The organism is Kitasatospora sp. NPDC098663, from assembly GCF_044760075.1.
GTDB lineage: Bacteria > Actinomycetota > Actinomycetes > Streptomycetales > Streptomycetaceae > Kitasatospora.
This window is the reverse complement of record NZ_JBIWAP010000003.1, coordinates 246,620-359,291: the sequence shown is the minus strand read 5'-3', so window position 1 is coordinate 359,291 and position 112,672 is coordinate 246,620. Positions and strand designations below refer to the sequence as shown.

Below are 112,672 nucleotides of genomic sequence, written 5' to 3'. Positions count from 1 at the left end.
CTACCCGGCCCCGGCGGTCTGATCCTCCGGCGACTCAGGCAGTTCCGGCGGTTCCGGCGGCGGGGCGGTGACCACCACGGTCACCGCCCCGCCGCCGTTCCGCTCCTGATCGGCCCGGGTGCACCCGGGCGCGGGCCGGCCGGGGGTGGCGGCTATCTTGATGGGTCACGGACATCCGGAGGGAGTGGGCGATGGGGATGGGGACGGCTGGTCGGAGGGTGGCTTCCGCAGTGGCGGCCGGGGCGTTGATGGGGGTGCTGGCCGGCTGCTCGGCGGGTTCTGCGGGGAGTTCCGCGGCGGGCTCGGACGCGGCCAAGGGCGCGGCGGGGGCGGCGAGTGCGGTGGCGAGCGCGACGGGTTCGGCGGGCGGTGAGAGCGCTTCGGTCCCGGCGTCGGCTTCGGCGTCGGCGTCTGTGCCCGCCGCCGCGACGGGGGCGGGGGCGGGGGCGGCCTCGGCGCCGGCGACCGGGGGCGGCGGCGCCGGGGCGTCCGCTCCGCCGGCCGGTGCGGCGACGCCCGGAGCGGATCTGGAGGCGGTGCTGCTGGACGACAAGCTCGTCGGGCAGGTGCTGCCGGACGCGAAGGCGATGACGGGCTGGGAGGAGGAGAAGCGCAAGGTCGACACCATCGACCACACCACCACCTGCACCGCGTCGGCGCCGTGCACCGGCAAGCCGCTCAGCGGCTCCGTCCGGTTCTCCTCGGGGGACGTGGTCGCCCGTTTCATCGTCGAGACGCTGCCGAACCGCGACGCCGCCAAGGGCAAGCTCAAGGAGTCCTACGCCTCCTACGGAGCCGGGCCGTTCCGCAAGGTCGACTCCCCGGTGCTGGGCAGTGAGAGCCAGGCCTTCCAGGGCCAGCTGGGCGAGAGCGAGGGCATCGGCATCGTGCTGCGCTCGGGCACCGTCGTCGCCAGTGTGACCACCGAGGGCGGGCCGGCCGACGTGGCTGCCGCCCGGCGGTTCGGGGCGATGCTGGTCAAGCGGATCGAGCAGGCCCAGGCGGGCAGGACCCCGGACGCCGGGCTCGGACTGGCCTGACGGCCGCCGCGTACGCGGAGCGGAGCGAAGCCCCGGGCCGAGGAGGCGCCGGGGCCGTTTGCGCTCGGCGCCGGAGCGGACGGAGCCGCCGCGTTCGACGTGCCCTCGACCGCGTTCGACGTGCCCTCACCCCGGCCGTCGGCCCCGGCCGTTCGCCCCGGTCGGCGGGCCGTGGGGCGGTCCCCGCGGGTGCCGGACCGGGACCGCCCCTGGGCTGGGGAAACGGATGTCGGTCGGCCGTGATATCTACTCATCTGGGGTGGCCGTCGTGCGGCCATGCGAAAGATGCCGATGATGTTCGAGGGGGCCACACATGCCGCTGTTCCGACGCCGCTCCGGCGAGGAGTCCGCGCAGGGCGGGGCGGGCTGGCGCGGGAGGGTGCGACGGGCCGTCGGGTCCGCGCCCGTGAAGGCCGTTGCGGCGCCGCGGCTGGATCCGGCGCTCGGGGACGAGTCGCTGCGCCTGATGCTCGCCCAGGCCGCCGCCGGTGACTGGGCGGCCCTGGGCCCCGCGCTGGCCGCCGTCGGGGACGGCGTCGACCTGACCGGGCGGGTCGGTGCGATCGCGGACGTGCCCCGGGTCGAGGAGTGGACGGCCCGGGCCCTCGCCGACCGGCCCGAGGACACGTCGGCGCTGCTGCTGTCCGGTGCCCGGCACGTCACCTGGGCCTGGGAGGCCCGGACGGGCGCCCGGGCGAAGCACGTGTCCGAGAAGCAGTGGAAGGTGTTCCACGAGCGGCTGGACGTCGCCGAGGAGCAGCTGCTGGAGGTCGCCGAGCGCGAGCCGTCCTGGCTCGCCCCCTGGTACTTCCTGCAGATCAGCGCCCGCGGCGCCTCGCTCCCGGCGGAGGTCGCGACCTGCCGCTTCGAGGCCGCCGTGCGCCGTGCTCCCGGGCATCCGGCCTCGCACCGCCAGCGCCTCCAGCAGCTGTGCGCCAAGTGGGGAGGCTCGCACGAGGAGATGCACGCCTTCGCCCGCGCCTCGATGCTCGCGGCGCCGGAGGGCAGCCAGCTCGGCGAGCTGGTCGTGCTGGCGCACCTGGAGCGCTGGCTGGACCTCCCGGACGGTGAGGACCGCGCCTACCTGGCCAGCGCGGAGGTGGTGGCCGACCTGCAGGAGGCGGCCTTCCGCTCCGTGCTGCACCCGGACTTCACGCCGGTCCGCGGCTGGCAGGGTTCCTTCAACGCCTTCGCGATGGCCTTCTCGCTGGCCGGCCAGCGCAAGACCGCGCGCCTGCTGTTCGAGGCCTTGGACGGCGCCGTCACCGAGTCGCCCTGGCACTTCCTGTCCGGTGATCCGCTCAAGGCGTTCGCCTCCCACCGGGACCGCTGCGCGTACTGACGCCCCGGCCCGCCCAGAACCTCCGTCACCCGCCCCGCGATCGAAAGAGCCCCCGGTGTCCCCATCCGAGAACCCGACGCCCGACAACGCGGCGAGCGCGCACACCTTCCAGGTGGACCTGCGCGGCCTGGTGGACCTGCTCTCCCACCACCTCTACTCCAGCCCGCGGGTGTACCTGCGCGAGCTGCTGCAGAACGCGGTGGACGCGATCTCCGCCCGCCGCGCCCTCGATCCGCAGGCGCCGGCCCGGATCGTCGTGCGCGCCGACGACGAGCTGAGCGTCACCGACACCGGCGTCGGCCTGACCGAGGCGGACGTCCACACCTTCCTCGCCACCATCGGCCGCAGTTCGAAGCGCGACGCCGACGGCCGGCTGGACGGCGCCGGGCTGGCCCAGGCCCGCGGCGACTTCATCGGCCAGTTCGGCATCGGCCTGCTGGCCTGCTTCGTGGTCGCCGACGAGATCACCGTGGTGACCCGCTCCGCCGCCACCCCGGACGCGCCGGTGATCGAGTGGCGCGGCGGCTCCGACGGCCGCTACACGATCCGCACCCTGCCCGCCGCGGCCAAGCCGGAGCCGGGCACCACCGTGACGCTGGTCCCGCGCGCCGACGCCGTCGAGTGGACGCGGTCGGGCCGCGTCCTCGCGCTGGCCCGGGACTTCGGCAGCCTGCTGCGCCACGACGTCACGGTGGTGGACGCGAACGGCACCGAGCACCGGGTGAACCGCACCCCGCCGTGGGCCGAGCGGCACGGCTCGCCGCTGGCCCGCCGCGACGCGCTGACCGAGTACTGCCGCGCCGCCTTCGACTTCGCCCCGCTCGACACCATCGACCTGGACCTGCCGCTGGTCGGCCTGCGCGGCGTCGCCTACGTGCTGCCGGACGCGGCCCCGCCGTCCCGCCGTTCGGGCCACCGGGTACACCTCAAGGGCATGCTGCTGTCCGACCAGGCCGACGAACTGCTGCCGGACTGGGCGTTCTTCGTCCGCTGCGTGGTGGACACCGACGGCCTGCGCCCGACCGCCTCCCGCGAGGGCCTGTACGCGGACGAGACGCTGGCCGCCGTCCGCGACGCGCTGGGCGTCCGGATCCGCGACTGGCTGACCGGCCTGTCCGCGAGCGATCCGGCGCTGCTGCACCGCTTCCTGTCCGTGCACCACCTGGCCGTCAAGGAACTCGCCCGCTACGACGACGAGTTGCTGCGGATGATGCTGCCGTGGCTGCCGTTCGAGACCACCGACGGCAACGTCACCCTGGACGAGTTCACCCGCAGCCACCCGGTGGTGCTGGTGACCCGCACCGTCGAGGAGTTCCGCCAGGTCGCCCCGATCGCCGGCGCCGCCGGCCTCGGCGTGGTCAACGGCGGCTACACCTACGACCGCGACCTGGTGCACCGGCTGCCCGAGATCCGCCCCGGCGTCTCGGTCTCCGACCTCGACCCGGGCACCGTCACCGCGCACCTGGACACCGTCGACCCGGCCGCCGAGCTCGCCGCGAACGCCTTCCTCGCCGTCGCCCGCGAGGTGGTCGGCCGCTTCGACTGCGACGTCGCCCTGCGCAGCTTCCACCCGACCAACGCGCCCGCGCTGCTGCTGGACAACCGGGAGGCCCGGCACGAGCGCAGCCGCGCCCAGCTCGCCGAGGAGGCCGACGGCCTGTGGGCGGACATCCTGGGCTCGCTGCGCGCCGAGGCGCCCCGCGCCCAGCTGGTGCTCAACCACCTCAACCCGCTGGTGCGCCGCGCCGCGACGGTCACCAACCGCGAGCTGGCCGTCACCGCCGTCGAGGCGCTGTACGGGCAGGCCGTGCTGATGACCCGCCGCCCGCTCAAGGCCAGCGAGAGCGCCCTGCTCAACCGCTCGTTCATCAGCCTGCTCGACCACGCCATGCTCGGCCACGAGTCGGCCGGCCCGGACCGCACCGACCCGAAGGAGGCCTGATGCTGGACACCCCCGACGCGGTGATGGCCGCGCTGCGCGAGAACGACGCCCGCCCGTACGGCCGCCAGCGGACCGTCGCGGCCGAGGAACTCGTCGACGCCGCCGAGCAGTTCGACGACACCGGGGCGCGCTCGATGGCCCTGCTGGAGCTGATGGAGGCGTACGAGTACGACGGCGAGCGCAGCAAGAGCCCGGTCGTCTTCGCCCGCCTCCTCAAGCTGTGGGACGCCGACCCGGACGGCTTCGGCGAGTGGGCCCGCCAGCAGGTGTTCTGGCGCTTCAAGTGGGTGGCCGGCGCGCTCCTGGGCAACCCGGACGTGCCGCTGCCGGCCCTGCGGCGCTGGCACACCGAACTGCGCGACCGCTACCGGGCGGCCGGCTTCGACCTCCAGCCGTACTACGCCCAGCGCTACCACCTGGCCGCGCAGACCGGCACCGGCCGCCAGGACGCCTACGAGCTGTGGACGGCCCGCCCGCGCTCCGAGCTGAGTGACTGCCACGCCTGCGAGACCCGGGCGCGCGCCGAGCACTTCGCGGACGCCGGCGACGACGCCCGGGCGCTGGACGTCCTGCAGCCGGTCCTCGACGGCCGGAGCAGCTGCGAGCAGGAGCCCGCCCTCAGCCAGGCCGCCGCCCTGCTCCCGCTGCTGCGCCGGGGCCGTCTGGACGAGGCCCGCTCCAGCCACCTGACCGGCTACCGCGCCGCGCGCGGCAAGGCCTCGATGGCGCACGCCGTCGGCCGCCACGTCGAGTTCTGCGCGCTGTCCGGCAACGAGCCGCGCGGCCTGGAACTGCTCGCCGAGAACCGCGACCTGTTCGCGGTGGCCGGCGAGCCGTCCGCGCTGCTGTCCTTCCTCACCGGCGTCGAGGTGCTGCTCGCCGTCCTGGCCCGGGGCGGCCACGGCGGGCTCGCCGTCAGCGGCCCGCCCGGCACCTCCTGGACGGCGGACACCCTGCTCGCCCACGTGCGCGCCGAGGCCGACGCGCTCGCCGCCCGCTTCGACGCCCGCAACGGCACCGACGCGGTCGGCGCCGACCGGCGCGCCCGGCTGGCCCGTGAGCCGCTGCTGGCCGAGCCGCTGGCCCTCGGCGTGCGCGCCGCCGCCGCGCCCGAGCTGGCCGCCGCCCCGGCCCTCGCGCCCGCACCGCGCCGGGCCGTCGAGCCGGAGCCGGAGGACTTCACCGCCCTGGTGGTCCGGGCCCGCGAGCTGGAGCTCGTCGGGCACCCGGACGCCGACCGGCTCTGGCGGCGGATCGCCGAACGCGCCGCCGCCGACGGCTTCGCCCACCCCGAGGGCACCGCGGTCGGCAGCCCCGAACGGCTGCGCGCCGAACTCGCCGAGCAGCGGGCCCACCAGGCGCTGGAGCGGGACGAGCACGCCGACGGCCGGGCCGGGCTGCTGGCCGCCGCCGAGCTGTTCGAGCAGGCCGGGCTACCCGGCCAGGCCCTGATGGTCCGGGCCCGCGCGCTGATCGTGGAACTCGGCGACGTCGAGGGCGCGGTGGCCGACTGGCCGGCGCTCGACGAGGCGCTGCGCCGGGCCGAGGAGCTGCGGGCCGCCGGCGCGATGGCGGACGACGACCACCTGATCGTGTGGCAGGTCCGCGCCTACGCCGCCCACCACGACCTGGTCGAGGCGCTGCCCGAGCCGCCCGCCGAGGCCGTCGAGCGCTTCGAGGCGGCGGCCGGCGGCTACCACCGCACCGCCGTGGAGCTGGGCTCCGCCCGCCGCGCCGCCACCTCCCGCCAGTACCTGGCCGACGCGGCCGCCCGGCAGGGCCGGCTGGCCGAGGCCACCACCGAACTGCGCGAGGTGCTCGGCGAGTTGGACGCGGCCGAGCTGCCCTGGCACGCCCCGCGGGTGCTGGGCCTGCTGGGCCAGGTGCTGCTGCAGGGCGGCGAGTCCGCCGAGGCCGTCGAGGTGTTCCACCGGGCGCTCGCCGAGGCCGCCCGCTGGGGCGACGACTCCTACCCGTACGCGCCCACCTACCTGATGCTCGGCCACGCGGCCATGGGCGCCGGGGACAGCGGCGGTGCGGTCCGGGCGCTCACCGAGGCGGCCGCGCGCTTCGACCGCAAGGGCCGGGAGGCGGCCGAGGACGCCGCCCGGGCCCGCCTCCAGCTGGCCGACGTGCTGCGCGCCGCCGACCGGACGGCCGACGCCGTCGCGGTGCTGGAGTCGGTGCTGCTGGACGCCGCCGCGTCGGAGCTGGACGTACGGATGCTCGCGCAGGCCCGGCTGGACCTCGCCCGGGGCCTCACCGAACTGGACGAGCACCGGGACGCCGCCGAGGAGTACCTGCGGCTGGCCGACGTCGTCGCCGGCTGGGAGGAGCAGGACACCCACACCATGGTCGCCTGCGAGGCCGCGCTGGCACTGGCCCGGGCGGACCGCTGGGAGGCCGCGAAGGCCGCCCTCGACCGCGCCCTCGCGGCCCACGCCGAGGCCCCCCAGGTGGACCAACTGGCCGCTACACTGCGCGAGTTCGCCCGGCTGACGATGCACGCCGAGGGCCCGGAGGGGCTGGCGTCGGCGCTGGCCCGGCTGGCCGAGGCGGACGCCGCCGGGGAGCATGCCGGGCAGGCCGGTCAGGAGTACAACCCCTGGTACCTGCGCGGCGGTTCGCACTACGAGCGGGCGCGCTGCCTGGCCATGGCCGAGCGCCACGAGGAGGCGCTGGCCGAGGTCGAGCGGGCGATCGCGGTCTACGAGGGCGGTGACGAGCGGGCCGGGACGTCCCGGGCCGAGGCCGTCCGGCTGGCCGCGCTGATCGAGGGCGCCGACCTCGGCCGTACCGAGGCGGCCGTCGCCCGGCTGACCGCGGGCATCGCCCGCTGCGAGGCCGCCGGCCTCCCGGAGGCGGCGCGGGTGCTGGCCGACCTGCGGGAGCGGTTCGCGGCCGCGAACTGACGTGCCCGGAGCCCGGGGGTGCGCAGATCCCCGGGCACCAGGCGTCAGCCCGTCAGCCCGTCAGCAGGGGCCGTCGTCGCCCCAGACGCCCCACTGGCCGCTGGCGCTCGGCACCTCGTTCAGCGTCCACCACTTGGCGTGGTACTTGTGGCCGCCGTACGAGACCTTGCTGCCGCTGGTGTACGTGGTGCTCGCGCTCCACGCCGGGTCGGTGCAGGCCCCGGGGGTGGTCGGGGGAGTCGTCGGCGGCGTGGTGGGCGGGGTGGTCGGAGGCGTGGTCGGCGGGGTGGTGGGCGGGGTCGCCCCGGCGAACTTCACGGTGTACTTGGTGAAGTCCCAGTCGTTCTGCGCCACGCTGGAGCAGGAGCCGGACAGTCCCGGGTCCACCGGGCCCGTGCACTGCCGGTCCCGGTTGACCGACCAGTAGGTGTACCGGGCCAGGTTGTGCGCGGTGGCGAAGTCCAGCACGGCCTGGAAGTCCGCCTGCCGGAAGTACTCGGCGGCGTCGGTGCGGCCGTTCATCATCGACACGCCCTCGTGGGCGTAGGCCGTCGCCTCGGACCAGCCGAAGGTGGTCTGGAGGATCTGGTTGAACTTCACCAGCGCGTCGGTCTGCGCGGCGGCGCCGTTGAACCCGCCGTCGAACGGCATGATCGAGTAGTTGTTCGGCGTGAAGCCCTGCGACTTGGCCTCGTTCAGCATCTGCGTGCCGAACCAGCCCGTCCCCGCGTTGGTCCCGGCGGTGGTGATCGAGATGTAGAGACCGGGGTTGTTCTGCTGGAGGATCCGGGCGGCGCCGATCTCGTTGTGGATCGCCGCGGTGTTCTCGTACTCCGGCTCCTCCAGGTCGAAGTCGATCGCCTTCAACTGGTACTTGGTGATCACCTTCTGGTACCCGGCGGCGGTCGCCTCCGGCGTGCCGCAGACCTGGCCGAGCTTGGTGCCGCCGTAGCCGCCGACCGACACCGAGACGTCCCCGCCCTTGCCGCGGATGGTCTGGATGACGCCGGGCATGGTGGTGTCGGTGTCGATCGAGGAGGTGCCGCCCCAGGACGGCGAACAACCGGTGCCCTGGGCCAGGATGAACGCCAGTTGGAAGGCCTTCTGCCCGGTGGCGTCCATCACCGCCCCGGCGTCCGGCGGGCTGTTGTCCTCGGGCATCAGGTAGGGCGCCGAGGCGTACCAGTTGCTGCCGAGGCCGGTCGTGGTGTCGGCGGCGGCGGAGCCGGTGTCGGCGAGCGCGGCGACGCCGCCGGCGACCAGGCCGAGCACCCCGGCCACGGCGGCGGCGACCCGGCGCGGGCGGCGGCGCTGGTTCCGGGGGGCGGGGTGCGGGGGAAGTGCGCGTTCCATCGAGGGCCTTTCCAGGCGGACGGCGGTGGGGGAGGGGCTGCTGACGCCGGAGGTGGGGGTGGCGCGCAGACCGAACGGGTGTCCGGCAGGGGGTAGTTGCCGAAGGCTGTCACTGGTATAGACCTGTCGGGGAAGGGCGGTCAACCCCGAAATGGTCAAGCCGGGGCCCGGCGCCGGCGGTGGACCGGGCGCCGAACGGGCTCCCCGTCAGGCGCGCGCCGCCACGCGGACCCCGGCCCCCGCCCCCTGCGCGGCGTCACCGGCTTCCTGCGCGGCGCCCACCGCTCCCCGCGCGGCGCCCACCGCCGCCAGCAGCCCGCCGACCGCCGGCGACCACGGCCGGCTGGTCGGCCCGGTGAGCGTGAGCGTGCGGTGGACGGCCGGCCGGATCGGGACGAGCACGCAGTCGGCCGGGAGCATGGTCAGCGCCAGCGCGGGCATCACCGAGACCCCGACGCCCGCGTGCACCATGCCGATGAGCGTGTTGAGATCGCGGATGCGGTGCCGGGGGGTGAAACGGGCGCCGGCCCGGCGGAAGGCCTCGCGGATGTGGCGTTCGCAGCCGCCCTCGGAGAGCAGGAAGTCGTCGTCCTCCAGGTCGGCGACGTGGATGGCCTCCTGCCCGGCGAGCGGGTGGTCGCGGCGCAGCAGCGCGTGCATGGAGTCGGCCCCGAGCGCGACCGCCCCGGGCGGGAGCGGCCCGGGGTCGACCAGGACGGCGGCGTCGACGGTGCCCGCCTCCAACCAGGTGGCGAGCTCGTCGTCCTCGCCCTCGAAGACCCGGACGGTGACCTGCGGGTAGGCGGCCTTCCAGTCCCGGAGCAGCCCGGGCAGCAGCGCCTGGCAGACGGTGGTCGGCGCGGCGAGCCGCACGGTCCCGACGGGGCCGCCGGAGTGCCGGGTGGCGATGGCGCGCACGGCGGCGGCGGAGGCGACGGCGGTGCGGGCGTGCGGGAGGATCTGCTCGCCCAGGGGAGTGGGCCGGGCCGGGGTGCCGCGCAGCAGGACGGGCGCGCCGAGGGTCCGCTCCAGCGCGGCGACGGCGTGCGAGACGGCGGATTGGCTGATGCCCAGTTCGTCGGCGGCCGCGCCGAACCCACCGGTGTCGGCGACCGCGACCAGCGCCCTCAGCTGGGCCAGGTTGACCTCCGAGGCCATGAGACTTCCTCATCCATCCGGTGCTGCCACTTGTTGGACTCATGCTCTGCCGCCGGGCCACCCTCTGTCCAGACAGGATCCGAGGCGGGACCGAGGCGGACCCCAGGCGGGACCCGAGACGGGCCCCGAGACTGGACCCTGGGCGGGACCGACACGGAACCAACGGGACGAAGATGGAGGTGGTCCGGGTGCGGCGCTGGTTGCCGGGCTTCGTGGCGCTGTCGGCGATCTGGGGCGCGAGCTTCGCGCTGATCAAGGTGGCGGTGGAGGCGGGGGTGCCGCCGCTGTGGGTGGCGCTGTGGCGCTGCGCCCTCGGGGCGGTCACGCTGTGGGCGATCCTCGTGCTGCGCCACGAGCGCGTCCCCCGCGACCGCGCGCTCTGGGGGCACTCCGCCGTCGTCGCGGTGCTCCTCAACACCGTGCCGTTCACGCTGTTCTCGTTCGGCGAGACCCGGGTCAGCTCCGTCCTCGCCGGGGTGATGAACGCGACCACCCCGCTGTTCACCCTGCTGTTCACCGTCCTCACCGTCGCCTAGGAGCGCCGCCCCGGCGCCCGCCGGCTCTCCGGACTCGCCCTCGGCTTCGTCGGCGTGCTCACCGTGCTCGGGGTCTGGCGCGGCATCGGCTCCGGCGAGGCCGCCGGCGGCCTCGCCTGCCTGGCCGCCGCCTGCTGCTACGGCGCGGGCTTCGCCTACCTGCGCCGCTTCCTCTCCGGTCGGCCGGAGTCGGTGGTCACCCTCTCCGCCGTCCAGATCGCCTGCGCCACCGCCGAGCTGGCCGCCATCGCGCCGTTCGCCGCGGGCGCCCCGCGGTGGCCGGGGGTGGGCGCGGCCGGCGCCCTGCTGGTGCTGGGCGCGGTCGGCACCGGCCTCGCGTACCTGCTCAACCTCGGGCTGGTCCGCACGGCCGGCACCGCGGTGGCCTCCGCCGTCACCTACGTCATGCCGCTGTGGTCCACGGCCCTCGGCGCGGCCTTCCTCGCCGAGCCCGTCGGCTGGAACGCCCTGGCCGGCGGCGTCCTGGTGATCGCCGCCGTCGCCCTGACCCGCCCCCGGCCCGCAGCCCGCCCGGTCGGCTCCGCCGCCTCCACGTCCGACGCCCCGAGGCCTGGTCAGAGGGTTCGTTAGAGTGGCCGGGTGAACGAGGGGGAGCAGCAGCCGACGGCCGTCTGGGCCGCGCTGCGAGCCCATCCGCTGCGCTTCCCCGTCACCCCGTGGGTGCCGCGCTGCTGGGCGTACCTGCTCGGCGGCGCGCTGCTCGGCCCGCTGCTGCTGGCCGCCCTGACGGTGCTGCTGGTGCTCGGTCTGGGCCTGTCCGTGGTCGGGGTCGGACTGCCGGTCCTCCTGGCCCTGGCCCTCGCGGGCATCCCCGTCGCCGCCCTCGAACGCCGACGGCTGCGGCTGGTCGAGCCGGCACCGCTGCCCGACCCGCACCGCCCGCTGCCCGGTGCCGGCCGCCGCGCCCGGCTGCGGACCCGGCTGCGCGAGCGCGCCACCTGGCGCGAACTGGCCCACACCGCGCTCACCGCGACGGCCCTCGCCGCCGCCGCGCTCGGCTTCAGCGCCGCGCTGCTGTTCTCCGGCGCCCTGGTCGCCTCCCCGGTGATCGTCTGGGCGCTGGCTCCCGAAACCGTCATGATCATCCCCGGCCGGGCGGTGCCCGGGCCGCTCGCCGCCCTGCCGTTCAGCGCCGCCGGGCTCGCCGGACTCCTCCTCTGCGCCTACGCCGGGGCCCTGCTGACCGCCGCCCAGGTCGCCCTCGCCCGCCTCCTGCTCGGGCCCCGCGAGGAGGACACCGGGCGGCAGGTCCTCGAACTCACCCGCTCCCGGGCCCGGCTCGCCGACGCCTTCGAAGCCGAACGCCGCCGCATCGAACGCGATCTGCACGACGGCGCCCAACAGCAGCTCGTCGCGCTCAGCATGACCCTCGGCCTCGCCGACCACGCGCTGCGCGACGGCAGCGCCGAGTCCGGCGACCGGGCCACCGCCCTGGTCGCCCGGGCCCGCGGCGAAGCCCGGCAGGCCCTGGAGCAACTGCGCGGCCTGGTCCGCGGCATCCACCCCCAGGTGCTCACCGACCACGGCCTCGCCGCCGCCGTCGCCGAGGTCGCACTGCGCCACCCCATCCCGGTCCGGTCCGACTTCGACCTCCCCGGCCGGCTGCCCGCCCCCGTCGAGACCACCGCCTACTTCACCGTCACCGAGGCGCTCACCAACGCCGCCAAGCACAGCGGCGCCGCCACCATCACCGTCAGCGGGCGCATCGCCGACGGCCGGCTGGTGCTCCAGGTGACCGACGACGGCCACGGCGGGGCGGACCCGGCCGCCGGGGCCGGACTGCGCGGACTCGCCGACCGGGTGGCACTCCTGAAAGGACGGCTCATGGTGACCAGCCCGACGGGCGGCCCGACCACGCTGCGGCTGGAGGTCCCGTGCTCCGGATCGTGATCGCCGAGGACGCCGTCCTGCTGCGCGCCGGACTCGTCGAACTCCTCACCCTCGGCGGCCACCGGGTGACCGCCGCCGTCGGCGACGCCCGCGCCCTCGCCGCCGCCGTCGACGCCGAACGGCCCGACGCCGTCGTCACCGACGTCCGGATGCCGCCCGACTTCTCCGACGAGGGCCTGCGCGCCGCCCTCGACCTGCGCGAACGCCACCCGGGCCTGCCCGTCCTGGTGCTCTCCCAGTACGTCGCCACCCCGTACGCGACCCGTCTGCTCGCCGCCGCCGGCGCCCAACCCGCAGGCCTCGGCTACCTCCTGAAGGACCGCGTCGGCGACGTCGCCGACTTCCTCGACGCCCTGCGCCGGGTCGCCGCCGGCGAGACCGTCATCGACCCCGACGTGGTCCGCGTCCTGCTGCGCCAGCAGTCCGCCGACCACCCCCTCACCCGCCTGACCCCCCGCGAACGCGAAGTCCTCGCCCTCATGGCGGAGGGCCTCAACAACCAGGCGATCGCCACCCGGCTCACCATCACCGAGGCCTCGGTGGTCAAACACTGCGGCAACATCTTCATGAAGCTCGACCTCGACCCCACCGAGGGCAACCGCCGCGTCCTCGCCGTCCTGGCCCATCTCCGGGCGGCGTAGGGCGGCGTAGCGCGGGCGGTGCAGGTCGGTGGAGGGCGCGCCCGACACCGGGCGTCGGCGGCTCAGCGCAGGCCGAGACAGGGCAGCCAGGCCCGTGAGGCGTCGTGGCCCGCCGTGAGCAGGGCGCACAGCGGGCCGGCCGCGCCCCCGAGCAGGCCCATCCCCTCCGCGCCCAGGGCCTCCACCTCGGGCAGGCGGGCCCTCAGGTGGGCGAGCAGGCGGGCCCTCAGCGCGGCCGCGGCGGGCAGACCGGCGTGGTGGGCGAAGGCGTCGGCCACCGCCAGCACGCCCGAGGCGCCGTGGCACAGGGCCAGCAGGTCGCTCGCGCGGTCGCCGAAGAGGTGGAACCGCTCGTCGTACCGTTCGGCGAGCGTGCCGAAGGCCGCTGCGGCCCAGTCGGCCGTCTCCCGGTCGCCCGTCGCGTCGGCCGCGTCCCACAGGGCCCAGGACACTCCGGGGGTGCCGTAGCACCAGGCCTGGCGGGCGCGCGCTCCGGCGGGTGGTGGGCCGTCGAGCCCGGCGCCGTCCCAGGTGCGGATGGAGCGGGCGTCGTCGAAGGACTGCCGCACCAGCCACCCGGTCGCGCGGCGCAGGGCGGGCGTCAGGGCGGGCTGCGGTCCGAGGTGGCGTACCGCTGCGGTGAGTGCGATGACGACTCCTGCGGCGCCGTGGCCCGTCCCGGTGTTGATCCGGCCGTCGAGCCAGCCCAGGTGCGGGTGGCCGGCGTACTGCCCCGTCCGCAGCCGGGGCAGCTCGTCGGTGTCGCACAGCCGGGCCAGGTGGTCGGCGTACGGGCCGAGTTGGGCCGGTGTCGGGCGGGCTCCCGTGGTCAGGGCGAGCAGGGTGCCGGAGGGGCCGACGATGAGGTCGTAGTCCGGGAAGGCGACCTGTTCGGAGCGCCAGTCGAGGGCCGGCGCGGTGCGGACCAGGTGGTCGCGGAGCCGGTCGGCGACCGGATGCAGGCCCGGGTGGACCAGGGCTCCCAGCCGCAGGCCCGCCAGCGTTCCGGCCAGCCCGCCGTCGTACAGCCCGCAGTGGCCCGGCCCCTGGCCGGCGGTGCGGGCCCACAGCGCCACGGCCCGGGCCGCGGACCGTTCGGCTTCCGGCGCTCCGGTGGTGTGCAGCAGGGCGGCCAGGACGGGGATGCCCGGATCGGAGGGGCGCTCGGCGACCGCCGGGCTCTCGCGGGGCCGGGCCGACCAGGCGTCGAGGAGCCGGACGGCGATTCCGGTGACGGCGGTGCCGGCGGTGTCGGTGTTCTCGGCGTTCGCGGTGTGCTGCGGCACGGTGACTCCTCGGGAACGACGGGTCGGCACTCCGCCCGGCCGTCAGGGGCCGGGCGGAGTGCCGGTGGTGGCGGCCGTCAGGGGCCGCTGTCCGGGTGGCCGTCCGAGGGCGTGCCCTCGGACGGCCTGACGGGAGATCAGCAGAACAGGCCGCTACAGAGCAGCACCGTGTCGCAGATCAGGACGGTGCAGACGCCGCTGCAGCCGCCGCTGCTGGCCTCGGGGGTCGGCAGGGTGGTCTCGGTGATGCGCGCGTCCAGGTCGCCGATGAGGGCGTCGAGGTCGGTGAGCGCCGTGATGTCGGGCATGGTTGTCCTCCTTCAGGAGCGGTGACGGGTGGAGACCGCCCCGGTGGCCCGCCCGCGAGGGGCGGGCGCACCGGGGACGTCGGGTTCGCCGCGCAGTGCGGCGGCGGCGGGCTCCGCGAGTTCCTCGGCGCCCTGGTCGAACGGAAGTCTGAGCAGCAGTTGGGCGGCGACGGCGGCACCGCCGTGCACGGGGTCGTGGAGCAGCAGGCCGCCAGGGTCGGGGAGCATCTCCTCGACCAGCAGGTCCGCACCGGGGTGGCGCGCGCAGATCCGCTCCAGCAGGGCGACCGAGGTCAGCGCCGCGAAGTCCACGGGCACCGGTTTCGGCTGGGGTACGGCCCGGACGAACGCGAAGCGCGGCAGTCCGGCGCAGCGCCCGAGGGCGGCGAGGGCGCGCATCTTGGTCAGGTCGCCGTCGCCGGGCCGCCACAGCCGGGCCGCCGGCACCCGCCAGACGGCGGGGCTGATGACCAGGGCGCCGCCGCCGACGGTCACCCGGGGCAGCCGGTCCGTGTCGGGGAACGCCTCGGCCAGGCCGTCCAGGCGGATCAGGCGCGAGCCCGCCGGGTGGCCGGCGGCCAGCAGCAGCCGGACCAGGACGTCGTACGGGGGCAGGGGTGTACGGGTGGCGTGGTGGACGGGCAGCAGCCGGCACCCGTCGGCCTCGGCGATGATCCGCGGGCCGACCCGTCGCAGGGTGATGCGCTCCAGCGGCAGGTAGCAGGCCGTCAGGCCGTCCGCTCCCTGGTACGGCAGGGGATCGGGATCACCCGTCCACCAGCCGGTGATGACCGGCCGCCGTACGGCGTTGGCGGCGCGTCCGGCCAGCGGCGGCACCAGCAGTTCGACGAAGCGCGCCCCGGACAGCCGTTCGACGGAGGCGAGGAAGGCCCGGTAGCTGCGGAGGTTGTCGTAGCCGCCGTGCAGGGTGTGGAGCGCGTCGGCGAACCGGGCGTCCAGCACGCCCGCCGGTGAGGCGGTCTCCAGGACCGCGACCGGACCGGGGCCCGGCAGCGGACGCAGCACGCAGTCCAGGGGCCAGGGCGGCAGCGCGGTCGCGGCCGGGGGCGCCCCGAGAGTGTCCAGCAGGTCGTCGTCCAGGTCCACCGGTCCGCTGCCGGCCCGGGCGGACAGGTGGGCCAGCAGCCCGGCGTAGCCGGAACCGGAGGTCTCGGCGGGGTGCCAGCCCGCGTACCGGCGCGGGGGCGGAGGCGGCGGCGGGCAACTGCCGTCGGGCAGGTGGCGCGCGAGGATCTCGCCGAGGGGGCACGGCCGTTCGGTGAGCTCCGCGAGCTCGGCGGGCAGCCGGTGCGGGTCCGGCCCCGCGAGCCGGTCGGCTTCCCGCAGCCAGGCCACGCGGGCGGCGGTGTCGAGGCCCTGCTGCACCTGGCGGGCGGCCGTTCCGGAGACCGCCGAGGCTATGGCGCGGTAGGAGTCGGTGAACCACGGCCGGGCGTCGTCGGCGGGGGCGGCGGGGCCGGTGGTACGGAGCTCCGACGCGGGTGCCGGCGCGGGTACGGGTGCGGGTGCGGGTATGGGCGCGGGTACGGCGGAATCGGCGCTCGGTGCGGGTGCCGGAGGAGGCGCCGGTTGCGGGAGGGTGCCGCGTGCGCGGACGTCCTCGGCGGCGAGCCAGCCCGTGGTGCGGCGGCGCGGGGCCGCGCAGGCCTGGAGCACGCCGAGTCCGAGCAGGTGCGCGAGGAAGCCGCGCAGCACCGCGGGAGCGGAAGCCGCCGCCCCGGCCGCCGTTGCGACGGTCGTCGCCGTGCCCAGCAGAGCCGCTTCGAGGTCGCCCAACAGGCGGGGGCCGTCGGCCAGGTGGGCCAGCACGTGATCCAGGGGGAGGGACCGCCGCAGGTCGACCCGCCGCAACCGGCCCCGGTCGTGCGGGTCGGTCACCCAGCAGCGCAGGACACCGGCTCCAGGTGCGGTGCCCGCCGGCTGGGGGAAGTGCAGTGGAGCCAGGGCCAGCACCGTGGCCGGGTCCGCCGCCCGCAGGTCCAGGGCGCCGAGCCGGGCCCGCACCCCGTGGACGTTCTCCACGGCCTGGGCCGCCACCTCGCCGAGGGCCGTGCCGGGCGGGACGAGCCGCGGCAGGGCGCCGTCGGCCCCGCCGCCGTTCGCGCCGTCCTTCGCGTCCGCCGGGGTGACCGGCAGCAGGGTGACCTGGCCGACCCAGCCGCGCGGGGTGGTCTTCGCCGCAGCCCGGCCGAGCGCCCGCCACACGTACGCCGCCCGCTTGCGCAGCCGCTTCCCGCTCCAGGACTCGCCCGCCGCCAGTCGGCCGGCCACGTCTGCGGCCGCTCCGGGTTCCACCTCGTCCAGGAAGGCCCGCATGACGGGCGACGCGCACACCAGGGACCAGCCCAGGGCGCCCACGCGCTCGCGCTCGGCCGCCACCGCGGCCTCCAGCCGCCGCAGGGCGGCGGCCGCCGACTCGGCCTCGCCGGCCAGCCGTGCGGCGTCCGCGGCGAGGCCGCCGGCGGCGGGCAGCCGCCCCAGCAGCCCGCAGTCGGCCGGGCCCGGTGCGGCGCCGGAGTGCAGCCGACGGCGCACGGCCAGCACGGCGCGGCGGTCGGTGGCGGTGAGGGCGGGGTGCGGCACGACCAGGATGCCCAACTGCTCGGCCAGTCGGCGGGCGTGCTCCGCCCGCCGCTCGTCCCGCCGGGCGTGGTCGGCGACCTGTGCGAACAGCTCGGGGTTGCCCGCCGCCGCCCACGCCGCCAAGGGCATGCCGGCCACGCGGAGCAGTGCCGCGGCGCCCAGTTCCCGGTCCTCGTCCACGTCAGGACCTCCCGTCACCGGTGAGCGCGTGGGTCAGCAGGCTCTGCCGGGCCAGGGAGAACCGCCCCCGGTTCCAGTGGAAGACGATGTAGTGGGCGGCGGCGCGGCGCGGGCCGATCACCGCTTCACCGGACTCGAAGTAGCCGGTGCGCCAGCGCTCGGCGGCCCGGCGTACGGCGTCCCCGTGCACCTCGACCGCCGCCCGCCGTCGCGGCGGCAGCGGAGCGAGCAGGCTCCGCCCGCCGGCCCGCCAGGCCGCGAGGATGCCCGCGGCGGCGCGCCGGGTGTCCTCGTCCGGGTCGGTGCCCAGCCTGCGGCCGGCGTCGTCCTGGAGCACCTGCCAGACCCCGCGGTGCTCCCAGCCGACGATGCCGAGGCCGCCGAGGAGTTCACCGAGGAGGTACAGGGACAACCGCCAGTCCGCGACGGCCTCCGGTCGGCCCGGTGCCGCGACGGTGTCGTGGTGATCGAGCCAGGCCAGGGAGTCCACCGTGAACAGGTCGTGGACGTGCCGCATCGAACGCGGGCCGCCGAAGAGGTAGGTCTCCGGCTCGTACCGCCCGCACAGCGGCGGTTGCGGCTGTCCGTCCACCGCGCGGAAGCGGCGCGTCAGTTCCTCGCGCAGCGCCCCGGCATCGGACCGGCCGGCCTCGAACCGGACCCGCAGTCCGGGCGGTTTGTGCATGAAGAAGAAGGAGCGCGCCGCGCCGGCGGAGATCAGGTCGCGGGCCGTGTCCGCGACGGCGCGGTACGTCCGGTGCCAAGTGGCCGGGCCCGGCGCGAGGTTGATCTGCACCCAGCCGTCCTCGGGCCGGTCGTCGCGCAGCGCGGACAGCCCGGCCGTCAGGAACGCGCGGCGCGCGGCCTCGTACTCGGGGCCCGCGGAATCGACCGGTACCGTTCCCCACGGAATGTCGCGAGCGTCCCGGAGGCAGTCGGCCAGCAATCGTTCGACCTCCACCATGGTGCCCACCTCCTCGTGATTTCGGCTCTGCTCCTGGGGTTTCCACGATTCGGTCGGATTGAAAAACGGAAGGCAAATATTCATATGATGAAAAAGGGTGCGCCCGCTGCGCGTAAGGGACTTCGCGCGCCGAAGGCGCATCCTGCGGGCGGATTCGTTGGCCTTCGCCCCCCCTGACTCGATGATCGCCGGTATATCGGTGAGTTGGTGCCATGGTGGCTCGAACTCCCTTTGAAGAAAGCGGCGTTGGCGCGCCAGAAAGTGTCAGGAGAGCTCGGCGGGAGCGCCGGTGACGGACCGGGTGGGGTCGAGCAGGTGGGCGAGGCGGTGGGCGGAGGCGGTCCAGGACCAGTGGGTGGTGGCCCAGTCGCGGCCGGCGGCGCCCATCCGGGCGCGGTCCGCCGGCGGGGCGAGGAGGAGGCGGGTGAGGGCGGCGGCCACGTCGGCCGGGTCGCGCCCGTCGACGACGGTGCCGGTGACGCCGTCGAGGACGGTGTCGGGGGCGCCGCCGGAGCGGCCGGCGACGACGGGCAGGGCGGCGGCGGCCGCTTCGAGGTAGACGATGCCGAGGCCTTCGGCTTCGAGGCCGGCCCGGCGGGTGCGGCACGGCATGGCGAAGACGTCGGCCTCGGCGTAGTGGGCGGCGGTGGCCGCGTGGTCGAGACCGCCGGCGAATTCGACGCTGCCGGGCTCGGTGCACCGGTGGGCGAGCGCGCGCAGGCGGTCCTCGTACGGGCCCTGGCCGACGAGGACGAGGACCGCGCCGGGGACGGCCCGGCGGATCGCCGGCAGGGCGCGGATCAGGACGTCCTGCCCCTTGCGCGGGACGAGCCGGGCGACGCAGAGGATCACCGGCCCGGTGCGGGCCCGTCGGGCGCCGGCCGCGCCGGGCCGGAAGCGGTCCGGGTCCACGCCGGGGACGAGGCGGGCCAGTCGGGCGCCCGGGCCGAGCGCGGGGGCGATCCGGGCGCGGGTGTACTCGCCGAGGTAGGTGACGACGTCGACGCTGCGGCCTATCCGGCGCAGCAGGCGGCGGGCGCCGGGGGTGCGGGCCCACCAGATCTCGTGGCCGTGGGTGGTGGCGACGGTGCGGCGGATGCCGTCGGCCTGGCGGAGCAGCCCGGGGGCCATCGCGGCGAGCGGGGCGGCGGCGCCGAACCAGACCCGGTCGCAGCCGTGGGCGCGGGCGATCTCGGCGGCGCGGCGGGTGGCCCGGGCGGTGGGCAGCAGGGTGCGGGCCCGGTCGCGGATCACCGGGAAGGGGAGAGCGGCGTCGTGCCGATCGGCGCCCGGTTCGGCGGAGGTGTAGACCACGACGTCGGAGTGGGGCAGTCGGGTGGCCAGGGCGTGGACGAAGGTTTCGATGCCGCCCTGGCGGGGCGGGAAGTCGTTGGTGACGATGAGTGTGCTGCCCATGGGCGGGTGAGACCTCGGTTCGGTGTCGGCGAAGGGATCGGAGCCAGGGCCGGCCGGTGGCGGTCGCAGGTCTGGGGAGTCGTGCCGATTCATCACCCGTTCATTGCATCGTCGCAGGTCAGCCTGGTCATCACGGTCAGGTCGAGTCCTCTGGTCGGGTTTCCCCTACCATCCGTCGGGGCCTTCGCCCGGCGGGCTTCGCATCCGATCTGACGTTCGGTGTCCGTCGGATTGCGGAAAGTGTCCGCGCTCCCGCTATCGTGTCGGCGTGGTGAGGTCGTGGGATGCGGCAGTGGAGCGGGCGCAGGACCGGCTGGCGGCGGGGCCGCGGCTGCGGGCGGTCGCCGAGGGGGACGAACGGCGGTTCGCCCTCTGGGACTTGGCGTCCCTGGTGGAGGGCGAGCTGGGGGAGCTGGTGGCCCCGGACGAGCTGACGCCGGAGGCCGAGCGCCGGTGGCGCGAGCGGCTGGGGGAGAGCGGCCGGGAGTGGCCCGGCGGCGAGCTGTACCGGCGCCGCTACTGGGTGCTGGACGAGGACGGCGCCGCGGCCGGCACGGTGGCGGTGGACAACTGGACCAGGGGGCCCGGCCAACTCGCCGTATCCTCCCTCTACTTGATTCCGCAGGCGCGCGGCCGGGGGCTGGCCGCCGGGGCGCTGGACGAGGTGTACGCGGCGGCCGCCGCGGAGGGCCTGCCCGGCTTCCGGCTGGAGGCGCACTGGGCCCGGCAGCACGCCGTCCGCTACTACCTGCGTCGCGGCCTCTGGGTGGTCGGCTGGAAGCATTCGCTGGCCCTGGCCCGGATGCCGCAGCTCCCGCCGTACCGGGTGTGCGAGGAGGGCGACTGGCTGCACCTGCTGGTCGCGGACCGGGGGTGGGGCTGGGTGCCGATGCTCGCCGCCGGCTGCGAGGGCCGCTGGCTGCGGCTGGACGAGACGCCCGACTACCGGGCGGCCGACGGCTGGGTGCACGAGTACGCGCGCTCGACCCTGGCGCTGCACCTGGCGCTCGCGGGCCGGCCGCTGGTGCGCGGCCCGCAGTGGTGGGCGGAGGCGTGGCGGTGGTCGGACGCCGGGGAGCCGGAGGGCCTGGCCTACAAGATCGAGCAGTTCGAGCAGCTGGCCCTCGCGGCGGGCCGCGAGGTGGTCAGCCCGTACCGCCCGGCGGCGGTGTCCGAAACCCCGGTGCCGACCCCGACTCCGCCCCCGGCGTCGAGGGCGCAGGCCCCGGTGGCGGCGGCGCCGGGGCTGGCAGACTCGGGGGATGGCTGAGATCGAGATCGACGGCGCCCCGGCCGACCCGGCCCGGCTGGCCGCACTGGGGCTGCTGAACTACGGGCACTTCACCACCCTGCGCGCCGAGGCGGGCCGGGTCCGGGGCCTGGCACTGCACCTGGACCGGCTGGTCCGGGACTGCCGGGTGCTGTTCGCCGCCGAGTTGGACCGGGCGGTGGTGCGGGAGCGGATCCGCGCGGTGCTGCCCGCCGACGGCGCGCCGGTGATCGTCCGGGTGACGGTGTACGACCCGGAGCTCGGCCTGGAGCGCCCCGGCGGCCCGGCGGTGCCCCGGCTGCTGCTGACCACCCGCCCGGCGGCGGTGGCCGCGCCGGGCCCGCTGCGGGTGCGCACGGTCGGGTACCGGCGGGAGCTGCCGGAGGTGAAGCACGTCGGCCTGTTCGGCCTGGTCCACCACCGCAGGCGGGCCCAACTCGACGGTTACGACGACGTGTTGCTGGTGGATCCGGACGGCGGCGGGGTGGTCGAGGGCGCCACCTGGAACGTCGGCTTCCTCGACGGCCGCCGACTGGTCTGGCCGGACGGCCCGAGCCTGCCCGGGGTGACCGCCGCGCTGCTGGCCGGCGCGTACGGCGGGCCGCAGTCGCGCGAGCGGGTGGACGCGTCCGGGCTGGGCCGCTTCACGGCGGCGTTCGCGGTGAACGCGGGCGTCGGCGTCCGGCCGCTGGCAGCGGTCGACGGTACGGCCTTCGACCCGGCGCACCCCGTGCTCGCCGAACTCGCCGCCGCCTACGGGGAGATCGCCGCCGACCCGGTGTGAGCCCACCAGACGCGGGCCCGCAGCCCCCCGGAGGGGGGTGGGGATATCCCCACCCCCGGTCCGCCAGCGGCCTCCATGGTCCGCCGGCCTGGCCTTTTCTAGCGTGGAACCCGTCGACGACCACCGACGATCCCCGAGGGAAGGCCCACCCATGGCACGCCGCCACGACCGCCCATCGACCGAGCCGTACGCCGCCGGACGGCACGCCGCCGGACCGTACGCGACGGGGGCGTACGGCGGCGGCCCGTACCCCGAGCAGGGCGCCCTTCCGGCGATCGAGCTGCGCGGGGTGCGCCGCACCTACGGCCGCGGCAGCGAGACGGTGCACGCGCTGCGCGGGATCGACCTGGCGCTGGCCCGGGGCAGCTTCACCGCCGTGATGGGCCCGTCCGGCTCCGGCAAGTCGACCTTCCTGCAGTGCGCGGCGGGCCTGGACAAGCCCGACCAGGGGGAGATCCGCCTCGGCGGCGAGGACATCACCCGGCTGAGCGAGGACCGGCTCACCAAGCTGCGCCGCAGCCGGATCGGCTTCGTCTTCCAGTCCTTCAACCTGCTGCCCTCGCTGACGGTGGAGCAGAACGTGCTGCTCCCGCAGCGGCTGGCCGGCGAGCGCCAGGACCGCGCCCGGGCCCGGGAGCTGCTGGCCCAGGTCGGCCTCGGCGAGCACGCCAAGCGGCGGCCCGGCCAGCTCTCCGGCGGCCAGCAGCAGCGGGTGGCGATCGCCCGCGCGCTGATCACCGACCCGGACGTGGTGTTCGCCGACGAGCCGACCGGCGCGCTGGACACCCGCACCGCGCACGAGGTGCTGGGCCTGCTGCGGCGCGCCGTGGACGACCTGGGCGCGACGGTGGTCATGGTGACCCACGACCCGGTGGCGGCCTCGTTCGCCGACCGGGCGCTGTTCCTGGCCGGCGGCGCGCTCGTCGACGAGCTGCACCACCCGCAGGCGCAGGCCGTCGCCGACCGGATGGTCTCGCTCACCGCCCGCCCGGTGGGGGTCGCGGCGTGAACGGGCGGGGTGGACCGATCGACGAGTGGAACGGGGCAGGGGCATGAGCAACGGACTGGCGCGCGCCTCGGTGCGCTTTCGACCCGCCTCCTTCGTGGGCACCCTGGTCGCCCTGCTGCTGGGCGCCGCCGTGGTGGTGGCCTGCGGCGTGCTGCTGCAGACCGGACTGACCGCGGGCGTCGCACCGCAGCGGTACACGGGCGCCCCGGTGGTGGTCGCGGCCGACCCGATGGTGCGGGTCACCGCCAAGGTCGGCCGCGACCACGAGACCAGGGAGCTGACCACCCCCGAGCGGGCCCGGACGGACGCCGCCCTGGTGGGCCGGATCTCCGCACTGCCCGGGGTCGCCGCCGCCCGCCCGGACAGCGCCTTCCCGCTGCCGGCCGGCGCCGGCACCCCCGCCCTGACCGGCCGGGGCTTCGCCGCGCTCGGCATCGCCGGCCCGGCCGACCAGCTGGTCGAGGGCCGTGCGCCCGGCGCCGACGAGGTGGTGCTGGACGCCGACACAGCGCGCGCCGCCCACCTCGCTCCCGGCGCGAAGCTCACCCTCACCGCCCCCGGCGGCACCGGCGACTACCGAGTCTCCGGCCTGGCCGCCGCCCAGTCGGCCGGCCCCACCGCCTGGTTCGCCGACGCCACCGCCGACCGCCTCTCCGGCCACCCCGGCCGGATCGACGCGATCGCCGTCCAGCCGCGCGAGGGCGTGGACCGCGCCGCGCTGGTCGCGCAGGTCCGCCAGGCCCTCGACGCCCAGGCCCCCGGCACCAAGGCCGTGGACGCCAAGGCCGCAGGCACCCCGGCCATCGGCCTTGAGACCAAGGCCGAGAGCGGCGGTGCCAAGGTCTTCACCGGCGACGGTCGCGGCACCGTCGAGCAGCCCGCCATCGGCGAGGCCCGCACCCTGCTGATGGCGCTCGGCGGCAGCTTCGGCGGCTACGCCACCATGACCGCGATCTTCGTCGTGATGAGCACCGTCGCCCTGGCCACCGGCCAGCGCGCCCGCGAGTTCGCCCTCCTGCGCGCCATCGGCGCCACCCCGCGGCAGATCCGCCGCACCATCGCCACCGAGGCGATGCTGGTCGCGCCGGTCGCCGGGGCGCTCGGCATCCTGCCCGGACTGGCCCTGGCCCACTGGTGGTTCGACGAACTGACCTCGCGCGGCGCCGTGCCGCAGGGCGTGCGGCTGGACGTCGGCCCGCTGCCGATACTCGCCGCCGTCCTCGTCTGCACCCTCGCCGCGCTGACCGCCGGCTTCCTGGCCGCCCGCCGCCCCGCCAAGCTGCGCCCCGGTCAGGCGCTCGGCGCGGCCGCCGTCGAACCGGGCCGCCCCGGCAAGGTGCGGACCGTCATCGGGCTGCTCTTCGCCGTCGGCGGCGTGGTGGCCGCCGGCTTCGCGGCCGCCCTGGACGGCATGAACGCCGCCAACACCGCGCTCGGCGTGGTCATGTGCTTCATGCTGGCCGTCGCGGTGCTCGGCCCCTGGGTGGCGCGGGTCGCCGCCACGGTGTTCGGCGCCCCGCTGCGGGCCGGCGGCGCCCCCGGCTCGCTGGCCGCCGACAACACCCGCGCCAACGCCCGCCGGATGGCCTCCGCGATCACCCCGATCGTGCTGGTCACCGCCTTCTGCGGCACCCTGCTGTTCCTCCAGAGCACCATCAGCCACGCCACCGGCGTGAACGTGCGGGACGGCATCGTCGCCGACCACGTGATCGGCTCCACCGGCCCCGGCCTGCCCGCGGGCACCGCCGACCGGGCCGCCAAGGTGCCCGGTGTGGACACCGCGGTCGGCGTGCTGCGCACCGCCGCCGTGTACACCCACGACATGCAGCCCGGCTCCGCGACCGCGCTCGGCGTCGGCGGCGACCCGGCCCGGCTGTCCCGGGTGCTCGACCTGGGCGTGCGCAGCGGTTCGCTCGCCGACCTGGGCCGCGCCGCCGACACCGTCGCCCTGGACGCCACGCTGGCCGACGCCCTGGACGTCAAGGTCGGCGACCGGGTGCCGCTGCGGCTCGGCGACGGCACCCCGGTGCGGCCCGCCGTGGTCGCCGTCTACGACCGCGGGCTCGGCTTCGGCCAGGTGCTGCTGCCCCGGGCGGTCGTCGCCGAGCACGTCACCGCCGGGTACGACAGCCAGGTGCTGGTCGCCGACGCGCCGGGCGCCGACCGCACGGCGGTGGCGGCCGCGCTGGCGGGCCTCGCGGGCCCCGGCGGGGCGACCGTGACCGACCGGGCCGGATTCGTCGCCCAGTCCGACAAGATGATGGAGCTGAACGCCTGGGCCAACACCGTGATGGCCGGCGTGCTCGGCGGGTTCGCCGCCGTCACCGCCGTCAACACCCTGGTGATGACCGTCCTCGACCGGCGCCGCGAGGTCGCCCTGCTCCGACTGGCCGGCACCACCCGGCGCCAGGTGCGCGGCATGATGCGCTGGGAGGCGCTGCTGGTCGCCGCGACCGGCCTGGTGATCGGCGGGGGGATCGCCTGGACCGCCCTCGTCCCGATCGCCCGGGGCGTCGCCAACTCCTCCCCGTACATCCCGCCGGTGCTCGCCCTGCCGCTGGCCGCCGGAGCCGTCCTGCTCTGCCTCGGCGCGACCGGGCTGCCCGCCCGGGCCCTGCTGCGCACCCGCCCGGTGGCGCTGGGCGCCGCCCGGCAGTAGCCGAGGCCCGTGAAAGCCCGAAGGGCCCCGTCCGGTACCGCCGGACGGGGCCCTTCGGGCTGTCGCGGCACCTGCTCGAGGATCGCTGGACGGGCACACCAGAGCCTCGCTCGTACGGGTGACAAAAGTCGGGCCGAGTAGGCGCAATGGGGTAGCTGGGAAAGTCCAAACCCCTTTATTGGAGCTGATCGTGATGTCGGATCAGCTACGCTCTCGCCCGCCCCGACCCGTCCGACCCGTCCGACCCGTCCGACCCGCCCGACCCGCCCGACCCGCCGAAGCAGAGAGTAGCCCGACATGAGCAGTCCTCCCGCGGCCGCCGCGCCCCGCTGGCCGCTGATCCTGCTGCGCACCACCGCGACCACCCTGGCGGTCCTGGCCCTGCTCCAGGTCATGCTGGCCGGCAGCTTCCTCAACGGCACCTACGAGTCCCTCAAGGACCACGAGGGCAACGCGATGACGCTGGCCACCGTGGTCCTCTGCCAACTGGTGGTGGCCGCGCTGGTGCGCCGGCCCGGCCGCGGCCCGCTCTGGCCGCTGTGGACCACCGCCGTGCTGACCGTCGCCGTCGTCGGCCAGATCGCGGCCGGCTACGCGCGGTCGATCGGCGTGCACGTCACCCTCGGGGTGCTGCTGGTCAGCGGGGTCCTGTTCGGGCTGGTCGGGGCCTGGCGGCTGCCGCTGCCCGCCCGCGCGGACCACCAGCCCGAGCCGGACGGAAGCGGACGCCTGCCGCGCCCCGGCGGGCCGCTGGAGGTGTCCAAGTGAACCGTCGCCGGTTCCTGGGCGTCGGTGCCTCCGTCCTCGGCGCGGGCGCGCTGGCCGCCGTCGCCGGCCCCGCCGCCGCCCGGCTGTTCGCCGAGGGCCACCCCGGTCGGCTGCTCGGCAGCGGCCTCGACCTGCCCGAGCCGTTCCAGGTCCCGCTGCCGGTGCCCACGGTGCTCCAGCCGGTGCGCACCGACGCGACGGCCGACTACTACGAGATCACCCAGCGGGTCGCCGAGCTGGAGATCCTGCCCGGCGTCAGGACCAAGGCCTGGACGTACGGGGGTACCTTCCCCGGGCCGACGCTGGCCACCCGGTCCGGCCGGGCGGCGGTGGTCAAGCACCGCAACGAGCTGCCGGTGCCGTCCGTGGTCCACCTGCACGGCGGCCACACCCCGGCCGACAGCGACGGCTACCCCGTCGACCTGCTGCTGCCGGTCGGTTCCTCCGGTGCGGGCCAGGGAGCGTCGGACATGCAGGGAATGTCCGATATGCCAGGCATGTCAGGGATGGGCCACGAGGCGGGGCGCACCGCCGAGGGCGAGCGCACCCACACCTACCCGGGCAAGCAGCGCGCCGCCACCCTCTGGTACCACGACCACCGGATGGGCTTCACCGGCCCCGGCGTCTGGCGCGGCCTGGCAGGCTTCCACCTCGTCCACGACGACGAGGAGAACGCCCTGCCGCTGCCGCGCGGCGACCGCGACCTCCCGCTGATGCTCGCCGACCGCTCCTTCACCGAGGACGGCTCCTTCCGCTACCCCGCCATCGACGAGGACCTCGCCTCGCCCGGCGTCACCGACGACTACATGAACGGCGTCCTCGGCGACGTCATCCTCGTCAACGGCGCCCCCTGGCCCCGCCTCGACGTCGACCGCGCCCGCTACCGGCTGCGCCTGCTCAACGCCTCCAACGCCCGCCCCTACCGGCTCCGGCTCGACCCGCAGCCCTCCGGCGGCGACGCCCTCGTCCAGATCGGCTCCGACGGCGGCCTGCTCGCCGCCCCGGTCGCCCACGACGTGCTGGAGATCGCCCCGGCCGAGCGCTTCGACATCGTCGTCGACTTCTCCCGCTACGCCCCGGGCACCTCGGTGCGGCTGCTCAACCTCTTCGGCAGCGGGCGCACGGCGGAGGTGATGCGATTCGACGTCTCCGGCAAGAAGGTCAGCGACGACTCGACCGTGCCCGACAAGCTGTCCACGATCGAGGGCCTGGACGCCTCCGCCGTCGACGTCACCCGCAAGTTCGTCTTCCGGCGCAGCGGCAGCTACGGCTGGACCATCAACGGCGACCTGTACCGGCCCGGCCGCGACCTCGCCCGGCCCGCCCTCGGCAGCACCGAGCGGTGGCGCTTCACCTCCGACCTGCACCACCCCGTTCACGTCCACCTCAACCAGTTCCAGGTGCTCAGCCGCAACGGTCGCGACCCGGGCCCGTACGACGGCGGCTGGAAGGACACCGTCGACCTACGCCCGGCCGAGGCGGTCGAAGTCCTGGTGCGCTTCACCGACTACCGGGGGACGTACATGATGCACTGCCACAACCTGGAGCACGAGGACATGGCGATGATGGCGGACTTCACCGTGCAGTGAGCCGGGGCCGGCCTGCTTCGTTCGGCCGGCTTCATCCGGTCGGCCGAGTGCCGGAGGGCGCGCGGTGCGCGCTCCGGCGCTCGTGGCCTAGCGTCGCGGGGAGACGTACCCCGCTCGCCGCCCGCCGTCTTCGCCGTTTCGTCCTCCCACCGTCCCACCGACCGAGGAGCCGCGTATGACCACCCCCGCCGAACGCCGCCGGCACGGCCGGGCCGCCCGCGACCGCGTCTCCCGCTCCGCCCACGGGCGGTGGATCCCCGCCGCCGACCGGCCCGACCCGGTCGAGGTGCTGGTGCGCCAGGGCGAGGACCGGGTCGCCCGGCTGCTGCCGATCCGCTACGGGCGGATGGCCGACACCCCCTTCGCCTACCTGCGCGGCGCCGCCGCCGTCATGGCCGCCGACCTCGGCGCCGTCCCCGACACCGGCCTCACCGTCCAACTCTGCGGCGACGCCCACCTGGTGAACTTCGGCCTGTTCGCCTCGCCGGAACGCGCCCTGCTCTTCGACGTCAACGACTTCGACGAGACCCACCCCGGCCCCTTCGAGTGGGACGTCAAACGGCTGGCCGCCAGCATCGCCGTCGCCGCCCGCGACCACGGACAGGACGAGGACCGCGCCCACCGCGCGGCCCGCACCGCCGTCCAGGGCTACGCCACCGCCATGCGCCGCCTCGCCGGGCTCGGCGAACTCGACGTCTGGTACTCCCGGATCGACGCCGGCGACCTGCTGGCGCCGCTGCGCAAACCCCGGCAGCGCAAGCAGGCCGAGGCCGACCTCGCCCAGGCCCGCCGCCGCACCAGCCTGCACGCCTTCGGCAAGCTCACCGAGGAACGCGACGGGCGGCGGCGCATCATCAGCGCGCCACCGCTCATCGAACCGCTGAAGAAGAACGAACTGCGCGACATCGGCAGGGTGTTCAGCGACTACCGGGCCACCCTCGCCGAGGACCGCCGCGTCCTCCTCGACCGCTACCGCTTCGTCGACGCGGCGATGAAGGTCGTCGGTGTCGGCAGCGTCGGCACCCGCTGCTACATCGTCCTGCTGGAGGGCCGGGACACCCGCGACCCGCTGTTCCTCCAGCTCAAGGAGGCCGGACGGTCCGTCCTGGAGGACCACCTGCCGCCCACCCGGGTCGACGCCGAGGTCTCCGTCCACCACGGCGGGCGGCGCGTCGTCACCGGCCAGCACCTCATGCAGGCCGCCGGCGACATCTTCCTCGGCTGGACCACCGGCCCCGCCGGGCGCCACTTCTACGGGCGCCAACTGCGCGACATGAAGGGCTCGGTCCAGGTCGCCGACCTCGCCCCGTCCGGCCTGCGCGCCTACGCCGACCTGTGCGGCCGCACTCTCGCCCGCGCCCACGCGCGCACCGGCGACCGCCTCGCCATCGCCGGCTACCTGGGCGGCGCGGACACCTTCGCCGAGGCGATCGCCGACTTCGCCGTCCGGTACGCCGACCAGACGGCGCTCGACCACGCCGAACTGGTCGCCGCGATCGACGCCGGCCGGATCACCGCGACCCCGGGCGTGTGAAGCACGGCGCGCCCCCCGGGGCGCAGGGGTGCGGGGGAGGCGGAAAACGGGTTGCCTCGGCAGGCGCGGTCGGCGTTGGCTGGCCCGCATGACCGAACTGCGTACCGACCGCCTGCTCCTGCGCCCCTGGCGGGACACCGACCTCGCACCCTGGGCCGCGCTGAACGCCGACCCCGAAGTCCGCGAGCACCTCGGCGACATCCTCACCCGCGAGCAGTGCGACGCCTCGGTGGCGCGCTTCGAGGCCGAGACCGCGGCGCGCGGGTACGGCTGGCTGGCCGTCGAGGTGCGCGCCACCGGCGAGTTCGTCGGCCTGGCCGGCCTCGACGAGGTCGACGAGGGCCTGCCCTTCACCGGCGTCGAGATCGGCTGGCGCCTCGCACGCGCCGCCTGGGGCCACGGCTATGCCACCGAGGCGGCCCGCGCCGTCCTCGCCCACGGCTTCGACACCCTCGGCCTCCCCGAGATCCTCGCCGTCACCACCGCGACCAACCACCGCTCGCAGGCCGTCATGCGCCGCCTCGGGATGACGTCCGACCCCGCCGACGACTTCGAGGACCCGACCGCCCCCGAGGGCCCGCTGCGGCCCAACGTGCTGTTCCGCCTCCGCCGCGAGCAGCGGGCGGCCTGACGGCGGCCTGACGGCGGGCCGGGAACGGGCCGGGAACGGGCTGACGGCAGGCGCGTCCCGGGGCTCGGCGCCGTTGTCAGTGGCGTGTGGTTGGGTGATCCACATGTTGGCGATCGGGGTGCAGGAGAACAACGGGACGCGCCACCTCCGGGTGGAGGCGGCCGAGTTGGCGCGGCTGGTGCGGCGGATCGGCGCGAAGGGCGACCGCTTCCTGGTCGCCCAGCGGATACCGGACCTGCCGGACGTCTTCATCCAGGTGTGGCACGCCGAAGGCGGCGAGTACACGCTCGAACACCGCGACGGCTCCGCGGCCCGGCACTTCGAGGTGCGCACCGAGGGGCCCGAGGCGGTCATCGCGGCGATGACGGGCTGGGCGCGGCACGAGCCGGGCTGGGGCGACGACCTGGACTGGCAGCCGCTCGACCTGGGCCCGCAGCCCGAGCCGGCCCCGCCGCTCGACCTGCCCGCCGACGACCTGCGGCAGTTGCACGACCGGCTGCGCCTCACCCTGGCCGGCGGCTACACCACCCGCGCCGAGCTCGCCGAACTCGCGGAGGACCACCTGGTCTCCGGCGACCACCGCCCGCTCTCCCGCGACCAGGCCGAGCAACTGGCAGACCGGCTCTGGCTGGAGCGCGTCGGCGAGCAGACCGGCTGGATCGGCGAGACCGACCCGGAACGCCTCACCCGGGCCTTCGCCGCCCTGGAGGAGGCCGGTATCACCGCCCGGGAGCACTTCAGCTGCTGCGCTTCCTGCGGCGACGCCGAGATCGCCGCCGCCGGGGCGCCGGACGCCCGCGGCTACGTCTACTTCCACACCCAGTCCACCGACTCCGCCGCCGCCGGCCACGGCCTCACCCTCCGCTACGGCGGCTTCGACGCCTCGCCGCTGACCACCACCGCCATCGGCCACGAGGTGGCCGGCGCGCTGGCGGACGTCGGCCTGCCCGTCGGCTGGAGCACCGACCCCTCCCGCGCGATGGAGATCCGCCCCCTCCTCTGGCGCCGCCGCCTGGCCGGGTGAGGACCGTGGCCCCGACGGGGAGGCGGGTGGGTCACGGCACCAGGAGGTGCAGGGCGCCGGGCGCGGCGCTCACGTCGACGGGGAGGGCCGCGATGAACTCGCCGTCGGCGTAGGCGGTGATGGCGGGGGAGTCGATCCGCAGGGACGCGGTGCGGTGGGTGGTGACTTCGGGGTGGGCGGTGTGGGTGCCCTTGAAGAGGGTGGGGAAGAAGCGGGCGATGCGCAGCCGGGGCATGGCGGCGACGAGGGTGAGGTCGAGGAGGCCGTCGTCCGGGAGGGCGTCGGGGCAGATGAGCATGCCGCCGCCGTAGCTGCGGGTGTTGCCGACGGCGGCCAGGGTGAGGTCGCGTTCGATGACGGTGCCGTCGGCGAGGGTGATGCGGAACGGCAGCGGGCGCAGGTTGGCGAACTCGGCGAGGATGGCCAGGTTGTAGCGCATCCGGCCGCGGGGCCAGCGCAGGCGGTTGGCGCGGTCGCTGACCAGCGAGTCGAAGCCGGTGGCGAGGACGGAGCCGTACCAACGGGTGGTGCCGTCGGCGGCGGTGACCAGGCCGAGGTCGACGGTCCTGGTGCGGCCGGCGGCGACGACGTCGGCGGCGGCTTCGGGGCCGGCGAGCGGGAGGCCGTACGCGCGGGCGTGGTCGTTTCCGGTGCCGGCGGGTATCACGCCGAGCGGGACGGCGGTGCCGGCGACGGCCTGGAGCGCGAGGTTGACCATGCCGTCGCCGCCGACGGCCACGACGGCGTCGACGCCGTCCGCCACGGCTCGGCGGGCGAGGCGGACGGCGTCCTCGGGGTCGCGGCCGGCGTGCCGGTCGACCTGGAGGCCGAGGGCGTGCAGACGGGCGACGGCCCGGTGGGCGGCAGGCGCGGCGTGGCCGGCGCCCGCCGCCGGGTTGCTGAGGACGGCCACTCGCCTGATGGCTCGCGGACCGCCGGTCACGGGATCAGCTTGCCGGGGTTGAGGATGCCCGCCGGGTCCAGTTCGGCCTTGACGGCGCGCAGGATGCGCACGCCGAGCTCGCCGATCTCGTCGCTCATCCAGGGCCGGTGGTCGGCGCCGACGGCGTGGTGGTGGGTGATGGTGCCGCCGGTGGTGACGATGGCGTCGCCGGCGGCGCGCTTGGCGGCGGCCCACCGGGTGAGCGGGTCCTCGCCGAGGGCGGCGACGACGGTGAAGTAGAGCGAGGCGCCGGTCGGGTAGACGTGCGAGACGTGGCAGAGGACGAGGGCGCCGGGCAGGGCGGTGGTGAGCGCCTCGGTGACGGCGGTCCGCAGCTGCGGGAGCCGGCTCCAACTGGCCGCGGTCTCCAGGGTTTCGCAGAGGGCGCCGGCGCTGAGCAGGGAGTCCCGCAGGTAGGGGGCGTTGAAGCGGCCGTGTTCCCAGGCCCGGGCGGGGGCTTCGCCGAGGGAGGTGGCGCCGGCGGCGAGCAGGGTGTCGCGGGTGAGCCGGTGGCGGGTGGCGACCTGTTCGGTGGTGCCTTCGAAGACGGTGACGGCGAGGCAGCCGGTGACGGCGGGGGCGCCGCCGATCTGCTCGGTCATGGCGAGGTTGACCATCGTCTCGGCCTCGTCGGAGAGCCGGATGACGGTGGGGCCGGTGCCGGCCTGCTCGACGGCGCGCAAGGCGGCGCTGCCGGTGGCGAAGTCGGGCAGGCTCCAGGCCTCGTAGGCCTTGACGGCGGGCAGCGGGTGGACGCGGAGCCGGACGGCGGTGATGACGCCGAGGGTGCCTTCGGAGCCGAGGAAGAGTTCGCGCAGGTCGGGGCCGGCGGCGGAGGCGGGGGCGCGGCCGAGGTCGAGCACACCGGCGGGGGTGACGACGCGCAGGCCGCGGACCATCTCGTCGAAGCGTCCGTGTCCGGCCGAGTCCTGGCCGGAGGAGCGGGTGGCGGCGAAGCCGCCGAGGGTGGCGTAGCGGAAGCTCTGCGGGTAGTGGCCGAGTTCGTAGCCGCGCTCGGCGAGCAGGGCCTCGGCGGCCGGGCCGGTGAGGCCGGCGCCGAGGACGGCCTCGCCGGAGGTCTCGTCGAGGTCGTGGAGCCGGTCGAGGCGGCGCAGGTCGAGCGAGATGACGGCGGTGAGGCCGCCGCGCTCGGGGTCGAGGCCGCCGACGACGCTGGTGCCGCCGCCGAACGGGACGACGGCGATGCGGCGTTCGGCGCACAGCGCGAGGACGGCGGCGATCTCCTGCTCGTCGCCGGGCAGCACGACGGCGTCGGGCGCGTCCTGGGGGGCCCGGCTGCGGCGGCGCAGCAGGTCGGGGGTCGACTTGCCGCCGGCGCGGGGGAGCCGGTCGGCGTCGGCGGCGCTGACGTTGGTCTCGCCGACGGCGGCGGCGAGGGCCTTGAGGTCGTCGGCGGCGATCCGTGAGGGCTGCAGGAGGACCTCGTCGGCGGCCGGTCCGGGGGTGGCGTCGCCGGTGACGCCGAGGGCGGCGGCGAGCAGTCCCTTGATGTCCGCGGACAGCTCCTTGGCGAGGGCCGGGTCGCCCCAGGCGTCCCACTTCATCGGGGGGAGCGGTAGCGCGGCGCCGGCCGGTCCCGCTTGCGTCTCAGGTGCCATGCGTTACAGTTTCACACATCATGTCAAGTAGTAACGCCGAGCCCCCTGGCAGTCCCGCCCGCAGCACCGACGACGCGATCCTGGACGCCGCCGCCGATCTGATCGTCCATCTCGGCGTGCGCCGAACGCAGTTGGCGGAGATCGCCCGCCGCGCCGGGGTCAGCCGACCGACCGTCTACCGGCGCTGGCCGGACGTCCGGGCGGTGATCGGCGCCCTGCTCACCCGGGAGATCCGGGCCACCCGGGAGGGCGTCGCCCTGACCCTCGGGGGCGACGGCGCCCCGATCGGCCGGGAGGCCTTCGTCGACGGGGTCGTCGAGGTGGCCGTCCGGCTGCGGGACCACCCGGTGCTCGGCGCGCTGCTGCGCTCCGCCGACTCCGACCTGCTGCTGGAGTACGTCGTCGAGCGCCTCGGCACCAGCCAGCGCGGCCTGCTGGAGGCGCTGCGGGCCGGCATCGAGCAGGGGCAGGCGCACGGCTCGATCCGGGCCGGGGAGCCGGTCGAACTGGCCGCCATGGTCCTGCTGATCGCCCAGTCCACCGTCCAGTCGCACCGCATGGTCGCCTCCCTGCTGCCGGAGGCCGCCTGGCGGCGCGAACTGACCAGAGCACTGAACGGATACCTCGCGCCATGACCTCGACGCCCGCCGGATCCTCCGCCGCTCACCCCGCCGAATCCTCCGCCGCTCCCTTCGCCGGCTCCAGCCGACTCGACGCCGGCCGGCGCCAGGCGGAACTCGAAGCGCTGGGGGACGACCCGCGGGTCGACCTGCTGGTGATCGGCGGTGGCGTCACCGGCGCCGGGGTGGCCCTGGACGCCGCCTCGCGCGGGCTGCGCACGGTGCTGGTCGAGTCCCGCGACCTGGCCTTCGGCACCAGCCGCTGGAGCTCCAAACTGGTGCACGGCGGCCTGCGCTACCTCGCCTCCGGGCGGATCGGGGTGGCTCGGGAGAGCGCGATCGAGCGCGGCGTGCTGATGACCCGCACCGCCCCGCACCTGATCCGCGCGCTGCCCCAACTGGTGCCGCTGCTCCCGGGCTTGCTGCGCCCCGGGCAGGCCTCGCTGATCCGGGTGGGCTTCCACGCCGGGGACGCGCTGCGGATCGGCGCCGGGACGCCGGCCGCGCTGCTGCCCCGGGTGCGCCGGATCGGCGCCGCGCGGACGCGGCAGCTGGTGCCGGGCGTGCGGACCGCCGGACTGTCCGGCGCGCTGGTCGCGCACGACGGCCAACTCGTCGACGACGCCCGGCTGGTGGTGGCGCTGGCGCGGACCGCGGCGCAGTACGGCGCCACCGTGCTGACCAGGGTGCGGGCGGAGTCCGTGACCGGCAGCAGCGCCCGGCTCACCGACACCGTCACCGGGCAGTCGCTGACCGTCGAGGCCGGCGCGGTGGTCAACGCCACCGGCGTCTGGGCGGGCGAGGTGGACCCGTCGATCAGGCTGCGCCCCAGCCGGGGCACCCACCTCCTGGTGGACGCCGCCGCGCTCGGCCACCCGACCGCGGCGCTCACCGTGCCGGTGCCCGGTTCGACCAGCCGCTTCGTCTTCGCGCTGCCCCAGCAGCTCGGCCGGGTGGCGATCGGGCTGACCGACGAGGACGCGCCCGGTCCGATCCCGGACGAGCCGCAGCCCGCCGAGGGCGAGCTCGCCTTCCTGCTCGACACCGTCAACGCCGCCCTGAGCACCGCGCTGACCAGGGCGGACGTGCGCGGCGCGTACGCGGGACTGCGGCCGCTGATCGACACCGGGGGCGGCAGCACCGCCGACATCTCCCGGGAGCACGCGGTGCTGGAGTCGCCGTCCGGGCTGGTCACGGTGGTCGGCGGCAAGCTCACCACCTACCGGCGGATGGCCGAGGACGCGGTGGACGCCGCCGTCCGGCTGCGCGGCCTGCCGGCCCGGGCCTGCTGGACGGCCCGCCTGCCGCTGGTCGGCGCCCCGGCCCACCGGGACAGCCGCCCGCTCCCGGCGGGCGCCGTGCCCGGCTCGCTGCTCGCCCGCCACGGCGGATCGTCCCAGGAGGTGCTGGCAGCCGGGGAGTTGACCCCGATCGCGGAGGGCCTGGACGTGACGCGCGCCGAGGTCGCCTACGCCGTCACGCACGAGGGCGCGCTCGACGTCGCCGACGTGCTCGACCGCCGGACCAGGATCGGCCTGGTCGCCGAGGACGCCGAGCGGGCCCGGAAGGCGGTCGAGGAGATCGTGGCGCGGCGCCTGTAGCGGGTGGGGGAATCAGCGCGCCGCGCGCTCCGGCATCGGGTGCTCGGCTCCCGCGACCTCCAGGACACAGGAGTACGGCTGCTCGGCCGCGCCCGCGCGGTCCAGCCGCACCGAGAGCGGCAGCGGCGGCTCCTCGGCGAGCTGGGCGGCGAGCGTCAGCGGGTAGACGCCGTGCCCGTGGACGCGGTGGAAGGCGCACTCCTTGCCGTCCACCAGCAACTCGGTCTCGGTGATCCAGCCGGAGCGGACGTTGACGGTGACCGAGTGCCCGGCCTGGTCGAGGTGGAAGCTGTACCGCTGGCGCATGGGGAACCTCCCGCGCGGGGGCCGCCGGTCGGGGCGGACCAGGGGATCCACCGCCAGTCTAGGGCGGCCGCGGGGCCTCGGCCCGGCGGGTGCGGCGGCCGGGGTGACGGGTGGTTCCCGGTGGAGCCCCTGAGAAATCCCCGGGGTGGGGCCCGACCGCAGGTGGATTCCCGTGATCTCTACAGTGTTGTAGATTCGTCCGCAGGGAGAGATCGAGGAGGGCATTGTGGGAGTTTCACTGGCCAAGGGCGGCAACGTCTCGCTGAGCAAGGAGGCGCCTGGCCTGAGCGCCGTGATCGTTGGTCTCGGCTGGGACGTGCGCACCACCACCGGCGCCGACTACGACCTGGACGCCAGTGCGCTGCTCTGCAACGCGCTCGGCAAGGTGGTCTCGGACCAGCACTTCGTCTTCTTCAACAACCTGCGCAGCCCCGACGGTTCGGTCGAGCACAGCGGTGACAACCTGACCGGTGGCGGCGACGGTGACGACGAGCAGATCAAGGTCGACCTGGCGCGGGTGCCGGCCGACGTGGCGAAGGTGGTCTTCCCGGTGTCGATCTACGACGCCGACGCCCGGCTGCAGAACTTCGGGCAGGTGCGCAACGCGTTCATCCGGGTGCTGAACCAGGCCAACGGCCAGGAGATCGCCCGCTACGACCTCAGCGAGGACGCGTCCACCGAGACCGCGATGGTCTTCGGTGAGCTGTACCGCAACGGCGCGGAGTGGAAGTTCCGCGCGATAGGGCAGGGTTACGCTTCCGGTCTGCGCGGCATCGCGACCGACTACGGCGTCAACGTCTGATCGCGGCAGGTGAGTTGCAGCAGGTGATCTGACGGGGTTTCGGCGGCCGCCGGCCTGTGCGGCCCACGCTCACTCGGGACGCCCGAGGGCGTGGCCGCCGAAACCCCCGCTGCCGGTGAGCTGACGGCGCCACCAGGCGTCCATTCCCGGTTCGTCCATGGCCGACCAGTCCGGTGCGGCGGCGACCTGCTCCCGGCCGAGCCGTCGGCCCAGTTCCACGAGCTCCCGCCCGACCACGCCCCGCTCCTGGTCGTACGCGGCCAGCAGGGCCGGCCAGGACCCGCCGTCCGCGGCGGCGGCCCGCCCGGCCTGCTCGAAGGCGTGCGCGTCCTGCAAGGCCTTCACCGCGCCGCTGGTGTTGTGCGGGCGGACGACGGTGGCCGCGTCCCCGCCGAGCAGCAGCCGGCCGGCCGTGCGGCGCGGGGTCTCCAGGTCGTAGACGGGCTGGAGGAAGGTCCGCTCGCGCGGGGTGAGGGTGACCAGGGCGGCCCAGTACGGCGGCAGGTGCCGTTCGGCGAGCCGGCGCAGCTCGTCGAGCTGTTCGTCGGTGAGGGTGCCCGCCGGGATGCTGGTCGGGCCGTCGAGGCGCAGCCAGGCGGGGGTGGGCGCGTAGAAGACCCAGTTCACCTGGGTGGTGCCGGGGGTGAGCCCGGGGATGCGGTAGATCACGACCTGGCCGCCGGGGTAGCAGACGGTGGCGCACTCGTCCTCCGGCCAGGCCGCGGCCCCGCCGGGGAGCTCCGCCAGCAGTGCGGCGTCGTAGCTGCCGCGCCAGCACACGTACCCGGCGTACGCGGGTCGGGCCTGCGGGCAGACCGCCGCGCGGACCACCGAGCGGTAGCCGTCGGCGCCGATCACCAGGTCGTACGGTTCGCGGGTGCCGTCGGGGGCGGCCGTCCAGGCGCCGTCCTGGTCGGTGCCGGCCGCGGTGACGATGTGGCCCTGCCGGAACTCGACCCGGTCGGGGGTGTGTTCGCGCAGGGCCTGCCAGAGGACGGCCCAGTGGTGGGAGTGGAACGGCATCGGCTGCTTCCAGAGCACCCGCCCGCGCCCGTCCGGTCCGTCGCCGCCGCGGTCCTCGGCCGTCTCCCGGGTGACCCAGCGGCGGACGGTGAGGCGGTGGCGGCGGATGCCGTCGTGGAGGTGGCCGGCGCGGACCAGTTCGTCGAAGCGGTCGTCGTTGATGCAGATCCCGACGCCGCGGTCCTCCAGCTGGCCCTCGCTGCGTTCCAGGACGACGATCCGGTCCGCTCCCAGCCGGGCGGCGGCCCCGGCGAAGGCGCTTCCGGCGATGCTGCCGCCGATCACGGCTATCGAGCTGCCCCGCATGGCGGTCCTTTCCGAGCTGCCGACACTGCCGATCTGACAATACGCGGATCATGCGCGGGAGTTCGCGGGAACCGGCAGAGCGCGGGCCCCGGCCCGCAACCCCCTTATGCAACTAGTTGCACATCGAGCCGCCGTCCCCTACTCTGCGGTAACACCGACCCCCGCCGCCCCCAGGAGACGTCGATGAGCGCGTCGATGAGCACCACCCCCGGCAGCAGCCGCTACCCGCACCTGCTCAGCCCGCTCGACCTCGGCTTCACCACCCTGCCCAACCGCGTCGTCATGGGCTCCATGCACGTCGGCCTGGAGGAGGCCCCCGACGGCTACCGGCGGATGGCCGAGTTCTACGCCGAACGGGCCCGCGGCGGCGTCGGCCTCATCGTCACCGGCGGTATCGCCCCCAACGAGGCCGGGCGCCCCTGGGAGGGCGGCGCGATGCTCACCACCGGGGCCGAAGCCGACCGCCACCGCGTCGTCACCGACGCCGTGCACGCCGCCGGCGGGAAGATCGCCCTGCAGATCCTGCACTTCGGCCGCTACGCCTACCACCGCGACCTGGTCGCCCCCAGCGCCCTCCAGGCCCCGATCAGCCCCTTCGTCCCGCACGAGCTCACCGCCGCACAGGTCGAGCAGACCGTCGAGGACTTCGTCCGCTGCGCCGGACTCGCCCGCCGCGCCGGGTACGACGGCGTCGAGATCATGGGCTCCGAGGGCTACCTGATCAACGAGTTCGTCGTCGCCACCACCAACCGGCGCGAGGACGAATGGGGCGGCCCGTACGAGCGCCGGATGCGCTTCCCGGTGGAGATCGTCCGCCGGGTCCGCGAGCGGGTCGGCGAGGACTTCATCATCGTCTACCGCCTCTCCATGCTCGACCTGGTGCCCGGCGGCTCCACCCTCGACGAGGTCGTCCGCCTCGCCCAGGCCGTCGAGGCCGCCGGGGCGACCATCATCAACACCGGCATCGGCTGGCACGAGGCCCGCATCCCCACCATCGCCACCTCCGTGCCGCGCGGCGCCTTCGCCTGGGCGACCAGGAAGGTGATGGGCACCGTCGGCATCCCGCTGGTCACCACCAACCGCATCAACACCCCGGAGATCGCCGAGCAGTTGCTCGCCGACGGCTGCGCGGACCTGGTCTCGCTGGCCCGCCCGCTGCTCGCCGACGCCGACTTCGTCGCCAAGGCGGAGGGCGGTCGCGCCGACGCCGTCAACACCTGCATCGGCTGCAACCAGGCCTGCCTCGACCACACCTTCAGCGGCCTGATCACCTCCTGCCTGGTCAACCCGCGCGCCTGCCACGAGACCGAACTCGTGCTCACGCCCACCAGATCGCGCAAGCGCATCGGCGTCGTCGGAGCCGGCCCGGCCGGGCTCGCCTTCGCCGTCTCCGCCGCCGAACGCGGCCACGACGTCACCCTGTTCGACGCCGCCGCGGCGATCGGCGGGCAGCTGAACACCGCCCGACGCGTGCCCGGCAAGGAGGAGTTCGACGAGACGCTGCGCTACTACCGCACCCGGCTCGCCGAGTTGGCCGTCACCCAGCGCCTCGGCACCACCGCCACCGTCGACCGGCTCGCCGCCGAGAACTTCGACGAACTCGTCCTCGCCACCGGCGTCACCCCGCGAACCCCCGCCGACCTCCCCGGCGTCGACCACCCCAGCGTCGTCGGCTACCTCGACGTCCTGCGCGACGGCGCCCCCGTCGGCGAGCGGGTCGCCATCCTCGGCGCGGGCGGCATCGGCTTCGACGTGGCCGGCTTCCTCACCGACCCGGGCGACGCGGCCAGCCTCGACCCGGCCGTGTTCCAGGCCAAGTGGGGCATCGACCCGGAGTACCGCGAGCGCGGCGGACTGCGCCGCCCCGAGCGGCCCGCACCGCCGCGCGCCGTCCACCTGCTCCAGCGCAAGACCAGCAAGGTCGGTGCCGGGCTCGGCAAGACCACCGGCTGGATCCACCGCACCGAACTCCGGCACCGCGGCGTCACCATGGTCGCCGGCGCGACGTACGACCTGATCGACGACGCCGGCCTGCACTTCACCGTCGACGGCGAGCGCCAACTGCTGCCCGTGGACACCGTGGTGCTCTGTACCGGCCAGGAGCCGCGCCGCGACCTCTACGAGGCGCTGCGCGAGCGCGGCCTGGAGGCCCACCTGATCGGCGGCGCCGACGTCGCCGCCGAACTCGACGCCAAGCGGGCCATCAAGCAGGGCACCGAACTGGCCGCCGCGATCTGACCCTTCCTTCCGCGCCGGGTCCTGTTCGGCCGGACAAGGACCTGGGCGCGCCTTGGGCACACCCTAGGATCGACGGCATGTCGCTGCCGCACGCCATCCTCACCGCCCTGCTGGAGAAACCGTCCTCGGGGCTGGAGCTGACCCGGCGCTTCGACAAGTCGATCGGCTTCTTCTGGCCCGCCACCCACCAGCAGATCTACCGCGAACTGGGCCGGCTGGAGGCCTCCGGACAGATCCGGGCCCTCCAGCCGTCCGGCCCCGTCCGCGGGCAGAAGAAGGAGTACGAGGTCCTGCCCGAGGGCCGCGCCGAACTCGTCCGCTGGACGGCCGAGGGCGCCGCGCCGCGCGCCGTCCGCGAACCGCTGCTGCTACGGCTGCGCGCCGCCGCGGTGGTCGGCACGGACGGCCTGGCGGCCGAGGTGCGGCGGCACCTGGCGCTGCACCGCGCGCAGTTGGACGACTACCGGGAGATCGAGCGGCACGACTTCCCGGCCGAGGCGACGGCCGGGGAGAGCCGCCTCCAGCACGCCGTGCTGCGGGCGGGCATCGGGTTGGAGGCCTTCTGGGTGCAGTGGCTCACCGAAACCCTCGAAACCCTCGAAACCCTCGAAGCGCTCGAAGCGCTCGACGTGCCCCCGGCGGACCAGGCGGACGAGCTGGACCAGGGGGTCTGACCTGCGGCGATCCGCGCCCGCGAGCCCCCTGTCGGGCCCGGTGGGACACTGGTGCCTGTCCCTGCCCGCACCCTCGACCGGGGGGCCCGCATGTCCCACCCGAAGCCGCTCCACGCCCTCGCCGCCGCCGCCCTCGCCGCGGCGGTCGCCTTGGGCCCGGCCCACCTCGCCGCGGCCGCGACACCAGGCCGGCCCGCCCAGGGCCTGCCCACCTCCGACCAACTCACCGCGGCCCTGCTCACCGTCGACGACGTCGGCCCAGGCTTCACCCAGGTCCCCAGTACGGCCGGCCCCAGCGCGAGCCCCAGCACGATGCCGTCCCCGGCCAACGGCTGCGACGCCCTCAGCGACCTGATCAACATGCACACCGGCGTCCCCGGCCCCGAGACCCCGCACGCCGAAGCCGAACTGGACGGCCCGGGCGGCAACCCGATGGTGACCGAGTCCCTCACCGCCGAGGACGCGGGAAAGCTCACCACCGACCTCGGCGCCGCCACCGCGGCCCTCAAGAGCTGCCACACCATCACCTTCAACGCCGGTGCCAACGACTCGGTGACCTTCACCGTCACCCCGGTCACCCTCGGCGACCGCCAGGACGCGCCCGCCGTCCGCCTCGACGGCACCCTGGCCGGCGTCCAGCTGAACGCCTTCGTCGGCGTCGAGCGCTTCGGCACCGTCGGCATGGCCTTCGGCTTCTTCCAGCGTGGCGGCGACTCCTCCCAGCTGGCCTCGTTCCAGTACCGCGCCGCCGTCGCCAAGGTCCAGCGCGCCCTCGGCAGCACCGCCGGCAGCACCGCCCCGCCCACCGCCACGGCCCCCGTCACCCAGGGCACCTCGGTCTGAGCCGGGCAACGCGACGGCCCCCGTCGGGCAGGCAGCCCGACGGGGGCCGCGGCGTGCGGGGGCGCCGGTGCTGGCGAAGCCGTATCGGGCGGGTGCGGAACCGGCGGTGTCGGCGGGTCTCAGGCGCTGATGTGCCGCTGGGCCCGTGCGGGGGCGGGGGCCGGCGCCTGGATCGGGGCCGGGGTGCGGCCGGCGAGGCGGCAGCCGAGGCAGTGGGGGTGGCCCTGGCGGCCGGTCGGGTCGGGGGTGCGCCAGTGCCGGTGGGCGGGCGGGCGCGGGCCGGTGGGTTTGCCCCAGCCGGCGAGGTGGAGCAGCCAGCTGGCGAGCGCGCCGAGGGCGGTGAGGATCCCGCCGGCCCAGAGCCCGGCGGCCGAGCCGAGGACGAGGGCGGCGCCCGCGACGGTGAAGCCGAGGATCGCGATGACGGAGCCGGTCCAGCCGGCGATGGTGTGCCCCATGTCGTGGTCGCCGTGTGCGCTCATTGCTCCTCGTTTGGTGTGATGGGCGGGTCGGGATGGACGGGTCGAACCGTTTATCTCACGAGCTAAGTAACTTAGATGCTAAGGAGATATCGGGTGAAGGGCAAGCCGCGCCCCAGGGCGACGCCCGAGCAGGCGCTCTACGCGATGGACCGGATGATCGCGCTGGCGCAGTTCGGCCAGCAGGACATCGCCGCCCGGCTCGGGCTCAACGTCACGGACCTGACCTGCCTCGGCTTCGTCATCGAGGCCGCGATGGCCGGGGAGCCGCTGGCCGCCGGCGACCTCGCCGAGCGCGCGCAGCTGACCACCGGCGCGGTGACCGGCGTGCTCAACCGGCTGGAGAAGACCGGCTACGCCCGCCGCGAGGCCGACCCGGCCGACCGTCGGCGCGTCCGCGTGGTGATGGCGGAGGACGCGCAGCAGCGCATCCTCCAGGTCTACGGCCCGTTCTACGAGCGGATCGGCGCGCTGTTCGCCGACTACACGCCGGACGAGATCGCGGTGATCGCCGACTGGTTCACCCGGGCCAAGGGGGTGCTGGGGGAGTCGCTGGACGAGATCCGGGCCGAAACGCCGTAGCGGCCGACCCCGGGGAGGGGCCGGCCGCCACGGTCGCGGAGCAGTGTCGCGAGGCGACGTGTCAGGGCAGCGCCTCAGGGCAGGTACGTCACCTCGGGGAAGGCCGCGGACGGCCCGTCGAGGAGGCGGCCGGCGCGGTGCCGCAGGTGCAGGTCGAAGAAGGCCACCGGGTACGCCTGCTGGATCTTCACCGCGCGGGCCGGGTCGAGGGTGCCGATCATGCCCCGGACCTGTTCGTCGGTCAGGCCGAGGAGCTCGGCGGCCTGCGGGATCAGCACCTGGTTGTCGCCGTACGAGACGTGCACGGCGCCCTGGGCCTGGACGTCGAGCCGCCAGCCGCGCAGGTGCGTCCAGAACTCGGCGACGTCCGGCTGGCCGGCCCGGGTGAACTCGGCGGTCATCATCATGAACGGCCGGTCCAGGTCGGTGGTGATGGTCGGCTGCATCGGGCCGTCCAGGCTCAGTCCGGCGCGGACGCGCCGGTCGGTGAGCATGGTGTAGACGGTGGCCGTACCGCCCTTCGACCAGCCGAACATGCCGATCCGGTCCGGGTCGAGGGCGTGCAGCAGCCCGGCGGGCAACGGCCTGCCGTCGGCGTCGGGGTTGCGCCCGGCGGCGAGGGCCTCCACCTGGTCGAGGAGGAAGCGGATGTCCGCGGCGAAGTCCTTCGGCCCCATCGGGACGCTCCGGTCCGGGGTGAGGACCAGGCCGTCGGGGAACTCGGTGATCGCGTCGCGGGTGTGGTCGACGGTGACCACCACGTAGCCGTGGCTGGCGAGTTCCTGGACCATCACGGTGTGGTCGGCGCGGTGGCTGTGCGCGCCGTGCGAGTAGACGACGACGGGCAGGCGGCGGCCCGCGCGGTGGACCGGGGCGCCCACGCGGCCGGAGGTGAGCGGAGCGAGCGCGGGGTCGATGGCGAAGCCCGTGTCCGCGAGGAACGCCCGCAGTGCGCCGTCGGTCATCCAGGGCGCGAGCGGGTACGCCCCGGCCTCGCGGGCGGGGTACCAGACGCTCGCCATCAGCTCGCGGAACCGGCCCGGGCCGGCCAGCGGGTCCGGGCGGGAGGCGTCGAGCAGGTGCAGCGGGACGGTGCCCACGGGGTGCGGCCCGGTGGGCTCGGGCAGGGTGAGCCGCGCCGGGCCGCCGGGCGTGGTGGCGGCGGGCGTGGCGGGGGCGGCGGCCCCGCCTGCCGCCCACGCGGGGCGGGCGAGGGCGAGCGGCGCGGCGGCCCCGGTGGCTCCGGCGGCCAGTGCGGCCCCCAGCAGGCGGCGGCGCGTCATGGCGTGTCGGCTCGTGAACGGCGTGGTGGTCATGGGCCCTCCCTGGGTGTGCTGGACGGAACCGGGCCGAGGCGCGCGGTCCTCGCGGGTGCGGTCGTCGTTCGACACCGGGCTGTCGGGCAAGCGCCCCTGACGGGCCGTCCGGACCGTCCGGTGGATCTCCGTGCACCTGAACGGAAGGCTGTCATCGCGGCGCACCCGGCCACATCCGACCACCGGATGACGGTGCGGCCGCGCGCATTGGCCTGGGGGTTTACATCCGTGGGCTGATGCGGCGGCGCGCCGGGGCGGGCCGGCGCATAGCGTTCACGCTCAATCCAGTGCAACGGGCGGCCCGGCTGACGTTGCGTTAAATCTGCAACTGTTGCAACGATAATAGGGTATTGACCTGCAGTGATGTCGATTGCGTACAACATTGCTGTTGCCGTGTGGCGTGAAGGCAACGTAGCGTTTCCGTTGTCAGAAACAACGAGCCGCAGGAGAGCATCATGCAGAAGTTCGCCACCCCCGCCCCGGTCTCCGCCGTCCTCGACATCCCCGCCGGGCACATCCGGTTCATCGCCGCCGACCGGGCCGACACCACGGTCGAGGTCCTGCCCGCCGACGCCTCGAAGAGCCGCGACGTGAAGGCGGCGGAGCGGACCACGGTCGAATACGCCGACGGCGTCCTGCGGATCGAGGCGGCGGCGGCCGAGAACCGGATCCTCGGCCAGTCCGGCACCGTCGAGGTGACCGTCCAACTGCCCGCCGGCTCCCGCATCCAGGCGAAGACGGCCAGCGCCGAACTCCGGGGCGTCGGACGCCTCGGCGACGTCACCTTCGAAGGCGCGCAGGCCTCGGTCAAGCTCGACGAGACCGCCGGAGCCCACCTCGCCGTCCTCGCCGGCGACATCTCCGTCGGCCGCCTCAACGGCCCCGCCGAGATCACCACCGCCAAGGGCGACATCCACATCGCCGAAGCCGTGCACGGCACGGTCACGCTGCGCACCGAGGCCGGCGACGTGTCCGTCGGCGCCGCCCGCGGAGTCTCCGCCTCCCTGGACGCCGGCACCACCCACGGCCGGATCCACAACGCGCTCAAGAACACCGACGGCGCCGCCGCCGGCCTGAACATCCACGCGACCACCGCCTACGGCGACATCACCGCCCGCAGCCTCTGACGCGGCACCGCTCACCCACCCCCGAACTGCGCCGCGCACATCCCACCGTGAGACGAGGAACGACCATGACCAGCACCCTCCACACCGTCGGGAACGACACCGCCCAGGACCGCCCGGAACTGCAGCAGGCCACCCAGGAGTTCGTCGACGCCGGCTTCGCCGGGATACAGCTGCGCGTGCACGACGAGCGCGGGGAATGGGTCGGCAGCGCCGGGGTGCGCAAGCTGGGCGAGGCCGCGAAGCCGTCGGTGGACGGGACGTTCTGGGTGGGCAGCACCACCAAGACCTTCGTCGCCACGCTGGTGCTGCAGCTGGTGGCCGACGGCGCGATCGGGCTGGACACCCCGGTGGCCGACCACCTGCCGCAGTTCGGGCTGGACCGGCGGATCACCGTACGGATGCTGCTCCAGCACACCAGCGGATTGGCCAGCTACACCGGCGACCTCGAACCCGACGGAACGTTCGTACTGGGGATCCCCGCGATGGGGAAGGAATGGGTGGACAACCGGTTCCACAGCTACCGGCCCGAAGAACTCGTGCAGTTCGCCCTCTCCAAGCCGGCACGGTTCGAGCCGGGCACCGACCAGAGCTACTCCAACACCAACTACACGCTGGCCGTGCTCCTGATCGAGCAGGCCGGCGGCCGCCCGTACGCCGAGGAGATGCGGCGGCGGATCCTGCGGCCGCTCGGACTGCGGGACACCGTGGTGCCGGGCGACTCGCCGGAGCTCCCCGGGCCGCACGCCCACGGCTACTACCGCTACCAGGACGGCGACCAGTGGAAGGTGGTCGACGTCGCCCGCCAGAACCTCTCCCTCCTGGTCGGCGCCGGCGACCTGATCTCGACCACCCGGGATCTCCACACCTTCTTCGCGGCCCTGCTCGGCGGCAAGCTCCTGCCAGCCCCCCTGCTGGACGAGATGCGCACGCCGTACGGGGCGCTCGGCTACGGCCTGGGCCTGTTCGTCCAGGACCTCGGCCCGGACGGCGGCACCATCGTCCACCACAACGGCGGCGCCCCCGGCGGCTACGGGGCACTGATGATCGGAACCCCCGACGGCAGCAAGACCCTGACTGCCGGACTGACCACCGGCGACTCCGCGTCCGACCCGGCGCAGGAGTTCCCGAAGGCGCTGGACCGGCTCATCAAGGCGGTGTTCGGTAGCGGCGGCGGCGGCGTGCGGGCCGGGGGCTGACGGCGGGCGTTCGTGGCGTTCGCTGCGACTGTCGAGGTCTGAATCGGTCTCCGCCACCGGCTCGCCGCTTCCGCGCGACGAGCCGGTGGAGGTCCGCCGGGAGATGGTCCGCCGGGAGATCGCGGCCAATCGGCGGACGGGTGGGCGGAGCGCGGGTGTCGTCGGGCTGGTGCCGGGTGGGGGCTGCTACCAACGGTCCCATGTCCCATCACCTCAGCGGCCCCAACCTCCGCTCGCCCCGAGGCGACTCGCGGCTCGACCTGACCGACGTGTTCGCCTTCCCGGCCGCCGACGCGCTCGGCCGGACCGTCCTGATCATGAACGCGAACCCCTACGCCCCCACCCAGGCGGCCGAGTTCCACCCCGACGCCGTCTACCGCATCAACATCGACAACGACGGCGACCACCGTGCCGACGTCGCCTACTCCTTCACCTTCTCCGCCCCCACCCACACCGGTGCCCAGACCGTCACCGTCCACCGCGCGACCGGCGCCGCCGCGCAGAAGCACGAGCCCACCGGGGACGTCCTGTTCTCCGAAGCCCCGGTCGCCTTCGGGGACGCGCCCGACGTCATCGAGGCGAACGGCCGCAAGCTCTCCGTCGGCCTGCGCAGCGATCCCTTCTTCGCGGACCTCGAAGGGATCGTCGACAACTTCACCTGGACCGGCAAGGACGCCATGGCCGACGCCAACGTCTTCGGCATCGCCCTCGAAGTCCCCGACAGTGACCTCGGCCCCGACCCGACGATCGGCGTCTGGGCCCGGGTCAGCCTCCGCCAGGACGGGCAGCTCGTCTCCGTCGACCGTGGCGCGCACCCCTCCCTCACCGCCTACTTCAACAAGGAGGAGGTGAAGGACGCGTACAACGCGGGCGAGCCGGCCGACGACTGGGACACCTACCGCGAGGCCTGGACGGCCGTCCTCCAGCACACCGGGGACTACACCACCGCGGCCGCCACCGAGACCCTCAAGCTCGTCCTCCCGGACATCCTCCGCTACGACCGCTCCCGCCCCGCCGCCTACCCCAACGGGCGCACCCTCGTCGACGACGTGACCTCGGCCCGTCTCACCATGGTCTCCGGCGGCAAGATCACCAGCGACCACATCCTCCCGCACACCGACGTCCTCCCCGTCTTCCCCCACCTCGGGCACCCGCACCCCGTCACGTAGCGAGTCAAGCGGCCGGACGACAAAGCGGCGGTCAAGAATCCTTGACCGCCGCTTCGCACTTCCTGCTCTGATCATGTGCCAGGCTGTGCGCCCCCACCCGCGTATGAGGAGGTCCGGTGAACCGCGCGCGCCCCCTGATCGAGGACTTCCCCACCCACCCCGACGGCGATCCGGCCGGAGCCCTCGCCCGCGCCGTCCGCGAGCGCCGCACCGCCCTCGGCCTCTCCGTCGCGGACCTCGCCAAGCGCGCCGACCTCACCGACGCCCAGGTCCGCACCATCGAGGCGGGCCACGCCGCCCCCACCCTCCCCCTCCTCACCGCCCTCTCCCGGGCGCTGGAGGCTGCATCGAAGCCGTGACCTCAACCGTCTCGACCCCGACGAACCGCCCGGACTCCCGGATCAGGGACGAAATTGTCGTGTTCTTGAGCGTGTAGCCGTCATGGGGGGGCGAGCTTCGCGAGCGCCGTTGGGAGGCGGCTCCCGTCCGCTGAACGACGCAAGCCGGCGGTGGTCAAGGGTTCTTGACCACCACCGGCTTGTCGGCTGGGATTTACTCTTCTTCCTGCTCGATCAGCCGCGAGACCTTAGTCCCTCCGGTCTCGCGGACGATCGCCTCGATCGCCGTCGTCACGCGCTCGACCTCCTGAAGGTTGAGTCCGTCGCGGGGCGCGCACTCGATCATCCAGCCTCCGGGCTCGGCGTCGGGGTGGCCCTCGAAAGTCTCGTCCTCCTCCGCCTCCATGATGTCGATCTGCCAGTCATCGTTGGCCACGAATTGCGGGATGGAATTGAAGACGTCCAGCAGGTCGCAGATTTTGTCAGAGACCTGGTCGCCATCCATCGGGCCAGCGGCAAAAAATTTAATCAACATGTCAACCTCGTCTCGCGGCGCGGCATTCGGGTCAAAATCCTATCACCTCCTTCGGGCGTGCGCGCTCATTGCATTGCGCTGGATATTTGAGCATTTGAGGCAGTGCGGCAGAAGAAGCTGGGGGCGCTTGTTCAGCAGGCCGAGCTTGTTCAGTACGGCGTTCGCCGGCCAGTGGTCCGGAATCCAGTTCTTGGCCCCTGGGGTCTTGGCGCTACAGCGGTGGCAGCCGAACCGGTCTCCGATGGCGTTGACAGCTCGGCGTACCGGAATTCGGAAGCGCTGTGCGCTACTTGGTGCCTTGATGGCCTTTCGGGCGAACGGGCCTGGCATGAAGATTCCGTCGCCGTTTCGCATGCGCACCGGAATCTTGCATTCTGGGAAATCTTCCGAGTTATGGACCAGTGCATCAGTGTCGCCCGCGCCGACCACGAAGGTGTGCACATCGCCGATGGTGAGGTTGAAGACCAGCTGATCCTCGACCGAGCCCCGATCGAACACCGCATACACGGCGTGCGAAGTCCCGCTGGAGTCCAGTATTTCATCGCCGGGATTCACCTGGTCGGCGTTGGTCCAGCCTCGGTCGTTGATCCAGATAGGGTGTTCGGCGGTTGCTTCGATGAAACCGTTCGACGGATTGTCGTCGGTGTCGATCGCGACCAGATGCTTGGTGCCGTATCCGGAGATGACGGCCAGCACCGGCTGGAAGGTGGCTTCACCGGTCTCTGGGGCGATTGAGGTGACGTAGTCCCCGACCTGGACCTGTGAGATCGGCAGGTACGTCCCGTCCGCCATCAGCACCGGAGTGTCAGGTGCGAAGGAGTTGCATCCAGTCTGCCGGAACACCTTTCTCGCCGTGGAGACGACCTTCCCGCTGCGCGCTGCCGCCCGCGTGGTCTTGACTGCCGTTGCGGCGGCTTTGACCACTGGTCCGGCGCCGACGGTCGCAGCGACCGCGGTGACGGCCATTTCAGCGGCCTTCTCCCAGTTGCCGGTCGCCGCATAGGAGACCGAGGAGACGGCTGCCGCCACCGCGCCGATGGGGCCGGGGATGTAGGACGCGACCTCGGCGACCTTGGCGACGACCTCCACCGTCTTCTTCAGCCACTTGGGCATGCCCCAGTTGCCGTCGAGGTCGGTGCAGTTGACCGGGTCACCGGTGCAGTAGTCGTACGGACTGGCGTTGCCGCCTGGCACCGGGTCGACCTGGAGGAAGCGGCCGAGGGCCGGGCTGTACAGGCGGGCACCCATGAGGATGTCGCCGTCCAGTGCCTCCGCGGAGCGCTCCTTGCCGCCGAGCCAGCCGTAGCGGACGTTCGCCTGGCCGTCCTGGGGTATGCCGAACTCGTCGAAGTCCAGCACCACGGGCTTGGTGAGTGCGGTGTCGGTGGTGACGATCACCGAGCCGAACAGGTTGGTGAGCTGGAGCTGGATGTCACCGGTCTTGCTGGTGGTGGCGACCAGGTCGGTGTCCGGGCCCGAGATGTTGCGGGTCAGGGTGCCCTGGGTGGTGTCCTCGATGGTCCAGCGGACGTGGTCGGAGTCGTCGCCGTAGTGGTTGAGCTTCGACGTGGCGTTGGCCCAGGTGCCGTCGGCCTGCTTCTTGCTGGTGGTGAACGCGGTCAGACGGTGGGCGGCGTCGACGGCCCACTCCTGCTTGGTGTCCCCCTTCTCCTGGGCGGCGACGCGGTCGTTCGCCCAGTAGGTGTTGGTCGCGCCGGTGGCGGTCTTCACGGTGCGCCCGAAGGCGTCGTAGACGAAGCCGGCGTCGGTGAGCCGGTCGGCGCTGTCGTAGGTGTGGTTCTCCGCCGTGGCCCCGGCCGTGCTGCACTCGCCGGCCGCCCCGCGCGGGGAGGTCTGCTTGGACAGGCGGTTGGAGTGGGCGTCGAAGGCGTACTGCCGGGTGACGCAGCCGGTGGCGACCGTGCTCTGCTCGGCCTTCACCAGCCGGCCGAGCCGGTCGTACTGGTAGGAGCGGGTGGCCGTGGAGCTGGTGTCCTTGGCGACCTGGCCCTGGGTGGACATGTCGGTGGTCTGGGCCCAGACCACCGTGTTGTCGGAGGTGCGGGTATAGGCGCGGCTGGTGGCTTCACCGACGGCGTTGAAGGTGTCCTTCCTGACGATGCCGCCGGGGTAGGTCTGCTCGACCAGTTGCCCGGACGGGCCGTACTTGGCGGTGAACTCGCCCGCGACGCTGTCGTTGACCGAGGTGACCAGCCCGCGCGGCTCCTTCGCGCGGTCGTAGGCGTAGGTCGTGGACCCGGTTGGGTCGCTCACCTTCACCGGCTTGCCGAACTTGTCGAACTCCGTGGTGGTGGTGCCGCCGTCGGCGTCCGTGTAGGAGATCAGTCGGCCTAGGGCGTCCATGACCCGGGTCATGGACTTGCCATCCGCGGTGGTCTTTACCACGTCGCCCGTCGCCGGGTCGTACTCGGTGGTGACCTTCGGCAGTGGCTTGCCCTCGTCCGAGGTGATCTCGGTGGAGGTGATCCGGTCGAGCCCGTCGTACGTGGTGACGGTTTTACGAGACTTGCCCGCGTTGGTCTCGGTGGTCTCCTCCGGTTCACCGAACGGGGAGTAGCGGGTGACCCGCTTCACCGGCAGCGTGACGGACATCCGCGAGGCGTCCGACCCGGTGGCAGTCCCGCCCGGCAGGGTGACGCACGGCAGGCCCGCCCACTCCGGACGGTTGGCACACGCCGCGTCGTCCGGGTTGGTCCCGGCCGTGTAGAACACGGACTTGACCGTCCCGGCGTCGCTGCCGTTGGACCCCGGCTTGCGCGACTCCAACGCGCGCCCGGAACTGTCGTACCTGACCGTGGAGGTCAACTTGGCGCCGAGCGCGTCAGTGGTGACTGAGGTGGCCGTCTTCAGCGTCCAGCCAGGAGTGCCGCCGATCGGGGCGTCGTAACCGTGCTTGGTGACGCGCAGTTCGACGTCGTCGGCGTAGCCGTCGATGCGGGCGCCGTCGGTGGCGGTGGTGACCAGGTGGTAGGCCTGGCCGTCGGGCTTCCCTTCGTCGTAGGTGTTGGTGTTGTGGTCCCGCGCGACGACCGAAGTCCCGGCGGCGAGCGTCGGGTTGACGGTCGCCTTGGTGAGGGTGACGGTGTCGAGCCCGGCGTGGAATCGCTCGCCGCTGCTGGCCGCGTTGGTGTCGACCACGGTGAGCTTCAGCTCGTGGTCGCCGCGCGTCAGCTTCACAGGTGCGCCGGTGGTGTACGGGGCCACCGCGGCGCTCGCGCTGTAGGTGTCGATCCGCTGGCCGACGTCCTTGCCGTCGATCGCCCACTGGATCACGCCGTGGTCGCTGTTCTTCGTCAGCTGGCCGGAGAGGACGTACTCGCCCTCCTCGGGAACGGTGACGCGCATGGCGTCGAACGCGCCCGCAGCCGTGCCGCGGATGCTCAGGTGGGCGCCACCAGACCAGGTGACGCCGCAGCAGTCGTTGTCGATCTGGACCTTGGCGTTGGTCCCGAGCTGCGGCAGCTTCTCGGCCTCGGCCGTGACGACGGCCGGATTGGTCTGGCCGTTGACCTGTTCGGCGAGCGAGGCGCGGTAGACCGGGCCGAGCGTCTCTGCCACGTCTCGGCCGTCAGCCGTGTAGACGGTGCGGGAGTCGAGCAGTCGTGCGCGCGAGGCGGAGTCCGTCGGGAGGTTCAGCTCGGCTGCGTACCTGTCCGCCTCCGGGTGCGTACCTAGCGCGATCGAGCGGTTGGTCGCCTCCAGGGCCCGTACGACATGGCCGTAGCGGTCGTACTCCTTGGTGTCGATGTCTCCGCCAGGGGTAACGGACGGGCTGGCGACGTTGACCTCGTTGCCGGAGGCATTGAGGTAGTAGACGGCGGCCTGCTTGTAGCCGTCCGGGCCGGGTTTGGCCGCAGACGCCGTGTTCCCCACCGGATTGTCCTCCGGGCCGAACACGGCGGTGGCGTCGGTGGGGGCGTCAGTCTGTGCCCACTTGGCCACGTCCCCGCCTGCCAGGTCGTATGGACCGCCGGCGTCGCGGGTCAGCGGCACCTCGTACAACACGGAGGTGGCAGCCTCACCGTTGAGCTGGTTCTTGGTGCCCGGCGCGAGTGTGCCGCGGCGCACCTTGAGGAGGCGGCCCGGGTCCTGGTCGGTCGCAGCCTTGCCATAGTCGAAGTTCCACGGCAGTTCGCCGGCGGCACTGATCCGGGTGACCCGGCCGTCATCGTCGTAGCCGTACGTGGTCTTCAACGGTGCGGCCAGCCGAGGGTCCCAGGCCTGGACGAGACGCCCGCGGTCGTCGTACGCATAGTGCACGACCTCCACGGCCTCCTGCTTGGAGGTAGCCGGGTTCCACGACCAGACCTTCACACCCCGCACCCGGTCCAGGAAGTCACCCGGGGTCGAGGCCGTGGCGACGGTCGCCCTGGCGTAGTCGTATTCCGTCACCTCGCAGCCGCGTGGCAGCGGGTCGACGGTGCAGCCGTTGACGTCGTCGATTCCAGGCTCGACGGCCGAGACGACGCGCTTGACGAGTGAGCGGCCGTCGACGGTGTCGTACTGGTAGCGGGTGGTCGACGCGGCGTCGGGCCCCGTCTCGCTGGTCACCTGGTAGATGTTGGAGCCGGCCTGGCGGGCGAAGACAGTCTTGGAGCCGTCGGGCTGGGCCAGTTCGTAGGTGGTGCCAGCGGTCTGGATGTCCCAGATCTGGTTGGGGCCGGCCCAGCAGACCCAGATCGAGGCGCCCTTGTCGGCGTCCAGGCACTTGCCCGAGTGGCGGTTCGCCACCGTGCCATCGGCGCGTACCTCCCACTGCTGGTTGTCGCCGGCGTTGCAGCCCCACAGGACGAGCGGGGTGGCGTTGTCGGTTTGGCCCCAGGGATTGTCGAGGCAGTAGCCGAGCAGGCGTAGGGTCAGGTCGTCCCCACGGGTCCACTGCTGGTTGGCCGCGCCCGTGCACGGAGCGGGCTGCAGCCGGGCGCCGTTGCCGGCCGCGCCGTTCGGCACCTCCATGCACTGGCCCGTGGTGGACAGGACGATCGCGCCGGACTTGGCCGGGACGGCCTTCAGGGCCATTGTGTCGGCGCCTGGCTCTGGGAAGAACGTTCCGTCGCTGCCCTTGGCGAAGGTCAGCGATGAGTCGTCGATGCCCTTGATCTCGACCAGGTCGGACTGCGGGAAAGACAGCGCCCGGTAGTCCGAGCCGGTGCCCGCGTCCGGGCCGCCGGCCCACTGCGGGCCGAACGGGGCGACGATCTCCTTCAGCGACAGGTCGTCGAAGAACACCTCCTTGCCGCTGCCGGCGGTGTTGCCGTTGTAGAGGCGGAACCAGGCCGCGGTGGCGTCCTTGGGCACCGTCAGGTCCAGCGTCAGCTGCTGCCAGCCGTCGGTGAACGACGCCTTCGGAGAGGCGGTCTCGCCGTAGCCGGCCGGGGTGCGGTAGACGCCGACCATCCGCAGGCCGCGATCGGCCAGCGGGTTGTCCAGGCCGGTCGCGCCGGGGACGTAGATCCAGCCGGTGAGGCGGTAGGTCTTGCCGGGCTGCATGCCCTGGCCGAGCGCGTACTCGGGGCCGAGCGCGGCGAAGGAGTCCCAGCCGGAGCTGGCCGGGACGACCAGGAGCGAGTCGGGCGAGTTGTCGTGGCCGCGGGCCGTGGAGCGGGACAGCGTCGCCTGGCCGGCGGTGAAGCCGGTGAGGTCGGTGCCGACCTGCCGCTGGTTGAGCGTCAGGCGCTCGCCCTGGGGCTGCCAGCCGCGACGGGTGTCGCGAGAGGACGCGGTGCGCTTGACCGTCATGCCGAACTCGCCGGCGTCGGTCACGTCGTTCGAGTAGTCACCGGTCAGCAGGTTGACCGAGCCGGGACCGATGGTGGTTCCGGCCGCACCGTCGGCGTTGCGGTCCACCGTGATGGTGTTCCAGACGGTGGCGTAGCCGTTGCCGGAGCCGTCCTCGGGGAAGAGGAGGGCGCGGACCTGGACGACGCCACCGACCTGCCCGAGCGTGTCGAGGACGCTCCAGTTGGCGTGCGGGCCGAGGTCCGCGAGCCGCGGCTTGTCCTCGGTGACCGCGGTGTTGTCCGCCTTGGTCAGGTTGGTGCGCGGGACGTTGTACTCCGCGGCGCCGGGGCCACGGCGGTACTGGTAGACGACGCGCTGGAACTGCGCCTGCGCGTCGACCGCGAGCTTGACGCGCTTCGCGGACTGGGTGCCGTTGACGGGCGAGCTCATGCCCGCCTGGCCGACCTGGAAGGTGTACGTCGCGGGCGGGGACAGGTTGCCCGCGCGGTCCTTGGACTGCACGCTGAGCACGCGCCGGCCCTCGGTGGTCGGCGTGATCGACGTGGTCAGTGCGCCGGTCGCGGCGACCGTCACCGGGGTGCCGCCGTCCAGGGTGTAGACGTAGGCCGCGGTGTCGTCGGTGCCGGGGGCGGGGGAGAAGGTGAACGACCCGGCCTGGTTGGCGGTGCCGTGCCAGAGCCCGTCCGCCGGGTAGTCCGCCGAACTCACGAACGGCGTACCGGGCTTGACGGTGTCGGCGATGACGTTGGTGCCGACCCAGCCGGAACGGGACTTGCCGTCGTCGAGCATGGCCCAGATCGTGTACTGGACGCCCTCGTCGAGCTTGGCGATGCCGTAGTCGGAGGGGCGGACGGTCGCGATCGTGCCGTTCGGGGTGTCCCGGACGATGCTGCCGAGGAACGTGCCGCCGCGCCACAGGTCCAGGTAGACCTTCAGCGGGTCGCCGTCGGGGTCGGCCGCCTGCACCTGGAAGCGCGGGTTCGCGTCCGAGGTGTAGCGCGGGTTGCCCTGCTGCGAGGGCAGCACCTCCACCGTCGCCGGGGTGGCCGGGACGGTGTTGTAGGTGATCGAGAGGTACGGAGGCCAGTAGCCCTCGGCGGAGCTGAACTTCTTCCAGGACAGGTTGCTCGACTCGTCGGCCGCCTTGAGGGCGAACCCGTAGTCGTTGTAGCCGAACCCGGCGAAGTACCGGATCATCTCGGTGACGTCGGCCTTGGCCCAGAACGTGCCGTCGGGGGCATAGCAGTCGTGGTTGTCACCGTCGTTCGCCACGTCGTACGTGTCGTTCGAGGTGGCCCACTTCTTCTCCATCGCGGGCTGGTTGCCCCAGCGGGTCCACCAGGCCGCGCCGGGCGCGTTCCAGACCTCCCACTGCTTCGGGACGCAGGACGAGGAGTGGTAGTTGGCGAGGTTGAGCGTGGCGCCCAGGATCTGCTTGCCGTTGAACGACCCGCCCGGGACGGTGAGGAACGACCGGGCCACGACCTTGCCGTCGTAGCTGCCCAGCTTGAGGTCCGTCGACGCGGAGGCGTCGATGTTCTCGTTGGTCTGGACGTAGGTGTCGAACGTGGTGTCGACGTCCACCACCGGGTCGATGGTGACCGGGAACTGGGTCTTCGAGTCGGCGAGGAAGGCGGCGTCCGGGGTGAACACCAGCTCGGTGTCCGCGCCCTGTCCGCGCACCTCCATCGTCACCGGGCCGCGGTTCAGGTGCTCCTGCGAGGCCGGGTCGATCGCGGCGTCCCACATGACGGGGGCCGGGATCTTGACCGCGCTCTTGCCGGTCGCCTTGTCGAGCAGCTGGATCGAACCGTCCTGCTGCGGCGAGACGGTGAGCCCGGTGGTGTCCAGCGGGATCGTCATCGTGCCGGTCTGGGCGACGGCGGAGCGGTCCTTGACTATCAGGAACTGCTCGAAACCGGTCCGGGTGGCTTCGAGGACCAGGTCGACACCGGGGCGGGCGTTGACGTAAGTCGCCTTGTTGCCCTCCAGCTTGGGCTTGGGCAGCTTGCCCAGCCAGCCGAACTTGACCTGCTGCTCACCGGAGCCGATCTTGACCAGCTCGCGCTCGGCGGGGACCGGGGCCGGGGCGGACTGCGGGTCGGCGGCCTGGGCGGCGGCGCGGGCGCCGCTGCGGGAGGCCCGGCTTGCGTCGGCCGAAGCCGAAGCCGAAGCCGAAGCCGAAGCCGAAGCGGAAGCCGAGGCGGAAGCAGAGGCAGAGGCAGAGGCAGAGGCAGAAGCCGAAGCCGAAGCCGAAGCCAAAGCCGAGGCGGACGGAGACGACGACGGGGACGCGGAAGCGGGGGCCGTCGGTATCGCACTGGGCGACGTCGCCGGTGCCGTGGTCGGCGCGGTGGTGGCCGCGGCGCTCGGAGCAGTGGTCGGCGCGGTCGTCGGTATCGCGGCGCCCGGCAGGCTGTCGCCGACCGTCACCCCGGCGTCGCCGCCCTCGAAGACCACCCCGCCCGGGTGCGCCTTCGGCGCCACCTTGCCGTCCGGGGTCTGCACCAGCGTGGTGTCGACGGGCACCCAGGCCTCGCCGACCTTCATCCGGATCGGGCCGGTGGAGCGGTCGGAGGTCAGCGTGCCGTCCGGGTTCGCCCACAGCGTGGTGAACTCGGTCCGGGCGTTGGTGACCTCGATCCGCCGCTTCTGCAGCCGGGCCGAGAGCAGCGCCGAAGCCTCGTCAGGTGCCTCGGTGGCGGGAGCGGCGGGCGGAGTGGCGGGTGTGGGCGCGGCGGTGGCCGGAGCGGCTGTCACCGCGTCCACCACCACGCCGGCCTGCACCAGCAGGCCGAGCGTCAGGAGCGCTGATACGGGGCGCATCCGACGCGTAGAGAAGGCCCCGCCCGCAAAATCGGACGAGGCCCGAGACCGTCGTTTCATCAAAGACTCTCTCAAGAGATGTGCATTGTTTTGAATGGCTTGATCGAAGCCGAAGCACAATCTCTCACTCTCAGCTGACTCCCAGTGACCAATCAGGATGACGATTGTGTAACAGATCGCTTACGCTGAGGAGTCGTGAGAAATGGAGTCATTTCGATGACATAACCCCAGGTGGGGGAGGTGTCCGACATGCGAAGAGGGTCACCAATCGCGTGCGCTAAAGGGCCCGAGGCGGTCGTCGAATTAATAAGTGACGTGCAGTCAATTGCTGTGCGGGCTTTCCACCACAACGCGCCGTCGGCGGGACACCCGGAGGTGTCCCGCCGTCGGCGCCGTTCGCAGGATGGAAGCCGAGCGACGGTGCCGTCAGGCGGTGCCGCGGCCCGCCCGGCGGCGGCGCAGTAGCGCCGTGCCGAGTCCGAGGGCGGCGAGGAGGGTGCCCGCCCCGGTGAGCAGGGCGGTGGTCGGGGTGGAGTCGCCGGCCGGCGCCGCGACGGGGGACGTTCCCCGGTCGAAGCCGCCGAGCAGGTGCGCCTTGGCGTAGTCGGTGCCGGGCAGCTTGTCGGCGTACCGGTCGTGGACCACCTGCTGGTACTGGGCGAGGGTGATGCCCGCGTCGCCCACGGACCGGACCGCGTCCGGGTTGAGCGGCCGTACCTGGCCGTCGACCAGGGCGTACCAGGCCCTGATCTGCGGTTCCTCGAAGGCGACGGCGCCCCGGCCCAGTGCTGTCGCGGCGGCGGCGTGGTCGGTCTCGTCGCTGCCGGAGGCTATGTTGATCTCGGCCCAGGATCCGCCGGCGTGGGGGTCGGGGGCCGTCCACACCGAGGCCTTGCGGCCGTCGGCCGCGTCGGCCTCGGTCGCCATGAACGCGAACTTCGCGACCGACGCCCCGACGGAGGCCGCCGCGACGAAGTCCGGGTTGAGGTAGTACACGGGCACGGTGTCACCGACCACCCGGGCGGGGGCGGCGGCCTGCGCCTGGCGGGTGTCGGAGGAGCCCTGACCGGAGCCGTGGGCGAAGAACCCGCCGAGGGTCTGCACGACGGGGGCGGCTTTCGCCGCCGCGGCGGCCGCGGTGACGTCGGCCGTGGACGGGGCGGCCGGGACGCCGGCTGCCGTGGCCGGGGTGGCGGCGAGGGCGGGGGCGGCGGCGAGCAGTCCGCTGCCGGCGAGGGCGATGGCGGCGAGGGCGCGCGGGGCGCGGAAGTGCGTCATGGTGTCACGCCCCGATCCGGTACAGCGAGTCGTTCCAGTTGAACTGGCCGTTGTAGCCGGCGTAGTAGCTGTACGACGCCAGGTTGTAGCGGTTGCTGCTGGGCCACGGGTCGCCCCAGTAGATGGACTTGTTGCTCTGGTCGTAGCCGTAGATGACCTGGGCGTGCCCGCCGCCGGCCAGCCAGGAGATGCCGGTCTCGATCGGCCGGCCCGCGTTGATCTCGCTGACGATGGTGGTGAAGGGCAGGGCGCCGGTCTCCTGACCGGGGGACACCCCGAGGGCGGAGAGCGCGTTCTGCACCCAGGAGAGCTGGCCGGGCTGGTTGGGGCACTGGTACGAGGTGTCCTGGCCGTAGGCGAGGTCGCAGAACGAGTTCTGGTCGGTGCCGTGGCCGAGGAAGGTGGCGATGGTGTCGCCGGAGGCGGCCCAGCACCACTGGTCCTGCTCCTGCGTCTGCATGGAGATGTTGAGCCGGGAACTGGCGGCGAAGGTCGGGGAACTTCCGGCGGCGGCCTGGGGGGAGGCCGAGGCGGTGCCGGCGCTGGTGGTCACGACGGCGGCCAGCATGCACAGCGCGGCCAGTGCGGCGCGCAGGGACGACCCACGGATGGGTCCGTTCATGGGGGAACTCCTTCGTGCGGGGGCACGGGCGGCTCCGTGTGCACCCGGCGCCGCCCTGGGGTGTGCCTTGTGTGGGGGTGTGCTGTGTGGGGGTTTGCCGCGCGGCCGACGCGGCGGGCCCGGACCGGGGTGCTAGGAAGCGTAGGCAGTCGGCCGGGTCGCTCCCAGACCCCCCGGAGGGGAGCGGGCGGTGCTGTGAACGGGGCTGTGAAGAGGGGCGGTGCGGCGGAGGTGCTGCGCCGCAGACGGGTGGCCGGGAGTGGGGCTCCCGGATATGGACGCGGCCGGGGTAAGCCGGTAATTTCACAGCGCGCCGCGTCCCCCCGCACCGCGTCCCCCGCACCACCGCCGTCCGCACCACCGCCGTCCGCGCCACCGCCTCCGTACTGCCCCCCCGCACCGCCGCCGTGTCCCCTCGGCCCCGCCGCCGCGTGCCGGCCGGGCCAGTAGCCCCGGGAGTCCCGATGGCCAGTCGTCAGGAACCGCCGCCCGGTGTTGCCCCGGAGAGCGCCGCCGTGCTGGCCGCGCTGCGGAGCGGGCCCTTCGGCCTCGCGCTGCGCACCGCGATCGAGGCCCGCGGGCTGCCGCTGGAGCGGCTGCGCAGCCGGCTGGCCGAGCGCGGACTGCGGATCGCCGTCACGACCCTGAGCTACTGGCAGCGCGGCCTGCGCCGGCCGGAGCGCCCGGAGTCGTTACGGGTGGTGGCCGCGCTGGAGGAGATCCTCGGGCTGCCGACGCATGCGCTCACCGCCCTGCTGGGTGCGCCGCGGCCGCGCGGCGGGGCGGACCGCGACGGCGGTGGTCCCCGTCCGTACCCGCAGATGGTGCGCACCCCCGGTGATCTGGGCGGGCTGCTCGCGGATCTGGACAGCCCGGCGGCCGGGAAGCTCCAGGTGGTCACCGAGTGCGCGACGGTGACGGTCGGGCCGCGTCGTGAACTGGCGGCGCTCAGTTCGATGGTGGCGGTCCGGGCCCGGCAGGACGGGGTGGACCGGGCGCTGCTGATCTACGACTGCGACGAGGGCGTGGACGAGGGGGCCGTCGAGATCGTGGCGGGGGACAGCTGCCGGCTGGGCCGGGTGCGCCGGGATCCGGTGGCCCGGGTGGTGCTCGCGGAGCTGCTGTTCGACCGCTCGCTGCACTGCTCCGAGACCCAGGTGTTCTCCTTCGAGGTGCGCCCGCACAGCGCGGCCGAGTGTTGCCGCTACCGCGCGGCCTTCCGCTTCCCGGCGGACCACTACGTCCTGCGGGTGCGCTTCGATCCGGGTGAACTCCCGGTGCAGTGCCAGTGGTTCACGGCGAGTGACTCGGAGGGTCCGGACGACAGCCTGGCCGACCTCACCCTGGACAGTCACCACCTGGCGCACGTGGTGGCGACCGCGCTGGGGCCCGGGGTCGCGGGCATCCGCTGGGCGTGGACCTGAGGCGCGGCCCTCTGGCGTGGACCTGAGGCGCGGACCTGAGACGCGGACCTGAGGTGTGGACCCGAGCCGCGGTCCTGCGACCGGGGGTCAGGCCGGTTCGTGCGCGGTGCCGCCGACGAGGGCGCGGGCCTGCGGGGCGGTCATGGGGTGGGCGAAGAGGTAGCCCTGGCCGAGCGGGCAGCCCATGGCGGCGAGGAGGTCGCGCTGTTCGGGGTGTTCGATGCCCTCGGCGATGACCCGGACGCCGAGGGTGTCGGCGATGCGGGTGATGCCTTCGACGAGGGCGTACTGCTGCGGGGAGAGGCCGAGCCCGTCGATGAAGGACTTGTCGATCTTGAGGATGGAGATCGGGAACTCGCGCAGGTAGGAGAGCGAGGAGTAGCCGGTGCCGAAGTCGTCGATGGCGATGCCGACGCCGAGGTCGCCGAGGGTGGCCATGTCGGCGTGGACGCGGTCGTCGCGGCGCATCAGGACGGATTCGGTGAGTTCGAGGACGAGAGTGTGCGGGTCGATGCCGGAGCTGTGCAGGGCGCCGCGGACGACGTCGACGAAGCCGGCGTCGCGGAACTGGCGGGCGGAGACGTTGACGTTGACCCGCAGCGGGGGGAGGCCGGCGGCGGCGCGGTCGGCGGAGCTGGCGGCGTGCCAGGCGGCGGCTTCCTGGGCGGCGCGTTCGAGGACCCAGGCGCCGAGGGGGACGATCTGGCCGCTCTCCTCGGCGAGGGCGATGAACTCGTCGGGCAGCACCATGCCGCGCCGCTGGTGCGGCCAGCGGACGAGCGCCTCGAAGGCGACCAGGCCGCCGGTGCGCAGGTCGACGATCGGCTGGTAGTACAGCTGGAAGGAGGATTCGGCGATCGCCGCGTCCAGGTTCTCGTTCAGCTCGTGCCGCTCCACCAGCCCGGTCTGGAGGGCGGGCTGGTAGTGGCGCCACTGGCGGCGGCCGGCCGCCTTGGCGGAGTAGAGCGCGAGGTCGGCGTGGGTGAGCAGTTCGGCCGCGTCCACGCTGTCCTCGGTGGTGGCGACGCCGATGCTGGCCGTCACCCGGACGGCCCCGGCGCTCAGCTTGAACGGTTCTGCGAACGCCGCCAGTACGGTGTCCGCGATGGCGTCCACGTCGGCCGGGCGCAGCGCGTCCTCGACCAGGACGGCGAACTCGTCGCCGCCGAGCCGGGCAGCGGTGTCCGAGCTGCGCAGCGCGGTGGAGACCCGCAGTGAGACGGCGATCAGCAGTTCGTCGCCGACCGCGTGCCCCTGGGTGTCGTTGACCACCTTGAAGTCGTCGAGGTCGAGGAAGAGCACCCCGGTGACGGCGCCGCTGCGCTCGCCGCGGGACAGCGCGTGGCCGACCCGGTCCAGGAACAGCACCCGGTTGGCGAGGCCGGTGAGGGAGTCGTGGAAGGCCCGGTGGGTGAGTTCGCGCTCCATCTGGCGCTGCTCGGTCACGTCGCGCAGGGTGAGTACCAGGCCGCCGACCGTCGGGTCGGCGCGCAGGTCGTTGAAGCGGACCTCGGCCTCGATCGGGGTCTGGTCCTGCCGCAGCAGCCGCCAGTGCTCACGGGGCTGCTCGCGCAGCGGTTCGCGCGGTGGCGAGTGCGGCTGCTCGCGCGGTGGCGAGTGCTCCGGCGCGTGCGCCGGGGCGGCGCCCACCGGGCCGCGCATCCGGGCCAGCGCCCTGCCGACGGCCCGGCTGTCCTCGGGCGGGACGAGCTCGGTGAGCAGGGTGCCGTCCAGACTGGGGTAGCCGAGGACCCGTTCGGCGGAGGAGGAGGCGTAGCGGACGCCGTCGTCGGCGTCCAGGATCAGGATGACGTCGCTGGCGTTCTGCACCAGGGTGCGGAAGTACAGCTCGCTGTTGCGGCGGTTGACCTCCTGGCTCAGCATGACCCGTTCGACGGCCAGCGCGGCCTGCGCGGCCAGGATCTCCAGCGAGCCCCACAGGCTGGTGAGCTCCTGCGTGGTGCCGGTGACGATGAGCGCGCCGATCAGCGGGTCGCCGGAGGGGCGTTCGTCGAGGGTGAGCGGGCACAGCAGGGCGGAGGGCATGCCGTCGAGGCGGGCGGCGAGGTCGCTGCCGATGTCCTCGACGGGCAGCAGCCGGGTCTCCCGGTAGGCGGCGAGGGCGAGCGCCTCGTCGGAGTCGGTGACGGGGCCGAGGTGGTGCTGGGCGGCGCCGCGTTCGGCGTGCCGTACGTGCAGGACGCCGGCCTCGGTGACGGCGAGCAGGGCGACGTGCCCGGGCTCGGTGGGCATCAGGGTGGAGGCGGTGGCCTGGACGGCGTCCGCGACCTCCTCGACGGTGACGGCCGCGGTGAGTCTGGCGCCGGCCTCGCGCAGGGCCCGCTCGCGGGCGATCGCCTGTCGGCGGGCGACCACGACGACCGCCAGCCGGGCCAGCACCAGCAGGTACAGGAGGGCGGAGAAGGCGCCGATCACGCCCGCGTTGCTGGTGTTGCCGTCCAGCGACTCGATGATCAGGATAGCCGGGGCGATCAGCGAGGCGAGGGTGAGCAGGGCGAGGCGGCCGGCGCTCAGGTCGGGCTGCTGGGTGGGGACGGGTCTGGTCAGCTCGACCATGGACGGGTGCAGCGCGGCCGCGCCCCAGGCGGTGTAGAAGGCGGCCCAGCCGAAGTCGACGGGGGTGCCGATGTGCCAGTTGCCGTGCAACTGGATCAGCCCGTACAGGGTGTCCGCGACCAGCATGCCGACGGTGCCGACGGTGAGCAGTTGCAGTGCCCGGCTGTTGCCGCCGCGCGGGGTCAGCAGCCGCAGCAGCAGGGCGAGGACGACCACGTCGCCGAGCGGGTAGCCGATCGAGACGGCCTTCTGGAACCAGGAGAGGTCGGGGTTGCGGGCGTACGGGAGGATCAGGTAGATCCAGGCGAGCAGCGCCAGTCCCATGGTGAGGATCAGCGCGTCGAGCAGGCCGGCGCGGTCCTGACGGGCCGTGCGCCAGCGGATGAAGCCGAGCACGCCGGCCGCGTACAGCACGAACTCGGCCAGGTAGAAGCCGTCGGCGACGGACGGGAACGGGTTGTGCAGGTGCAGGAACTGGGTCTGGACGACCTGGACGACCTCGCCCGCGGTGAAGCTCAGGTTGGCGAGCGCCAGCACGTACCAGAACAGCGCGTGCGCGGGGCGGTTGAGGCGGACACCGGCCACGATGGCCGCGCCGCTGCCGAGCCCGATGCCCGTCCACCAGATGATCCGCTGTGAGGGGTTGATGTAGTAGACGCCGGTGAACAGCACCATCCACAGCAGGTAACAGACCATCAGGCGTTGTCGCCGACGTGTCAACGGGGCTACCTCCTCCGCGACGCCACCCGGCCGGTGGGACGGGGGAGTTCGGGCGAGGACGGGTCTTGGCGGTCGCAGGGTCGTCTCGTCCCGGGCTGACGGGCACACGGCAGCGTCGCGTCCGATCGGGTTGCGATCGGACGTTCGTCCTGCGCCCTGAGTGCGTATAGTCGGAAATGTCGCACCTCCCAGGAAACTGCCGCCACAGCACGAGGTCAAGCCGGTGGACGACGCAGCAGACAGCGCACAGGGCGTACGAACGGATGTGAAGTCCGGGCGTCACGCCGTGGTTCGCAACGACAGCGGTCAGTACGCGATCTGGCCCGGCGACTTGACCGTGCCGGGCGGCTGGCACCTGGTGCACGGGCCGGCCGGCCGCGACGACTGCCGGGCCCACGTGGCCCGCGAATGGCGCCCGCCCGGGCTCGGCTTCCCCGGGCTCGGCTCCCCCGGGGAGCGCGGCCGCGGGTGGGCCGATGGCGACGACGGCACCGTGCCCGGACTGCTGCGCTCCCGCGCCGCGCAGCACCCGGACGCGGTCGCCGTCGTCGCCGATGACGCCACGCTGAGTTACCGCGAGCTGGACCGGCGCAGCGATCGCCTGGCCAGGGCGCTGCGGGCGCGCCGGGTCGGCCCCGAGGAGGTGGTGCCGGTCTGTCTCGAACGCGGCGCGGGCCTGGTCGTCGCCTGGCTCGGTGTGCTGAAGGCGGGCGCGGCGCTGCTGCCGCTGGACCCGGCGTACCCGGCGCGGCGCCTGGCCCGGCTGGTCGAGGACAGCGGGGCGCGGGTGGCGGTCACCGACGGCGGCGGGGCGCTGCCGGGCGTCGAGCCGGTGCCGGTGGACGCCGAGGAGGGGCCCGGCGGGCCGGCCCGTACCGGGTCGGACGGCACCGGTGAGTCCGACGGTGCCGGGCCCGACGACCTCGCCTACCTGATCTACACGTCCGGTACCACCGGCACCCCCAAGGGCGTCCCCGTGACCCACCGCGCCCTGGTGTTCACCCTCGACCGGGTCGTCCACGCCTACGGCCTCGCCCCCGGCGAGCGCGTCCTGCAACTCGCCGCGCTCGGCTTCGACACCGCACTGGAGCAGGTCTTCGCGACCCTGCTCGCCGGGGCCACCCTCGTCCTCGGCGGCGGCCGCACCTGGGCGCCCACCGAACTCGTCCACCGGATGCGCGGACTCGGCCTCGCCGTCGCCGACCTCACCCCCGCCTACTGGCACCACGTGCTCACGCTGCTCCCGCCCGGCGGGCCCGGCCCGGAGGGGCTGCGGCTGGTCGTCGTCGGCGGGGACGTCGTGCACGCCGCCGACTGCCGCAGCTGCCTGGACCGGCTGCCCGGCGTCCGGCTGGTCAACGCCTACGGGGTCACCGAGGCCGCCGTCACCTCCACGCTCTGCGAGGTCACCCCCGCCCTGCTGGACGCCGCCGGCCCGGGCGGCCCGGCCGCGCCGGTGCCGATCGGCCGCCCGCTGCCCGGCGTGCGGGTGCACGTCCTGGACGCCCGGCTGTCCCCCGTGCGGCCCGGCGAGAGGGGCGAGATCCACCTCGGCGGGCCCGGCCTCGCCCGGGGCTACTGGCGCGCCCCCGTGGCGACCGCCGAGGCCTTCGTCCCCGACCCGTACGCGCCGGTGCCCGGCGAGCGGATGTACCGCACCGGCGACGCCGGGCGCTGGCGGGCCGATGGGCAGCTGGAGATCCTCGGCCGCTTCGACGACCAGGTGAAGGTGCTCGGCCACCGCGTCGACCCCGCCGAGATCGAGGCCGCCCTCGCCGCCCACCCCGACGTCCGGCAGGCCCGCGTCGCCGCCGACGGAGGCGATGCCGACGGGGGCCGCGCGCTCACCGCCTACTACACGCTCGCCGACCACGCCGACGCCGGTGCGGAAGCCGGGGCCCGCCGCGACCGGCTCCGCGCCTTCCTGGCCGAACGGCTGCCGGAGTACATGCTCCCGGCCGCCTTCGTGGCGCTGGACCGGATGCCGCTCACCCCGGCCGGAAAGGTCGACCGCCGCCGGCTGCCGCACGCCGAGCCGCGCGCGCCGGCCGGGCCCGGCCCGGGCGGCACCGGGGCGGCGGGGGGCGGGGGTGCCGTCGAGGACGCCATCGGGCAGCTGTGGGCCGAACTGCTCGGCGTCGAGGACGTCGGACCCGCCGACGACTTCTTCGCCCTCGGCGGCAACTCGCTGCTGGCCATGGAGATGCTCGCCCGTGCCCGGATCATGCTCGGCCTCGACGTCACCCGTGTCCGCGACCTCACCCGCGCGCTGCTGCGCGACGCCACCCTGGGTGCCTTCGCGACCGCCGTCCAGACCGCCCGCGCCGACGGCGCCGCCCGCACCACCAGCGCCGACGGAGCCGGCCCCGGCCCCGGCGAGGCCGCCGTCGACTGGGCCGCCGAAGCCCGGCTCGCCCTCCCCGTCCGGCAGTCCTGGAGCCCGGCGCCCAGCCGCGCCGAACCCGCCGAGATCCTGCTCACCGGCGCCACCGGCTTCTGCGGCGCCCACCTGCTGCACGCCCTGCTCGCCACCACCGGGGCCCGGATCCACTGCCTGGTCCGCGCCCCCGACGAGGAGCACGCGCTGGAACGCCTGCGCGCCGCCCAGCAGCGCTTCCTGCGCCACGACCTCACCGACACCCGGGTGGTGCCCCTGGTCGGCGACCTCGCCGCACCCCGGCTGGGGTTGACGCATCGTCGGTTCGACGGCCTGGCCGGGAGTCTGGACGCCGTCCACCACCTCGGCGGGCAGGTCAACTTCCTCTACCCGTACCACCAGCTGCGCGCGCCCAACGTCGGCGGCACCCGCGAGATCATCCGCCTCGCCGGGCACAGCCGGGGCGTACCCGTGCACTACCTGTCCACCCTCGCCGTGCTGGCCGGCTTCGGCGCGGCCGGCATCCGCGAGGTCACCGAACGGACCCCGCTCGCTCACCCCGACCGGCTCGGCGTCGGCTACGTCGAGAGCAAGTGGGTCGCCGAACAACTGCTGCACGAGGCCGCCGCCGCCGGGCTCCCGGTCACCGTGCTGCGCACCAACGACGTCACCGGGGACCTCGCCACCGGCGTGATGAACACCGGCACCGAGATCTGCGCGCTCATCGCGTACCTGGTGGACAGCGGCACCTGCCCGGACGTGCTGCTGCCGCTCGACTTCGTCCCGGCCGACCGCTTCGCGCGCGCCATCGCCCACATCGCCGCCCACGCCCCCGCCGACGGCGAGGTCTACCACCTCACCTCGCCGCGCCCGGCCGACCTCGCCGACCTCGCCGAACGGCTCCGGGCCCGAGGTCACCCGATCTCCGAACTCCCTTACGGGGACTGGGTGCAGGGCCTGGTGCGGTTTGCCGCCGGGCACCCCGCCCACCCCATCACGCCGTTCGTGCCGCTGTTCGTCGACCGCGCCCCCGGGTCGGCGCTGTCGATCAGCGAGCTGTACTTCCGGCCCGTCTTCCCGCTGTTCGACCGCGCCAACACCGACGCCGCGCTCGCCGGCAGCGGGATCGACCTGCCCGCCGTCGACGCGGGCCTGCTCGACCACTACCTGGACCGGCTGGCGGCGGAGGGCTTCCTCCGGCCTCCGGCATGAGCGCCTTCGACGGGCTGGACGTCCACCGTGGGCCCGGGGACGGGCCGGTGGCGTTCGGCGGCGGCCTCGGCGCGTCGGACCTGCTGGCGGCGTACCGCCGCGGCCTGTTCCCGATGCCCGCGGCGGACGAGTACGCCGGCGCCTACAACGAGGCGCGCTACGAACAGGCCGTTGAGGCGGGCGAGGTGGCACTGTTGCCCGGCGGGGGCGACCCGTACGCGCTGGCCTGGTGGTCGCCCGATCCCCGGCCCGTCCTGCCGCCCGACGGCGTAAGGCTCGGCAGCCGCCTGGCCCGGCGGCTGCGCCACCGGCCGCAGTGGTGGACCAGCGCCGACCGGGCCTTCGGCGAGGTGCTGGCCCGCTGCGCCGAGGGCCGCCAACCGGCCTGGCTTACCGGTGAGTTGCGGGCCGCGCTGGAGCAACTGCACGCGCTCGGGGCCGCCCACAGCGGCGAGGTGTGGGAGGGCGAGGAGCTGATCGGCGGGGTGTTCGGTGTCGCCGTCGGGCCCGTCCTCAGCCTCGACTCGATGTTCCACCGCCGCCCCGACGCCGCCCGCGTCGCCGTCGCCGACCTCGGGGCGCGCTTCGGCGCGGCCGGCGGGCGGCTGCTCGACGCCCAGTGGGACAGTCCGCACATCCGCAGCCTCGGCGCCGAGCCGGTGCCCCGCTCCCGGTACTTGGCCGCGTTGGCGGCGGACGCCGCGGTCGGCCTGCTGCCGGGAGCTCCGCTGCCCGTGGCCCGACTGGTCTGACCTGCGCCTTTTACCCTGCTTGGCCTGTCTTCGACAAACTTATTCCCCGTCAGTAACATGACGCCGCGTGTTCAAAAGCTCCATAGGCAGGGCCGCCGGCCCCGCCCTCCTCACCCTCGCCCTCGCCGGGGTCGCCGCCTGCGGGCCGACCACCTCCGGCACTCCGCAGGCCGTCGCCGGCACCACCGAAGCGGCCGTCACCACCGGCACGACCACAACCACGACCGCCGGCGGCGGCCAGGCCCCGACCGCCCCGGCCGCCGGCACCTCCCGCGCCCGGGCCGCCGCCGCCCCGACCACCGCGGCCGCCACCGCGCGGCCGGCCGGTGCGGCCGTTGCCGCAGGTGCCGCCGGTGCGCCGGTCACCGCCGCCCCGGCCGGCGACCGGCAGGCCGCCGTGGTCGCCCCCGCCAAGGACGGCGGCGCGGCCACCCCCGCCGGGCAGAACCTCCAGCTCACCGCGTACGACCCGGCGGCCGGCACGGCCGTGCTCTCGGCGCCGCCGGCCGCCGGGCCCACCGCGACCGCCGGCGCGACGCCGACCCCCGCGCCCGCCCCCGCAGTTCAGCCCGGGCAGCTCATCGCCAGCCCGCCCACCGCCGCCGCGCCCCAGGGCGCACTGGTCGCCGTCACCGGCGTCCGCCCCGGCGCGGGAGCCGGCCTCAACCTGACCACCCGCCCCGCCACCCTCGCCGAACTCCTCGGCGGCACCGAGGCCGACGGCCAGGTGCCCGTCGACCCGCACGGCATCACCGTCACCCCGCTGGTCAAGGACCTCAAGGCCGTCGTCGGTGCGGACGTCGGCGGCGTGAAGGCCGACGCCTCCGGCACCCTGGAGGTCGACGTCAAGGCCCCCGTCCCGCTGCCCGACGGCGCGAGCGTGGACGCCTCCGGCTCCCTCCAGCTGCACCCCGCCGTCCACTTCGCCTATCACGGCGCCGCCGCCGGCAGCCCGCGTACGGCCTCCATCGGCTTCGACCTCGGCGCCCACGCCCAGTGGAAGGTCACCGGCGACGTCGCGCGCGGCACCGGCGCCGCGCCCGTCCGGCTGCCCTTCGCCACGTTGCAGGCCAGCCCGGTGCTCACCGTCGCCGGACTGCCCGTCGTGGTCAACCTGAAGCTCACCTGCTACCTGGAGGTCGGTGCCGACGGCCAGGTCCACCTGGAGGCCGAACAGGAGGCCACCGGCACCTGGGCCGTCCGCGCCGACTACACCGGCGGCAAGGGCTGGACCCCGACCACGGACGCCGACACCAAGGTCTCCCCGGTTCGGGTGCGCCTCACCGGCAAGGCCGGGGTGCGGGCCGCGCTCGGCGCCGAGGTCTCCGTCGGCCTCTACGACACCGTCGGCGTCCAGACCACCGTCGCCCCCTACCTGCGGGCCCAGGCCGAGGGCTCACTGGCCGCCGATTCCTCCGGCAACCCGCCGCAGGCCCAGGGCAGTTGGTCGCTGGTCGGCGGCGTCGACCTGACCGGCTCGCTGCTCGCCCACCTCAAGGTCTTCGGCACCCCGGTCATCGAGGGCACGTACCCGCTGCCGCCGTTCCACCGCGAATGGCCCCTGGCGGCGGGCTCCGCGGCCCTGCCGTCCCCGCGCCCGAGCAGCTGACCCGGGCAGCCCTGGTCCCGAGGTCCGGTTACTGCTCGGGCGGTACGCCGGGCGGCGGGGCTACTGCTCCTGACGTACCGACAGTTCGTGTCCCAGGGCGATGATCCGGCGCCGGGTGCGCTGGAAGGCTGACGCGCAGGAAGTCGGGCCTGACCGACTTCCTGCGCATCCGCACCCATCACCGCCAGGAGACCGTATGACCACCCCCAAGGGCCTGCGCCGCGTCGCGGCCGCGGGCCTCGCCCTGACCGCCTGCCTCGCCACGGCACCCGCCGCCACGGCCGCCGCCGCCGAGCGCGACGGCGGCCCCGCGAGCGCCGGAGCCGGACTCGACCGCTACCACCACCAGCACCTCGACTGGCGCAGCTGCGTCCTGGGCCCCGACGACGAGGTCGGCCGCGGCCTGGAGAGCGCGGGCGCGCGCTGCGCGGACGTGACCGTGCCGCTCGACTACAGCGACCCCCGGGGGCGGACCATCACCGTCGCGATCTCCCGGCTCAAGGCCACCGACACCCGGCACCGGATCGGCTCCCTCCTGCTCAACTTCGGCGGCCCCGGCGGGCCGGGCCTCGCCAACTCCGTACTGGTGCGCGGGGCGATGAAGGAGACCGGTGCCCGCTACGACGTGATCGGCGTGGACCCGCGTTTCGTCGGCCGCAGCACCCCGCTGGACTGCGGCCTGTCCAACGGTCCCGTCCTGCCCTCGGCCGGCGCCGACCGGGCGGTCTTCGACCGCCAGACGGCGTGGGCCAAGGGCGTGGCCGACCGGTGCCGCGCCACCAACGGCTCGGTGCTGCCGTTCGTCACGACCCGGAACACGGCCCGCGACCTGGACGTCGTCCGGGCCGCGCTCGGCGAACGGAAGATCTCCTACCTGGGCTACTCGTACGGCACCTACCTGGGCACGACCTACACCCAGCTGTTCCCCGGCCGCTACGACCGGGTGGTCCTCGACGGCGGGATCGACCCGCGCAGCTACAACCCCCGGCTGATGCGGGGCACCGAGAACGAGCACGAGCGGGCGCTCGACGGCTGGGCCGACTGGGCGGCCGCGCACCACGCCGACTACGGCCTCGGCGGTACCCGCGCGCAGGTGCGCGCCACGATCGACCGCGTCGTCGCGGCGGCCGAGCGGGAGCCGCTCACCGTCGGCACCGCCCCCGACGTCTTCCGGCTCGACGGCAGCCAGGTGCCCTCCCTGGTGTTCGCCGGGATCGCGAGCGACCTCGACCCGGCGCGGGCGGGCCTCGCCGAGCAACTGTCCGTCCTGGCCAAGGCCGCCGACGGGCAGCCCACCCGGGTGTCGCCCGACTTCGCCACCTTCCTGCGGGGCGCGTTCACCAGCGCGGGTTCGGCCACCGGCAGCGTGCAGACCGCGATCCTGTGCGGGGACGTGGCCGCCCCGCGCGACCCCGAGCAGTACTGGCGCGACATCGAACGCGACCGGGCCGCCCACCCGCTGTTCAGCCCGATGACCGACAACATCACCCCGTGCGCGTTCTGGGACGCGCCGCGCGAGGAGCCCACCACGGTGCGGCGCGACGCCGCGGCCCTGCTCGTCGCCGCCGGCGGTGACCCGCGCACCCCGTACCGGGGCGCCGTCGCCCTGCACGGCATGCTGCCCGGCTCCCGGCTGGTCACCCTCGACGGCGCCTTCCAGCACACCAGCTTCGGCGTCTACGGCAACGCCTGCGTCGACGACTCGGTGAACGCCTACCTGGCCACCGGTCGCCTGCCGGGCAAGGACCGCACCTGCGCCAAGCAGGGCTGAGCAGCCCTCGACAGTGCCGAGCAGCCGTGGGCAGCCCTTCCTGACCAGCCGAAGGCTGCCCTAGGCTGCGGCCATGCTCTCTGTGGTGGTGGCCCCCTGGGCGGGCGAGGCGGAGCCGGTGTTCGTGCGGGCGCCGGACGAACTGCACGATGCCGCGAGCACGATGAAGGTCGCGGTGCTGGCGGCGCTCGCCCGTGGCGGGGCGGATCTCGATGCCGAGGTGCCGGTGGTGAACCGGTTCGAGTCCGTGGTGGGCGGGGAGTTCGGCAACGATCCCGACTGGGACAGCGATCCGCTGCCGTGGGAGCTGCTGGGCACGCACGTGCCGCTGCGGCTGCTCGCCGAGCGGATGATCACGCACTCCTCCAACCTGGCCACCAACCTGTGCCTGGCCCGGGTCGACCGGGCGGCGGTGGCCGAGGCGTGGCGGCGGGCCGGGGCGACGCGCAGCGCGAGCCCGCGCGGGATCGAGGACTACGCGGCGCGCGACGCCGGGGTGCACAACCTGGTGAGCGCGCGGGACCTGGTGCGGCTGCTGCACTCCCTGGGCGGGGAGCCGGAGTTGCTGGCGCTGCTGGAGCGCAACGCGTTCCGGGTGGACCTGGCGGCGGGCCTGCCGCCGGACACCCGGATCGCCTTCAAGAACGGCTGGGTGCCCGGCGCCCGGCACAGCGTGGGCCTGGTCCACCCGCAGGACTGCCCGCCCTACCTGATCGCGGTCTGTTACACCGGCCCGCTGGCCTCGGGCGAGGACCGCACCGACCCGGCGGCCCGGCTGCTGGCCCGGGTCTCGGCGGCGGTGTGGCAGCGGCGGCACGAGCTCGCCGGTGCGTGAGCCGACGCGTGACCCGGCTGCCCACCCGCCTGCTGCGCGGCTTCGCGCAGCAGGCGGGACAGCGGTCAGTACGGCTGGACGAGGACGTGGGCGGCGCCGGGGATGCCGACCTTGAGGAGTTCGTCCTCCTCCGGGGTGGTGGGCGTGCCGGTCTCCTGCTTGAGGATGGCCCGGGAGAGCGCCTGGACCCACATGGCGCGGGGCCGGCGGCGCTCCTCCCAGGCGGCGAGCGCGGCGGGGACGGTCTCGGCGGCGTCCAGGCTCCGGGCGAGGACGAGGGCGTCCTCGACGGCCATCGCGGCGCCCTGGGCGAGGTGCGGGGTGGAGGCGTGGGCGGCGTCGCCGGCGAGCGCGATCCGGCCGACGTGCCAGGGCTCCTCGACGCTGACCTGGGAGATCCGCGAGTAGACCACGGCGGACGGGTCGGTGACCTGGGCGAGGGCCTCGGCGATCGGGCCGCCGAAGCCGGCCAGGCGCTCGGCGAGCTGCTCGTGGGCGTGCCCGGGGTCGGGCCGGAAGTCCTCGGCCTCGGCGAACACCGAGCCCAGGTACATGAGGTCGTCGGTGATCGGGGTGAGCAGTGCCTTGGCCTTGAGGTTGCCGGTGGACATCACCACGCCCTGGACCTCGGGCGAACGCGGCAGGGTGACGCGCCAGTTGGCGAAACCGGTGTACTCGGGCGCGTACTTCTCCCCGTAGAGGCGCTTGCGCAGCGGGGAGCCGATGCCGTCGAAGCCGACGACGAGGTCGTAGCGGCCGCGGTGCCCGTCGGTGAGGGCGGCGTCGACGCCGTCGGCGTCCTCGGCGAGGTCGGCGATGGTGGTGCCGAAGCGCAGGGTGGCGCCGGCCCGGGTGGCGGCGGTGGCGAGCACCTGGGCGAGGGCGGGGCGGGGGATGCCGTTGTTGGAGGGGGCGTCGCCCATCCGGGGCTGCGGGATCTTGGCGAGGGTGGCGCCGGCCGGGTCGCAGATGGTCAGCACCTCCCACTCGAAGCCGGCGGCGAGGCAGTCGTCGAGGACGCCTATCTCGCGCATCACGTGGAGGGCGTTGGAGGGCTGGATGATGCCGACGCCGAGGGCTTCCAGCTGGTCGCGCAGTTCGGCGACGTCGACGTGGTGGCCGCGCTCGGCGAGGGCGGTGGCGAGGGTGAGCCCGCCGATGCCGCCGCCGTGGACGAGGACGCGCAGAGGTGAGGTCATGGGGTGGCTCCTGGGGAAGGGAGGTGGTTCAGCCGACGTTCAGCCGACGGGGGCGGCGGAGAGGTCCATCAGGTGGTCGACCAGGGCGAGCAGCAGGTCGCGTCCGAAGGCGCGTTCGCGGACGTCGCCGAGGAGCATCGGCACCTGCGGGTCCAGGTCGAGGGCGGCCCGGATCTCGTCGGGGGTGCGGGTGTTGTGGCTGTGGAAGCAGTTGATGGCGACGACGAAGGGGATGCCCCGGCTCTCGAAGAAGTCGATGGAGGCGAAGCTGGTGTCGAGCCGGCGGGTGTCGGCGATGACGATGCCGCCGAGGGCGCCGTTGACGAGGTCGTTCCACATGAACCAGAAGCGTTCCTGCCCGGGGGTGCCGAACAGGTAGACGACGAGGTCCGGGTTGACGGTGATCCGGCCGAAGTCGAGGGCGACGGTGGTGGTGTCCTTCTGGTCGACGCCGGACAGGTCGTCCACGCCGACGCTGGCCCGGGTCAGGTACTCCTCGGTGCGCAGCGGGGTGACCTCGCTGACGGAGCCGACGAGGGTGGTCTTGCCGACGCCGAAGCCGCCCGCGATGAGGATCTTGACGGCGGCCGGCGCGGTGGCGACGCCGGCGTCAGCGGCACTGCTGGGGTGGGGTGTTGCCATGGTTCAGAGTCTCCGGAGTCCTTCGCGAACGGCCGTGAGCAGGCCGAGGTCCACGCCTCCGGCGGCCCGGGCCACCGAGAGCGGTGCCCGGGCCCGCAGCAGGCCCTGGGCGACCAGGTCGCCCAGCAGGATCTTGGTGACCGAGACCGGGAGGTCCAGGCCGGCCGACACCTCGGCGACGGCGGCGGGCCGCCGGCAGTGGTCGAGGATCATCCGGTGCTCGGGCTGGAGGCCGCGGGCACCGGCGCGGCTGCCCCGCGCCAGGGCCCGGGCGGCCTCGTCCTCGACGGTGGTGAGCACGGTGATCAGGGTGAGGTCGTCACGCTCGGGCGCGGTGCGGCCGCGGGTGATGGTGTACGGGCGCACCATGGCGCCCGACTCGTCCTCGGCGTCCTCGTCCGGCAGTTCGCTCCAGTGCGGGACCTCGCGGCGCTGCCCGCTCCCGTTCTCGCTCCCGTTGCCGCTCCCGCTTCCGTACGGGCCCACCGGTGTCAGCTCCGGTTCCGGGCGGCGAAGGCGTCGAAGCCGGCGGGGGAGGCGGCGCCGGCCTCGGCCCGCACCGGGGTGGTCATCTTCTGGCCGACCTGCTGCACCAGGGTGTGCATGGCGACCGACATGATCTCGGCGTCGACCTCCTGGGAGGCGACGACGGCCAGGTGGGTGCCCTGGGCGGCGGCGATGATGAACAGCCAGCACTCGGCGAGTTCGACGATCACCTGGTGGACGGCCCCGCCGTCGAAGAGCTGGCCGACGCCGCGGGCCAGGCTCTGCTGGCCGGTGGCGACGGCGGCGAGGCGCTCGGCGTCGGCCCGTTCGATGGTGCGGGAGTGGCTGACGACCAGGCCGTCGTCGGAGAGCAGGACGGCGTTCCTGGTCCCGGGCACCGAGTCGACGAGTCCGTCCAGCAGCCAGTCCAGGTCCTGGTGGGTGGCGATCGTTCGGTTCATGACTGGTCATCCGTTCGTGTGGTTCGGGGGTTCGCGGCCGGCAGGGTCCAGGGGGAGGGGCCGGGCGCGGGCGTCGGTGAGCCGGCGGGGGCGGTGGGGGGAGCCGGTGGGGTCACGGCCCCGGGCAGCGGGTGCTCGCCGCTGTCCTGGGCGCGGGCGGCGCGGGACTGGCGCTGGAAGGCGCCGATCGTCGCACCGGAACGCTTCGCCGGGCGCTGGAAGGGGCCGCCGGCGGGCTCGCCGGCCGGGGCGGCGGGTTCGGCACGGGGCCCGGCGGTGGGCTCGGCCCACTGCGGGCGGGGCGCCGGCGGGACGCGCAGTTCGGCGGCCAGGCTGGCCTGCCGGACGCGCTGGGGCAGCGGGGGCTGCTCGGTCTCGGTGGGGCTGAGCGGCACCGCGGAGGCGTACTCGCGGCGCCTGCGCCGTTCGGCCAGCCGGTAGTGGTCGGCCGGGCGGTACTGCTCGTCGGCGTACGGGGCCTCGGCGTCGGTGACCCGGGCGTAGGCGATGTCCGGGTAGGCGGGCACGTCGTGCGAGGGCAACTGGTCGACCGGGGCGTCGGGGGCCGGCGAGCTGTGCTCGATCGGCTGCTCGGCGTACGGGGCGGCGGGGAACGGCGCGGGCTCGGCGGCGGGCGCGGCCTCGGGCTGGACGTACTCGACGTGCCCGAAGGCCTGGACGGGGGCGGTCAGCGGGTCGAACGGGAGCTGCTGGGGCTGCCCGAGCGGTTCCGCGTACCCGAGCGGTGCGACGTACCCGGGCTGCTCCACCTGGCCGGGCTGGTCGACGGGCTGGACCTGGCCGAAGGCCTCGACCTGCCCGAACGCCTCCACCGGGGGGAAGGACTCGGCCGCGGCGAAGGCCTCCACCGGCGGGACGGACTCCGTCGGCGCGAAGGACTCGCCCGGCGGGAAGGAGTCCACGGGCGCGACCGGCGGCCCCGCCGGCTCCGGCTCCGGGGCCTCGTCGGAGGCGGTGAGCAGCGCCTTGCGGGAGCGCCGCACGAGCGGGATCGGTTCGACGGGGGCGGCGTCGGGGAGTCCGGCGTCGCCGTCGATGACGAGCTCGTCGGGGACGAGCACGACGACCCGGGTGCCGCCGAAGGCCGACGGCCGGAACTCGATCTTGAGTCCGTTGTGCGCGGCCAGCCGGGCGATGACGTAGAAGCCGAGGCGGACGTCGTCCGCCCGGGCGAGCACGTCGGTGCGGGGCGGGCGGCTCATCAGTTCGTTGGCGGCGTCGTACTGCTCGGGGTCCATGCCGAGGCCGCGGTCCTCGATCTCGACGGCGAGTCCGCGGCCGACCATGGCGGCCCGGACCTCGACCGGGGTGGGCGGCTTGGAGAAGGTGGTGGCGTTCTCCATCAGCTCGGCGAGCACGTGCGCGACCGGGCCGACGGCCCGCTCGGACAGCCACGGGTGGCCCTCGACGTCGATCATGATCCGGCGGTAGTCCTGCACTTCGCCCTGCGCGGCGCGCAGCACGTCCAGCAGCGGGACGGGCTTGCGCCAGCGCCGCTGCGGCTGGCCGCCGGCCATGATGACGAGGTTCTCCTCGTAGCGGCGCAGGCGGGCGGTGAGGTGGTCGAGGTCGAACAGGCCCTCCAGGACCTCCGGGTCCTCGTGCTTGCGCTCCAGCTCGTCGAGCTTGCGCAGCTGGCGGCCGATCAGCAGCTGGGTGCGGCGGGCGATGCGCTGGAGCAGCCGCTCGAAGCCGCGGTGCTGTTCGGCCTGCTTGACGGCGGCCTCGACGGCGGAGGCGCGGGCCAGGTTGAGGGCCTGGCCGAGGCGGGCGAGTTCGTCGGTGCCGTTGCCGTGCGTGCCGGCGGTGATCGTGCGGGTGTCGGTCTCGACGTCGACCTGCTCGCCGCGGCCGAGGCGTTCGACGACCTCGGGGAGGGTGCGCTCCATCTCCTCGGCCTGGGTCTGGAGCTCCTTGATGCGCCGGCGCAGCGAGCGGCTGAGCCGCCAGGAGGCGATGATCACCGCGACGACGGTGATCAGGCCGATGACGGTGGTCAGGACGACCGTGGTGAGGAGGGAGAGGATGGTGCCCTTGCCGACGTCGACGATGGCGCTGGTGCGGGTCTCGATGGCCTTGACCAGCTGCGGGTTGAGCTGGTCGAGGGCCTGGCGCCACTGGTCCTGGGCGGCGGGGAGCTTGACGGTGCCGTTGGCCTCGGCGGCGGTGGGCTTGGTGAGCGACTGCTCGACGGCGGCCTTGGCCTGCCAGGCGGGGCTGTTCATCAGGTCGTGCCAGGCGGCGGCCTCGCCGTCCGGGATGTACGGGAGGACCTGGACGGTGAAGAGGTGCTCCTGCGCCCCGACGGCCTGCTGGACCTGCTGGTAGTCGGTGACGGTGAGCCGCCCGGTGGGCCAGCCGCGGGCGAGGATGGCGTCCTCGCGGGCGAGCATCTCCTTGGCCCAGAAGGCGTTCACCAGGGTCTTGGAGACCCAGGTGACCTCGCCGGCGTCGACGCGGCTGAGTGCGGTGAACAGTCGCAGGTCGACGGCGATCAGGTCGGTGTAGTACGCGTAGAGGCTCTGCTGGTCGATCGAGCCGTGGTCGACGGCGGCGCGCTGTTCGGCGAGCTTGCCCATCGCCTGGCGGGCCTCGGTGACGGCGGTGAGGACCTCTTCGGGGGCGCTGTCGGCGGTCTTGCCGGAGAGGACCTGGAACTGGCGGACCGCGTCGTCGGTCTGCTGGCGCTGGCGGCGCAGCTGGTCGGTGTTGCCGCCGGGCCGGGCGAGCGCCTCGGCGCTGAGCCGGCGTTCTTCCTGGAGGCTGTAGTAGACGATGTTGGACGGCTGGCCGGCCTTCTGGGCGAGCAGGCCCTGGGCGGCCTGGCGCTGGAAGTCGAAGACGGTCTCGCCGCTGGTGACCGCCCACAGGGCGGCCAGGGCGATGCTGGGGACGACGGCGAGGACGAGCAGCGCCGTCCGCAGTGACAGGCGCGGACGCCTGCGGGGGGCCTTCGGCGTCGGGGGCCGCCGATTCGCACGCGCGCGCAGAGCAGTCTCCTTGGGGATGGCGGCCGGCCTGAGCGGGGCGGCCGTCCGGGGCACGGGCTTGACGAGGCGATACTAGTCATACCGTGTGATTGGAGTGAAAGTGCGTTCGCCGCCTGGACCGTGGTCACACACGCTCCGGACACAATGTCATCTGACGGTTGATCGTACGTGCTCGAAGCATCCCAGTTCGGGGCGGGTTGACGAGGCGTCGGCCGCCGGGGCGGGCGGCGGGGTGGCCGCCGTGTGAAAACTGTGTGCCCGCGCTCCGGATATCCGTCCGGTCGGTCGGTCGGCTGCCCGGTCGGTTGATCGGCTGACGCCCCGCCCGCCCCGCCTCGCCCGCCTCGCTCAGTCGGCCAGCAGGCGCGACCGGGTGGCCTCCAGCTCGGCCGCGAGCACCCGCCCGGCCTCCTCGGGATCGCCCCGGTGTAGCGCCCCGACGAGGTCCGCGTGCGACGCGTAGCCGTGGTTCGGGTCGCCGCTGCGCAGCCCCAGCACCCCCACCAGGTCCACCAGGTGCTCCCTCAGGACCGGCACGAACTGGGCGAACAGGTCGTCCAGCACCGGATTGTGCGCGGCGGCCACCACGGCGGTGTGCAGCGCGATGTCGGCGTCCACGAAGGCCGCGTCGTCCGCGCCGCCCGCCGCCAGCCGGGTGGCCAGCGCCGCGTCCACGGCGGCGAGGTCCTCCTCCGTGTGGCGCGCGGCCGCCAGTCGGGCCGCCTGCACCTCGACCATGGTGCGCACCTCGTAGACGTGCGCCAGCTCCGCCCGGCGCAGCCGGGTCGGCCAGTCCAGGGCGGGCCGGTCCGCCGTCACGAACACGCCCGACCCCTGCCGGCTCTGCACCATCCCGGCGCCGGCCAGCGCGCGCAGCGCCTCCCGGACGGTCGAGCGGCCGACGCCCAGCTCCTTCGCCAGGGCGACCTCGCCCGGCAGCTTCCCGCCCACCGGCCAGTGTCCGGCGGTGATCTGCTCCTCCAGGCGTCGGGTGGCCTGGTCGACGAGGGGGGAGCGGTGGAGGGGGCCGAGCGGGGACATTCGCGTTCACCTGTCAGCTTGTCTGAGGACTTGGTTCGTGGTTAGTCTACCCGGCATGCAGCCGTGGAGTCTCCCTCTGGGTGGCCTTCTTCTTGGTGGCCGCAGCGGGGCGTGACCGGACCGGCACCCCGCTGCGGGGCGCCGTCCTGCCGGTCCACCGGTACCTCCGTAAGGACTCATCATGCGATTCCCGACCCTGCGTACCCCCGCCGGCCCCGTCCCGGTCACCGCCCCCGCCTGGAACCCGCAGCGCCCGGGTGCCATGCCCTCCCACCGCTACCGGCCCGCCCACGAGCGCGTGCACGTCCCCGCACTGATGCGGCGCTGGCCCGGCCGACGGATCAACCACGCCCCGCTGTGGGTCCCCGTCGACCTGCGCGACGGCAACCAGGCCCTGGCCGAACCCATGGACCCGGCACGCAAACAGCGGATGTTCGACCTGCTCCTGGCCATGGGCTTCAAGGAGATCGAGGTCGGCTACCCCTCCGCCAGCCGCACCGACTTCGACTTCGTCCGGCAACTGGCCACCGTGCCCGGCGCGGTGCCCGAGGACGTCACCGTCGTCGTCTTCACGGCGGCGCGCGCCGACCTGATCGACCGCACCTTCGAGGCCGTCCAAGGCCTGCCCCGCGTCGTCGTCCACCTCTACACCGCCACCGCCCCGCTCTGGCGCGAGGTCGTCCTCGGGCGTGACCGGCACGAACTGCGGGCCCTGATCACCGAGGCCGCCACCCACCTGGCACGGCGGGCCGACGGCCGGCCCGGGGTGCGCTTCCAGTTCTCGCCCGAGGTGTTCAACCTGACCGAACCGGACTACGTCCTGGAGGTCTGCAACGGACTCACCGAACTGTGGGACGCCAGCCCCGACCGGCCCGTCGTCCACAACCTGCCCGCCACCGTCGAGATCGCCACCCCCAACGTCTACGCCGACCAGATCGAGTACCTGCACCGGCACCTGGAGCGCCGCGAGTCGGTGATCCTCTCCGTCCACCCGCACAACGACCGGGGGACGGGCGTCGCCTGCGCCGAACTGGCCGTGCTGGCCGGCGCGCAGCGGGTGGAGGGGTGCCTGTTCGGCAACGGCGAGCGGACGGGCAACGTCGACCTGGTGACGCTGGCCCTCAACCTGCACACCCAGGGCGTCGACCCGATGCTCGACTTCTCCGACCTCGACGAGATCCGCCGCACCGTCGAGCACTGCAACCGGCTGCCCGTGCACGAGCGCCACCCCTACGCGGGGGACCTGGTGCACACCGCCTTCTCCGGCACCCACCAGGACGCCATCAAAAAGGGCTTCGCCCACCACGCCAAGGTGGCGGCCGAGTCCGGCGTCCCGGCGCACGAGGCGCCCTGGTCGGTGCCGTACCTGCCGATCGACCCGGCCGACCTCGGCCGCGACTACGAGGCGGTCATCCGGGTCAACAGCCAGTCCGGCAAGGGCGGCATCGCCTACCTGCTCCAGACCGGGCACGGGCTGGAACTGCCGAGGCGGCTCCAGATCGAGTTCTCCCGGGTCGTGCAGGAGGCCACCGACGACAGCGGGCGGGAGGTGACGGCGGAGGAACTGTACGGGCTCTTCCGCGCGGAGTACCTGGACGCGGCGCCGGACTGGCCGTGGCAGGCCGGCGACGACTGGGCGGAGGTGGACGGCCGGCGCGGCGAGGGCGCCGGGCCGCTCGACGCGGTGGCCGACGCGCTGCGGGTCGACATCCTGCACTTCAGCGAGCACGCCGTCGGGGCGGGTGCGGGTGCGGGTGCGGGTGCGGGCTCCGGTACCGACGCCGTCGCCTACGTCGAGGCCCGGGTCGGGGGACAGGTGGTGTGGGGCGCCGGGCGGGACGGCTCGGTGCTCGCGGCAGGCGTCCGGGCGGTGCTCAGCGCCGTCGGCCGCGCGCAGCGGGGGTGACCCGTACGGACGGGAGTTGTACGGAGACGGCCCACCGCGACACCGTGCGCGGTGGGCCGCGCCGCCTACATCGGTTTCGGTGCGATCACCGCGAACGGCGCGCCCTGCGGGTCGGTCACCACCGACATCCGGCCCGCCACCATGTCGAACGGCGGGGCGAGGACGGTGCCGCCGTGCTTGACCAGGGCGTCCACGGTGGAGTCGACGTCGTCCACCGCGAAGTACGTCAGCCAGTGCGCGGGCGTGCCGGGCGGGTCGTTGGCGAGCAGCGAGACCCCGCCGACGGCCCGGCCGCCGACCCGCAGCTCCCAGTACTGCTCGGCGCCCTGCGCCGGTTCGATCTCGATGCCGAACGCCTCGCCGTAGAAGGCGGTGGCGCCGGGCACGTCGCTGGTGTGCAGCTCGTTCCAGATCAGCGCGCCGCTCTCGTTGACGACCCGGGCGCCGGAGAACTCGCCCGGCTGCCAGACGCCGAACACCGCGCCCTGCGGGTCGGCGGCGATCAGCATCCTGCCGAGCTCGCCGACGTCCATCGCCGGCACCAGCAGGGTGCCGCCCGCGCCGACGATCGCGTCCTGGGTGGCCTGGGCGTCGGTGGTGGACAGGTAGCTGGTCCACACGGTCGGCGGGGTGGGCATCCCCTCCGGCGCCATCGCCGGTCCGATCCCGGCCGACGGCTTGCCGTTCAGCTCGCAGACCGCGTACCCGCCGAACTCGGCCGGGCCGACCCGCCCCTGCCAGCCGAACAGGTCGCGGTAGAAGTCCAGTGCCGCCTGCTGGTCCTGCGCCATCAGATCGACCCAGCACGGGGTGCCGGTCGGGTACGGAGTGGTGACTTCGGGCATTCTCGCTCCTTCAGGTGAGGTCCTGCGTCGGTCACCCTCTCGTCGCGGACCGTACGCCGCCACTCGACACGCTGTCACGACCCGCCGGGCGGCCGGTGACGAGCCGCTCAGCGCCGGTCAGCGCCGGTCACCGCCGTCGAAGCGGGCAGGGCGGGGGAGTTTCGGAGGTGGGGCCGAACGTCCGGGGGCACGCCACGGCGGCGACCGACCGGAGCTGCCGGCCGGATGTCCAGTACGTCCACACCACGTCGTGCGGGAACGTGTCGAGGAACGCCGAGGCGTGATCCAGCCGGGTGGCCGAGGGAAGGTCGTCCTCCGGGGCGGGGGAGTCGGCGAGCTGCTTGCCCAGCCAGTCGAGGGCTTCGGTGGGGTCGTTGGTGGTGAGCCTGATCTGTGCTGCCGACTTGGCGAGCCAGTGCATGACCTCCAACGGCGGTACGGGGCTGCCCCATTCGGGCCGTACACCGTTCTGCGGTTCCGGCGGCCGCCGCTCGGCGTCGTCGGGCCGCTTGCCGCCCGCCCACGCGTAGCAGTGCCAGTGGAGGCCGGGCCTGTTCCAGTGATCCATGAGCGCCCTACCCTGGGTGTGAGGCGGGCCCCGCTCCCAGTTGCGTTGGGAACGGGGCCCGCTGGTGCGAGGTGGCGCGTCAGGCGGAGGTGGTGAAGCGGTCCGGGTCGATCCCGGCGGAGCTCAACTCCACGGTGGTGAAGCGCAGTTCTCGCCCCGGAGCCTTGGTGTCACCCATCACCCACAAACCGCCGGCCACCCCCGGCACCTCCCGCAGGGTCACGCACGACTCCCCGTCGTCACCCCCACCCTGGTTTCCGCCACACGCCTTGTAGGCGGCGAGTCCGGCCGGGATCTCGATCTCGTACAGGTCGCTCACTGCACTGCCTTCCTGTTCGATGCTGAAGAGGGCGACCCTCATCCTGTGTTGGCTGATGAGGCGCCATCGGGTCGACAGTAAGAAGCCGTGAGTGCCACGGTCCACGAAGTTGCACTCGGTTGCACCGGTTCACCCGAGGGAGTTGACGGCCCTGGTGATGCATGCGCGTGCTGCCGCACCCCGATCGGCGAGCTTCGCCAGCTCGGCGAACGCCTTGTGGTAGGTGCCGATTTCGCTCGGTGTCGAGATGTTGATCTCCGCCGTCAAGGTTTCCACGGCGACCAGGTCTTCATCGAAGGCGTAGAACGCTTCAAGTGGCCAGACCGAACGACGCACGCCGAAGGGGATGACTCCGAAGGATACGTTCGGCTGTGCCATCACCGACAGGAGGTGCCCGAGCTGGCCGGCCATCGCGGCATCGTCGGCCACTCGGTAGTACAGGACCGATTCCTCGACCAGAATCGCGAACCGCTGCCCTGCGTTGCGGATGACGCTTGATCGATCGATCCTCGCCTGGACGGCTTGGTCGACGTCGTCAGGTGTCCCCTGGAAGTCCGTGATGGAGTGCAAAAGCCCGGATGCGTATTCGGCGGTTTGCAGCATCCCCGGTACGACATTGGACGCGTAGACGCGGAAGTGTCGGGTTCGCCGATATAGCGGAACCGTCTTTTCGTGGATCTTCCGCATGCCGTCACGGTGGATCTGCTGCCACTGTATGTACATGGAATCAGCGGAACGCGAGGCGGCGATGAGGTCTGCCGCCTGGTCATCGACGCCACAGGCGGCACACCATGCGCGGATGTCGGCGTCCGACGGCGGAGTCACGCCTCGCGCAATCCGAGATGACTTTGATTTATGCCATCCACAACGAGCGGCCAGCTCGTCCCCTGTGAGCCCGGCGTCCTTCTTCATCGCGTCCAGGCGCGCGGCTATCGCCGCGCGCGCGGACTTCGCGCTGGAGAGCGGGTTGGAGGACATGAACTAGTCGATCGGATTCCTGTGCGGGCAGCTAGACGGAGAACTTCTCGTGCGGGATCCCGGACTCCCAGACCGCTTCGAAAGCCGAAGCGCACAGTGCTACCACCGCGGCGTCTTCCGTCTGATCCGTGTCGACCCATCGGCCGGCGCCATCGAAAATGTTGAACTGAACGAGCCGACCGTCAAAGATCCAGCAGTCATTGCCGGGAAGAGCGATTCCGGACGCGCTGCGCCTGGGGAGCCAGCGGATGTCTTCACCGGCGGCAATGTTGGTGAAAGTGCCGGAGTGCTCGAAGCGGATGTACTCGCTCACCGGCTCCGAGACCACACGGGCGCGCCGAATCGCGACGCCTCGGCCGGTGACTTCCTGTACCAGATCGAGCCAAGGCCGCCACCAGGACTCGCGATTGTCGGGATCGAGCCTCTTCCCGTGGTGCCACGCGGCGAACCCCTCGGCTTCGTTCTCCACCGAGTACCAGTCTCGCATCTCAAGGTGCAGCGCGGAATGACGTGCGGATTTGATCAGATCGGCGAAGTTAGAGAGCGTCTGTGCCACCAATGGCCTCCCTGAGAAGTGGAATCATGCGCCGGGGCAGCCGGATGACGGTCTCGTGCTCGGGAATCGGGCCGGCCTTCAGGCACTCGACTTCCGTCGCCTCGTCCGCTTTCCAACCCTGAATCACCAGCTCTGCCCGTTCCTCGTCCACCCATACGGAGGGACACCCGTGGTCTCCGGACTCGGGGTCCTTGCCGACGAACCGCAGCTTCATAACCGCCTCCGCTGTCGAGTCAGTTGCGCCCAGTTGCAACGACCCTGGGGCCCGTCCGGGTGTGGAGTCAAGGGCGCATCGGGGCGCAGTGGAGGCGGACGCAACTCAGACCCCGCTCCAACCATCCGCCAGGGTGCGGAAGAAGGTCCGGATGTCGGCCACCAGCAACTCGGGCTGTTCGAGGGCGGCGAAGTGGCCGCCGTGGTCGAACTCTGTCCAGTGCACGATGTTGTCGATGCGCTCGGCGAAGGCGCGGACCGGCAGGGTGATGTCGTGGGGGAAGACGGCCATGCCGGTGGGGACGGTGGAGGGGGTGGCCTCGGTCCAGCCGTTGCGGGCCGACTCCTTGTACAGCCGCGCGGAGGAGCCGGCGGTGGCGGTCAGCCAGTACAGCATCACGTTGGTGAGGAGGTGGTCCCGGGGCACGGCACCTTCGGGAACGCCGCCGCCGCAGTCCGTCCATTCGCGGAACTTCTCGACGATCCAGGCGAGTTGGCCGACCGGTGAGTCGGTGAGCGCGTAGCCGACGGTGTGCGGGCGGGTGGCTTGGACGGCGGTGTAGCCGGAGGTTTCGGCCTGGTGGCGGGCCCAGGTGTCGAGCCGTTCGCGGTCGAGGGCGTCGAGGACGGCCGGGTCGCCGGTGGGGAAGGTGGGGGAGGTGTTGACGTGCACGCCGATGACCCGGGTGGGGGCGGCGAGGCCGAGTTCGCGGGAGATGCCGGAGCCCCAGTCGCCGCCCTGGGCGCCGTAGCGCGGGTAGCCGAGGCGGTCCATGAGTTCGGCCCAGGCGCGGGCCACGCGCCGGTAGTCCCAGTCGAGTTGGCTGGTCGGTCCGGAGAAGCCGTAGCCGGGGATGGAGGGCGCGACCACGTGGAAGGCGTCGCGCGGGTCGCCGCCGTGGGCGCGGGGGTCGGTGAGCGGGCCCAGGATGTCCAGGAATTCGGCCACCGAGCCGGGCCAGCCGTGCGTGATGATCAGCGGGGTGGCGTCGGGTTCGGGTGAACGGACATGCAGGAAGTGCACGTTGGCGCCGTCGATGGTGGTGGTGTACTGCGGGAAGGTGTTGAGCCTGGCTTCGTGCGCGCGCCAGTCGTAGCCGGTCCGCCAGTACTCGGCCAGGTCCTGGAGGTAGGGGAGCGGGACGCCGTAGTCCCAGCCGGTGCCGGGCAGTGAGTCGGGCCAGCGGGTGCGGGCGAGGCGGTCGCGCAGGTCGTCGAGCTGATGCTGCTCGATGGCGACGCGGTAGGGGTGGATGGCGGTTTCGGCGGTGATGGCGGGGGCCTTTCGCGGTGCTGCGGGCAGGGTGCGGGTCAGGTCGGCAGGAGGTGGGCGAGCAGGGCCGCTTCCAGGTCGCGCAGCGGGAAGGACGGGTCCTCGGCGGCGAGGGTGAGGCCGCCGCGGATGCCGGCGAGGAGGAGCAGGCGGGCGGCGGCGGGGTCGGGGACGCGGCAGGCCGCCAGGGCTTCGTCCAGGGCCTGGAAGAGGTCGGCGGAGGCGAGGTCGGCGCCCGCGGCGACCAGGACGGCCCGGGCCTCGGGGTCGGCGAGGAGGGCGGAGACGGCCCGGCTCTCCTCGACCTCCTCGGGGGCGGCGTCCAGGCCGAGCAGGGCGGAGCGGACCAGGAGCCGCAGGGTGGCGGCGGGGCTGTCGGCGGGCTGGGCGGCCAGCGCGGCGCGGGTGCGTTCGCGCCAGCCGTCGGCGATGTCGACCAGCAGGCCGTCCTTGCTGTTGAAGTAGCGGGAGGGCAGTCCGTCGGCGACGCCGGCCCGGGTGGCGACTTGGCGCAGGGTCGTGGCGCGGTAGCCCTGTTCGGCCATGAGCAGGACGGCGGCGCGCCGGATCTTGGCGCGGGTCGCTTCGCGGACGGCCGCCGAGGCCTCAGGCGTGCGGGGCATGGGGGTGTCCGATTTTTGGTTGAACCATTGTTCAATATAAACACGTGAGGGCGGCCCGAGTCACGCGGGGCGGGGTCCGGGGTGTCGGTGGCAGCCGTCAGCCCAGTTCGTAGCGGATGATCTCGTCGGTGGCGGTGGTCACGACGAAGCCGGTCTTCGTCAGGACCCTTCCCGAGGCGGGGTTGCCGACGCGGTGCTCGGCAGTGACCCGGGGGGTGCGGTGGTGGATGAGGAACCGGCGCACCGCCGTGGTGGCGTAGCCGTGGCCCCAGGCGTCCTCGCGCAGGATGTAGCTGAGGCTGCCCGTGTGGCCGGTGATGCGGAGTCGGACGATGCCGATCAGGTCGTCGTGGACGTCGATGCCGAGGACGCGTGCGGTGCGCGGCCGCTGCGCGTCGGCCTCCCGGGCTTCGCGTACGTAGTCGTGGGCCTGGGCGGCGGTCATCCGGCCGAACCACATGTCGGCGACCGACCTGCCGCTGTAGATGCGGCGGACGGCGCGGGCGTCGGCCGGCCGCAGCTCGCGCAGGTGCACCCTTCCTCCAAGTCGTGGCGCCGGTCCGGGGCTTCCCCTGTCGAAGGGGAAGCCGACGGGAAGCCCCGGACCTGGGCGGCTCAGGCGAAGATGAGGCGGAAGATCTGGTTGTAGATGAAGAAGCCGCCGGGCTGGCCGGGGATCGGCTGCAGGTTGAACGTCTCGGCGAATGACAGGGGCTTGTCGAAGGCGTTGTCGACGGCGAGGCTGCCCGTGACGGTGACCAGAACGCCGCCGCCCGGCGCGGGCTGTGCGTCGGTGCTGTTCACCTTGTGCTTGACGGTGGCCAGTTCGGGCTTCGTCAGCTGCGCGAGGATGTTCTGCGGCCCCTGGAACTGCTGGCTTTCCCACGTGAGCATCGACTCGGGCCGGTAGAGGCTGGCGAGGCTCGGGCGCCCCGCGATGCCGGAGTCGAAGGTGGTGTAGTAGTGGGACACGAACGAGTTGGCAATGGCGTTGAAGTCCATGCGCGGAACGTACCAGTCCGCTCACAACGGGTGGCTGCTGTTTGACGGAACTGCCACCGGGGTGACCGGATCCCCTTATCCTGTCGGGCTCCTGACGAGCCCGGTGCCCGTGCCCGTCTTGACTCTCCCACCGTGGGAGAGTCGACAGTGGGGCGCATGCACGTCGATGAGGTCGATGAAGCGGTGCTGTTGAGCATCGGAGAGGTCGCGCGCAGGACCGGGCTGTCGGTGAAGCTCATCCGGCACTGGTCCGACACCGGGGTGGTGCCGCCGGTCCGGCGGACCGCTGCCGGGTACCGCCGCTACGACCTCGCGTCCCTGGGCCGTCTGGAACTGGCCCGGACCCTGCGGGATCTCGGGCTGGACCTGGCGGCGATCCGTGACGTCCTCGACCGCGGGCACACCCTGACGAGGGTGGCGGCGGCACACGTCGACGCGCTGGAGGTGCGCATCCGCCTGCTGCGCACGCAGCAGGCGGTGTTGCGCTCCGTCGCCCGCCGGACCACCACTGCCGAAGGACTCGCCTTCATGACCCGAACCGCCCGCATGTCCGCCGCCGAACGCCGCTCGCTCATCCACGAGTTCGTGACCGGAACGCTCGCGGAGCTGGACGTGCCGACCTACCGCCGGGAGCAGCTGGCCGCCGTCGTCGACCTGCCCGAGGACCCCACGGACGAGCAGGTCGACGCCTGGATCGAACTGAGCGAGCTGGTGGCCGGCCCGGAGCTGCGCGCGGGGATGCGCCGGCTGGCCGAGTACTCCGCCCGGCACGCGCCCGGCGAGCACGACGAGAGCGTGCTTCGGGCGATGCGGCAGCTGGCCGAGGACTGGAACCGTCGGGTGGCCGCCGCGATGCGGGAGGGGATCGCCCCGGACTCGCCGGCGGCCGACTCCGTGGTCGCCGCCGTCGTCACGGCCTGGATCCCCACCCCCGCGAACACCGGCGGTGCCGCGGGCGCCGCCGCAGACGCCGACGAGGGCGCCGCCGGGGCGACGGACAGCGACGGCGCGCCCGCCCGGCGCAGGCTGCTGGAACAGCTGACCGCGGCGTCCGAGCCCAGTGTCGAGCGGTACTGGCAGCTCCTGTGCGTCCTCAACGGCCGGCCCGTGGCACCCGGCGTGGCGGACACCGGGGCCTGGCTGAAGACCGCGCTTCGCGCCAACCCCGCTCCGGGCGCGCGGGCCGGCGAACTCGCCGCTCTGTACGGGGCCGACGCCGACGCCTGGCGGCCCGGTGGCGTGCTCGACGCCTGCGAGCGGGTCCAGAACGCCGTGGCGGAGCTGCTGCGCGAGGTCCACCCGGACCAGTTCGACCTGCCGACCCCGTGCGCCGGCTGGGACATCCGCACCCTGATCGACCACATCGTCTGGGAGAACCTGTTGTGGGGCGGCCTGGCCCGGGGCTTCCCCCGCACCGACGTCGGCGCCGACCATCTCGGGGACGACCACGTCGGGGCGTTCCGCACCGCCGCGCGCGACGCGCTGACCGCGTTCCGCCGCCCGGGAATGCTCGACCGGCGATTCGGCCCGGCACCCGGTCGACGGCTCGTCGAGCAACTCGTCATCGAACTGCTGCTCCACGGCTGGGACTTGGCCGCCGCACTCGGGCGACCGCGCGACTTCCTGCCGGACCTCGCCGAACTCGCCCTGCCGGTGGTGCGGGAGATCTACGACTCCCTGCCGAGGACCCCGGGAGGCTCCTTCGCCCCGCCCCGGCCCGTCCCCTCTGCCGCACCCGCGCTCGACCACCTGGCGGGCTACCTCGGCCGCACCGTCACCTGACGCCGCCCGCCGCTCCACGAGGCCCCAGGGCTGCGAGCGCCCTGCTGCCGGCGGCCAGTGTTCCGGCGCACCGCCGGTGTCAGCGGGTGCGGCTACCGTGAGCGCAGGTGGGCAGTCGGGCTGATACCGGGGGGGCCGATGGAGAACGCGCCGGACCACGGCCGGACCGTGCGGAACGGTTCGCTCGCCATGATCGGCCTGGGGGTCCTGCTGTGCGTCCTCACCCTGGTCTACCTGATACCGCACGACATGGGGGTGACGTCGGCTCTCCGCAGTCGTGGCGTGCACACCCCGGCGGTCGTCACCGAATGCACCGAAGTGAGCGGGCCGCAGGACAACCCGGCGGGCAACGCACACTGCCGGGTGCGGTTCACGACGCCCGAGGGGAGATCCGTCGAGACCCAACTCGCCTACGTCACCGACACCGTCAAGGCCCGCGACACCGTGACGGTGGTGTACGACCCCCGGCACACCGACATCGCCGCCCTTGCTTCGAGCATCGGTTTCTGGAACTCACTGGGCCGGAACGCGCTCGATGTGGTCGCACTGGTCGCGTCCGTCGTCATGACCCTGCTGGGCCTCGCGGTTCACCTCGCGTACCGCCGGCTCACCCGGGCACGCAGACGGCCCACCGCTCTTTAGGCGGCGAGCCGCTGAGAGGCAGTCGATCAGGCCTCGGAGGTGGCGGCGAAGGCGACGAACGCCTGCCAGGCGGCGGGGGTGAAGGTGTGGTGGGGGCCGGAGGCGTCCTTGGAGTCGCGGACGAGAACGGCCTCGGTCGTCTCGGCGACCTCGACGCACTCGTTGCCGCTGTAGCTGCTCTTGAACCAGGCGATCTCGATGCAGGCGCCGCCCTCATTGCCACTGTGGCTGCTCTTGAACCAGATGAGTTCGCTGCTCACTGCTCCCCCTGAGTATGGGACGGCACCGTCAGCTTGACGGTACGCCAACGGCCCGCCGCCCGGTAGGCGGTGGGCCGTTGGGAGGACGTTGATCAGACCTCGGCGGTCGCGGCGAATGCCACGAACGCCTGCCAGGTGGCTGGCTCGAAGGCCAGCTGCGGGCCGCTCTTGTCCTTGGAGTCGCGCACGTGGACGACAGTGGGCGTCTCGGCGACCTCGACGCATTGACCGCCTTCGTTGCTGCTGTAGCTGCTCTTGATCCACGCCAGCTTCGCGTTCATCGTTCTCCCAGCATCTTCTCGATCAAGGCCAAGGACTCCCTCAGGTTGAGCGACTGCCCCCTGAGAGCGCCGTATCGTGCGTTCATGATACGGACTTCTTCCTGGTCCGTGATCAGGCGACTACTCTGCTGCGCCTCGATGTACCCGTTCTGCGGCCGCCCCTTGGGGGTGATCAAAGTGAATGGGCCACCGAGTCCCGGATGCTCGCTTCTGTCGAGGGGCATGACGTGAATGGCCATGCCTCTCATCTGTCCGATCGTCAGCAGTTTGTGCAGCTGCTCCTCATGAACGTCCCAGCCACCCAGGGGGCGCTGCAGAACGCTCTCCTCAATGACCCAGCTGAGGATCGCGCGCGGCCACCGGGTCAGGATCTCCTGCCGAGCCATTCGGGCGGCTACTCGCTCCTCAATCACCTCTTCGGTCAGTAGCGGCTGCCGCATGCCGAAGAGGGCCCGAGCGTGCGCCTCGGTCTGTAGCAATCCAGGGATGAGCAGGGTGCTGTACTCGTGAATCTCAATGGCTAGCGGCTCCAGGCCTACGTAGCCCCTGAACCAGGCGGGGTGCCGCAAGCGAGCCTTGGCCCGCGCGCTCATGACGTCGTCTTTTGTGATGGCCAACACGCCACCGGCGTTGAGGAGTTTGTCCACCGCCACCAGCAGCTCCGGTTGCGGGGTGCGTTTCCCGCGCTCCACCGCGCCGATCAAGTGCTCTCCGTAGCCGACGTGTTCGCCGAGCTCCTTCTGGGTCATCCCGGCCCGCTCGCGGAAGAGCTTGATCTGCTTCCCGATGGCGCGGAAGAAGTCCGAGACCTCTCCCAGGTCCTCCGGCAGTTCCGTGCGAATGTCGTCGTTCGACTCGATGTTGCGTCCTGCGCCCATCGCGACCACCCCGTTAGTGATTCGGTCACACGAACAAAAGCTGTCCGCACCCGGACAGGCACTCTCCGTACTCCCCGGATGCATGGTCAGCGTACGTCCGCGCCGTCACGCTTTTTTCCATGACGACCGACATCCCCCTCGACAGGCCCCGCCGTCACACCATCACCCTCGCCGCCACCCCCAAGGGAGCCGCCATCTGCCGGCGCATCGCCAGACGTCAACTCACGACCTGGGGGCTGAACTTGTCCCACACCGAGCCGTACTACTCGGCTCTCCTGATCGTCGCGGAGCTCGCCGCCAACGCGACGACCCATGGCCGCGTTCCGGGGCGCGGCTTCGAGTTTCACCTCTGCCTCACCACCACCGTGCGCCGGGGCACTACCTTGCGCATCGAGATCTCGGACTGCCGGGGCGACCGCTTCCCCGCCCTGCCCGCCGTCCTGGCTCCCAACTCCCAGTCCGGGCGCGGCCTCACCCTCATCGACGCCCTCGCCGACCGCTGGGGCAGCATCCCCCGCCACCCCAACGCCAAGACCGTCTGGGCCGAACTCGACCTCCCCATCACCCCCGATGCGTCCTGAACCCCGCCATAGTCCGGGCAGCGCGACGCTCTGCACCCTCCTTCCGTTCGTCCTCCTGCTCGCGCTCCTCGCCTGGATCCACCCCCTCACCGCCCACCACCCTTCGAACCGCCACCCCCGTCCCGTCGCCACCTCCGCCCCAGCCACCCCGTAGAGCAAGCGGAGTGGGAAGTCGGCCCCGCCGACTTCCCACTCGACTCCGCCGGGGCTTGCCGCCAGTCGATGTAACTATTACGGTTACGTCATGGAGAGAAGCGAGGGGCGGCATGAGCGCGAACAGTAGGTTGACCGTCGCCGCCCACGCCCTGACCTGGATCGGGCTGTACCAGCGTCGTGGCCACGAGGTCGCCACGTCCGAGCAGATCGCGACGAGCGTCAACACCAACCCCGTGGTGATCCGCCGCCTGCTGGCCCAGCTACGCAAGGCGGGCCTGGTCGACTCGCGGCGGGGCGCCGGGGCCGGCTGGACGCTGTCCCGGGACCTGTCGGCGATCACCCTGCTCGACGTCTACGAGGCGGTGGAGCCCGGGCCGATCTTCGCCCTGCACCCCGCCACGCCCGACCCCGAGTGCGTCGTGGGCCACGGCATCGCCCCGGTGATGGCCGCCGTCTACGACGGGATCGAGGCCACCCTCCGCCGCGAACTGGCGGGCACCACGCTGGAGGACGTGCTGCGCGACGTACTGAAAGCCGCCTAGCCTCGGCCGTGGCAGTGCTTCCTGGGCCGGTTTTTGCGCCCAAAAATGTAACAAGAATAGTTACGTCAAGATTCGGAGCATCTCATGGGACAGCTGGACAACAAGACCGCCCTCGTCACCGGCGCCTCCACCGGCATCGGCCTGGCCATCGCCCGCCGCTTCGCCGCCGAGGGGGCGACCGTCTACCTCACCGGCCGCCGCGAGGCCGAGCTGGCGGCCGCCGTCGAGCAGGTCGGCAGCCGGGGCATCGGCGTCCGGGGGGACGTGTCGAAGCTCGACGACCTCGACCGGCTTTTCGCCGGGATCACCGAGCGCAGCGGCCGGCTCGACGTCGTCGTGGCCAACGCCGGCCTCGGGGACTTCGGCCCGCTCGGCGAGATCACCGAGGAGGAGTACGACCGCACGACCTCCGTGAACCTCAAGGGCACGGTCTTCACCGTGCAGAAGGCGCTCCCGCTGCTGTCGGCCGGCGCCTCGGTGATCCTGCTCTCCTCCAGCGCGGCCCTGCGCGGCGTCCCGGGTCTGGGCGTCTACGCCGCCACCAAGGCCGCGATCCGCAGCCTCGCCCGCACCTGGGCCACCGAACTCGCCGGCCGGGGCATCCGGGTCAACGCCCTCACCCCGGGCCCGGTCGCGACCCCCGGCGCCGACGAGCTGCGGGCCGCGTCCCCCCAGGTCGATCAGGCCGTCGCCACGACCCCGCTCGGCCGCGTCGGCCGACCCGAGGAGGTCGCCGCCACCGCTCTCTACCTGGCCGGGGACCAGAGCTCCTTCACCACCGGCGCGGAACTGTTCGTCGACGGCGGCGCCACGCAGCTCTAGAACCGACGCCGTTCGGTCAGGGCGGGGCCGGGTGCTGTCGGGGTCGGCTGTGAGCATGTCGCCGATGAGCAAAGCTGTCGAAGGCCGACTGAACGGCGTTGGCGCCAGACGTCGGCGGTACCCATCGGGCTCCCCGGCTTCCCCTGCCGTCCGGCGCGGCGGCTCGGCGGCGCGCCTTCGTGCCGCGCGGGGTGCGGTCGAGCCGATTCCGCGGCACCGCCGAAACGTCGGCGCTCCGGCGGTTCGACCACGGTATTCCGGCGCTCCGGCGCCGGCCGGAACAGCCGGGGCGAATATGACGCCCAGTCATCGGAAAGTCACGCATTTCCGTGGTCGGCGCGCACCCGCGATATTCGCGGCCCGTTTCCCACGGACGGATCTCCGTAGTCGGTTCGTCACGCCCCGCATTTGTTCCACCCGGAATTCCATGCGCGAAGCGCGGCCCGCGCGGGCCCTCCGGGCAGTCCTTCGGGCAGTCCTTCGGGCAGGGCTTCCGGGCGGGCCTTCCGGACGGGGCGCGGACACCCGGGCAGTCGGCCCGGCCCCGGCTAGACGTCGAGAGCGGCCTCGATGCGCTTGAGGCCGTGCCGGGCGAGCGCGAGGTTGGCGCGCGAGCGGTCCAGCGCCAGGTAGAGGAAGAGCGAGCCGTGACTGCGGGTCAGCGGGCGGATCAGGTGGTACTGGGTGCCGAGGGTGATCAGGATGTCCTCGATGACATCGTCGATCGACAGCGCGGCCAAGGCGCGTATCTTCGCACGAACGACCTCGGTGTTGGCGGCGGCCGCAATCTCCAGGTCGAGCTGCTGCCCCCCGCCGAGGTGCCCGAGTGACATGCCGCTCTCGTAGTCGGCCACGGCCACTCCGATGGCCCCCTCGATGGCCATCGCGTCCTTGAGTGCGTCGTCAATATTCATGCGCTGTTCGTCCTTTGCGTGACTTCCGGGCAGAACTCCCGTGTGCGGGAACAAAATAGCAAGAAGCCACCGGTTGTGGTCGCCTCGTGAAAATGATGGAATAAAGTACGCTACCGGGGTTCAGAACGTGAAGGGGTACTGGTGCGCGCACTCGAGGCTTCCCTCTCCGATGTGCTTGGCTCCCCCGGAGTGGTCGGTGCCGCGCTCGTCGACGCCGTCACAGGTCTCAGCTACCAGTCCGCCGGGGACCACCGGCTGCTCGGGACCGGGGCCGAACTCGCCGAGCTGACCAACCTGATCGGCGAGCGGCTGTACGAGGCAGGGGCGGAGAGCGAGTTGGAGAGCCTGGTGGTCACCAGCACCCGCCATCACCAGGTCGTCCAGGTGCTGTCCCGGAAGGGCGACCCCCTGCTGCTGGCCACCGTGCTGGACCGGGAGCGGACCAACCTGGCGCTGGCCGTCCGCCAGACCGCCGACCGCGCGCAGGACTTGCTGGCATGACCGACCCGTCCCACGACACGGCGCCGCCCGCCATGCCCGCGGCTCCCACGACGCCGGCTCCACCCACCGCGCGCAACGTGCCCGCGCTGCTGCTCGCGCTGCGCCGGACGGAGTTCACCGGCTCGGTCACCGTCTCCAGCGCACCGGGCGGCACGATCCACCTGGAGCAGGGTCTGGTCACCGCGATCGAGACCCCCGGGGCCCCGACCGCCGAGACCCTGCTGCTGAAGTCCCGGCGCGTCGGCGAGGAGGAGTGGGCGTCCGCCGAGACGGCCGCGTCCGTCGGCCGGCCGGCCGACGCTCCCCCGACCTGGGGCGGCGACCTCGGCGCGGCCCTGGTGGCTCAGGGGTCGATCGGCGCCGCCGAGCTCGAAGCCGTCTGCGCCGCCGCCGCCTTCGACGGGGCCTTCGCCCTGGTGCTGAGCCCGCCCGGCAGTTGGGAGACGGCCGAGGCGGCGCCGCCTGCCAGGATCGCGCTGCGCCCGGGCCTCGAGCCGGAGCGGCTCTTCGAGGAGACCGCCCGGCGGACGGCCCTGCTGACCCGCCTCTGGGGACCGCCCGGCGAACTGGCCCGTATCCGGATCCGTCCTGCTGCCCGGGCCGAATCCGGCGCGCTGCGGATCCCGGTCCGCTACCGGGAGATCCTGGCCGCCGCCACCGGCCGCCGCACCGCGCGCGACCTGGGCTTCACCCTGGGACGCGGTGTGTTCGCGGTGCTCCTCGACGTGGTACGGATGGACGCCCGGCACCTGCTCCACCGGGAACCGGCGCACCCGGTTCCCCTGGCGCCGAGCGTGGCCCCGCGCATGCCGACGAGCGAACCGCCGCCGGCCGACACCGGGCCGCTGCCGCGCCGCGTCCGCAGCGGACGCGGCGCGGGTGGTCCGGGCCGCCCCGGCGGCCTGCCCGCCCGATCCGAGGGAGCGGCGGCCGCTTCCGACGGTCCACCGAACGCACACCGCGCCGAGCACACCGCGCGTACCGAGACGACCGAGCAGAGCGAGAAGAGCGCACCATGAGCAGCCAGACACCGACCGCCGTGCTGGTCGACGAGTTGAAGTCCCTCCGCGACCGGGTCATGGGCATCTCGGAGAGTGTCATCTCCACCACCGACGGCCTGTTGGTGGCCGCCGACACGGCCGCCGTCCACCCCGAGTCGGCCGCCGCCCTGTCGGCCGCCATGCTCGGCCTCGGCCGGCGCACCGCGGCCGAGGTCGGCGTGGGCGGCCTGCGCGACGTGGTCACCCGCTGCAACAGCGGCTACGTCGTGGTGCTGGCGATCGGGGAGCAGGCGCTGCTGATGATCCTGGGAGACGAGGGCCTCGACGTCGCCGGCCTGCACCGCGAGTCGCCCGCCACGGTCCGCCGCCTGAGCGAGCTGCTCGGGATGGTCCCCGCGGTCTAGTGCCGCGTCAGGCAAGAGAAGGCGCCCGTCCCGATCAGAGGGAGTGGGAAGTCGGACCCGCCGACTTTCCACTCCCTCGGCGGACTTCGGTCAGCGGCACAGGGCCGTGTCCACGACGTTCTCGACGTGCTCCGAGCCGGCGGCGTCCGGCGGGACGGTGGTCACCGCGATGTTGACGGCGCGGCCGTCGTCCGTCGCCCCGCCCCGGGTCTCGTAGCCGGGGATGTCGCCGCCGTGGCCCCAGTAGACGCCGCCGCAGGACAGCGGTCGGCTGATGAGCCCCAGGCCGTAGGCGGCGCCGGTGTCGCCGATGGGGACGGTGGTGCGCATCTGGGCGAGCTGGGCCGGTTGCAGGAGGCGGCCGCCGAGGAGGGCGGTGAAGAACTGGTTGACGTCGGAGTTGGTGGAGATCATCTGGCCCGCCGCCCCGCCCGCGGAGGGGTCCAGCTCGGTGAAGTCGATCAGGTGCCCGTCGGTCGCGTCCTTGAGGTAACCGTGGGGGTGGGCCTCGCGGATGGTCCGGTCGCCCTGGGCGGGGTAGTAGGTGTGCCGCAGGCCGAGGGGCTTGATGATGCGCTGGTCGATCTGCTCGGAGATGGGGCGGCCGGTGACCTTCTGGACGACCAGGCCGGCCAGCACGTAGTTGGTGCTGCTGTACTTGAAGCCCGCCCCCGGGGCGAAGTCGGCCTTGTGCTGGAAGGCGATGTCCAGCAGGTCGCGCGGCTCGAAGTACCGGTGCTGGAGGGAGGGTTCGTCGATGTAGCCCTCGTAGTCCGGGAGCCCGCTGGTGTGCTGGAGGAGCTGGCGGACCGTGATGTGGCGCCCGTCGATGCCGTCGCCGCGGACCAGGCCGGGGAGGTAGGACTCGACGGGCTCGTCGAGCCCGATCTTCCCCTCGCCGACCAGTTGCAGCACGACCACCGCAGTGAACGTCTTGGTGTTGCTGCCGATCCGCACCTGGCCGTCGACCGGCACCTTCGCGCGGGTGGTGACGTCGCCGACCCCCGCGGTGTAGGTGCGGGTGCGGCCGTCACGGCCCTGGACACTGGCCAGCGCGGCGGGCAGGCCGTCGTCACGGACCAGCGCGTTCAGCCCCTGCTGGACGGTGTCCGGGCGGGGGGCGGCGGCCGCCGTGGACGGTGCCAGGGCGGTGCCCGCGGTCAGGGCGCCGACGGCCACCGCGGCGGCCGCCGCCACGACGACCCCGCGCCGACCGTCCTGGGGGCGCCGGGAGGAAAGCCGGGACGAACGCCAGGAAGAAGGCCGGGAGGAAAGCGGCTGCCACATCTGCTCACGCACGAGTCAACTCCGGTGCAATCAAGGGGAGGCCGGAAAGCCTCCCCGGGTGTGATCGCCAGCCTGCTCGGGCGGCTCGTCGATGGCCTCCCCCGGCCGGGGGAGCACTTTCTCCCACGTTTCCGCGATGCGCGCCGACGGCCCCGCGCGCCGACGCGGGGCCGGCCCGACGGGGGTGCGGGCCGGCCCCGCGGGCCTGGTCGGGCGGTCGTGGCCGGCTGGTCGTGTTCAGCCGGTCGCGGTGACCGCTACTCGGTCAGCATCTTCTCGCCGGCGTCCGGCAGCTTGGCGCCCTTCTTGTCGAAGAACTGCCACGACGTCACCTTCTTGCCCGGCTGCTCGGGGACCACCAGCCGCTGGTACGGGGAGTCCCCGACGGCCTTCAGCCACGGCTCCATGACCGTGCCGTCCGACCAGGTCACCAGGACCTTGCCGACGTCCGGGCCGAGGGCCATCACGGCGAGCTTGATCGGGAGCGGGCCCGGGGTACCGGCCTTGTCCCGGGCGCCGAGCAGGCCGCCGCTGAACGTGTCGGCCATCCCCGTGGGGACGTGGCCCGGCGCCGGGTAGCTGCCCGCGGTGTCGTACGGCTGGCGTACCCCGTCCAGGGTGACGTAGTCGTTCACGACGTCCTCGGTGGGCTGCCAGTACTGCTGGATGAACGCCTCCGTCGGCTTGTCGAGCGAGGAGTCGACGGCGTGGCGCTCCTCCCAGACGGCCACGGCCTGCTCGTACGCCCGCTCCTTCGGGGCGACCGGCCAGAGCGCCGTCCAGAGCTTCCACGTCTTGCCGTCGGGGGTGTTGCCCTGGGCCAGCGTCACCCGGAGCGGGGTGAACGGATCCCGCTCGGCCGTCGCCGATCCGGACGGCTGGGCGGCCGGACCGCCCCCGGTGCCGCCGCCGGGACCGCCGTTGGCCGGGACGAGCGACTGGGTGCCGCTGCTCGCGGGGGAGCTGTGCAGACCCGCCATCGTCCCGCCGCCCAGCACCACCACCGAGGCCAGCGCGAGCGCGCCGACCACCGACCGGCGACGGCGCCGGATCCGGCGGCCGCCCGCCATGATGTCCGCCATCGGCGCCGGGCCGACCTTGGCCCCGGCCGCCACCTCCGCCAGGCCGAGCCCGACCCACACGTCGCCGTCGTCGCCCGCCGCGCCCATGCCGACCGTCCCGCCGTTGCCGCCCGCGCTCATACCGCGCCTCCGATGCTCGTCATGCCCTTGATTTCCTTCAGCGCTGCGGCCCCCCGCAGTCTCGCGATCCCCTTGGCCGCGTGGCTGCGCACGGCTCCGGCCGAGCAGCCCATCGCCTCGGCGGCCTGGCTGTCGCTCAGGTCCTCCCAGTACCGCAGCACCACGGCCTCGCGCTGGCGGGCCGGCAGGGCGGCCAGCGCCGTCATCAGCGCGCCGCGCTGGTCGGAGCGGGCGTAGCAGTCCTCCGCTCCGGCCTCGTCCGGCACCGCGTACACCAGCAGCTCCGGCGCGCGGCGGCGCCAGCGACGGGCGTGTTCGTTCACCAGGATCCGCCGCACGTAGCTGTGCGGATCGCCGGCCCGTCGGACCTTCGCCCAGGCCGCGCAGGCCTTCTCCGCCGCGGACTGCACCAGGTCCTCGGCCGCGTACTGCTCCCCGGCCAGCAGGTACGCCGTCCGCAGCAGCCGTGGCCAGGCCCCGACGATGAACGCCTGGAACTCCTCGTCCCGGTCGGTCTTCGTGCCTCCCATGAGCACCTCCTCACCCACCTAGAGCCCGGAAGCGGCCCAAAGCGCTTACTCCCGCTGTCGCCGAACCGGTTGGCGTCCCCCAGGGGCGTCGATACGATCCGCGGATGATCCTCTCCCATGACGTATCTCATGACCTGCCGGGGAACCGCCCCACCCTGGTGCTGCTGCACTCGTCCGTGTGCGACCGGAGGATGTGGGACCCGCAGTGGCAGGGGCTGGTCGACGCGGGCTACCGGGTGATCCGGGGCGACTTCCGGGGCTTCGGCGACACGCCTCCGGCCGACGCCCCGTACAGCGACGCGCAGGACGTGCTGGCGCTCCTCGACCACCTGGGCGTCGAGAGCGCCGCGCTGATCGGCGCCTCGTACGGGGGGAAGATCGCCATGGACGTGGCGGCGCTGCGCCCCGGGGCCGTCACCGCGCTGGTCCTGCTCTGCTCCGGGGCGTCCGGGCACGTCGCCGGTGACGCCCTGATGGCCTTCGCCGCGCGGGAGCGGGAACTCCTCGCGACCGGGGACGTCGAGGGCGCCGTCGAGCTCAACGTCGAGAGCTGGCTGGGCCCGGAGGCGGGCGACGAGGCCCGCGAACTCGTCCGCCGGATGCAGCGGCGCGCCTTCGAGGTGCAGGCGGACGCCGGGATCGGCCCCACCGACGACGAGGCGGACCTCTCCCGGATCGCGGCGCCCTGCCTGGTCGTGACCGGCGGCCACGACCTGGACGACTTCCGGCGGATCGCCGACTCCGTGGCGGCGCGGATCCCCGGCGCCCGCCGGCTCGAACTGCCCTGGGCCGGGCACTTCCCCGGCCTGGAGCGCCCCGAGGAGACCTTCGAGCTGCTCACCGGATTCCTCCGCGAGACGGCGTAGGCGCCCCGAGGGGCGCTGCCTCGGTCGGCGGAGCCGCGCCGGCAGGGGAGGGGCGGGTAGGGTCAGGGCGGGCCGGGGCAGGCCGCGTCGGGATCGTCCAGCAGCAGCTCCAACAGTGGTACGGCTTCCTCCAGTTGACGGCACTGCTGCGGGGAGAGCCGCGTGCTGCGGCGGGCCAGCAGGGCGGAGCGCTCCCGGCGGATCCGGGTGATCGCCGCCAGGCCGGCCGGAGTGAGTTCGAGCAACTGGGAGCGGCCGTCCAGCGGGTCGGGGGTCTTGGCGATCAGGCCCTCGGCGGTCAGCGGGGCGATCGTACGGAGCACGGACGGCACGGCCACCCCCTCCCGCGCGGCGAGTTCGCCGAGCCGCAGCGGGCCGTGCACCTCCACCCGGGCCAGGGCGGAGAGTTGGGCGACGGTGAGGTCCTGGCCGCCGGAGGCGCGGGCCATCTGCCGGTTGAGCCGGCCGATCGCCAGGCGCAGCCGGACGAGGGCCTCGGCGGAGAGACCGGCCCCGGCCGCGCCGCGGCTCCCGGCCTCGGCGTCGGGGTCGTTCACGGAGTCGGCGTCGGTCGCGGCATCGCGCCCGGTCATGGCCTGCGGGCCTTCCCGTGCGCTGCGGGCCGGCTCGCACCGGGCCGTTCGGCGGTCCCGGCCTCGCCCGGCCGGGGGCGGCGCGGCCCGGTCCGCCCGCGCACCAGCGAGGCCGCCGCGGCGACCAGTGACATGGCGATCGCCAGCCAGAACACCACGACCAGGCCGTCGTGGAAGGGGCCCGAGATCAGTTGCGGGAAGAACTCCCGGCCGGTCAGTGTCCGGGCGTCGGCCGCCGGGAGCATGCCGAGCACGTGCGGGCCCAGCAGTTGCTGGATCGGGTTGTACCCGAGGAACGCGGCGAAGAGCGTGCCGACCGGTGGCAGCGAGGCGATGGTGTGCGCGTCGGCGGCGGGCACGCCCTGCGCCGTCAGTCCGGCGGTGAGGGTGTGCGGCAGCGAGCCGGCCAGGCCGGCCACCATCAGCGAGAAGAAGACGCCGATCGAGAGCACCATGCCGGCGTTCTGGAAGGTGGCCCGCATGCCGGAGGCGGCGCCGCGGGCCTCGGCGGGCACGCTCGACATGATCAGCGAGGTGTTGGGGGCCGCGAACAGCCCGCCGCCCAGGCCGTTGAGGAACACCAGGACGGCGAACCACGGGTAGCCGAAGTCGGTGGGCAGGAGCAGCAGTCCGGCGAAGGACAGGGCCATCACCACCAGCCCGCCGGAGGCGAACAGCCGGGCCCCGGCCCGGTCGGAGAGGTAGCCCGAGACCGGCCCGGCGGCCAGGAAGCCGACGGTCAGCGGGACGAGGTAGATGCCCGCCCACAGCGGGGTGTCGGCGTAGTCGTAGCCGTGCAGCGGCAGCCAGATGCCCTGGAGCCAGATGATCAGCATGAACTGGAGGCCGCCGCGGGCGATCGAGCCCAGCAGGGTGGCCGCGTTGCCGCCGGCGAAGACCGGGTCGCGGAACAGCGCCAGTGGGAACATCGGCTCGGCGACCCTGGACTCGACCACGCAGAAGGCGATGAGCAGCGCCACGCCGCCGACCAGCCCGCCCAGCACCCAGGGGCTGGTCCAGCCCATGGTGTGGCCGCCGTAGGGCTGGATGCCGTAGGTGATCGCGGCGAGCAGGGCGGTCAGGCCGACGGCGAAGGTGACGTTGCCCCACCAGTCGATCCGGGCGGGCCGCCGTACGCCGGTCTCGCGCAGCGACCGGTAGGCCCAGACCGTGCCGAGGATGCCGATCGGCACGTTGACCCAGAAGATCGACCGCCAGTTCCACTCGGCCAGCAGCCCGCCCAGCACCAGGCCGATGAAGGAGCCGGCGATGCCCGCGACGATGTTCACCCCCAGCGCCATGCCGCGCCGGTGGGCGGGGAACGCGTCGGTGATGATCGCGGCCGAGTTGGCCATCAGCATCGAGCCGCCGATCGCCTGCACCACCCGCCAGCCGATCAACCACAGCGCGCCCGGCCCGCCGTGCAGCGGGTCGAGCGAGAGGGCCACCGAGGTGAGGGTGAAGATCAGGAAGCCGGCGTTGTAGATCCGCACCCGGCCGTGGATGTCGCCCAGTCTGCCGAGGGTGACCACCAGGACGGCGGTGACCAGCATGTAGCCCATCAGCATCCACAACAGGTAGCTGACGTTGCCGGGTTGGAGCGGGTCCAGGCCGATGCCGTTGAAGATCGCGGGGAGGGAGATCAGGACGATCGAGGCGTTGATGGTGGCGATCAGGGTGCCGAGCGTGGTGTTGGAGAGGGCGACCCACTTGTACCGCGGATGGTCCGCCGCCACGGCCCCGTGGACCGTGTGGGCGCGCCTGCCCCTGCCGTTGTTCGGGATCTTCGTCGCCACCGCTGCCCCCAGGTGAGTGGCAGGCCGGGGGCCGCCAGTCGGAGAGTACTTCGATAGCTTTCGCTAACTAACGATAGTCCGACCGTTCCGCCGCCGATAGCCCGCAGGCATCCCGGGGGCCGCCGCCGACCACCGACCGCGGGCGGCCGGTGGCCCCTCCCGCGCGGCCGGGGCCCGGCGGCCGGCCTCGTACGCACAGGCTCACGTCCCGGCGGCCCGGCCGCTTTCCGACGCGGCACATACACATTTCCGCCACATTCCCGCGGTGCTGCGCCGCCTTTTCGTGGCGCCGGATGTCCGAATTGCCTGACCGGGGTGGCTTCGTGTCGAATTCCTTGACATGACCACCTTCTCATTTTCGTCTGCGGCAAGTAAAACTTCGCAAAGAATAGCTCTCCGTAGGGGGGCGGTTGACCTGCGCAATCAACATATTGTTGCAGCTCAGAGGCATGATGATCACCCTTCGCCATACGGGTGTAACCGGTCGTGTCCGCGCCGACCGGCATTCCGCAGGAGTACGGTTCCGGAGGAATCGCCGGGCGTGCTCGCGAGTAAAGTCGAGCAGCCTTGCGGGACTATTCGCCATGCCGTGGAAAGACGTACCGGGAATTGGTGCGACGTATGGGTCAGAAAAAGGGTGAGCCGGGGGCCGCGGAGGCCGCCCGCCCGATATCCCTCAAGTTAGCCGTCGAAGTCCTGCGCGGCGTCGCGCAGGTGGACTTCATGCCGTCCGCCGTCTGCGGCCTGTTCTTCGTGGCCGCACTCTTCGCGGCCGGCTGGCGCTACGGCGTCTACGGCCTGCTCGGCAGCGCCGTCGGCACCGCCGTCGCGTACGGCCTGCGGCTGGCGCGCGACGCCGTCGAGGCCGGGTTGCACGGTTACAACGGCTGCCTGGTGGCGCTGGGGTGCGCGGTCTTCCTCGGCCCCGACCACCCCGCCACCGTCGCGGCGGCCGTCCTCGGCACCGTCGTCGCCGTGGTGGTCACCGCGGGCCTCGGCGCGGTGCTCGACACCTGGAAACTGCCCGCGCTCACCGCGCCGTTCTGCCTGGTCGCCACCGCGACGACGGCCGCGGCGCCCGGCTTCCGCCACCTGTGGCACGGCACCGGCGCCCCGACGGCCCTGGCCGGGCCGGCCGCCGGCCCGACCGGGCTGACCTGGGACCAGCTGTGGCACGGGTTCTTCGCCAACATCGGCCAGATCTTCTTCATGCCCCAGTGGTACGTCGGCCTGCTGTTCCTGGCCGGCATCTTCGCGGCCAGCCGCCCGGCCGGCCTGCTGGCCTGCGCGGGCAGCGCGACCGGGCTGCTCACCGCCTGGGCGCTCGGCGCGCCCGCCGACGCCGTCGGCCAGGGGCTGCTCGGGTACAGCGGGGTGCTCGTCGCGATGGCGCTGTGCGGCGTGTTCGTCGCCCCCGGCGGGTGGAGCGCGGCCTACGCCGTCCTCGGCGCGGCCGCCGCCACCGTCCTGACCCCGGCGCTGGCCGCCGCCACCGCGCCGTTCGGCGGCCACGCCTTCACCTGGCCGTTCGTCCTGACCACCATGCTGTTCCTGGCGGCGGTGCCGGCCATTCCCCGGCTACGCAGAGTCTGACCGGGTTTCGGTGGCCCGAATTCCCGTTCGTGACAGGCGTGTTCATTCGGAGTTCCTGCGGAGTTCCCTCGGAAAGGAAGAGTGATTCCCGTGAATCTCGCCCCGCGTGAGATGGACAAGCTGTACATCTACGTCGTGGCCGATCTGGCCCGCAAGCGCCGCGACCGCGGTGTGAAACTGAACTACAGCGAGGCCTGCGCGCTGATCAGCGAGGCGATCATGGAGGGCGCCCGGGACGGGCGCACCGTCGCCGAGTGCATGGAGATCGGCAAGCAGGTCGTCAGCGGCGAGGACGTCATGCCCGGCGTCCGCGAGATGCTGCCGCTGCTCCAGGTCGAGGCCGCGTTCCTGGACGGCACCAAGCTGGTCTCCTGCCACGACCCGGTGGGTGCCTGAGCCATGACCGTACGTCAGGCGGAAACGGCGGCCGGTCCGACTCCGGCCCCGACCTCGGCCCCGGCGCCCGCCGCCACGGTGGTGCTGGTCGGCGGGCACGAGAGCGACGGCGGCCGGGACCTGGCCGCCCTGGTGGAGCGCGAGCCCGCCGTCCACGCCGCGGCCGCCGCCGGCCGGGCGCTCGGCGAGGCCGTCCGCTCGGCGCTGGCCGCCACCGACGGCCCGGTGTGCGTCGTCCCGATGACGCTGGGCCGCGACCCGAAGCTGGTGGCCGACACCGCCCGGGCGCTGCGCTGGCTGGCAGCCGGGGAGGGGCGCGGACGGCTCGCCCTGACCGGGGCGTTCGGCGGCAAGGACCACCTCGTCGGCTGGCTGCGGGCCGCGGCCTCCGCCGCCCCCGGGCCCGACGGCGCCGTGCTGGTCACCGCCCCGGCGGCCGGCCCGTTCGAGGACGCGGACCTGTTCCGGATCGCCCGGCTGGTCCGCCAGTACGGCCACCACCGCTGGGTCGAGGTGGCCTTCGCGGGCGGCGACCCCGACCTCGCCGAGGGCGCCGAACGCTGCCGGCTGCTCGGCGCCCGCGAAGTGACGGCCGTACCGGCCTCGTTCGGACCGGCACTGCGCACCGACCTGCCCGGGGTGCGGGACGGCGGGCCGCTGCTGCGGCCGTCCGCGATCGCCGGCGTCGTCGCGGCCCGCACCGCGGCGGCCCTGCACCTGCTCGGCCACGGCGAGGACGGCATCCTGGCCGGCCTCGACGCCGAGCACGGGCATGGCTACGCGCACAGCCACGGCCCCGGCGGGGATCACTCGCACTCGCACGGCCACGGGCACTCGCACGGGCACGGCCACGGGCACGGTGCCGCCGACGGACACACCCACGGCCACGCACACCACTGAACCGAAAGAACCGAACCGACAGAGAGGAAGGGCCCGCCATGTCTGGTGGCGCCACGTACCTGTACGGCGACGACCCGGTGGAGATCAACGCCGGTCGCGCCCAGGTCACCATCACGGTCAGCAACACCGGCGACCGGGCGATCCAGGTCGGCTCGCACTACCACTTCTTCGAGGTCAACCGCGCCCTCGACTTCGACCGCAACGCCGCCTACGGCAAACACCTGGACATCCCGGCCGGCACCGCCGTCCGCTTCGAGCCGGGCGACACCAAGGACGTCACGCTCGCCGAGTTCGGCGGCCACGGCCGCCTGATCGGCTTCAGCAACCTCGTCGACGGCGGCATCAGGTCGGCCGACACCCGCGCCCGGGCGATCGACCGGGCGATCGCCCTCGGGTTCAAGGGCACCAACCTCGACCACAAGGAAGGCGACCGCTGATGGCCACGCTGTCCCGCAAGCAGTACACCGATCTCTTCGGGCCCACCGTCGGCGACCGCTTCCACCTCGCCGACACCAACCTCGTCGTCGAGATCGAGAAGGACTTCAACCAGGGCCACTACGGCGACGAGGCCGTCTACGGCGGCGGCAAGGGCATCCGCGACGGCATGGCCCAGGACCCGGCCGCCACCTCCGCCCAGGGCGCGCTGGACCTGGTGATCACCAACGTCGTCGTGATGGACGCCGTCCTCGGCGTGGTCAAGGGCGACATCGGCGTCAAGGACGGCTTCATCACCGCCGTCGGCAAGGCCGGCAACCCGCACACCCAGAGCGGCGTGCACCCCCAGCTGGTCATCGGCCCCGGCACCGAGGTGATCTCCGGCGAGCACCTGATCGCCACCGCCGGCGGCATCGACACCCACATCCACTTCATCGCCCCGCAGCAGGTGCAGGAGGCGCTGAGCAACGGCATCACCACCCTCATCGGCGGCGGCACCGGCCCCTCCGACGGCACCAACGGCACCACCTGCACCCCCGGCCCGTGGAACATCCACCGGATGTACCAGGCGGTCGAGGACCTCCCGGTCAACGTCGGACTCCTCGGCAAGGGCAACGGCTCGCTGCCCGGCGCCCTGCGCGAGCAGGTCGAGGCCGGCGTCTGCGGCCTCAAGGTGCACGAGGACTGGGGCAGCACCCCCGCCGCCATCGACAGCGCGCTCGGCGTCGCCGACGAGTACGACGTCCAGGTGGCCATCCACACGGACACCCTCAACGAGGGCGGCTTCTTCGAGGACACCCTCTCCGCCATCGACGGCCGCACCATCCACACCTTCCACACCGAGGGCGCGGGCGGCGGCCACGCCCCCGACATCATGCGGATCGCCGGCGAGCCCAACGTCCTGCCGTCCTCCACCAACCCCACGCTGCCCTACACCGTCAACTCGGTCGACGAGCTGCTGGACATGGTGATGGTCTGTCACCACCTCAGCCACGACATCCCCGAGGACGTCTCCTTCGCCGACTCCCGGGTCCGCGCCGAGACGATCGCCGCCGAGACCGTCCTGCACGACGAGGGCGTCATCTCGATCTTCTCCTCGGACTCGCAGGCGATGGGCCGGATCGGGGAGTCCTTCACCCGCGCCTTCCAGACCGCCCACCACTGCAAGGACCAGCGCGGCAAGCTCGACGGCGACACCGAGCGCAACGACAACTTCCGCGTCCTGCGCTACCTCGCCAAGCTCACCATCAACCCGGCCATCGCCTCCGGCACCGCCGACCACATCGGCTCGCTGGAGAGCGGCAAGCTCGCCGACATCGTGCTCTGGCCGATCAACTCCTTCGGCGCCAAGCCCAAGATGGTCATCAAGGGCGGCGTCATCAACTGGGCGCTGATGGGCGACCCGAACGCCTCGCTGCCCACCCCGCAGCCGGTCTACTACCGCCCGATGTACGGCGCGCTCGGCCGGGCCAAGCAGGCCACCCGGGTCTCCTTCATGTCGCAGGCCGCCATCGACCTCGGCGTCCCGGCCCGACTCGGGCTGGACAGCAGGGTCCTGCCCGTGCGGCGCTGCCGTTCGGTCGGCAAGCAGCACATGGTCCGCAACGACGCGCTGCCGAAGATCGCCGTCGACCCGGAGACCTACAAGGTCACCCTGGACGGCGAGCCGGCCACCATCGAGCCCGCGCGCGAACTCCCGCTCAACCACCTGTTCTACCTCGCGTGAGCGGCTCTCCCGGACCAGGTGCAGGACCCGGCTCCTCCGGGGCCGGGGGAGGCCTCGACGCCCTGCTGGTCAGCCTCCAGCTGACCGACTCCGCCTTCCCCAGCGGCTTCTACACCCTCTCGCACGGCCTGGAGGGCTACGCGCAGGCCAAGGCCGTCAGCTCGGACACCATGCCCGAGCTGCTCACCGACCTGCTGCGGCACTCGGTCGGCCCGGGCGACGCCACCGCGCTCGCCCTGGCCCACGGCGCCGCCCAGGCCGGCGACTGGGACCTGCTGGTCGAGGTGGACCAGCGGCTGCACGCCACCAAGCTCAACCGCGAGCTGCGCCTGGCCTCCACCCGGACCGGGCGCCAACTCCTGGACATCGCAAGGGAGTCGATCGGCGGCGAGCCGCTGGACCGGTACGCCGAACTGGTCGCCGCCAAGCAGGCACCCGGCTCCCAGCCGGTGGCCGCCGGAGTCGCCTACGCCTCCGCCGCCGTGCCCGTCGACCAGGCCGTCGCCAGCGACCTGTTCGCCTTCTGCACCAGCTTCGTCGGCGCCGCCCTGCGACTGCGGCTGACCGACCACCGCAAGGCGCAGGTGGTGCTGCGGGCCGCGGCGCCGGTGATCGAGGAGACCGTACGGGCCGCCCTCACCCGCGAGTTGGACGACCTGGGTGGGTGCGTGCCGGTCGCGGACGCGATGTCCGGACGGCACGAACGGGCCGAGGCCCGGCTGTTCGCCAGCTGAACCGCGTCCGGGAGGTGCGGGCGGGCACCGGAGTGCCGCAGCTCCCGTTCCTCCCGGACGCGGAACCAACGTCACACCGCATCAGAAGGAGACAGCAATGACCGAGAACGTGCTCCGCGTGGGCATCGGCGGGCCGGTCGGCTCCGGCAAGACGGCGCTCATCGAGGCCCTCGTCCCGGTGCTGATCGCCAACGGCCACCGCCCGGCGGTCATCACCAACGACATCTACACCCAGGAGGACGCGCAGCACGTGCGTCGCACCCTGGCCGGCGTCCTCGACCCCGAGCGGGTCGTCGGCGTCGAGACCGGCGCCTGCCCGCACACCGCCGTCCGGGACGACCCGACGATGAACCTCGCGGCCGGCGCCGAGATGTTGGAGCGCTTCCCCGACGTCGACACCCTGCTGTTCGAGTCCGGCGGCGACAACCTCACGCTGACCTTCAGCCCCGTCCTGGTGGACCTCTTCCTCTTCGTCCTGGACACCGCCGAGGGCGAGAAGATGCCCCGCAAGCGCGGCCCGGGCATCACCGAGTCGGACCTGCTGGTCATCAACAAGATCGACATCGCCCAGTACGTCCGCGCGGACCTCGGCATCATGGAGTCCGACGCCCACCGCGTCCGCGAGGGCGGGCCGGTCGTGCTCACCAACTGCCTCACCGGGCACGGGCTGGACGAGATCGCCACCTTCCTGGAGACCTTCCGCAAGGTCCCGGCATGACCGTCACGGTGGCCGCGGGGGAAGCGGCCGCGGGACAGGCCGCCGTGCCCCGGCTCGATCCGCGGCACTACGAGCCGGCCCGCGTCCCGTACGCCGTCCGCCGGTACGCCGGGACGCCCGACACCCTGGGTGTCGGGCGCCCCGGCAAGGTCGGCCTGCTGGAGCTGGCCTTCGAGCGGATCGGCGAACGCACCGAACTCACCGGCCACTACCAGAAGTCGCCGCTGCAGATCATGCGCCCGCTCTACTTCGACCCGGCCCGCCCGGACCTCGCCGTCACCTTCCTGATGTCCACCGGCGGCGGCATCCTCCAGGCCGACCGGCTCCGCACCGACCTGCGCTGCGGCGCCGACACCGCGACCCACCTCACCACCCAGGCGGCCACCAAGGTCTACCGGATGGAGTTCGACTACGCGACGCAGCTGGTCAACCTGGACGCCGGCCCCCGCGCCTACGTCGAGTACCTGCCCGAGCCCGTCATCCCCTTCGTCGACTCCCGGCTCTACCAGCGCACCGTCCTCACCGTCGACCCCACCGCCACCGTGCTGGCCGGCGAGACCGTCCTCGCCGGCCGCCTCGCCCGGGGCGAGCGCAACGCCTACCAGGTGTTCGCCTCCGACCTCGAAGTGCGGCGCCCCGACGGCCAGTTGATCGCCCTCGACACCGTCCGGCTGGAGCCGCCGGAGTCCGGCGTGACCGGCCCGGCGGTCCTGGCCGGCCACGACGTGATGGCCAGCCTCTACGTCGTCACGCCGCTCGCCCCCGCCGCGCAGGTCGCCGACACCCTGTACGAGGCCCTGGCCGGCAGCGGCCTGCTCCACGGCGTCAGCGTCCTTCCGCACGACAGCGGCGCCTGGCTCCGCCTGCTCGGCTCCGACACCCGCGCCTGCGCCGCCGCCCAGCGCACCGCCTGGGACGCCGTCCGCCGGCTCCTCATCGGCGCTCCGGCTCCGGCCCTGCGCAAGACCTGACCCCGCTCCGTACGTCCCCGTACGTCCCCGCATCTCCCCGAAGCGCTCCGGCGCCTCGGGGAGGGGGCGCGAGCGGGCGAGGGCGGCCCCGGATGCAGCCGGACCGGCCCGGTCGCAGCATGGAACCGGAGGTTCCCATGCACCGACCCACGTTCGGACCTTCCCCGCCCGACCCCGCGTCCGGCAGCCCGGCATCCGGCCGGGCAGCCGATCCCGCCCCCGGCCCCGCCCCTGGTCCGGGGCCGGGACGCCGGGGCCGGGGCGGTCTGCGGTCCGGCTCGGTCTTCCTCTCGTTCGTGCCGTGGATCGTCTTCGACGTCATCGCCGGGCCGAGCACCTGGAAGCTGGCGGCCCTGACGGCGCTGGTCGCCGCGCTCGTCGTCGCCGTACCGGACGCGCGCCACCACGCGCCCAAGGTGCTCACCATCGTCGGCGTGGTCTTCTTCGCCGTGCTCTGCGTGCTGGGCCTGGTGCTCGACCGGCACAGCCTGATCTGGCTGGAGACCTACGCGCAGGTGCTGTCCAGCGGAGTGCTCGCGGTGGTGGCCCTGGGGTCGCTGGCGTTCACCCCGTTCACCGAGCAGTACGCCCGGGAGTCGACGCCGCCGGAGGTCTGGGGCACGCCGCGGTTCCAGCGCACCAACCGGTTGCTGACCGCGCTCTGGGGCACGGTCTTCCTGGTCACCGCGCTCCTGGGGCTGGCGGCCCCGCACGCCGGCTCGGCGAAGGACTGGCTGACCTGGGTCATCCCGGTGATCCTGCTGGTGCTGGTGTTCCGGATCACCCGCTGGTACCCCGAGCACGTGCGCGAACAGGCCCGGCGCGGTCGGTGAGCAGCACACCCGGGGGGCGTCCGGGCGCTGCGACGGCGGGATTCACCCGGTCGGGTGGATCCGGCGGGACCTCTCCCGGGCGGGCGAGGAGCGGCTGGATAGTGAGGAGGCAGTCGCATTCCTCGCTGTTCGCGTTCTCAACTCGCTTCAAGGGGAGGACACATGGTCGGTACGGCGCACCGGAGCACCGGTGTGGAGGGGGTGGAGGGCGGTGTCGGTCTGACGGCCCTCCTGGTCGCCGCGGCACGCGCGATCGAGACCCACCGGCACGACACCCTGGCGCAGGACGTCTACGCGGAGCACTTCGTGCTCGCCGCACCGGCGTGCGCGGGCTGGCCGGTCCGGATGCACCAGGTGCCGGACGGGGACGCGAACCCGCTGTGGGGGCGGTTCGCGCGCTACTTCGGTCTGCGGACGAGGGTCCTCGACGACTTCCTGCTCCGGTCGGCGCACTCGGGCGCCCGCCAAGTGGTCCTGCTCGGCGCCGGTTTGGACACACGGGCGTTCCGGCTCGACTGGCCTCCCGGCTGCACGGTCTTCGAAGTCGACCGGGAGGGCGTGCTGGCCTTCAAGCACGGGGTGCTCGGCGGGCTGTCGGCCTCCCCGAAGGCGGCGCGCGTACCGGTCGTCGCCGATCTGTGCGCCGACTGGGCCGCGGCGCTGGCCGAGGCCGGCTTCGACGCGGCCGTACCGAGCGTCTGGCTGGCGGAGGGGTTGCTGTTCTACCTGCCCAGCGGTGTCGAGGCGCGACTCATCGACACGGTCGGCCGGTTGAGCGCGGGCGGCAGTGCCGTGGCGTACGAGGTCAAGCTGGAGAAGAGCCTGCTGGAGTACCGCGAGAGCCCGCTCTACACCTCGACGAAGCACCAGATCGGCATCGACCTGCTCGACCTGTTCGACGCAGAGCCGCGGCCCGACTCCGCGGGCGCCCTGGCCGGCAAGGGCTGGATCACCTCGGTCCACACCCCCTTCGACTTCACCCACCAGCACGGACGCGGCCCCCTGCCCGAGCCGAACGACGCGCTGGAGGGCAACCGCTGGGTGTTCGCGCACAAGCCCCGGGTGTAGGCGCGGGGAGGGCGGAGCGCCTCGTTCAGCGGGCGCTCCGCTCCGGGACCAGGACGGGTTTGACCACCCGGCCCGCTTCGCAGTCGCGTTCGGCCTCGTTGACGGCGGCGAGCGGGTACCGGCGGATCAGCTGGTCGAAGGGGAACCGCCCGGCCTGCCACAGCCCGGTCAGCCGGGGGATCAGCAGCGCCGGCACCGCGTCCCCCTCGCAGATGTGGGAGATCCGCCGGCCCCGGTCCAGTGTCCCCGGATCGAGCGACAGCGCGGTGCGGAGCCGGGCCACCAGCCCGAGGTGGCCGGTCGGGCGCAGGGCCCGGAGCGCCTCGTTGATCAGCGGGGCGGAGGCCGTGGTGTCCAGCGCGTACTGGGCGCCGCCGTCGGTCAGCCGCTGGATCCGCTCGGCCAGGCCGGGCCGGGAGGCCAGGTCGGGTCCGGAGACAAGGCCGGGCCCGGAGGCGTGGTCGGCTGGTCCGGCGCGCAGCGGGATCGCGCCGAACCGCTCGGCGAGGTCGAGCCGTTCGGGGTACCGGTCGACGGCCACGGTCACCGCCCCGGCGGCCGTGGCCGCCATCACCGCGGCCAGGCCCACCGCCCCCGCGCCGAGGACCACGACGGTGTCGCCGGGGCCGGCGCCGAAGGAGTTGAACACCGCCCCGGCACCGGTCAGGAAGCCGCAGCCGAGCGGCCCGAGCAGGTCGACGGGCAGCGAGCGGTCGACCCGGACGGCGTTGCGCGCCGGGACCATCGCGTACTCGGCGAACGAGGACTGGCCGAACCACCGGGGGGCCAGCTC

General features: G+C 73.6%; 100 protein-coding genes (2 of these 100 cut by a window edge). 55 read left to right on the top strand and 45 right to left on the bottom strand.

Features of this window, described 5'->3' with window-relative positions:
* Positions 1-22, top strand: the 3' portion of a protein-coding gene (locus tag ACIQVZ_RS05260) for a glyceraldehyde-3-phosphate dehydrogenase (protein WP_350883128.1). The gene continues 1,421 nt to the left of window position 1, outside the view; only the last 22 of its 1,443 coding nucleotides appear in the window; the start codon falls outside the window, past its left edge; its stop codon occupies positions 20-22.
* 12 nt (positions 23-34) lie between these two features.
* Here the strand turns inward: ACIQVZ_RS05260 and ACIQVZ_RS05255 are convergent, their stop codons facing one another.
* Positions 35-553, bottom strand: a complete 519-nt coding sequence (locus tag ACIQVZ_RS05255; RefSeq protein ID WP_402447360.1) for a hypothetical protein — start codon at positions 551-553, stop codon at positions 35-37.
* Between ACIQVZ_RS05255 and ACIQVZ_RS05250 the strand changes: the two genes are divergently transcribed.
* The 4 genes from ACIQVZ_RS05250 (at position 537) to ACIQVZ_RS05235 (ending at position 7,236) form a co-directional block, all read left to right on the top strand.
* Positions 537-1,040, top strand: a complete 504-nt coding sequence (locus ACIQVZ_RS05250) for a hypothetical protein (RefSeq protein WP_402447359.1) — start codon at positions 537-539, stop codon at positions 1,038-1,040. The two genes, ACIQVZ_RS05255 and ACIQVZ_RS05250, sit on opposite strands and share 17 nt — an antisense overlap.
* A 313-nt stretch (positions 1,041-1,353) precedes the next feature.
* The gene (locus ACIQVZ_RS05245) at positions 1,354-2,382 is read left to right on the top strand and encodes a hypothetical protein (protein WP_402447357.1); all 1,029 of its coding nucleotides are present in this window, start codon (positions 1,354-1,356) and stop codon (positions 2,380-2,382) included.
* 55 nt (positions 2,383-2,437) lie between these two features.
* The gene (locus ACIQVZ_RS05240) at positions 2,438-4,324 is read left to right on the top strand and encodes an HSP90 family protein (protein ID WP_063349747.1); all 1,887 of its coding nucleotides are present in this window, start codon (positions 2,438-2,440) and stop codon (positions 4,322-4,324) included.
* On the top strand, positions 4,324-7,236 hold the full coding sequence (locus tag ACIQVZ_RS05235) for a hypothetical protein (protein ID WP_402447355.1): 2,913 nt from the start codon (positions 4,324-4,326) through the stop codon (positions 7,234-7,236). The genes ACIQVZ_RS05240 and ACIQVZ_RS05235 overlap by 1 nt, the downstream gene beginning before the upstream one ends.
* 60 nt (positions 7,237-7,296) lie before the next feature.
* On the opposite strand, the gene ACIQVZ_RS05230 is transcribed toward ACIQVZ_RS05235, so the two are convergent.
* Together ACIQVZ_RS05230 and ACIQVZ_RS05225 are read right to left on the bottom strand one after the other, a co-directional pair.
* On the bottom strand, positions 7,297-8,589 hold the full coding sequence (locus ACIQVZ_RS05230) for a carbohydrate-binding protein (RefSeq protein ID WP_402447353.1): 1,293 nt from the start codon (positions 8,587-8,589) through the stop codon (positions 7,297-7,299).
* A 207-nt stretch (positions 8,590-8,796) separates the two neighbouring features.
* Complete coding sequence (locus ACIQVZ_RS05225) at positions 8,797-9,747, bottom strand: LysR family transcriptional regulator (RefSeq protein ID WP_402447352.1); 951 nt, start codon at positions 9,745-9,747, stop codon at positions 8,797-8,799.
* Between the two features lie 188 nt (positions 9,748-9,935).
* On the opposite strand from ACIQVZ_RS05225, the gene ACIQVZ_RS05220 reads away from it, so the two are divergent.
* Genes ACIQVZ_RS05220 through ACIQVZ_RS05205 form a run of 4 tightly spaced genes read left to right on the top strand, consistent with a single transcriptional unit; the run spans position 9,936 to position 12,835 of the window.
* Positions 9,936-10,283, top strand: coding sequence for an EamA family transporter (locus ACIQVZ_RS05220; RefSeq protein ID WP_402447350.1), 348 nt, complete (start codon positions 9,936-9,938; stop codon positions 10,281-10,283).
* 54 nt (positions 10,284-10,337) lie between these two features.
* Positions 10,338-10,874 carry an EamA family transporter gene (locus ACIQVZ_RS05215; protein ID WP_402447348.1) on the top strand — a complete coding sequence of 179 codons (537 nt, stop codon included), beginning with the start codon at positions 10,338-10,340 and terminating at the stop codon, positions 10,872-10,874.
* A gap of 9 nt (positions 10,875-10,883) precedes the next feature.
* Positions 10,884-12,194, top strand: a complete 1,311-nt coding sequence (locus tag ACIQVZ_RS05210; protein WP_402447346.1) for a sensor domain-containing protein — start codon at positions 10,884-10,886, stop codon at positions 12,192-12,194.
* Positions 12,179-12,835 carry a response regulator transcription factor gene (locus ACIQVZ_RS05205; protein WP_350883112.1) on the top strand — a complete coding sequence of 219 codons (657 nt, stop codon included), beginning with the start codon at positions 12,179-12,181 and terminating at the stop codon, positions 12,833-12,835. The genes ACIQVZ_RS05210 and ACIQVZ_RS05205 overlap by 16 nt, the downstream gene beginning before the upstream one ends.
* 62 nt (positions 12,836-12,897) lie before the next feature.
* Here the strand turns inward: ACIQVZ_RS05205 and ACIQVZ_RS05200 are convergent, their stop codons facing one another.
* The 5 genes from ACIQVZ_RS05200 to ACIQVZ_RS05180 form a co-directional block, all read right to left on the bottom strand.
* Positions 12,898-14,121 carry a lanthionine synthetase LanC family protein gene (locus ACIQVZ_RS05200; protein WP_402447344.1) on the bottom strand — a complete coding sequence of 408 codons (1,224 nt, stop codon included), beginning with the start codon at positions 14,119-14,121 and terminating at the stop codon, positions 12,898-12,900.
* Between the two features lie 137 nt (positions 14,122-14,258).
* Positions 14,259-14,429, bottom strand: coding sequence for a hypothetical protein (locus ACIQVZ_RS05195; RefSeq protein WP_350883108.1), 171 nt, complete (start codon positions 14,427-14,429; stop codon positions 14,259-14,261).
* Between the two features lie 12 nt (positions 14,430-14,441).
* Entirely contained in the window at positions 14,442-17,213 is a 2,772-nt protein-coding gene (locus tag ACIQVZ_RS05190) for a lantibiotic dehydratase (RefSeq protein WP_402447342.1), read from the bottom strand.
* A gap of 1 nt (position 17,214) precedes the next feature.
* Entirely contained in the window at positions 17,215-18,177 is a 963-nt protein-coding gene (locus ACIQVZ_RS05185; protein ID WP_402447340.1) for a thiopeptide-type bacteriocin biosynthesis protein, read from the bottom strand.
* 264 nt (positions 18,178-18,441) lie between these two features.
* Positions 18,442-19,593: a glycosyltransferase family 4 protein gene (locus ACIQVZ_RS05180; RefSeq protein WP_350883102.1), complete on the bottom strand. Its 1,152-nt coding sequence runs from the start codon at positions 19,591-19,593 to the stop codon at positions 18,442-18,444.
* Positions 19,594-19,861: 268 nt separating this feature from the next.
* Between ACIQVZ_RS05180 and ACIQVZ_RS05175 the strand changes: the two genes are divergently transcribed.
* The 9 genes from ACIQVZ_RS05175 to ACIQVZ_RS05135 all read left to right on the top strand — a co-directional run bounded on the left by ACIQVZ_RS05175 (position 19,862) and on the right by ACIQVZ_RS05135 (position 30,861).
* Positions 19,862-20,863, top strand: coding sequence for a GNAT family N-acetyltransferase (locus ACIQVZ_RS05175; RefSeq protein ID WP_402447338.1), 1,002 nt, complete (start codon positions 19,862-19,864; stop codon positions 20,861-20,863).
* On the top strand, positions 20,856-21,647 hold the full coding sequence (locus ACIQVZ_RS05170) for an aminotransferase class IV (protein WP_402447336.1): 792 nt from the start codon (positions 20,856-20,858) through the stop codon (positions 21,645-21,647). The genes ACIQVZ_RS05175 and ACIQVZ_RS05170 overlap by 8 nt, the downstream gene beginning before the upstream one ends.
* A 151-nt stretch (positions 21,648-21,798) precedes the next feature.
* A complete protein-coding gene (locus ACIQVZ_RS05165; RefSeq protein WP_402447334.1) occupies positions 21,799-22,656 on the top strand; it encodes an ABC transporter ATP-binding protein in 858 nt (285 codons plus the stop codon).
* Positions 22,657-22,699: 43 nt separating this feature from the next.
* Positions 22,700-25,315: an FtsX-like permease family protein gene (locus ACIQVZ_RS05160; RefSeq protein ID WP_402447332.1), complete on the top strand. Its 2,616-nt coding sequence runs from the start codon at positions 22,700-22,702 to the stop codon at positions 25,313-25,315.
* Positions 25,316-25,612: 297 nt separating this feature from the next.
* On the top strand, positions 25,613-26,083 hold the full coding sequence (locus ACIQVZ_RS05155) for a hypothetical protein (RefSeq protein ID WP_402447330.1): 471 nt from the start codon (positions 25,613-25,615) through the stop codon (positions 26,081-26,083).
* On the top strand, positions 26,080-27,672 hold the full coding sequence (locus ACIQVZ_RS05150; RefSeq protein ID WP_402447328.1) for a multicopper oxidase family protein: 1,593 nt from the start codon (positions 26,080-26,082) through the stop codon (positions 27,670-27,672). Before ACIQVZ_RS05155 ends, ACIQVZ_RS05150 begins: the two co-directional genes overlap by 4 nt.
* 175 nt (positions 27,673-27,847) lie before the next feature.
* Positions 27,848-29,206: a DUF2252 domain-containing protein gene (locus ACIQVZ_RS05145; protein WP_402447326.1), complete on the top strand. Its 1,359-nt coding sequence runs from the start codon at positions 27,848-27,850 to the stop codon at positions 29,204-29,206.
* Between the two features lie 88 nt (positions 29,207-29,294).
* On the top strand, positions 29,295-29,837 hold the full coding sequence (locus tag ACIQVZ_RS05140; protein ID WP_350883085.1) for a GNAT family N-acetyltransferase: 543 nt from the start codon (positions 29,295-29,297) through the stop codon (positions 29,835-29,837).
* Positions 29,838-29,940: 103 nt separating this feature from the next.
* Positions 29,941-30,861, top strand: coding sequence for a DUF6891 domain-containing protein (locus tag ACIQVZ_RS05135; RefSeq protein ID WP_402447385.1), 921 nt, complete (start codon positions 29,941-29,943; stop codon positions 30,859-30,861).
* A 31-nt stretch (positions 30,862-30,892) separates the two neighbouring features.
* On the opposite strand, the gene ACIQVZ_RS05130 is transcribed toward ACIQVZ_RS05135, so the two are convergent.
* Together ACIQVZ_RS05130 and ACIQVZ_RS05125 are read right to left on the bottom strand one after the other, a co-directional pair.
* Complete coding sequence (locus tag ACIQVZ_RS05130; protein ID WP_402447324.1) at positions 30,893-31,804, bottom strand: diacylglycerol kinase; 912 nt, start codon at positions 31,802-31,804, stop codon at positions 30,893-30,895.
* The gene (locus ACIQVZ_RS05125) at positions 31,801-33,423 is read right to left on the bottom strand and encodes an FAD-binding oxidoreductase (protein WP_402447322.1); all 1,623 of its coding nucleotides are present in this window, start codon (positions 33,421-33,423) and stop codon (positions 31,801-31,803) included. The genes ACIQVZ_RS05130 and ACIQVZ_RS05125 overlap by 4 nt, the downstream gene beginning before the upstream one ends.
* Before the next feature lie 20 nt (positions 33,424-33,443).
* On the opposite strand from ACIQVZ_RS05125, the gene ACIQVZ_RS05120 reads away from it, so the two are divergent.
* Positions 33,444-34,058, top strand: coding sequence for a TetR/AcrR family transcriptional regulator (locus tag ACIQVZ_RS05120; RefSeq protein WP_350883079.1), 615 nt, complete (start codon positions 33,444-33,446; stop codon positions 34,056-34,058).
* Positions 34,055-35,644, top strand: coding sequence for a glycerol-3-phosphate dehydrogenase/oxidase (locus ACIQVZ_RS05115; RefSeq protein ID WP_402447321.1), 1,590 nt, complete (start codon positions 34,055-34,057; stop codon positions 35,642-35,644). Before ACIQVZ_RS05120 ends, ACIQVZ_RS05115 begins: the two co-directional genes overlap by 4 nt.
* A 12-nt stretch (positions 35,645-35,656) precedes the next feature.
* On the opposite strand, the gene ACIQVZ_RS05110 is transcribed toward ACIQVZ_RS05115, so the two are convergent.
* On the bottom strand, positions 35,657-35,950 hold the full coding sequence (locus tag ACIQVZ_RS05110) for a hypothetical protein (protein WP_350883075.1): 294 nt from the start codon (positions 35,948-35,950) through the stop codon (positions 35,657-35,659).
* Positions 35,951-36,176: 226 nt separating this feature from the next.
* On the opposite strand from ACIQVZ_RS05110, the gene ACIQVZ_RS05105 reads away from it, so the two are divergent.
* Positions 36,177-36,752, top strand: coding sequence for a TerD family protein (locus ACIQVZ_RS05105; protein WP_350883073.1), 576 nt, complete (start codon positions 36,177-36,179; stop codon positions 36,750-36,752).
* A gap of 69 nt (positions 36,753-36,821) precedes the next feature.
* On the opposite strand, the gene ACIQVZ_RS05100 is transcribed toward ACIQVZ_RS05105, so the two are convergent.
* Entirely contained in the window at positions 36,822-38,081 is a 1,260-nt protein-coding gene (locus ACIQVZ_RS05100) for an FAD-dependent monooxygenase (RefSeq protein WP_402447319.1), read from the bottom strand.
* A gap of 183 nt (positions 38,082-38,264) precedes the next feature.
* Between ACIQVZ_RS05100 and ACIQVZ_RS05095 the strand changes: the two genes are divergently transcribed.
* The 3 genes from ACIQVZ_RS05095 (at position 38,265) to ACIQVZ_RS05085 (ending at position 41,836) form a co-directional block, all read left to right on the top strand.
* On the top strand, positions 38,265-40,319 hold the full coding sequence (locus tag ACIQVZ_RS05095; RefSeq protein ID WP_402447317.1) for an FAD-dependent oxidoreductase: 2,055 nt from the start codon (positions 38,265-38,267) through the stop codon (positions 40,317-40,319).
* Between the two features lie 77 nt (positions 40,320-40,396).
* On the top strand, positions 40,397-40,993 hold the full coding sequence (locus ACIQVZ_RS05090; protein ID WP_402447315.1) for a PadR family transcriptional regulator: 597 nt from the start codon (positions 40,397-40,399) through the stop codon (positions 40,991-40,993).
* Positions 40,994-41,083: 90 nt separating this feature from the next.
* Positions 41,084-41,836: a hypothetical protein gene (locus ACIQVZ_RS05085; RefSeq protein ID WP_402447313.1), complete on the top strand. Its 753-nt coding sequence runs from the start codon at positions 41,084-41,086 to the stop codon at positions 41,834-41,836.
* A gap of 119 nt (positions 41,837-41,955) precedes the next feature.
* Here the strand turns inward: ACIQVZ_RS05085 and ACIQVZ_RS05080 are convergent, their stop codons facing one another.
* A complete protein-coding gene (locus ACIQVZ_RS05080; protein WP_402447311.1) occupies positions 41,956-42,318 on the bottom strand; it encodes an HGxxPAAW family protein in 363 nt (120 codons plus the stop codon).
* A gap of 93 nt (positions 42,319-42,411) precedes the next feature.
* Here ACIQVZ_RS05080 and ACIQVZ_RS05075 point away from each other — a divergent pair, with 93 nt between their 5' ends.
* The gene (locus ACIQVZ_RS05075) at positions 42,412-42,897 is read left to right on the top strand and encodes a MarR family transcriptional regulator (protein ID WP_363366708.1); all 486 of its coding nucleotides are present in this window, start codon (positions 42,412-42,414) and stop codon (positions 42,895-42,897) included.
* Between the two features lie 74 nt (positions 42,898-42,971).
* On the opposite strand, the gene ACIQVZ_RS05070 is transcribed toward ACIQVZ_RS05075, so the two are convergent.
* Positions 42,972-44,213, bottom strand: coding sequence for an alpha/beta hydrolase family protein (locus ACIQVZ_RS05070; RefSeq protein ID WP_402447309.1), 1,242 nt, complete (start codon positions 44,211-44,213; stop codon positions 42,972-42,974).
* Between the two features lie 455 nt (positions 44,214-44,668).
* Between ACIQVZ_RS05070 and ACIQVZ_RS05065 the strand changes: the two genes are divergently transcribed.
* The 4 genes from ACIQVZ_RS05065 (at position 44,669) to ACIQVZ_RS05050 (ending at position 48,064) form a co-directional block, all read left to right on the top strand.
* Positions 44,669-45,340 carry a DUF4097 family beta strand repeat-containing protein gene (locus tag ACIQVZ_RS05065; RefSeq protein ID WP_402447307.1) on the top strand — a complete coding sequence of 224 codons (672 nt, stop codon included), beginning with the start codon at positions 44,669-44,671 and terminating at the stop codon, positions 45,338-45,340.
* Between the two features lie 65 nt (positions 45,341-45,405).
* Positions 45,406-46,536, top strand: a complete 1,131-nt coding sequence (locus ACIQVZ_RS05060) for a serine hydrolase domain-containing protein (protein ID WP_402447305.1) — start codon at positions 45,406-45,408, stop codon at positions 46,534-46,536.
* A gap of 200 nt (positions 46,537-46,736) precedes the next feature.
* The gene (locus tag ACIQVZ_RS05055; protein ID WP_402447304.1) at positions 46,737-47,705 is read left to right on the top strand and encodes a DUF4331 family protein; all 969 of its coding nucleotides are present in this window, start codon (positions 46,737-46,739) and stop codon (positions 47,703-47,705) included.
* A gap of 116 nt (positions 47,706-47,821) precedes the next feature.
* Positions 47,822-48,064, top strand: coding sequence for a helix-turn-helix transcriptional regulator (locus tag ACIQVZ_RS05050; RefSeq protein ID WP_402447302.1), 243 nt, complete (start codon positions 47,822-47,824; stop codon positions 48,062-48,064).
* Between the two features lie 193 nt (positions 48,065-48,257).
* On the opposite strand, the gene ACIQVZ_RS05045 is transcribed toward ACIQVZ_RS05050, so the two are convergent.
* The 4 genes from ACIQVZ_RS05045 to ACIQVZ_RS05030 form a co-directional block, all read right to left on the bottom strand.
* Positions 48,258-48,578 carry a hypothetical protein gene (locus ACIQVZ_RS05045; protein WP_402447300.1) on the bottom strand — a complete coding sequence of 107 codons (321 nt, stop codon included), beginning with the start codon at positions 48,576-48,578 and terminating at the stop codon, positions 48,258-48,260.
* Between the two features lie 42 nt (positions 48,579-48,620).
* On the bottom strand, positions 48,621-57,167 hold the full coding sequence (locus tag ACIQVZ_RS05040) for a ricin-type beta-trefoil lectin domain protein (protein WP_402447299.1): 8,547 nt from the start codon (positions 57,165-57,167) through the stop codon (positions 48,621-48,623).
* 426 nt (positions 57,168-57,593) lie between these two features.
* Positions 57,594-58,445, bottom strand: coding sequence for a hypothetical protein (locus tag ACIQVZ_RS05035; RefSeq protein ID WP_402447297.1), 852 nt, complete (start codon positions 58,443-58,445; stop codon positions 57,594-57,596).
* Positions 58,446-58,449: 4 nt separating this feature from the next.
* The gene (locus ACIQVZ_RS05030) at positions 58,450-59,067 is read right to left on the bottom strand and encodes a papain-like cysteine protease family protein (RefSeq protein WP_402447295.1); all 618 of its coding nucleotides are present in this window, start codon (positions 59,065-59,067) and stop codon (positions 58,450-58,452) included.
* Between the two features lie 464 nt (positions 59,068-59,531).
* Here ACIQVZ_RS05030 and ACIQVZ_RS05025 point away from each other — a divergent pair, with 464 nt between their 5' ends.
* A complete protein-coding gene (locus tag ACIQVZ_RS05025) occupies positions 59,532-60,491 on the top strand; it encodes a helix-turn-helix transcriptional regulator (protein ID WP_350883041.1) in 960 nt (319 codons plus the stop codon).
* 87 nt (positions 60,492-60,578) lie between these two features.
* Here ACIQVZ_RS05025 and ACIQVZ_RS05020 read toward each other — a convergent pair whose 3' ends face one another.
* Positions 60,579-63,788 carry an EAL domain-containing protein gene (locus tag ACIQVZ_RS05020; RefSeq protein ID WP_402447293.1) on the bottom strand — a complete coding sequence of 1,070 codons (3,210 nt, stop codon included), beginning with the start codon at positions 63,786-63,788 and terminating at the stop codon, positions 60,579-60,581.
* Positions 63,789-64,011: 223 nt separating this feature from the next.
* Between ACIQVZ_RS05020 and ACIQVZ_RS05015 the strand changes: the two genes are divergently transcribed.
* From ACIQVZ_RS05015 to ACIQVZ_RS04995, 5 genes are all read left to right on the top strand, one after another.
* Positions 64,012-67,377 carry an amino acid adenylation domain-containing protein gene (locus ACIQVZ_RS05015; protein ID WP_402447292.1) on the top strand — a complete coding sequence of 1,122 codons (3,366 nt, stop codon included), beginning with the start codon at positions 64,012-64,014 and terminating at the stop codon, positions 67,375-67,377.
* Complete coding sequence (locus ACIQVZ_RS05010) at positions 67,374-68,129, top strand: leucyl/phenylalanyl-tRNA--protein transferase (protein ID WP_402447291.1); 756 nt, start codon at positions 67,374-67,376, stop codon at positions 68,127-68,129. Before ACIQVZ_RS05015 ends, ACIQVZ_RS05010 begins: the two co-directional genes overlap by 4 nt.
* Before the next feature lie 67 nt (positions 68,130-68,196).
* The gene (locus tag ACIQVZ_RS05005; protein WP_402447289.1) at positions 68,197-69,738 is read left to right on the top strand and encodes a hypothetical protein; all 1,542 of its coding nucleotides are present in this window, start codon (positions 68,197-68,199) and stop codon (positions 69,736-69,738) included.
* 196 nt (positions 69,739-69,934) lie between these two features.
* Positions 69,935-71,509 carry an alpha/beta fold hydrolase gene (locus ACIQVZ_RS05000; RefSeq protein ID WP_402447287.1) on the top strand — a complete coding sequence of 525 codons (1,575 nt, stop codon included), beginning with the start codon at positions 69,935-69,937 and terminating at the stop codon, positions 71,507-71,509.
* Between the two features lie 73 nt (positions 71,510-71,582).
* Positions 71,583-72,344: a serine hydrolase gene (locus tag ACIQVZ_RS04995; RefSeq protein WP_350883029.1), complete on the top strand. Its 762-nt coding sequence runs from the start codon at positions 71,583-71,585 to the stop codon at positions 72,342-72,344.
* A gap of 65 nt (positions 72,345-72,409) precedes the next feature.
* On the opposite strand, the gene ACIQVZ_RS04990 is transcribed toward ACIQVZ_RS04995, so the two are convergent.
* The 6 genes from ACIQVZ_RS04990 to ACIQVZ_RS04965 form a co-directional block, all read right to left on the bottom strand.
* Positions 72,410-73,543, bottom strand: a complete 1,134-nt coding sequence (locus ACIQVZ_RS04990; RefSeq protein ID WP_350883026.1) for an FAD-dependent monooxygenase — start codon at positions 73,541-73,543, stop codon at positions 72,410-72,412.
* Between the two features lie 39 nt (positions 73,544-73,582).
* Positions 73,583-74,185: an ATP/GTP-binding protein gene (locus ACIQVZ_RS04985; RefSeq protein WP_350883024.1), complete on the bottom strand. Its 603-nt coding sequence runs from the start codon at positions 74,183-74,185 to the stop codon at positions 73,583-73,585.
* A 3-nt stretch (positions 74,186-74,188) separates the two neighbouring features.
* Positions 74,189-74,671, bottom strand: coding sequence for a DUF742 domain-containing protein (locus ACIQVZ_RS04980; RefSeq protein ID WP_402447284.1), 483 nt, complete (start codon positions 74,669-74,671; stop codon positions 74,189-74,191).
* A gap of 5 nt (positions 74,672-74,676) precedes the next feature.
* Positions 74,677-75,132: a roadblock/LC7 domain-containing protein gene (locus ACIQVZ_RS04975; protein ID WP_350883022.1), complete on the bottom strand. Its 456-nt coding sequence runs from the start codon at positions 75,130-75,132 to the stop codon at positions 74,677-74,679.
* Complete coding sequence (locus tag ACIQVZ_RS04970; protein WP_402447283.1) at positions 75,129-78,197, bottom strand: nitrate- and nitrite sensing domain-containing protein; 3,069 nt, start codon at positions 78,195-78,197, stop codon at positions 75,129-75,131. The genes ACIQVZ_RS04975 and ACIQVZ_RS04970 overlap by 4 nt, the downstream gene beginning before the upstream one ends.
* Positions 78,198-78,491: 294 nt before the next feature.
* Positions 78,492-79,184, bottom strand: coding sequence for a FadR/GntR family transcriptional regulator (locus ACIQVZ_RS04965; RefSeq protein ID WP_402447281.1), 693 nt, complete (start codon positions 79,182-79,184; stop codon positions 78,492-78,494).
* A gap of 181 nt (positions 79,185-79,365) precedes the next feature.
* Here ACIQVZ_RS04965 and ACIQVZ_RS04960 point away from each other — a divergent pair, with 181 nt between their 5' ends.
* On the top strand, positions 79,366-81,090 hold the full coding sequence (locus ACIQVZ_RS04960; RefSeq protein ID WP_402447280.1) for a 2-isopropylmalate synthase: 1,725 nt from the start codon (positions 79,366-79,368) through the stop codon (positions 81,088-81,090).
* 65 nt (positions 81,091-81,155) lie between these two features.
* Here ACIQVZ_RS04960 and ACIQVZ_RS04955 read toward each other — a convergent pair whose 3' ends face one another.
* From ACIQVZ_RS04955 to ACIQVZ_RS04910, 10 genes are all read right to left on the bottom strand, one after another.
* Positions 81,156-81,935, bottom strand: a complete 780-nt coding sequence (locus ACIQVZ_RS04955; RefSeq protein WP_402447278.1) for a VOC family protein — start codon at positions 81,933-81,935, stop codon at positions 81,156-81,158.
* Positions 81,936-82,062: 127 nt separating this feature from the next.
* Positions 82,063-82,503 (bottom strand): hypothetical protein, encoded by a 441-nt coding sequence (locus ACIQVZ_RS04950; protein WP_350883012.1) that lies wholly within the window; start codon positions 82,501-82,503, stop codon positions 82,063-82,065.
* 79 nt (positions 82,504-82,582) lie between these two features.
* The gene (locus ACIQVZ_RS04945) at positions 82,583-82,864 is read right to left on the bottom strand and encodes a DUF397 domain-containing protein (RefSeq protein ID WP_402447276.1); all 282 of its coding nucleotides are present in this window, start codon (positions 82,862-82,864) and stop codon (positions 82,583-82,585) included.
* Between the two features lie 87 nt (positions 82,865-82,951).
* A complete protein-coding gene (locus ACIQVZ_RS04940) occupies positions 82,952-83,800 on the bottom strand; it encodes a helix-turn-helix domain-containing protein (protein ID WP_402447275.1) in 849 nt (282 codons plus the stop codon).
* 31 nt (positions 83,801-83,831) lie between these two features.
* Positions 83,832-84,356: a DUF6879 family protein gene (locus ACIQVZ_RS04935; protein WP_350883006.1), complete on the bottom strand. Its 525-nt coding sequence runs from the start codon at positions 84,354-84,356 to the stop codon at positions 83,832-83,834.
* Positions 84,337-84,570: a hypothetical protein gene (locus ACIQVZ_RS04930; protein WP_350883004.1), complete on the bottom strand. Its 234-nt coding sequence runs from the start codon at positions 84,568-84,570 to the stop codon at positions 84,337-84,339. Before ACIQVZ_RS04930 ends, ACIQVZ_RS04935 begins: the two co-directional genes overlap by 20 nt.
* A gap of 105 nt (positions 84,571-84,675) precedes the next feature.
* Positions 84,676-85,824 (bottom strand): epoxide hydrolase family protein, encoded by a 1,149-nt coding sequence (locus ACIQVZ_RS04925; protein ID WP_402447383.1) that lies wholly within the window; start codon positions 85,822-85,824, stop codon positions 84,676-84,678.
* A gap of 56 nt (positions 85,825-85,880) precedes the next feature.
* On the bottom strand, positions 85,881-86,465 hold the full coding sequence (locus tag ACIQVZ_RS04920) for a TetR/AcrR family transcriptional regulator (protein ID WP_402447273.1): 585 nt from the start codon (positions 86,463-86,465) through the stop codon (positions 85,881-85,883).
* Between the two features lie 97 nt (positions 86,466-86,562).
* Positions 86,563-87,000 (bottom strand): GNAT family N-acetyltransferase, encoded by a 438-nt coding sequence (locus ACIQVZ_RS04915; protein WP_402447271.1) that lies wholly within the window; start codon positions 86,998-87,000, stop codon positions 86,563-86,565.
* A gap of 80 nt (positions 87,001-87,080) precedes the next feature.
* The gene (locus ACIQVZ_RS04910) at positions 87,081-87,467 is read right to left on the bottom strand and encodes a nuclear transport factor 2 family protein (RefSeq protein WP_402447270.1); all 387 of its coding nucleotides are present in this window, start codon (positions 87,465-87,467) and stop codon (positions 87,081-87,083) included.
* 156 nt (positions 87,468-87,623) lie between these two features.
* Between ACIQVZ_RS04910 and ACIQVZ_RS04905 the strand changes: the two genes are divergently transcribed.
* Together ACIQVZ_RS04905 and ACIQVZ_RS04900 are read left to right on the top strand one after the other, a co-directional pair.
* Positions 87,624-89,249, top strand: a complete 1,626-nt coding sequence (locus ACIQVZ_RS04905; protein ID WP_402447269.1) for a TIGR03086 family metal-binding protein — start codon at positions 87,624-87,626, stop codon at positions 89,247-89,249.
* 138 nt (positions 89,250-89,387) lie between these two features.
* Entirely contained in the window at positions 89,388-89,891 is a 504-nt protein-coding gene (locus tag ACIQVZ_RS04900) for a DUF3592 domain-containing protein (protein ID WP_402447267.1), read from the top strand.
* A gap of 26 nt (positions 89,892-89,917) precedes the next feature.
* Here the strand turns inward: ACIQVZ_RS04900 and ACIQVZ_RS04895 are convergent, their stop codons facing one another.
* The 3 genes from ACIQVZ_RS04895 to ACIQVZ_RS04885 form a co-directional block, all read right to left on the bottom strand.
* Positions 89,918-90,151: a DUF397 domain-containing protein gene (locus ACIQVZ_RS04895; protein WP_402447265.1), complete on the bottom strand. Its 234-nt coding sequence runs from the start codon at positions 90,149-90,151 to the stop codon at positions 89,918-89,920.
* Positions 90,152-90,243: 92 nt separating this feature from the next.
* Complete coding sequence (locus ACIQVZ_RS04890) at positions 90,244-90,432, bottom strand: DUF397 domain-containing protein (protein WP_350882990.1); 189 nt, start codon at positions 90,430-90,432, stop codon at positions 90,244-90,246.
* Complete coding sequence (locus ACIQVZ_RS04885) at positions 90,429-91,310, bottom strand: Scr1 family TA system antitoxin-like transcriptional regulator (protein ID WP_402447264.1); 882 nt, start codon at positions 91,308-91,310, stop codon at positions 90,429-90,431. Before ACIQVZ_RS04885 ends, ACIQVZ_RS04890 begins: the two co-directional genes overlap by 4 nt.
* Positions 91,311-91,429: 119 nt before the next feature.
* Here ACIQVZ_RS04885 and ACIQVZ_RS04880 point away from each other — a divergent pair, with 119 nt between their 5' ends.
* The 3 genes from ACIQVZ_RS04880 to ACIQVZ_RS04870 all read left to right on the top strand — a co-directional run bounded on the left by ACIQVZ_RS04880 (position 91,430) and on the right by ACIQVZ_RS04870 (position 93,411).
* Entirely contained in the window at positions 91,430-91,891 is a 462-nt protein-coding gene (locus tag ACIQVZ_RS04880) for an ATP-binding protein (protein ID WP_350882986.1), read from the top strand.
* Positions 91,892-92,157: 266 nt separating this feature from the next.
* Positions 92,158-92,589 carry an Rrf2 family transcriptional regulator gene (locus tag ACIQVZ_RS04875; RefSeq protein ID WP_350887032.1) on the top strand — a complete coding sequence of 144 codons (432 nt, stop codon included), beginning with the start codon at positions 92,158-92,160 and terminating at the stop codon, positions 92,587-92,589.
* A gap of 84 nt (positions 92,590-92,673) precedes the next feature.
* A complete protein-coding gene (locus tag ACIQVZ_RS04870; protein ID WP_402447263.1) occupies positions 92,674-93,411 on the top strand; it encodes an SDR family NAD(P)-dependent oxidoreductase in 738 nt (245 codons plus the stop codon).
* A gap of 548 nt (positions 93,412-93,959) precedes the next feature.
* Here the strand turns inward: ACIQVZ_RS04870 and ACIQVZ_RS04865 are convergent.
* Complete coding sequence (locus ACIQVZ_RS04865; RefSeq protein WP_350887027.1) at positions 93,960-94,325, bottom strand: hypothetical protein; 366 nt, start codon at positions 94,323-94,325, stop codon at positions 93,960-93,962.
* A 141-nt stretch (positions 94,326-94,466) separates the two neighbouring features.
* Between ACIQVZ_RS04865 and ACIQVZ_RS04860 the strand changes: the two genes are divergently transcribed.
* Genes ACIQVZ_RS04860 through ACIQVZ_RS04850 form a run of 3 tightly spaced genes read left to right on the top strand, consistent with a single transcriptional unit; the run spans position 94,467 to position 96,231 of the window.
* Entirely contained in the window at positions 94,467-94,826 is a 360-nt protein-coding gene (locus ACIQVZ_RS04860) for a hypothetical protein (protein WP_350887025.1), read from the top strand.
* Entirely contained in the window at positions 94,823-95,845 is a 1,023-nt protein-coding gene (locus ACIQVZ_RS04855) for a hypothetical protein (protein ID WP_402447261.1), read from the top strand. The genes ACIQVZ_RS04860 and ACIQVZ_RS04855 overlap by 4 nt, the downstream gene beginning before the upstream one ends.
* On the top strand, positions 95,842-96,231 hold the full coding sequence (locus ACIQVZ_RS04850) for a roadblock/LC7 domain-containing protein (RefSeq protein WP_063350516.1): 390 nt from the start codon (positions 95,842-95,844) through the stop codon (positions 96,229-96,231). The genes ACIQVZ_RS04855 and ACIQVZ_RS04850 overlap by 4 nt, the downstream gene beginning before the upstream one ends.
* Positions 96,232-96,321: 90 nt before the next feature.
* Here ACIQVZ_RS04850 and ACIQVZ_RS04845 read toward each other — a convergent pair whose 3' ends face one another.
* The 3 genes from ACIQVZ_RS04845 to ACIQVZ_RS04835 form a co-directional block, all read right to left on the bottom strand.
* Entirely contained in the window at positions 96,322-97,428 is a 1,107-nt protein-coding gene (locus tag ACIQVZ_RS04845; RefSeq protein ID WP_402447381.1) for a serine hydrolase domain-containing protein, read from the bottom strand.
* Positions 97,429-97,775: 347 nt separating this feature from the next.
* A complete protein-coding gene (locus tag ACIQVZ_RS04840; protein ID WP_402447260.1) occupies positions 97,776-98,720 on the bottom strand; it encodes a hypothetical protein in 945 nt (314 codons plus the stop codon).
* Positions 98,717-99,250, bottom strand: coding sequence for a SigE family RNA polymerase sigma factor (locus ACIQVZ_RS04835; protein ID WP_363579599.1), 534 nt, complete (start codon positions 99,248-99,250; stop codon positions 98,717-98,719). The genes ACIQVZ_RS04840 and ACIQVZ_RS04835 overlap by 4 nt, the downstream gene beginning before the upstream one ends.
* A 104-nt stretch (positions 99,251-99,354) precedes the next feature.
* Here ACIQVZ_RS04835 and ACIQVZ_RS04830 point away from each other — a divergent pair, with 104 nt between their 5' ends.
* The gene (locus ACIQVZ_RS04830; protein ID WP_350887013.1) at positions 99,355-100,116 is read left to right on the top strand and encodes an alpha/beta fold hydrolase; all 762 of its coding nucleotides are present in this window, start codon (positions 99,355-99,357) and stop codon (positions 100,114-100,116) included.
* A gap of 62 nt (positions 100,117-100,178) precedes the next feature.
* On the opposite strand, the gene ACIQVZ_RS04825 is transcribed toward ACIQVZ_RS04830, so the two are convergent.
* Both ACIQVZ_RS04825 and ACIQVZ_RS04820 read right to left on the bottom strand, forming a co-directional pair.
* Positions 100,179-100,709, bottom strand: a complete 531-nt coding sequence (locus ACIQVZ_RS04825) for a MarR family winged helix-turn-helix transcriptional regulator (RefSeq protein ID WP_402447259.1) — start codon at positions 100,707-100,709, stop codon at positions 100,179-100,181.
* Entirely contained in the window at positions 100,706-102,445 is a 1,740-nt protein-coding gene (locus tag ACIQVZ_RS04820) for an MFS transporter (RefSeq protein WP_402447258.1), read from the bottom strand. The genes ACIQVZ_RS04825 and ACIQVZ_RS04820 overlap by 4 nt, the downstream gene beginning before the upstream one ends.
* Positions 102,446-103,126: 681 nt before the next feature.
* Between ACIQVZ_RS04820 and ACIQVZ_RS04815 the strand changes: the two genes are divergently transcribed.
* The 10 genes from ACIQVZ_RS04815 (at position 103,127) to ACIQVZ_RS04770 (ending at position 111,879) form a co-directional block, all read left to right on the top strand.
* A complete protein-coding gene (locus ACIQVZ_RS04815; RefSeq protein ID WP_402447257.1) occupies positions 103,127-104,098 on the top strand; it encodes an urea transporter in 972 nt (323 codons plus the stop codon).
* Between the two features lie 90 nt (positions 104,099-104,188).
* Positions 104,189-104,494 carry an urease subunit gamma gene (locus ACIQVZ_RS04810; protein WP_063349823.1) on the top strand — a complete coding sequence of 102 codons (306 nt, stop codon included), beginning with the start codon at positions 104,189-104,191 and terminating at the stop codon, positions 104,492-104,494.
* Positions 104,495-104,497: 3 nt separating this feature from the next.
* The gene (locus ACIQVZ_RS04805; protein WP_402447256.1) at positions 104,498-105,394 is read left to right on the top strand and encodes a sirohydrochlorin chelatase; all 897 of its coding nucleotides are present in this window, start codon (positions 104,498-104,500) and stop codon (positions 105,392-105,394) included.
* A gap of 38 nt (positions 105,395-105,432) precedes the next feature.
* Entirely contained in the window at positions 105,433-105,831 is a 399-nt protein-coding gene (locus tag ACIQVZ_RS04800; RefSeq protein WP_350887002.1) for an urease subunit beta, read from the top strand.
* A complete protein-coding gene (gene ureC, locus ACIQVZ_RS04795) occupies positions 105,831-107,555 on the top strand; it encodes an urease subunit alpha (protein WP_350886999.1) in 1,725 nt (574 codons plus the stop codon). Before ACIQVZ_RS04800 ends, ureC begins: the two co-directional genes overlap by 1 nt.
* Positions 107,552-108,289 (top strand): urease accessory protein UreF, encoded by a 738-nt coding sequence (locus tag ACIQVZ_RS04790; protein ID WP_402447253.1) that lies wholly within the window; start codon positions 107,552-107,554, stop codon positions 108,287-108,289. Before ureC ends, ACIQVZ_RS04790 begins: the two co-directional genes overlap by 4 nt.
* A 97-nt stretch (positions 108,290-108,386) precedes the next feature.
* A complete protein-coding gene (gene ureG, locus ACIQVZ_RS04785) occupies positions 108,387-109,007 on the top strand; it encodes an urease accessory protein UreG (protein WP_063349828.1) in 621 nt (206 codons plus the stop codon).
* Positions 109,004-109,978: an urease accessory protein UreD gene (locus ACIQVZ_RS04780; protein ID WP_402447251.1), complete on the top strand. Its 975-nt coding sequence runs from the start codon at positions 109,004-109,006 to the stop codon at positions 109,976-109,978. Before ureG ends, ACIQVZ_RS04780 begins: the two co-directional genes overlap by 4 nt.
* A gap of 296 nt (positions 109,979-110,274) precedes the next feature.
* Complete coding sequence (locus ACIQVZ_RS04775) at positions 110,275-110,811, top strand: hypothetical protein (protein WP_402447250.1); 537 nt, start codon at positions 110,275-110,277, stop codon at positions 110,809-110,811.
* Positions 110,812-110,973: 162 nt separating this feature from the next.
* Positions 110,974-111,879, top strand: a complete 906-nt coding sequence (locus tag ACIQVZ_RS04770; RefSeq protein WP_402447249.1) for an SAM-dependent methyltransferase — start codon at positions 110,974-110,976, stop codon at positions 111,877-111,879.
* Positions 111,880-111,904: 25 nt separating this feature from the next.
* Here the strand turns inward: ACIQVZ_RS04770 and ACIQVZ_RS04765 are convergent, their stop codons facing one another.
* Positions 111,905-112,672: the 3' portion of an NAD(P)-dependent alcohol dehydrogenase gene (locus tag ACIQVZ_RS04765; protein ID WP_350887037.1), read on the bottom strand. It continues 390 nt past the right edge of the window; the window shows 768 of its 1,158 coding nt (coding positions 391-1,158); its start codon lies off the right edge, out of view; it ends in the stop codon at positions 111,905-111,907.

What these genes read in the sequence shown, in the direction of transcription:
- ACIQVZ_RS04850 (WP_063350516.1), top strand. Translation starts at nt 95,842, where the DNA reads ATGAGCAGCCAGACACCGACCGCCGTGCTGGTCGACGAGTTGAAGTCC.
- ACIQVZ_RS05245 (WP_402447357.1), top strand. Translation starts at nt 1,354, where the DNA reads ATGCCGCTGTTCCGACGCCGCTCCGGCGAGGAGTCCGCGCAGGGCGGG.
- ACIQVZ_RS04880 (WP_350882986.1), top strand. Translation starts at nt 91,430, where the DNA reads ATGACGACCGACATCCCCCTCGACAGGCCCCGCCGTCACACCATCACC.
- ACIQVZ_RS05125 (WP_402447322.1), bottom strand. Translation starts at nt 33,423, where the DNA reads ATGGCACCTGAGACGCAAGCGGGACCGGCCGGCGCCGCGCTACCGCTC.
- ACIQVZ_RS05145 (WP_402447326.1), top strand. Translation starts at nt 27,848, where the DNA reads ATGACCACCCCCGCCGAACGCCGCCGGCACGGCCGGGCCGCCCGCGAC.
- ACIQVZ_RS04985 (WP_350883024.1), bottom strand. Translation starts at nt 74,185, where the DNA reads ATGGCAACACCCCACCCCAGCAGTGCCGCTGACGCCGGCGTCGCCACC.
- ACIQVZ_RS05035 (WP_402447297.1), bottom strand. Translation starts at nt 58,445, where the DNA reads ATGACGCACTTCCGCGCCCCGCGCGCCCTCGCCGCCATCGCCCTCGCC.
- ACIQVZ_RS04960 (WP_402447280.1), top strand. Translation starts at nt 79,366, where the DNA reads ATGCGATTCCCGACCCTGCGTACCCCCGCCGGCCCCGTCCCGGTCACC.
- ACIQVZ_RS05135 (WP_402447385.1), top strand. Translation starts at nt 29,941, where the DNA reads ATGTTGGCGATCGGGGTGCAGGAGAACAACGGGACGCGCCACCTCCGG.
- ACIQVZ_RS05110 (WP_350883075.1), bottom strand. Translation starts at nt 35,950, where the DNA reads ATGCGCCAGCGGTACAGCTTCCACCTCGACCAGGCCGGGCACTCGGTC.
- ACIQVZ_RS05065 (WP_402447307.1), top strand. Translation starts at nt 44,669, where the DNA reads ATGCAGAAGTTCGCCACCCCCGCCCCGGTCTCCGCCGTCCTCGACATC.
- ACIQVZ_RS05230 (WP_402447353.1), bottom strand. Translation starts at nt 8,589, where the DNA reads ATGGAACGCGCACTTCCCCCGCACCCCGCCCCCCGGAACCAGCGCCGC.
- ACIQVZ_RS05165 (WP_402447334.1), top strand. Translation starts at nt 21,799, where the DNA reads ATGGCACGCCGCCACGACCGCCCATCGACCGAGCCGTACGCCGCCGGA.
- ACIQVZ_RS04830 (WP_350887013.1), top strand. Translation starts at nt 99,355, where the DNA reads ATGATCCTCTCCCATGACGTATCTCATGACCTGCCGGGGAACCGCCCC.
- ACIQVZ_RS04945 (WP_402447276.1), bottom strand. Translation starts at nt 82,864, where the DNA reads ATGAGGGTCGCCCTCTTCAGCATCGAACAGGAAGGCAGTGCAGTGAGC.
- ACIQVZ_RS04870 (WP_402447263.1), top strand. Translation starts at nt 92,674, where the DNA reads ATGGGACAGCTGGACAACAAGACCGCCCTCGTCACCGGCGCCTCCACC.
- ACIQVZ_RS05235 (WP_402447355.1), top strand. Translation starts at nt 4,324, where the DNA reads ATGCTGGACACCCCCGACGCGGTGATGGCCGCGCTGCGCGAGAACGAC.
- ACIQVZ_RS05160 (WP_402447332.1), top strand. Translation starts at nt 22,700, where the DNA reads ATGAGCAACGGACTGGCGCGCGCCTCGGTGCGCTTTCGACCCGCCTCC.
- ACIQVZ_RS04865 (WP_350887027.1), bottom strand. Translation starts at nt 94,325, where the DNA reads ATGAATATTGACGACGCACTCAAGGACGCGATGGCCATCGAGGGGGCC.
- ACIQVZ_RS05140 (WP_350883085.1), top strand. Translation starts at nt 29,295, where the DNA reads ATGACCGAACTGCGTACCGACCGCCTGCTCCTGCGCCCCTGGCGGGAC.
- ACIQVZ_RS04910 (WP_402447270.1), bottom strand. Translation starts at nt 87,467, where the DNA reads ATGGACTTCAACGCCATTGCCAACTCGTTCGTGTCCCACTACTACACC.
- ACIQVZ_RS04780 (WP_402447251.1), top strand. Translation starts at nt 109,004, where the DNA reads ATGACCGTCACGGTGGCCGCGGGGGAAGCGGCCGCGGGACAGGCCGCC.
- ACIQVZ_RS04990 (WP_350883026.1), bottom strand. Translation starts at nt 73,543, where the DNA reads ATGACCTCACCTCTGCGCGTCCTCGTCCACGGCGGCGGCATCGGCGGG.
- ACIQVZ_RS05060 (WP_402447305.1), top strand. Translation starts at nt 45,406, where the DNA reads ATGACCAGCACCCTCCACACCGTCGGGAACGACACCGCCCAGGACCGC.
- ACIQVZ_RS05185 (WP_402447340.1), bottom strand. Translation starts at nt 18,177, where the DNA reads ATGGTGGAGGTCGAACGATTGCTGGCCGACTGCCTCCGGGACGCTCGC.
- ACIQVZ_RS05090 (WP_402447315.1), top strand. Translation starts at nt 40,397, where the DNA reads ATGTCGCTGCCGCACGCCATCCTCACCGCCCTGCTGGAGAAACCGTCC.
- ACIQVZ_RS05115 (WP_402447321.1), top strand. Translation starts at nt 34,055, where the DNA reads ATGACCTCGACGCCCGCCGGATCCTCCGCCGCTCACCCCGCCGAATCC.
- ACIQVZ_RS05170 (WP_402447336.1), top strand. Translation starts at nt 20,856, where the DNA reads ATGGCTGAGATCGAGATCGACGGCGCCCCGGCCGACCCGGCCCGGCTG.
- ACIQVZ_RS04825 (WP_402447259.1), bottom strand. Translation starts at nt 100,709, where the DNA reads ATGACCGGGCGCGATGCCGCGACCGACGCCGACTCCGTGAACGACCCC.
- ACIQVZ_RS05100 (WP_402447319.1), bottom strand. Translation starts at nt 38,081, where the DNA reads ATGCGGGGCAGCTCGATAGCCGTGATCGGCGGCAGCATCGCCGGAAGC.
- ACIQVZ_RS05225 (WP_402447352.1), bottom strand. Translation starts at nt 9,747, where the DNA reads ATGGCCTCGGAGGTCAACCTGGCCCAGCTGAGGGCGCTGGTCGCGGTC.
- ACIQVZ_RS04855 (WP_402447261.1), top strand. Translation starts at nt 94,823, where the DNA reads ATGACCGACCCGTCCCACGACACGGCGCCGCCCGCCATGCCCGCGGCT.
- ACIQVZ_RS05095 (WP_402447317.1), top strand. Translation starts at nt 38,265, where the DNA reads ATGAGCGCGTCGATGAGCACCACCCCCGGCAGCAGCCGCTACCCGCAC.
- ACIQVZ_RS05000 (WP_402447287.1), top strand. Translation starts at nt 69,935, where the DNA reads ATGACCACCCCCAAGGGCCTGCGCCGCGTCGCGGCCGCGGGCCTCGCC.
- ureG (WP_063349828.1), top strand. Translation starts at nt 108,387, where the DNA reads ATGACCGAGAACGTGCTCCGCGTGGGCATCGGCGGGCCGGTCGGCTCC.
- ACIQVZ_RS05070 (WP_402447309.1), bottom strand. Translation starts at nt 44,213, where the DNA reads ATGACCACCACGCCGTTCACGAGCCGACACGCCATGACGCGCCGCCGC.
- ACIQVZ_RS04890 (WP_350882990.1), bottom strand. Translation starts at nt 90,432, where the DNA reads ATGAACGCGAAGCTGGCGTGGATCAAGAGCAGCTACAGCAGCAACGAA.
- ACIQVZ_RS04930 (WP_350883004.1), bottom strand. Translation starts at nt 84,570, where the DNA reads ATGAAGCTGCGGTTCGTCGGCAAGGACCCCGAGTCCGGAGACCACGGG.
- ACIQVZ_RS05010 (WP_402447291.1), top strand. Translation starts at nt 67,374, where the DNA reads ATGAGCGCCTTCGACGGGCTGGACGTCCACCGTGGGCCCGGGGACGGG.
- ACIQVZ_RS05045 (WP_402447300.1), bottom strand. Translation starts at nt 48,578, where the DNA reads ATGTTGATTAAATTTTTTGCCGCTGGCCCGATGGATGGCGACCAGGTC.
- ACIQVZ_RS05180 (WP_350883102.1), bottom strand. Translation starts at nt 19,593, where the DNA reads ATGGGCAGCACACTCATCGTCACCAACGACTTCCCGCCCCGCCAGGGC.
- ACIQVZ_RS04835 (WP_363579599.1), bottom strand. Translation starts at nt 99,250, where the DNA reads ATGGGAGGCACGAAGACCGACCGGGACGAGGAGTTCCAGGCGTTCATC.
- ureC (WP_350886999.1), top strand. Translation starts at nt 105,831, where the DNA reads ATGGCCACGCTGTCCCGCAAGCAGTACACCGATCTCTTCGGGCCCACC.
- ACIQVZ_RS04995 (WP_350883029.1), top strand. Translation starts at nt 71,583, where the DNA reads ATGCTCTCTGTGGTGGTGGCCCCCTGGGCGGGCGAGGCGGAGCCGGTG.
- ACIQVZ_RS04875 (WP_350887032.1), top strand. Translation starts at nt 92,158, where the DNA reads ATGAGCGCGAACAGTAGGTTGACCGTCGCCGCCCACGCCCTGACCTGG.
- ACIQVZ_RS04905 (WP_402447269.1), top strand. Translation starts at nt 87,624, where the DNA reads ATGCACGTCGATGAGGTCGATGAAGCGGTGCTGTTGAGCATCGGAGAG.
- ACIQVZ_RS05195 (WP_350883108.1), bottom strand. Translation starts at nt 14,429, where the DNA reads ATGCCCGACATCACGGCGCTCACCGACCTCGACGCCCTCATCGGCGAC.
- ACIQVZ_RS04840 (WP_402447260.1), bottom strand. Translation starts at nt 98,720, where the DNA reads ATGAGCGCGGGCGGCAACGGCGGGACGGTCGGCATGGGCGCGGCGGGC.
- ACIQVZ_RS05120 (WP_350883079.1), top strand. Translation starts at nt 33,444, where the DNA reads ATGTCAAGTAGTAACGCCGAGCCCCCTGGCAGTCCCGCCCGCAGCACC.
- ACIQVZ_RS04955 (WP_402447278.1), bottom strand. Translation starts at nt 81,935, where the DNA reads ATGCCCGAAGTCACCACTCCGTACCCGACCGGCACCCCGTGCTGGGTC.
- ACIQVZ_RS05040 (WP_402447299.1), bottom strand. Translation starts at nt 57,167, where the DNA reads ATGCGCCCCGTATCAGCGCTCCTGACGCTCGGCCTGCTGGTGCAGGCC.
- ACIQVZ_RS04975 (WP_350883022.1), bottom strand. Translation starts at nt 75,132, where the DNA reads ATGAACCGAACGATCGCCACCCACCAGGACCTGGACTGGCTGCTGGAC.
- ACIQVZ_RS04900 (WP_402447267.1), top strand. Translation starts at nt 89,388, where the DNA reads ATGGAGAACGCGCCGGACCACGGCCGGACCGTGCGGAACGGTTCGCTC.
- ACIQVZ_RS05155 (WP_402447330.1), top strand. Translation starts at nt 25,613, where the DNA reads ATGAGCAGTCCTCCCGCGGCCGCCGCGCCCCGCTGGCCGCTGATCCTG.
- ACIQVZ_RS04950 (WP_350883012.1), bottom strand. Translation starts at nt 82,503, where the DNA reads ATGGATCACTGGAACAGGCCCGGCCTCCACTGGCACTGCTACGCGTGG.
- ACIQVZ_RS04920 (WP_402447273.1), bottom strand. Translation starts at nt 86,465, where the DNA reads ATGCCCCGCACGCCTGAGGCCTCGGCGGCCGTCCGCGAAGCGACCCGC.
- ACIQVZ_RS05080 (WP_402447311.1), bottom strand. Translation starts at nt 42,318, where the DNA reads ATGAGCGCACACGGCGACCACGACATGGGGCACACCATCGCCGGCTGG.
- ACIQVZ_RS05055 (WP_402447304.1), top strand. Translation starts at nt 46,737, where the DNA reads ATGTCCCATCACCTCAGCGGCCCCAACCTCCGCTCGCCCCGAGGCGAC.
- ACIQVZ_RS04815 (WP_402447257.1), top strand. Translation starts at nt 103,127, where the DNA reads ATGGGTCAGAAAAAGGGTGAGCCGGGGGCCGCGGAGGCCGCCCGCCCG.
- ACIQVZ_RS05085 (WP_402447313.1), top strand. Translation starts at nt 41,084, where the DNA reads ATGTCCCACCCGAAGCCGCTCCACGCCCTCGCCGCCGCCGCCCTCGCC.
- ACIQVZ_RS05030 (WP_402447295.1), bottom strand. Translation starts at nt 59,067, where the DNA reads ATGAACGGACCCATCCGTGGGTCGTCCCTGCGCGCCGCACTGGCCGCG.
- ACIQVZ_RS04805 (WP_402447256.1), top strand. Translation starts at nt 104,498, where the DNA reads ATGACCGTACGTCAGGCGGAAACGGCGGCCGGTCCGACTCCGGCCCCG.
- ACIQVZ_RS04940 (WP_402447275.1), bottom strand. Translation starts at nt 83,800, where the DNA reads ATGTCCTCCAACCCGCTCTCCAGCGCGAAGTCCGCGCGCGCGGCGATA.
- ACIQVZ_RS04965 (WP_402447281.1), bottom strand. Translation starts at nt 79,184, where the DNA reads ATGTCCCCGCTCGGCCCCCTCCACCGCTCCCCCCTCGTCGACCAGGCC.
- ACIQVZ_RS04885 (WP_402447264.1), bottom strand. Translation starts at nt 91,310, where the DNA reads ATGGGCGCAGGACGCAACATCGAGTCGAACGACGACATTCGCACGGAA.
- ACIQVZ_RS04800 (WP_350887002.1), top strand. Translation starts at nt 105,433, where the DNA reads ATGTCTGGTGGCGCCACGTACCTGTACGGCGACGACCCGGTGGAGATC.
- ACIQVZ_RS04770 (WP_402447249.1), top strand. Translation starts at nt 110,974, where the DNA reads ATGGTCGGTACGGCGCACCGGAGCACCGGTGTGGAGGGGGTGGAGGGC.
- ACIQVZ_RS05025 (WP_350883041.1), top strand. Translation starts at nt 59,532, where the DNA reads ATGGCCAGTCGTCAGGAACCGCCGCCCGGTGTTGCCCCGGAGAGCGCC.